Source organism: Paraburkholderia sp. BGA-UO-ETr-F21 (genome assembly GCF_059567925.1).
This window is the reverse complement of sequence record NZ_JCAQOY010000040.1, coordinates 571,093-683,847: the sequence shown is the minus strand read 5'-3', so window position 1 is coordinate 683,847 and position 112,755 is coordinate 571,093. Positions and strand designations below refer to the sequence as shown.

The window sequence follows — 112,755 nt, the reverse complement described above, 5'->3', positions numbered from 1 at the left end:
GTGTCGGACGTGTTCGGTTACCATGCGCTGCAACTCGGCCTGCCGCAGCTCGACGCATTGCGCGAAAACCGCATGCCGTGCCGCGGGCTCGTGCTCGACGCCGCGAGCGGTGCGAGCGCGCCTTACGCTTTTCCGCGCGGGCTGGGGCATGGGGTCAGCAACGGCGCGCGCAACGGCGGCGCACAAGGCGGACTTGCAGGCCTGCCGGCGCCGGTCGGGCGCAGTGCCGTGTGGTGCGACCTGCTGGACTTGCCGTTCGAAGCACAGAGCGTCGATCTGATCGTGATGCCGCACACGCTGGAATTCACGAGCGACCCTCACCGTCTTCTGCGCGAAGCCGAGCGCGTGCTGATGCCCGAAGGCCAGTTGATTATTTTGGGCTTCAACTCGCTGTCGCTATGGGGCGCGCGGCAGTCGGTCGGCAAGATGACCGGCCGGCCTTTCGTGCCGGCGGCTGTCGACCTGATTGCCTTCACGCGCCTGAAAGACTGGATCAAACTGCTGGGCTTCGACCTTGAACGCGGTCGCTTCGGCTGCTATCGTCCGCCGCTTGGCAGCGAACAATGGCTGTCGCGCTACGGTTTCATGGAAGCCGCCGGCGACCGCTGGTGGCCGATCTTCGGCGCCACCTACATGATCAAGGCGATCAAGCGCGTGCGCGGCATGCGCCTCATCGGCCCGCTGAAAGTGAAGAAACCCGTCCTCGCCGCAGGCCTCGCGCCCGCCGCCACACCGAATACACGCAACCACACTCAATGACTTCCGATCTCATCGATATTTATACCGACGGCGCCTGCAAGGGCAATCCCGGCCCCGGCGGCTGGGGCGCGCTGCTGCGCTTCGGCGACCAGGAAAAAGAACTGTTCGGCGGTGAACCCAACACCACCAACAACCGCATGGAACTGATGGGCGTGATCGCCGCGCTCGAAGCGCTGAAACGCCCCTGCAAGGCGGTCGTGCACACCGACTCGCAGTACGTGCAGAAAGGGATCAGCGAATGGATCCACGGCTGGAAGAAAAAAGGCTGGATCACCGCCGCCAAACAGCCGGTCAAGAACGCCGATCTGTGGAAGCGGCTCGACGCGCTCGTCGCGCAACACGAAATCGAATGGCGCTGGGTGCGCGGGCATAATGGCCACCCGGAAAACGAGCGTGCCGATCAACTGGCCAATCGCGGCGTCGCATCACTCGCGCAGATTTGATTCCTGCTGCGACGGCCGTGCCGGCTAGCCGCGCGCGCCATCTTTTTTTGCTGCAATTTTCTGAGGCAGGCTAATCCGACATGCGTCAACTCATCCTCGATACCGAAACCACCGGCCTGAATCCCCGCACCGGCGACCGGATTCTCGAACTCGGCTGTGTCGAACTGGTGAACCGCCGGCTCACCGGCAACAACCTGCATTTCTATATCAACCCTGAACGCGACAGCGATCCGGGCGCATTGGCCGTTCACGGCCTCACCACCGAATTCCTGAGCGACAAGCCGAAGTTCGGCGAGATCGCCGATCAGTTCCGCGATTTCATCCAGGGCGCGGACCTGATCATTCACAACGCACCGTTCGATATCGGCTTTCTGGATGTCGAGTTCGCGCTGCTCGGCTTGCCGCCGGTGAACACCTACTGCGGCGAAATCATCGACACACTGGCGCGCGCCAAGCAGATGTTCCCTGGCAAGCGCAATTCCCTCGACGCGCTGTGCGATCGCTTCGGCATCAGCAACGCGCACCGCACGCTGCACGGCGCGCTGCTCGACTCGGAACTGCTCGCCGAAGTCTATCTGGCGATGACGCGCGGCCAGGAAAGCCTCGTCATCGACATGCTCGGCGATTCACATGCCGGCGGCGATGCGCGCGCACCGCGTGTCGCGCTCGACTCGCTGGATCTGGTCGTGCTCGCCGCCAGCGACGACGAACTGGCCGCGCACCAGGCGGTACTCGACGGTCTCGACAAGGCGATCAAGGGCACGAGCGTGTGGCGACTCGAACCGGCGCCGACCGCGGATGAGCAAACCGCTTAAAAAGTACTGGACGAGTGCAAAAATCCCTGACATAATTCGGCTCTCTTCGGGTGGTTAGCTCAGCGGTAGAGCACTGCCTTCACACGGCAGGGGTCACTGGTTCGATCCCAGTACTACCCACCAGAATTTTGGTGTGTCGATCACCGAAGACTAAAGGGCTTACGCAGAAATGCGTAAGCCCTTTTTCATTTGCGGCCGTTGGTTGCTGTGCGCTGCTGCGAGCTTTTGCTGCACGCCGAAAACCATATGGAATGCCAGGTAGATCTCGGCGTGCTCTGCAGCGGTTGAGCCACTCGCCTCCCTCGAAACGATTTGCATCGATCAAATCGAAGCGCCGTCACATGACCTCGCGTCGCGCTTTGCCGTCAATACCGAATCTTCGTACGTTTGCGGGCGCCGAATACTGCTGATATAGTTGGCACTCGGGCATTCGCCCCGTCCTTTTTCTTCACCTCATTCGACCACAGGGAGGCGCCACATGTTTGCAATGCGTATCGCCGCCCCTGGCATGGTTTCGCGAGTGTTGTCGCGACCTTAAGTTTCTCAGGTTGCTCATCCGCTGCTCACGCGGTTCCGCCTGAAAAGGCGCTCCGCGCAATTCCCAGACAGTCCGCAGTTCCATCGCCCGTGCATAGCGGCGCGCTTTGACTGTCTCGTCCTTTCGTTTCTGACTGGAACCTCGGTGCGCTCATGCGCCACCGGGTCGTAGCAAATGACCAGAAAAAAACTCGACTTTCGCGGACAGGCCTTCAAGGAAGTCCTCGGCTTTACCTTCCATCATTGGGCGCAGCAGCCCTGGCGCATTCTCGTGATTACGGGGCTGGTGCTGCTCTCCGCGTTGGCCGACGTGCTCACGCCGATGTTCGCGGGACGTCTCGTCGACGCCATCGCGTCGGGTGCGGCCAGCAACGCAGTGGCCTGGCACGCGGCAGTGACGGCGTTCTGCGCGCTGAGTGCGCTCGGCCTCGGCGCCACGCTGCTGCGGCAAGGCGTGTACTTCAACATCATCAGGCTCACACTCAAGATGATGAGCGAGATCGCCGCGAACGCGTTTCATCGCGTGCAACGCTTCTCGACCGACTGGCACGCGAACAGCTTCGCCGGCTCCACGGTGCGCAAGATCACGCGCGGTATGTGGGCGCTCGACCTGCTCAACGACACGCTGCTGATCGCGTTGTTGCCGTCGCTCGTCATGCTGGTCGGCGCCACGACCCTGCTCGGCTGGCGCTGGCCGATGATGGGCGCGGTGGTCGGCATCGGCTCGGTGCTGTATATCGCGGTGACCGTGGCCATGTCGCTCGGCTTCGTGGCGCCGGCCGCGCGCCTCGCAAACGCATGGGACACGCGCATGGGCGGCGCGCTCGCCGACGCAGTCAGCTGCAACGGCGTAGTCAAGGCATTCGGCGCGGAAGATCGCGAAGAAGCGCTGCTCGCGCGCGTAATCGGCAAATGGCGGCATCGTACGCGCCGCACGTGGATGCGCGGCACGATCAACGGCGGCGTCCAGGGCGGCATGCTGGTGGCAATCCAGGCCGCCATTCTCGGCGCGGCGCTGCTGTTGTGGGCGCGCGGCGAGGCAAGCGTCGGCGACATCACGTTCGCGCTGACCATGTTCTTCATGCTGCAGGGCTATCTGCGCGACGTGGGCATGCACATCCGCAACCTGCAACGCTCGGTCAACGACATGGAAGAACTGGTGTCGCTGGAAAGCCAGCCGCTCGGTATCGAGGACCGGCCCGGCGCAGGTCCGATTGTGATTGGCAAAGGCGAGATCCGTTTCGAGCACGTGACCTTCCATTACGGCGCGAGCGGCCAGCCGCTGTACGACAACTTCTCCGTGCGTATCGCGCCGGGCGAGCGCGTCGGACTGGTCGGGCATTCGGGCTCGGGGAAGACCACGTTCATCAAGCTGATCCAGCGTCTCTATGACATTTCGGAAGGCCGCATCGCGATCGACGGTCAGGACATCGCCCGGGTGAGGCAGGCGTCGCTGCGCAGCCAGATCGCGATCGTTCAGCAGGAGCCGGTGCTGTTTCACCGCTCGCTCGCCGAGAACATTGCGTATGCGCGGCCCGGTGCGAGCCGCGCCGAGATCGAACGCGCCGCGAAGCTCGCGAGCGCGCACGACTTCATCGCGGCACTGCCGCATGGCTACGACACGCTGGTCGGTGAACGCGGCGTCAAGCTGTCGGGCGGCGAACGTCAGCGCGTGGCCATCGCACGGGCGTTTCTCGCCGACGCACCGATCCTGATTCTGGACGAGGCGACGTCGAGTCTCGATAGCGAAAGCGAAGTGCTGATCCAGCAAGCCATGGAGCGGCTGATGATGGGCCGCACCACGCTGGTGGTGGCGCACCGTCTTTCCACCGTGCGCGCGCTGGACCGCTTGCTGGTGCTGGATAAAGGCAAGGTGATCGAGGAAGGCAGTCACGACGCGCTGATCCGACTCGAGAATGGCCTCTACCGGCGGCTGTTCGAGCGTCAGGCACTGGAGCTGATCAAGGGGCTGGGCGAGCCGGAGCTCGCGAATCATGCCTCGCGGCCGAGTGCGATCCGCACGGACGATTCCAGCTTGCTGGTCGGGAAGTAAATGATGCTAGTCGTGTGGGATGTCCGCTGGAAACCGCCGGTGTGAGCTGGCGGTTTTTGGCGGCGGCGTTTAAGCGACGTTTAAGCGACGTTTAGCCGCCAATCGTTTTCTCAGGTACTCAACGATCTCCTGAGCGCCGCTCTCCGCAAGCGTCCAACCACCCTTCGGCAGCCCCGGCTACACCACGCCCGCCGGCAACCCCACGCCGCGCGCCATCCCGGTGGCCGCCAACACCACAACCACCATCAATATCGTCTGGATCACGCTGAAGCGTGCGTAGGAGCGCGCCTTGTGCAGATCGGGCGCGGCGCCTTTTCTGATCGCGGCCCGCCAGCGCATCAGCGCAAGCATCGACGGCACTTCGAGGATAAGAATGACCACGACCAACGTCATCTTGAGGTGAAAGAGCGGCTCGTGGAGATAGTAATCGGCGCCCTTTTCAAACCCGCCGAAAGCGCGCATCAACCCGGTGACGATCAGCACCAACGCCGAGATGCCCCAGCCGGTATCCGCCCGGAAAACGGATCGTAGCGCGGCTGGCACCGTGGCGCGGCGCAGCGCCCATGTGCGCCGCAGAATCGACGCGAGTGCGAAGCCATAAGCAAGCAGATGGATGGCGGCAAGCAACCAGCGAACCAGCATGGCGACTCCTGCAAAGGACGCAATACGATCGTTGTATGTCTCACTCGCCCGCGCTGATGCGCCGGGCGCCATGACTTCATTATCGACTACGGCTCAATTTACAACGCCTGCTTCGACCACGGGGTGTGGCCAACTGCACAAACCGGCAGATTCAGACCTGCTGCAAGGATGTGTCAAGCGCACGAGCGGCGACCCGATCGCGCTCCGTCGTCAGTGCGGTACGGAACACGGTTTGGCGATTGTGACCCGCCGCAGCCGGCGAATCCCACAACAATTCGATTTTCGGCCGGCGGCCGAACGCGCCACGCGCAAGCGACGGCGCGGCGGCCGCGCCGAGTGACGCGCCGGAGCCGCCCGGCTCGCCCGCGGCGCTGAACGCCACTGCGGGCGTGGGCGTCGGCATGGGTCGCGCGGCTTGACCGGCAGCCCAGCGCACGGACAATTCGCGAGCGTCGTACTGCCCCACTTTGCGGCGCTCCGCCCACACGATGACGGTGCGCGTGACGGGGTCGAGCGAAACGGCATAGCGACCGATCGCAAACCGGCGCGCGGCGATATTGGTACGCCATAGCGCGCGCGGGCGGCAGATCCACAGCACGGCCGCATACAGCGCCGGCGCGGCCAGCAACCAGCCGTTGGACGCCGCCACCGCGTTGGCGGCGCGGCGCCAGCCGGCGCTCGCCGCGAACGCACCGACCGACCAGACCGCAAACAGGAAGCCGAGAAAAGCAAACAGACGTAACGCTTGCCGCAGCCATTGCGGCAGCGGATGAAACGGACGCTCGGCGACAGCGCGCGCGCCAGGCAGGAAAATCAGAAGGAACAGGAAGACGAGGTTGATGCACGCCCAAGGAGAGGACACCATGGCCAGCAGCGATGCGCCCGCATCCATCTGCGCCATGGAAAAAAGCCAGCGAGCGAGGAGCACGAGACCGATGGCGCGCAACGCGAAAATCGTTCCGGCGCCAGGCGCCGCGTTCGCTCGCGTCTCTTTCGTTCTCGCCAAGGCATCCTCCTGTCGTCGGCGGCGCCGCAGCCAAATTTGCGGCACGGCCATTATAGGGATTTTACGGAGAGCGGCTCATTCTTAACGGCCGAAACCGCTCACTTTCGTCGGTTCATTGAAAAAAGCGCGGCGCGCTTGCAACAACGCCCCGTGGGCCGGTGGCACACGGGGCGTTGCTGGAGGCTGGCGGAGCACCGCAAAGCGCTCCTCAACCGAATCGACTTATCTGTTGCGCATGAACCGACGGCGATTAGCCGGCGTTGACTTCGCGCAGCACGGTGCGGTGCTTCTGACGCAGTAGCTCTTCGTAGGTGGCGACGTAGTTCTGCGCCATGACCTTCGACGAGAAGCGCGATTCGAACGCCTTGCGCACGTTGGCGCGCGACAGCGTGTGCAGACGCTTGACCGCGGCGACCGCGCTGATTTCGTCTTCGACGACGAAGCCCGACACGCCGTTTTCGATCACTTCCGGCACCGAACCGCGGTTAAACGCGATCGCCGGTGTACCGCACGCCATCGCTTCGATCATGACCAGACCGAAGGGCTCCGGCCAGTCGATCGGGAACACCAGCGCGTGCGCATTGCCGAGGAACTCACGCTTTTCGGCTTCGCCGATTTCGCCGATGTACTCGACGTGCGGGAGCGCCATCAGCGGCTTGATCACTTCTTCGTAATAGGCACGGTCGGCCTTGTCGATCTTGGCGGCGACCTTGAGCTTCATGCCTGCCTGGCCGGCGATGCGGATCGCGCGGTCGAGGCCCTTCTCCGGCGAGACGCGGCCGAGGAACGCGAGATAGCCCGGCTCGACGTTGTCGATCGGCGTGAGCACGTTTTCCGGCAGGCCGTGATAGACGGTTTGCAGCCAGTTTGCCTGTGGCAGCGGAATACGCTGGTTGTCCGAAATCGACACCACCGGCACGTCGCTGAACGTATTGAAGATCGGCTGCAGTTCCGGCAGGTCGAGACGGCCGTGCAGCGTGGTCAGGAACGGCACCGGCTGGCGGGCGAACAACGAGAACGGGTAGTAGTCGATGTGGAAATGCAGCACGTCGAATTCGTCCGCGCGGCGGCGCACTTCTTCCAGCAGCAGCATGTGCGGCGCCATCACGTCACGGATGGTCGGGTCGAGGCGCAGCGCCTGCGGCCAGAAAGCTTCGAGTTTCGCGGAGGTTTGCGAATCGCCGCTCGCAAAGAGCGTGACGTCGTGGCCCTGCTCGACCAAAGCCTCGGTCAGGTAGGACACCACACGTTCCGTACCACCATACAGCTTGGGAGGAACCGCCTCGTGCAACGGAGCGATTTGAGCGATTCGCATAATGAAGAACTCCTCGTAAAAAATCAGGCAAAGGTACTGCGTTTGGTAAAAGCGACTCGCTTGCTCGCCAGGGCAGTCTGGCCGGATATGCCGGCGCGGGCCTGATTCTTTCGAGAAATCCTGCGATGGATCGCTTGGGTAGTGAGCCCAGACTGGTCGTCAGCGTCTGTGCATGTGCCGGTAAACGCACGCAAGACACCTACGTTGACAAACTGTCAGAAATTTCGGTGGGCCTACAGAGCATGCATTATCAATGCCGGGATTCTCGCTGCACCACAACATTTCAAAGTCTTTACGTTGTTACAAAGGCGAAACACTTTGCAAACCCTTGTTTTCTAAGACAGTTCTACAGTGTCAACTGGTTTGCAGCGCAGCAACGCCAGAACGGCGCAGTAAGGTCCCGAGTCAACTTTGCCAGCAAGCATTGAAGAAATGCCGCGCCGCAGTTGAATGCAATTTGTAATTATATCCTGAATTGGTTCCGCGACCTGCGGCAACCTGACCCGCCCGCGGGTCCTGTCGCGGCAGGTTTCGAACGTCCATCGCGAGATCAATCGCGCCAAGGCCCGATAACACAGGGCGCAATCGCTTTTGCATGTTTACAATGCGAAGCATCGGCTTCGCGGCGAACCGTTTCTGACGTGGCCCGCGCTTTGCATGCACAACCCCGAACCCATCGACCTTCACGATCAATTGGAACATTTAACCGTCGCCCAGCGTAATGCCCAGGACGCAAAGCTTGCGAGCTATGCGCACCGGCCGCTCGCGTTTCTTTTCCGCTTCATTCGCCGCCATCCGCTCGCGCATGCGATCGTGCTGTGCAGCGTGTTCGCGGCCGTCGGCTGCGCGCTCGCTTCCCAGTATGCGATCAAGCATCTGATCGATGTGCTCGGCGAAGGCCGGCATCATCCCGGTCCGCTGTGGGGCGCATTCGCCATCCTCGTCGGCCTGATCGCCGCCGACAACCTGTTGTGGCGTGTCGGCGGTTGGGTCGCCGCGCATACGTTCGTCGCCGTGACGGGCGATCTGCGGCGCGACCTGTTCCAGTATTTGAGCGGCCATTCGCCGACCTATTACTCCGAGAAACAACCGGGCATGCTCGCGAGCCGGATCACGGCCACCTCGAACGCGGTCTACACGGCGGAGAACACCACCGCCTGGAACGTGCTGCCGCCGTGCATCGCGGTGCTCGGCGCCATCGTCATGATCACCGCCGTGAATCCGCTGATGGCCGGCGGCCTGATGCTGTGCTCGGCGATTCTGTCGGTCGTGCTGTACAAGCTCGCCGGCCGCGGGTCGGCGCGCCATCACCATTTCGCCACCAAGGCGGCTTCGGTGGACGGCGAGCTGGTCGACGTGATCAGCAACATGGGCCTCGTGCGCGCTTTCGGCATGACCTTTCGCGAACAGCAGCGTTTCGGCGCAACGGTCAAGGCCGAGATGGACGCGCGCCAGCAAAGCCTGCTGTATCTGGAAAAGCTGCGCCTGCTGCATGCCGTGATCACCGCGCTGCTGTCGGCGGGCTTGCTGGGCTGGGCGCTGTACCTGTGGGATCAAGGCCGTGCGACCTCGGGCGACATCGTGCTCGTCAGCTCGCTCGGCTTCACGATCCTGCACGGCACGCGCGACCTGGCCGTGGCGCTCGTCGATGTCACGCAACACGTGGCGCGTCTCGCGGAAGCCGTCCGGACGCTGCTCGAGCCGCACGGCATGCCGGATCGCGACGATGCGACCGAGCTGGTGCCGCAAGGCGGGCGCATCGATTTCGAAAGTGTCACGTTCGCCTATCCGCGCCGCCGCCCGATTCTCGACCATTTCGACCTGCATATCCAACCCGGCCAGCGCGTCGGCCTGATCGGCAAGTCGGGCGCGGGCAAATCCACGGTGCTGGCACTGCTGCAGCGTTTCTATGAAACCCAGGGCGGCGCGATCAAGGTGGACGGACAGGATATCGCCGCAGTCACGCAGGACAGCCTGCGCCACGCGATCGCGCTGGTGCCGCAGGACATCTCGCTGTTCCATCGCACGGTGTACGAAAACATCGCCTATGGGCGTCCGGAGGCAACCCGCGAAGAAGTGCTCACGGCCGCTCGCGAGGCGCGCTGCGCGGACTTCATCGAGGCCATGCCGGAAGGCTACGACACGATCGTCGGCGATCGCGGCGTGAAGTTGTCCGGCGGACAGCGTCAGCGGATCGCGATCGCGCGCGCGATCCTCAAGAACGCGCCGATCCTGCTGCTCGACGAAGCGACCTCGGCGCTCGACAGCGCCTCGGAAGAAGCCATTCAGAAGGCGCTCGACCGGTTGATGGTCGGCCGTACCGTGGTTGCGATTGCGCACCGTCTGTCCACGCTGAACAACTTCGACCGGATCATCGTAATGAGCGCCGGCAAAGTTATCGACGACGGCAGCCCGGACGAGTTGCGCCAGCGCCCGGGCCTGTACCGCGATCTGCTCACCAAGCAGTATGGCAAAGGCACGACGCTGCATATCGGCGGCAAGAAGGTCGACGAACAACACGTGGTCTGAACCCGCGCGCGGGTATGCTTCGAGCCGCTGTCGCAACGACAGCGCGCCCAGCGCCAACGCCCCAGCGCCAAAAGAAAAGCCGCTCGAAGAGCGGCTTTTCTGCTTTTCACACCGCCGGTTGCCGGCGGCTCCGAACGCGCCTACCCGGCCCGAGTATCGCGTGCCTTTTTCCCCGGCACTGCGCGCGACTTCCCGCTTCGGGTGCTCTTTGCACCAGCAACGCCCTGCAGATCGCGCATGAAATTATCGCGCCACACGGACACATTGTTCTCGCGCAACTGCACCATCATGTCGCGATGACGTGCCTGACGCTCCGCGAGCGGCATCTCCAGCGCCCTCGCGAGCGCCTCGGCCATGCCGTCGATGTCGACCGGATTGACGATCAGCGCGCCGTCCAGTTCCTGCGCGGCGCCGGCAAAACGCGACAGCACGAGCACGCCGGGATTCTCCGGGTCCTGCGCCGATACGTACTCCTTGGCGACCAGGTTCATGCCATCGCGCAATGGCGTGACATAGCCGACGTGCGCGGTGCGAAAAAGTGCGGCCAGCACCGAGCGTTCGTATTGCTTATGGATGTAGAGAATCGGCGTCCAGTCGAGTTCGGCGAAACGCCCATTGATACGCCCCGACTCCCCTTCAAGCTGCAAGCGGATGTCCTGATACGCATGCATGTCGGCGCGCGTCGGCGGAGCGATTTGCAGGAACGACACCTTGTTGCGTTGCGCGGTCGCATGTTCGAGCAGACGCTCGAAGGCGCGAAAACGCTCGACCAGTCCTTTCGAATAATCGAGCCGGTCCACGCTCATGATCAGCTTGCGCGAATGCAGCGTCGCCTTCATCGTGCGCACCGGTTTGCCGCGCTCGCCCGCTTTCGCGAGTTCGGCGATCTCGTCCGGATAGACACCGATCGGATAGGCGGCCGCGCGCAGCGTGCGACCGAATGCGTGGATCGTCAGCGGGCCTTTCGCCGATGCGTCGACGGTGCCGTTCGCCTCGTTGACGATGTAGTCGCAGAACGCACGCAAATCCGGCGCCGTCTGGAAGCCGAGCAAATCGAACGAACACAGTGCTTCGACGAGTTCGCGATGCGGCGGCACCGCCAGCAGTACCTGCGAAGCCGGAAACGGAATGTGCAGGAAAAAACCGATGCGATTTTTTACGCCCGCCGCACGCAAAGCCTGCGCAAACGGAATCAGGTGATAGTCGTGAACCCAGATCACGTCGTCTTCACGCAGCAGCGGCACGAGTTGTTGCGCGAGCCACGCATTGACGCGGCAGTAGCCCTCGAAGTCGTGCCGGTCGTATTGCAACAGGTCGGCGCGATAGTGGAACGCCGGCCACAGCGTGGCGTTCGAGAAACCCCGGTAGTACTGGTCGTAATCGCGGCGCATCAGCGCGATGGTCGCGAACGTCACCGGGCCGCGCTCCTCGACCTTGATCTGCGGCTGGCCCGAGCCGAGCACGTCGCCGCTCCAGCCAAACCACATGCCGCCGGTTTCCTTCAGCGCGTCGTACACGCCAACCGCCAGACCGCCCGCCGCCGGGCCGCCCTCCGAGATCGGCGCAACCCGGTTCGATACGATGATCAGTCGACTCATGAAACGCGTTTCCCGATGCAGTACGTTGTTTTCTTTGAGCGATGCGGCATGGCCATCACGCCGAGCGCGCCGCCGTGACGACCGACGCCAGCCAGTCGAGCAGCGCCGGGACGGAGTCGATACGCGTTTGCGCCAGCGTCTCGCCCGGACCGACCTTGATCGACACCCCGCCGCGCTCATTGACGACGGCAAAGCCTTTCTCGTCGGTCAGATCGTCGCCGGCAAAGACCGGCTGGCGGCCGACGAAAGGCGGCTCGTCGAGGAACGCGCGCAACGCGCGGCCCTTGTCGACATCTTTGGGTTTGATTTCATAGACCATCTTGCCCGGCTGCAGCACGTAGGAGCCGGCGTAATCGGCCACCAGCCGCCCGGTTGCCTCGCGCGCCACCGGCTCGCGATCCGGCGCATTGCGATAATGCAGCGCCACGGCCGCGCCCTTGATTTCGAGCAGCATGCCGGGATTTTCGTTGACCACCTGCGCGAGCACCTGCTCCATGCGCAGGAGCCGCTCGTCATGAAAACCGATACGCTGCGTGTCGCCGTTCGCGTCGCGCCGCTCGGCGCCGTGCAGACCGGCAATCGGCAAATCGGGCATGCCGAGAAAACCGTCGATACTGTCGATACCGCGGCCCGACACGACCGCGACCGCACCGTTGGTCAGGCTGCGCAGCTCGCTCAACAGATCGACCACGCGGGGTTCCACCAGCACGCCGTCCGGCGTGGAAGCGAGTTCGACGAGCGTACCGTCGAAATCGAAGAAAAATGCAGTCTCGCCTGGAGACAGAACAGCCGGAAGTGCTTGCATCGGTTAGTTTTGCCTTTCAGCCTTGTGCGGCCGGAAAAGTGTGCGCATCTTACCGCGCATCCATCAATTTTTCGAGAAAGTAAGGCTGGACACAAGCCTGACCGAACGCCGCGAGCCAGCACCGTCGGCGATTGCGTTCAAAAAGAAAACAATCCGGCTTCATGCAGCTTTCAGCCGCCTGCGTCAAATTGCCTCGCAAAACGTGCGCCCGTCGGCGCTGCGCGACGCCATCAACGATTTTGCGCTACAGTCGCTGCCACGCAGATCATTGCCGTTACGACCAGTTTTGCACACTATGACGGCCCGCGCGAAACGCCCGAATCGCGCAGCGCCGCTCGCGCGCGCACTGGCGCCGCCATTCAATCGAGTAACTGAACCCTGCTTTGTTCCCGATCTTCTCATTCCGGCATTCGCAATCGCACCTGGCGTCTTCACACGGGCTGCGCCGCGCGCGCCTGTTGGCGCTGACGCTCGCGTTGGGCGCGCTCGCGGCGCTTGCCGGCTGCACGCATCGCCAGGACACGTGGCAGTTGACCAATGTGACCGGCCACCTGCCGGATCTCGACTTCACGCTGACCGGCGACGATGGCCGCGCCGTCAACGGCGACTCGTTCAAGGGCCGCACCTCGCTGGTCTATTTCGGCTACACGCATTGCCCGGACGTCTGTCCTGAAACGATGGGCCGGTTGATGCAGGTGCTCGGCAAACTCGGCCCCGACGCGCAGAAGGTGCGCATTCTGTTCATCACCGTCGATCCCGCGCGCGACACGGCACAAGCCTTGCACGACTACGTCGGCGCTTTCGACTCGCAACACGCCGAAGGGCTGACCGGCACCGACTGGCAGATCGAGTCGCTCGCCAAGCGTTACCGCGTTGCCTATCAGATGGAAAAGCGCGATCCCAGCGGCAACTACGAGGTCACCCATAGTTCCGCCGTCTACGTGTTCGACAGCCAGGGGCACGCGCGCCTGCTGGCCACCGACCACGACACGCCCGATGCGATCGCAGAAGACCTGCGCCGTATCATTGAAGACCGTTCCTGACCTTTCCCGAGTCCATTCATGTCGATCAAGATCAAAACGTTCGCTGCACTGAGTTGCGCCCTCGCCCTCTCGTTCGGTGTTGCCTCGACCGCGCAAGCGGCGGGCGCCAACGCGGTCAGCGCGAAAAACGCGTGGGTCCGCTGGCTGCCCAACAACCTGCCCGCCGCCGGCTATGTGACGCTCGTCAACGCAAGCGACAAACCGGTCGATCTCGTCGACATCTCCAGCAACGACTACGGCGACGCAATGCTGCATCAAACGGTGTCGAACGGTTCGTCGCAGAAGATGGTGATGGTCGACAAGCTGACCGTGCCCGCGCACGGCCAGGTCGCCATCGCGCCCGGCGGCTACCACGTGATGCTCGAAGATGCGAAGCACAAGATCGCGCCGGGCGACACCGTGCATCTCACGCTCAAGTTCTCCGACGGCGAAACGCTCGACACGCCGTTCGCCGTCAAGTCGCCGGCGCAGACGAAGTAACCTGCCGCGATGAACCTGCTCTACTGGCTCGATCCCTGGGAATTTTCGCCGACCGTCGTGATCGCCTTGCTGGTGCCGGCGATCCTCTTCGTGCGCGGTGCGCGCAAGGCGAAGATGTCGGTCGCGCGGCGTATCTCCTTCTGGTTCGGGCTGGTGGCGCTGTATGTCGCGTTGCATACGCGGCTCGACTATTTCTTCGAGCATGAGTTTTTCATGCATCGCGCGCAGCATCTGGTGCTGCATCATCTCGGGCCGTTCTTCATTGCACTGTCGTATCCGGGTGCCGCGTTGCGCGCGGGTATTCCGTTCAGCTGGCGGCAACGCTTCGTACGGCCTGCGCTAGAGACGCCGGTCGTGCGCAAGCTGCTCGACGTGGTGATGCATCCGGTCGTTGCGGTGACGCTGTTCGTCGGGCTGATTTACTTCTGGCTGATGTCGCCGATTCATTTCGTCGCGATGCTCGACTGGCGGCTGTATCGCGTGATGAACTGGAGCATGGTGATCGACGGCCTGCTGTTCTGGTGGCTCGTACTCGATCCGCGTCCCGCGCCGCCGGCGCGTTTGTCGCCCGGCAAGCGCGTGCTGGTGGTGATCGCCGCGATTCCGCCGCAGATCATTCTCGGCGCGTTCATCTTCTTCACGCCACGCGAGTTGTATCCGATCTACTCGATTTGCGGCCGTGCGTTTACATGGTTGAGCCCGATGCGCGATCAGCAGATCGGCGGGTTGTTGCTGTGGATTCCGGGATCGATGATGAGCGTGATCGGCGCGCTGGTGGCCTTGCGTCACTGGATGCGGCTGTCGGCACGTGGACGCTTGCGCGGCGAACGGCGCGCGAAGGCGACGCACGCTTTGGCGAACGCGGCTGCAACGCCTGCGGGCAATCGCCACTGATCCCATAGTTTGCAACGGTCGCCGGAAACTCCGCGCGCGTACAACTTGCGCGGAGGATGTGCGCTGCTTCAGGCGGAACGCATCCAGACATGCGGGATGCCATCTTCTTCGTGGACTTCCGACACCGGCGCGAAGCCGAACGCACCGTAAAAGCCTTGCAGATGGGCCTGCGCATGCAAGCGGATCGGCGTGCCCGACCACTGCGCGCGAATATGCGTAAGCGCCCGTTCGAGCATCGCATTGCCCAAACCGATGCCGCGGAATTCCGCTGTCGTGAGCACACGGCCAATGCGGATATCCGTGTCGTCCGCATCAGGCAGCAGCACGCGCAGATAGCCCGCGAGCGGCGGCCGCTTTTCACCGGGACCATAGGCCAGTAGATGCCAGGCGTCCACATCGAGCCCGTCGATATCGCCATACACGCAGTTCTGCTCGACGACGAACACCGCGCTGCGCGCCCCCAGCATCGTATAGACCTCGATACTCGTGAGCTCGTCGAAGTATTTCCAGCGCCAGTCGAGTTGCGCGAGCCGCTTGGCGGCGCTTTGCTGCAGTTCAGTCATGACAACGTTCAATAGAAAAAAGGCGCACCGCACGAATAACGGTGAGGCGAGATTATGCCGCATGGCACGTCACGGCTTCGTCGCCGTGCCGGCTCAGTTGTGATGCGCGGCGCGCGCCTTCGACGCCTGTTTATGGCTGTACATCGCAGCGTCGGCCGCCGCCAGCAGATCGGCAACCGATCGATGCCGGGCGGGATCGTACTGAATCTGCCCGACGCTATAGCGAATGTCGTAGCCACGCTGGGCTTCGGCGTTGCGCTCGTCCAGCAGTTGCGCAAGTCGGTGCGTCACTTCCTGCGTGGCGCCGCGGTCCGAATCGGTGAGCAGCACGACGAACTCGTCGCCGCCGAGCCGCCCGATCACATCGCTTTCACGCAGCGCGGTGCGCAGGACGTCGGCGAAGTTCTTCAGCGCGTGATCGCCTTCGGCGTGGCCGAGCGTGTCGTTGATCTGCTTGAAATCGTTCAGGTCGAAGAACAGCAGCGACGCCGGCTTTTGCATTCGCTTGCAGACGTTGAGCGCATGTTGCGCGAGTGACTCGAACCCGCGCCGGTTCGACAGAAGCGTCAGATCGTCGAGCGTGGCCAATTGCACCGCCGCCAGTTCCTGCTCGGCCATGCGCGCCAGATCACGCAGCAATTCGCGCTCTTCTTCATCGAGGCCGCGCGGCTTGGTGTCGATCAGACAGAGCGTGCCGAGCTTGCTGCCGTTGGGCACTGTCAGCGGGCAGCCGGCGTAGAAACGGATATTCGGGCTGTCCGTGACGAGCGGATTGTCGTGAAACCGCTCGTCCGCGAACGTGTCGGGCACCATCAGGATCTCGTCGCCAACGATCGCGTGCGCGCAGAACGACACGTCGCGCGAGGTCTCGCTCACGTTCAGGCCGACGCACGACTTGAACCACTGACGATCCGCGTCGACAAGACTCACGAGGGCGATAGGCACACCGAAGAGTCGCTTGGCAAGCCGGGTCAGGCGATCGAAGCGCTCTTCCGGCAATGTATCGAGAATATGCAGCGCACGCAGGGTGTCGAGACGGGCGCTTTCGTCAATGGGCGTCGGTGGCACATGCATGTAGTAGTCCCCAAGGCGACCGGTGTGGCCGAAGTGGCAGGCGGATAGTGTATAGCGACATAGGTTACTTGGGGCAAGACCAGAGCGCGAGAGTTCCCCCGAATTGCGTGCCCGCTGCGTCCGCATTCGCGCCGATGCAAGCCGCGCCGAGCCGAGACGCTCGCGCGGCCAGGCGTGACGGCGGCCTGACTACGAGCTTTCAAAGACCGGCTCGACGGGCCGCGCAAGACAGTCGATCAGGTTGTCGGGTCCGCACAGATGCAGCGCGCCAACGACCACCAACGTGCGCTCAGGCCGCGACAGCGAGTCCCTCAGGCGCGCCGCCCATGCGCGATTACGCGCGTCGAGAATCGCATGCCGGATGCCTGGCAGATTGAACATCGGCGACTCGTTGGCGATGCGGTGCACGGCGGCCAGATCGCCCTCCAGCCACGCGGCATGCATGCGTTCGAGCGTGCGCTGCGGTTCATCGAGATCGGCCATCAGCAGACCGAGCGCCGCGCCGACAGCATCGAGCGGAATCGATTCGAGCGCCGCCACCACTTCCTGCGCGGTCTCGAGATAGCGATAGGGTTTGGCCTGCGCGATCGCCGAGCGCAGCATGCGCGGCTCGACGCCTTCGACGACCTGCTGGAACAGCGTCGGCGCGACGATCAGCGCGGCCCACGGGCACAGATCGACGAGCGGCGCCAGCGGGCCTTCAACGGGCCAGGCCGCCTGAAGACGCTGCCACGCATCGGCGGATAGCAAAGGCTGCAGGCAAGCGGCTCCACCGTGGCTGGCGGCCTTCAGAAACGGGAGGATCGTCGGCGGATCAGACTCGAAGACGAGCGCCTCCGCCCAGTCATACGCTTCGGCGATCCATGGCGGTGTTCGGCGGCTCGTCGCCGGAAAGAGATGCATCGAGCCGAGCAGGCGAACCTGAGTGCCGGTGAGTTGTAGGTACATGCAACCTCGGTGTGGACAAGCAATGATGCAAAGAAGCTGGGCCGCCGTTCAACCGATCACGTGCGGCGCGGCGCACCGGCTCGCCGCACCTCGCCAGGCCGTACGCACGGTGAAGGCGACGAACAGCAGAAAGACGATCTGCGACAGATACAGATCCATACGGATCGGGTGATGCGGCGCGAACGACGAATTGTGCGCCACATCCGTGACGATAACGGCAATGCAAAGAATCAACCCTATTGCCGGAGAGACTAGCGGCAGTAACGCGGTGACAGGATCGATGAAGAGCAGCGAAGTCCAGTAGATGCGCGTAAAGTGCGCGACGTTGCCGTAGTCCCACGAGAGGCCATGCGTCAGCACCGCCCGAAGATGCGTCCACGTGGCGCCACCCAGGCAAAGCGCGTAGATCACGCGTAAATAAAGCGAGCGGCGGACGATATCCTGCATACGTATTTCCGGCGATTTTCGAAGTGTTCAGCAAAAATAAAGCCCCGGATTGCCGGGGCCTCTCGCAGGAAATCCTTCCGCTTGATACTCACACGCGGCAGATTATTCGGCGCTTCTTTTGAACGACTCCAGTTCGCTCGTATAGCGCTCGTTTCGCACTCCATTGCTGGCGTAATACTCTTCCACTGATTTTACCCACCGGCCAATTTCGGGCACATACCAGATTGCTTTATAAGTACGCCCGGTTGCCTGAACCGGGCCGGTTTTCTGTGCATGCGTCACCATGGCCGTATCGCCCTGCTGGACCTGCACGGCCTGGGTAACGGTCTGCGTCGGCTCGATTTGCGCGGTCCAGTCTCCCTCCGCTTCCACCTTGATCGCCTGGAATTTGCCCGCCGGCACTTCGACCGTTTCCGTGTCCACGACCCGATATTGGGTGCGCCACTTCTCCAAGGCGTGCATCTTGTTGGGATGCTGTTCCGCGTAGTCGATGCTCCAGGTTTTACCCGGCGATAACGGGAACGCGAGTGGCCGGTTGACCACCATTTCGGTGCCGTTCACGCTGCGCTCGCGACTCCAGTCCGCGCCCGCGATCAGTTCGTTCGGCGCCTGAGTCGAACCCGACGGCTTCGACGCGTAGTAAATGTGCGATGACGTGGCGCGCAAAACGGTCACTTCGTCATGCGTCTGGCGCCAGAGCGAAGGCGCTTTTTCAAACGTATTGACGTAAGTCCAGGTGTCGCCGGTCTTGAGGACCGGAGGCGGCGCCGACTGGGCACTCGCCAATATCGGCAAACAGATGGTCAACAGCACGGCTGCAGTTATCGTTTTTTTCATTGGTCGAGATGTAGTAGTTGTAGCGGGTTTGCATTACCCCATTCATTCACGATGAAAAGACATCTCTATCCATTCAGGTAGATAGCCGCCATGCTTTAAATGCGCGAATGTGCATTGCCACTGTACATTATCGACAATTATCGATGGCAATCAATACTGCTAACCGAGCGCAGTTCCACTACTAAAATAAATATGAAAGCCGATTAAATAAAAACGAAAGTACGCGAGAAGCGATTGGCAAACGGCATAAGGTTCAGGCGAGCGGCGCCGCGTTAGCTATGACTCGGTAGGCATGAGATTCGCGGGACCGGTTCGAGGTTGGCTGCAAGCAAGGATGGACTCGCGCTGAACCCGCTGATGATCGCGCGGGCCGACGCTGCTATGTGCACCCCTGGAGGTGAGAATGCTACACATGCGTAGCGTGAGCATCGGCATTCGCGCTGAAGGAGCGCGCACAAAAAAGAAAAGCCCCGACGAGTCGGGGCTTTTCTTTGCATCAACTACTGGAGGCGCGAGCCGGAGTCGAACCGGCCTAAACGGCTTTGCAGGCCGCTGCATAACCGCTTTGCTATCGCGCCGCAAGCGGACTGGAACCTAGCAACAGATTCGCAGATTCTGTCTGGCGGATAACCGGAAGGACCGGACCACCAAACAAAAAGGGAAGCACTGCTTCCCCTTATGTATGGAGCGGGAGACGAGGCTCGAACTCGCGACCTCAACCTTGGCAAGGTTGCGCTCTACCAACTGAGCTACTCCCGCATTGCACTGCTTCACAACGCGCTGCCTTTTTACTTCGCCAAACAACGCACTGCTTTAAAAATTTGGAGCGGGAGACGAGGCTCGAACTCGCGACCTCAACCTTGGCAAGGTTGCGCTCTACCAACTGAGCTACTCCCGCATTGTGCTGCTTTTGCCTGCTTATTACTGACTAACTGCTGCCTTGTTACTGCAACTACTCTCTTACTGCCACCGACGTTTCGAACTGCGTGCATCGGAGAAACGAGATTATGGAGAAACGACTGAAACGTGTCAACCCCCTTTTGCGAATCTCTTTTGCTGAACAGATTTCACTCATGTTGCCGCGAAGTTCGGACACGCACCGGACGTCTTCCGCCACGGCGAGCGATCAGGCCACACCGCTCCTCTCGCGAATCTGCGGCCATGCGAGCTTCATGTAGTAGAGCATCGACCAGATCGTCAGGAACGCGGCCAGATAGATGAGCCACAGGCCCCACACGCGCGTGTCGATCACCACGCCCCCACCGAACGGCAGCGGCCCATAAAACAGCAGCATGGGAATCGCGACCATCTGACAAACGGTCTTGAACTTGCCGAGAGAATTGACCGCGACGCTCTTCGACGCGCCGATCTGCGCCATCCACTCACGCAGCGCCGAAATCGCAATCTCGCGCCCGACGATCACGAGCGCAATGGCCGAATCGATTCGCGCGAGCTGCACGAGCACCAGCAACGCGGCGGTCACCATCAGCTTGTCGGCGACCGGGTCGAGAAACGCGCCGAATGCCGAAGTCTGATTCCATTTGCGCGCCAGAAAGCCGTCGAACCAGTCGGTCAACGCCGCCAGAATGAAGATCGTCGCGGCCGCCAGATTGCGGTGCGCGGGGCTCATCATCATGTCGGGCAAATAGAACACGCCGACGACGAGCGGAATCAGGACGATCCGCAGCCAAGTCAGGAAAATCGGGAAATTAAACGGCATGGGCAGGCGCAGCGTCTGACGAGGGAGATGCAATTGTGCCGTGTCACAGGGCCTGCCACAAGCAAAGCGGCGCGCGGATCCTCGCGCACGCGCCGCTCGAAAGGCGCGAGCGGCCGGCCGGCCCCGCCGCGATCAGTGCAACTGGCGGTAAATCTGCTCCGCGAGCGCCTGCGAAATGCCTTCGACGCTCGCCAGATCGTCGACACTGGCGGCGACCACGCCGCGCAGCCCTCCAAAGCGCGCGAGCAGCCGTTGGCGTCGCTTCGCGCCCACCCCTTCGAGCTCTTCGAGCCGCGAGGTCTGGCGCGTTTTGCCGCGCTTCGCGCGCATGCCGGTGATTGCGAAGCGGTGCGCTTCGTCGCGGATCTGCGCGACCAGCATCAGCGCGGCGCTTTCCTTGCCGAGTTCGAGCGGCCCGCGGCCGTCGGCGAAAATGAGCGTTTCGAGGCCGACCTTGCGTCCCTCACCCTTCGCGACACCGACCAGCATGCCGGTATCGAGACCCAGTTCCGTGAACACCTGGCGCGCGATTTCGACCTGACCCTTGCCGCCGTCGATCAGCACGATGGTCGGCAAGACGCCGCCGGCCGCGACCGGCTCCGCGGCGTCCGACGCGAGCGACGGATCCGCGGCCGCGTCGTTTTGCAATTCGGCGGCTTCATCGGCGGCATTCGCGGCGGCTTGCGCCACCATCTTCTCGTAGCGGCGCGTGAGGACCTGGCGCATCGCGGCGTAATCGTCGCCGGGCGTAATGCCGGTGATGTTGTACCGACGATATTCCGAGGACTGCATCTTGTGATGGTGATACACCACGCACGATGCCTGCGTCGCCTCGCCCATGGTGTGGCTGATGTCGAAACATTCGATGCGCAGATGCGCAAGATCGTCGCACTCCATGCCGAGCGTGTCGGTGAGCGCGCGCGTGCGGGCCTGCTGCGAACCCTGTTCCGAGAGCAGGCGCGCGAGCGCGAGCCGCGCATTCTGCTCGGCCATGGCGAGCCAGGCGCGCCGCTGTCCTTGCGGCTGACGCAGCACCGTTACCTTGTGCCCGGCCTGCTCGATCAGCACGTCGACCAGTTCGCGTGTAGCGGGCGCGTGGCTGACCACCAGCACCGGTGGCACGCGATTGCCCAGGTAGTGCTGCGCGATGAACGCTTCGAGGACCTCGGATTCGATGCCGCCGGCCGCGCGGGCGCGGCCTTTGCGCGGCTTCGCGGGTTCGGAGGCCGAGTCGGCTTCTTCGGCTTCTTCGGGTTCGCCGTCCTGTTCGTCCTGCTCGTCAGTTTCGCGCTCTTCGTCTTCCGGCGGCATATCTTGCGCGATTGCCAGCGCGTCCGCGGTGGCGGCTGATTCCGCCGCATCGTCCACGCCCGCTTCACCGAGCGAGCCTGGTGCAGCAGCCAACACCTCGCCGTCTTCTTCCAGACCACCCTCATCCGCCGTCAGCGCGCTTTCCACATGCGCCGGGAAGTACGCCTTGTCACCCAGATGCCGTCCGCCGCGCACCATCGCCAGATTCACGCACACACGCCCGCCCAGCGCGACCACCGCGAGAATATCGACGTCGCTGTCGCTGCCGACTTCGATCGCCTGCTGATGCAGCACCGTCGACAGCGAGCTCATCTGGTTACGCACCGCCGCCGCCTGCTCGAACTTCAGTTCGCTCGCGAAGGCGTGCATCTTCTGCTCGAGTTCGCTCATCACTTCGCCTTGCCGGCCGAGCAGAAAGCGCGACGCGTTGGCGACGTCGCGCGCGTAATCCTCTTCGCTGATGGCCGCGACGCACGGCGCCGTGCAACGGCCGATCTGATGCAGCAAACAGGGCCGCGTGCGATTGTTGAACACGGAGTCTTCGCAGGTGCGCAACTGGAACACGCGCTGCAGGATCTGGATGCTCTCGCGCACCGCCCATGCACTCGGAAACGGACCGAAGTACTGATTCTTGCGATCCACCGCGCCACGGTAATACGCCATGCGCGGAAACTTGTGCCCGGTGAGCTTGAGGTACGGATACGACTTGTCGTCGCGAAACAGAATGTTGTAGCGCGGCGCCAGCGCCTTGATCAGATTGTTTTCGAGCAGCAGCGCTTCGGCCTCGGAGCGCGTGACGGTCGTCTCGATGCGCGCAATGCGCGTGACCATCATCGCGATGCGCGGCGACAGTTGCGTCTTCGTGAAATAGCTCGAGACGCGCTTTTTCAGGTCGCGTGCCTTACCCACGTAAAGCACCGCGCCGTGCATATCGTAATAGCGATAGACGCCGGGCAGATGCGGCAGTTGGGTGAGCACTTTTTTCGGCTCGAAAGCGTCGGTTGCTTCGGGTTCAGTCATGCAGAATCGGTTGGGTGGGACGGTCTTGCGAAGCGTTGCCCCGCGTGCCGCGCGCGTCGGCGAACCTCAATGTGCGTCGCGCGCGCAATCGTGAACGGGTGCTTTAGAATCGCCAGTTTAGAACATTCCGCGTGCGTTCGAACCCTGTTGCCCCGAATCGGGCCACGCACCCGCGGCAGCCGGTCACGCCGCGACGCAGCAGGTTCAGACGGCTCGAACCGTACCGCTCCCTCCATCCGTTCCAATCCGCGACTCAGGCCATCATGTCCTCCGCCCCGCCTCTTCCCGACCACGCTGCTGACGCCTCCACGGCAATCGCTTGCGACATCTTCTGCGCGGTGATCGACAATTTCGGCGACATCGGTGTGTGCTGGCGACTTGCGCGCCAACTCGCGAGCGAACACCGCTGGCAGGTGCGCGTGTTCGTCGACGACCTGCATGCGTTTCAGAAGCTGTGCCCAGCCCTGACGCTGGAGCGCGCCCGCCAGACGGTGAGCGGCATCGTCGTCGAACACTGGCGCGAGCCGGCCCATGCGGGCGATACGCTCGAAGTGGCCGACGTCGTGATCGAAGCATTCGGCTGCGAACTGCCACCTGTCTATGTCGCCGCAATGGCCGCGCGCACGCGCACGCCCGTCTGGATCAACCTCGAATATTTGAGCGCCGAGGACTGGGTGGCGGATTTTCATTTACGGCCCTCACCTCACCCGCGCTATGCGCTGACCAAGACTTTCTTTTTCCCCGGCCTGGGCCCGGGCACCGGCGGCGTACTGAAGGAACGGCATCTCGACGGCGCGCGCGCCGCGTTCAAGAGTTCGCCCACCGCGCGCGAAGCGTGGTGGCGTGAAGCCACCGGCCACGCGCCGCCGCCCGCCGCGGCCACCGTCGTGTCGCTGTTCGCCTACGAGAACCCGGCCGTCGACAGCCTGCTTGAACAATGGCGCGACGGCGCCAGCCCGGTCGTGCTGCTGGTGCCCGAAGGCCGCATCTCCGGGGCGCTCGCGCGCTTCTTCGACCTGCCCTCGTTCGCTGCCGGTTCGCACGCCGTGCGCGGAAACCTCAGCGCGCACGCGCTCGCCTTTACTGACCAGGCCGGCTACGACGCGTTGCTATGGGTCAGCGACATCAATTTCGTGCGCGGCGAAGATTCGTTCGTCCGGGCTCAATGGGCCGCCAAACCGTTCGTCTGGCACATCTACCCGCAAGCCGACGACGCCCATCTGCCCAAGCTCGACGCGGCGCTCGCGCACTACGCGCGCACCCTGCCCGCCGACGCGCGCGACGCCCTTGGCCGCTTTTGGCACGCGTGGAACGGCGCGGGCCGGCCGGACTGGGCGCAATTGCAGCGCCACGCCCCGGCGCTCGAGCGCCGTGCTGGCGAATGGGCCGGCGAGCTGGCTCAAGTGGGCGACCTCGCCGGAAATCTGGCCTTGTTCGCAAAAACTCAGTTAAAATAAGCGGTTATCCAACGGCCGACGACGCAAGCGCGGCCCGATCGCAGCGGCAGAATCCGGCCATTTGGCTTGACCGGCCCGTCGACCCCGTATCGAAAGATGCGAGACAGTCCCCACATCAAAGTCTGAATGGCGGAAATGTCAAAAAAGGGACGTATGTTGCGGATCGGCGCCACTCGTGTACCCGCCCGCACAGGGTAAAAAGCAGGTAACGGATTGCTGGGAATGGCACAGGCCGAAGGTTGCGGCCCGAGAGCCAGACTCCGCGGCAAGCCGGCCACGCCTTGATTCGCCCGCAACCCGCCGAGCCATTCCAGTCGGCGCGGCGCGCAGTGGGCGAAACGCCGAAGCCGCTTGCGCCGTATGCCGTTGAGCAAAAGTTGAAGCTACTTATTTCGTACAGGACAGTTTTATGAAGACCGCACAGGAACTCCGCACCGGTAACGTCGTGATGATCGGCGCAGACGCAATGGTTGTGCAAAAGGCCGAATACAACAAATCGGGCCGCAACTCCGCCGTCGTCAAGATGAAGTTCAAGAACCTGCTGACCGGCGCAGGCATGGAAAGCGTGTACAAGGCTGACGACAAGTTCGACGTCGTCGTGCTGGAACGCAAGGAAGTCACGTACTCGTACTTCGCTGACCCGATGTACGTGTTCATGGACGCAGACTACAACCAGTTCGAAGTCGAAAACGAAATGATGGGCGACGCCCTTCATTACCTCGAAGACGGCATGGCTTGCGAAGTCGTGTTTTACAACGAGAAAGCCATCTCGGTCGAACTGCCGACCACGCTGGTCCGCGAAATCATCTATACGGAACCGGCTGTCAAGGGCGATACGTCGTCGGGCAAGGTGTTGAAGAACGCGAAGCTGAACACCGGTTTCGAACTGCAAGTGCCGCTCTTCTGCAACATCGGCGACAAGATCGAAATCGACACGCGTACGCACGAGTACCGCAGCCGCGCTTAAGCGCCCTGCTCGCCTGAATCCAGCGCCGCAACCCCGGCGCTGAGAAAAAAATGGCAAAAAAAAGCGCCCACATTGGGCGCTTTTTCTTTTTCGTGCTGCCGTGTATGGTTGAGGAAAACTTTACCGGCGATATTCTCGGATTTGCACACTGGCATCCCAATTTTTCCCATGATCCGCTCGGCAAACCATTGATTAGTTTAAGTAAATCACGGTGGTACAGTTCATGCTTATCTTGGGTGTAGGCCAATAAGGCTTTAATTTCTTCAACTCGGGAGATGCCATATGAATAACGACATCGCTGAAGGCAAGTGGAAGCAGATGGTCGGCAAGGCCAAGACGGCGTGGGGCGAACTGACAGACGATGAATTGACCAAGGCCGAGGGTCGCGCCGACAAGCTTGCGGGTCTGATTCAGGAACGCTACGGCAAGACGCGCGAACAGGCGGAACTGGAAGTACGCCGGTTTTTCGATAGCAATCGGGATTTCTGACAGGCCGAGTGAAGGAAATACAGGTGCCCGCCCAAGCTTACAAGAGGTCAGGATGGGCTCCGCAGTGTGATAACGCAAAGGACCAGAAGTACTCGAATCGAATCGCCGTGCGCCTGCCTGACTGTCTGATGGTTGGACGCGCTGCGGAGCCAGACGGTGTCGTCCGGCTCCTCTTGCAGCGCGCAAGACGAGTTTGGGAGCGCGACACTCGATTCGATCGGAGATACCGGCCTGCATCGCGCCTCGTGCCGCGCGCCGAATTATTGGCGCAGCGGGCTGGGGATTCCATCCATTTAAAAAATTGCGCTCGCCATGCCACACGCCCTGATTGTTGAAGACGATCCTAATAGCCTGTCAGGCCTGTCCGCCATCCTCGCCGCCGACGGCTTCTCTGTCGACACAGCGACCACCATCGCGGAGGCCCGGGCCGCTTTGACACGCTTTATTCCCGACGTCGTGCTGGTCGACCTGAACCTGCCGGACGGCAGCGGGCTCGACCTGCTACAGCATCTGCCCGCGCATCCGCCCGGCGGAGCCTTGCCTGTAATCGTGATGACCGGTAATGCGACGGTGGAAAGCGCGATCGAAGGTTTGCGGCACGGCATCTGGGACTACCTCCTGAAGCCGGTCAACATTCCACGCTTGCGCAGTTTGCTCGCACGCATTCCGCGGCCGTACGAACTGACCGAGGAAGTGCAGACGCTGCGTGCGTCGCTACGCCAACTTGGCCGTTTCGGTTCCATGCTCGGCCGTAGCAGCGCGATTCAGCATGTCTATGACACGATCGAGCACATTGCGCCGACTGAAGCCGCTGTGCTGATTTCCGGCGAAACCGGCACCGGCAAGCAGATGGCGGCGCGCACCATCCACGATATGAGCCGGCGCCGTAAAGGCCCGTTCGTCACGCTCGATTGCCGGACCGCCAACAGCGCGAATCGCTCGCTCGACAGCCTTCTGTTCGGCCACGAACGCGGTGCGTTCAGCGGGGCTGAGCAGCGCGAGCCGGGCCTGTTCGAGCAGGCGAGCGGCGGCACGCTGTTCATCGACGAAATCGCGGAATTACCGCGCGATCAGCAGGAAGCGCTGTTGCGTGCGCTCGATTCGCAAACCTTCATGCGCGTCGGCGGCACGAATCAGGTCGTGACGGATTTCCGGCTGATCGCCTCGACGCGCAAGGTGCCGCGCGAAGCAGTGGCTGACGGCAGCCTGCACGCCGATCTGGCGCTGCGGCTCGAAGCGGCCGCCGTGACGCTGCCGCCGCTGCGGGAGCGCGGCGAAGATCCGGCGCTAATCGCTCAGGCGGTCGTCGACGAGCAGAATCACGAAGGAGCCACGCGCGGCACGCTGGAGGCCGCCAAGCAGATCGGGCCGAATTTTCTGCGCGAGTGTCTCGCGTATGAATGGCCCGGCAATGTGCGCGAGCTGCACGACCGCGTGCGGCGCGCGTATCACGCGTCCGGCGATGTGCTGGAGTCGTTGCGCGCCGACGAAGCGGGCTCGGCAAATGGCCGCGATCTGAACGGCAGCCGCGTGCAGGTCACGGTGGGCACACCGCTCGCGGACGTCGAGGAAATGCTGATTCGCGCCACGCTCGATGCGGTGGGCGGTACACGTCACCGGGCGGCGTCGCTTCTGGGTATCAGTCCGAAGACGCTGTACAACAAGCTGCAGCGCATGCGCTTGAACTGAGCACTGCCGCGGCGGTTCGAGGCTAGCGCCTCGTCGATAAAGTTAAAAAACGGCACCTTTGAGGTGCCGTTTTTCCAGCTCGGGTGTTTGTTGCTTGCGCGACTCAGGCAAACGCGCTGCGCAACAATGCCTGCGCCTGCAGATATTGAGGCTCCGCCACCAGCTTGCTCCACTTCAAGGCTTTGCCGCGCGGACGCATGCGCTTGAGCCGCTGTTGCGATTCGTTCGACGGCGTGAAGCGCAGCGCATTCAGCACCTTTTCCGCCTCATCCGGCTGATTACAGATCAGCACCATGTCGCAGCCGGCTTGCAGCGCGGCGGTAGCGCCTTCGGTCAGCGTGCCGCCCTGGCGCGCGGCTTCCATGGAAAGATCGTCGCTGAAAATCGCGCCTTCGAAGCGCAGCTTGTTGCGCAGAATCTCCTGCAGCCAGATTCGCGAGAAACCCGCGGGCTTCGAATCGATTTTCGGATAGACCACATGCGCGGGAATGACCGATCCCAGCGACAGACCGAGCCAGTCATAAGGCGCTGCGTCATCGCGCAGGATTTCTTCGAGCGAGCGATCGTCGACCGGCATCGCGACGTGTGAATCCGCCTGCGCGAAACCGTGCCCCGGAAAGTGCTTCCCGCAATTGCTCATGCCGGCCAGCGCGAGTCCATGATTGAGGCTCTTCGCCAGCAAGGTCACCACACGCGGATCGCGGTGGAACGAGCGGTCGCCAATCACCTGCGACTGGCCGTAGTTCAGGTCGAGCACCGGTGTGAAGCTCATATCGATACCGCACGCGCGCAATTCCGCCGCGAGGATATAGCCGACGGCCGTCGTCACTTTGGTGGCGTGCAGCACGTCGCTGTCCCACAACGCGCCGAGCTTGCCCATGGCCGGCAGCACCGTGAAACCGTCGGTGCGAAACCGCTGCACGCGGCCGCCCTCGTGATCGACGGCGATCAGCAGATCCTCGCGGATCGCGCGGATCGAATCGGTCAGCGCGATCAGTTGCGCGCGGCTCTCGTAATGACGCGCGAACAGGATTACGCCGCCGGTCATGGGATGCGCAAGGCGGCGCTTGTCGTCGTCGTTCAGCGTTTTGCCGACCACGTCGAGCATCACCGGTCCGGGAATGGTTTTCATCGATTTCCGCTAGAAAAAAGCCTGGAACAAAGGAAGACGCGGCCGGCGTGCGCCGCGTTCAAAATATTTTTTATTCGGCTGCGCCGGGTGCCGCTGTTTGCGTGGCTTCCCGTGTCTCCGCGATCACGAACGACACCGCGTAATCACGCTCGTCGCTGATCGTGACGCGCGCCGTGATACCGCGCGCGTCGAGCCATTCGGCTAGCTCGCCGGATGCGACCACCATCGGTTCGCCGCTCGGCTTGTTGAGCGTTTGCAGCGCGCGCCACGTCATCGGCCAGCGCATGCCGAGGCCGATCGCTTTCGAGAACGCTTCTTTCGCCGAGAACCGGGTGGCGAGAAACGCGAGACCGCGCGCCGCCGAGCGGGCGTGCCGCGCGTGATAGACGCGCAGTTCGTCCGGCCCGAGCACCTTTTCTGCGAAGCGGCCGTTGGTGCGCGTCATGACCGCGCCGACGCGGCTGACCTGAACGATGTCGGTACCGATGCCGTAGATCGTCATGCGCAGGGCCCCTCAGGTTGCATCAGGAGCGCGCGCCGAGACGCGCGGCGACCATGATCGCCTTCATCTCTCGCACCGCATTGTCCCAGCCGGCGAAGATCGCATGCGCAACGATCGCGTGGCCGATGTTCAACTCAACGATGCCCTCGATCGCGGCAATCTGCTGGACGTTCGTGTAGTGCAGACCGTGGCCCGCGTTGACCTTGATGCCGAGCGTCGCGCCGAATTCGACGGCGCGCACCACGCGCTCGAATTCGCGTTGCTGTTCGGCGGGATCGTGCGCTTCGGCGTAACGGCCGGTATGCAATTCGATCACCGGGGCGCCGGCTTCATGCGCGGCACGAATCTGCGTTTCGTCCGGATCGATGAAGAGCGACACCCGCGAGTTCGCTTCTGCGAGCTGCCTGCAAGCGGCGCGCACGGCGTCGAACTGGCCGGCGACGTCGAGCCCGCCTTCCGTCGTCAACTCCTGGCGCTTTTCCGGCACGAGGCAAACGTCGTGCGGCTGCACTTCACACGCGATATCGAGCATTTCCTGCGTGACCGCGCATTCGAGATTCATGCGCGTTTTCAGGAGCGGGCGCAGCTTGCGCACGTCGGCATCGACGATATGACGGCGGTCTTCGCGCAGATGCAGCGTGATGACGTCCGCGCCGGCTTCTTCGGCCATTAGCGCGGCGCGGATCGGATCGGGGTAGGAAGTGCCGCGTGCGTTGCGCAGCGTGGCGACGTGATCGATGTTCACGCCCAGGTCAATCACATTCGGCGACGTAAGAAAGAAGCTCATAAGTTCTGCAAGTCGATCAGGATCTGGCGCGTCGCGAGCGGCGTGCCGCCAAGGTAAGTGTTGAGCAGAAAGCGCATCAGCGTCTTGCTTTGCGCCACGGTCTGCGCTCGATGGTAATCGTCCTGCTCCATGTCGAGCAAGGTTTGTCCGCCGATCACGGGCCATTGCGCGGGCAGATCGTCGGAAGCTTCGCGCACGCCGCGCTCCGGGTCGAACACGTAGCGGCCGTCGGCCCGCACCGCCTTGCGCGCGACCGTGCGATCCAACGCCATCGCGTAGCCGGTTTCGCGCAGCAGCACGCGCTCGAACGAACGCAGCACCTGCACGGGCGGTTCGTCGTGCGCGAGACGCGTCATCGTGACGACGTAGTGATGGAACAGTTGCGGATGCGGGTCTTCGCGCGCACAGAACTTGACCAGCAGTTCGTTGACGTAGAAGCCGCACAGCAGCGCGTCACCGGCCAGCGGCAACATGCCGCCGACCCATTCGGCGCCGGTCAGCGTGCGAACTTCGGATTTGCCCGACCATGACAGCGCGAGCGGCTGGAAGGTCTGCAACACGCCGCGCAGCGCGGAGTGCGGACGCTTCGCGCCCTTCGCGACGAGCGCAAGACGACCATGATCGCGCGAGAGCACGTCGATGATCAGACTGGTCTCGCGATACGGATAGCTGTGGAGAACGAATGCGGGTTGCTCCGCGATCCGGTAGTCGGATGCGGAGGTGCGCGGTGCGCGGCGAGGCGGCGCTTTGCGTGGTTCGCCTTCGGCGCCCTGGGCGCTTTTGGTCGATGAAGTTTTTCTGGTGCTACGAGCGGGTTTGGACGCGGGTTGGGACAAATCGCGTGCCGGCGCGGCCGGCTCCGAGTCGTCCGGATCAGCGTCGGAATTCAGCGTCATCCACGCGTCATTCGTACCCATACGCACGAAGTCCGGCTTCGTTGTCGGCCCAACCGCTCTTCACCTTGATAAAGGTTTCCAGATACACCGGACCGTCGAACAGCTTTTCCATGTCGAGGCGTGCTTCGGTGCTGATCTGCTTCAGCTTGGCGCCCTTCTGGCCGATGATCATCGCCTTGTGCGTATCGCGTTCGACCATGATGGTCGCGAAAATGCGGCGCAGGCGCCCTTCCGTTTCGAACTTGTCGATCAGCACGGTGCTCGTGTATGGCAGTTCGTCGCCGGTCCAGCGGAACACTTTTTCTCGCAGAATTTCCGCGGCGAGGAAGCGCTCGCTGCGATCGGTCAGGTCGTCTTCGCCGTAGATCGGCGCGCCTTCCGGCAGGAACGGCTTGACGGTCGCCATCAAACGTTTGATGTCGTCGATATTTTTCGCCGACAGCGGCACGATCTCGGCAAACTTGTGCAGCGTGCTGACCTGCTGCATGAACGGGAACAGCGAGTCTTTATCCGACACGCGATCGAGCTTGTTCGCGATCAGCAGCGTGGGCACCGACGGCGGAATCAGGTCGAGCACTTTCTGGTCGTCCGGGCCGAAGCGGCCGGCTTCGATCACGAACAGGATCGCATCCACCGAAGTCAGCGTGGACGTGACCGCGCGATTGAGCGAACGGTTCAGCGCGCCGCTGTGCTTGGTCTGGAAACCCGGCGTGTCGACGAAAATGTATTGCGCGTCTTCGAGCGTATGGATGCCCGTGATGCGATGGCGCGTGGTCTGCGCCTTGCGCGACGTGATACTGACTTTCTGGCCAACCAGCGCGTTCATCAGCGTGGACTTGCCGACGTTGGGGCGGCCGACGATCGCGACCATGCCGCAGCGAAAACCAGTGGGAGTGGGAACGTTCATATTCGGGCTACGGCAAGTTCAGATCGACACGCGGGAATGGCGCGCCGATGGCAATCAATGGCCCGCGTCGGCGACGCGCGTTTGCACCGCGTCGGCTACGCCGGGTTCGTGTTCGGTCGGTGCCGCCGCTGCGCTCGGCGCGGGCACGGCGGGACCGGGTGTGGCCTCGCGGCCGCGGTGTTTGTCGACACTGCGGACCGCAGCGGCGTCCGGCTTGGCTTCTGGTTTCGCGTCCGGTTTGGCTTCGGCGGGCTTGGCTTCCGTTTTGGCTTCGGCGAGTTTTGCGTCAGCGGCCTTGGTGTCGAGCCTTTCTGAGGCTTTTTCCGCTGAGGCTTTCTCTGCGGACTTGTCGCCCGCGTGAGCGGCCGTCTTCTCCGCCTTCTCTGCGCGCTCGGCCTTGTCCTGTCCGCTGTACTCCACGTGCGCGGCGCGAATCACCGCCAACGGCGCGGCTGCGGCTGTCAGCGTGGGGCGTTCGGCTGCCGGCTCCGCAGCGGCGGCCGCTCCTCGGGCCTCGCCGCGCCCCGCTGCGCGCTCGCTCTTGCGATCCGGGCTGCGCAAATCCAGCGCGGCTTGCACACCGGTCACGCCGGGCACGATCTCCGGCTCGACATGCTTCGCCGCGCGGGCGTTTTTCGAGCGCTTGGGTTTGGCGACCATGGCGGGCGCCGCGGCCATCACTTCGTCGAGAGCTTTCTTGGCCGCCGCCTGCTCCGCCGCGCGCCGGCTCGCACCGGAACCGGACACTTTCACGTCCAGCTTCGGCACCGTGCATTCGACTTCGAACTGCTGATTGTGCGCCGCACCATGTGTAGCGACGACGGTGTACGTCGGCAGCGCGATCTTGTGACCTTGCAGATATTCCTGGAGCAACGTCTTGGCATCCTTGCCGAGCGTGCGCGGGTCGATGTGATCGAGAATCGGCACGTAAAGACGTTTGATGACCGTCTGGGCGGCTTCGAAGCCGCCGTCGAGGAACACTGCGCCCAGCACGGCCTCGAGGGTGTCAGCAAGGATAGAGGGCCGACGGAAGCCGCCGCTGCGTAACTCGCCTTCGCCCAGCCGCAAGCCTTCGGAAATATTGAGGGCCTGAGCGATTTCGTAAAGCGACTGCTGCTTGACCAGATTGGCCCGGACGCGCGACAGGTCGCCTTCGTCCAGCTTGCTGAAACGTTGGAACAAAAGCGCAGCCACCGCGCAATTTAGAACGGAATCGCCAAGAAACTCGAGCCGTTCGTTATGCGTGGAACTGTGACTGCGGTGCGTTAAAGCCTGGCGCAACAATTCCGCATTGCGAAATTCATAGCGCAGACGGCTTTCCAACGGAGATAGGGGCATGGGCAGAGTATAACGCGGGCGCCTGACCCGGCGAAAACGCGGGGCGGCCAGCGGAAAAAGCGTGGTGAAGCGACGTTACCGCGGAATCTTAAAGTAGCGTGATAACACGCCGCGGCTGCGTGACCTGTGTAAAGGCCAACCGCGCGGCGTGTCGTGCAATGAACGCACACGAACTCAGTTGAATGAGCCGATGCGTTTCAGATTGCTGAAGTTCATCCAGATAAAAAACGCGCGTCCGACGACATTGTTGTCCGGCGCAAAACCCCAGTACCGGCTATCCGCGCTGTTGTCGCGGTTGTCGCCCATCATGAAGTAGTTGCCCGGCGGTACCTTGCAGATCACACCGCGCGCGTTGTACGTGCAGTTGTCGCGATACGGATAATCTTCCGCGCCGACGATAAACGGCGGCACCGCAGGATTGTTCAGGATTGCGTTCTTGCGGCCATCGAGATCTTCTTCGAACTGCTTCGCGTAACCCATGCGTTCGTCGTCGAGGTAATCGGGCAGCGGCGTTTCCGGCACCGGCTTGCCGTTGATCGTGAGCTGCTTGTCCTGATACGCGACCGTGTCGCCAGGCAGACCGATCACGCGCTTGATGTAGTCGACGGATTCGTCTTTCGGGTAGCGGAACACCACCACGTCGCCGCGTTGGAGCGGACGGCCTGCGGTGATCTTCGTGTTGGTGATCGGCAGACGGATGCCGTAGTCGAATTTATTGACGAGAATGAAGTCGCCCACCAGCAGCGTCGGCACCATCGAACCCGACGGAATCTTGAACGGCTCGACCACGAACGAGCGCACCACGAAAACCACCAGAATCACCGGGAAAAAGCTCGCCGAATATTCGAGCCACCACGGTTGGCGCAACTTGTCGTCACGCAAACGGGCGCGCGTTTGCGCCGCGTTCTCGTCGGCGAAACGCTCGCCGACGCGTGCCTGCTGGCGGTCGAACTCGGCGACCGCGGCTTCCGCCGCGCGGCGCCGTTGCGGCATGAAAACCAGTTTGTCTGCGACCCATGCGACGCCCGTCAAAATGACGAGCACAAAAAGAATCAGCGCAAAATTCATAGGGTTCCGTTGTTCGTCTTATTTGTCTTCGACACGCAGGATAGCGAGGAAAGCCTCTTGCGGAATCTCGACCGATCCCACTTGCTTCATTCGCTTCTTGCCTGCCTTTTGCTTTTCCAGCAGCTTCTTTTTACGTGAAATGTCGCCGCCGTAGCATTTTGCCAGCACGTTCTTACGCAACGCTTTAATGTTTTCGCGCGCAATGATGTTCGCGCCGATCGTGGCCTGAATCGCCACGTCGTACATTTGACGCGGAATCAGTTCACGCATTTTCGCCGCGACTTCGCGGCCGCGATACTGGCTTTGCGAACGGTGCACGATGACCGACAGCGCGTCGACCTTGTCGCCGTTGATCAGCATGTCGACCTTCACCACGTCTGCCGCGCGATATTCCTTGAACTCGTAATCCATCGACGCATAGCCACGCGAAATCGACTTCAGACGATCGAAGAAATCGAGCACGACTTCGCCCATCGGGATTTCATAGGTCAACTGCACCTGACGGCCGTGATACTGCATGTTGATCTGCGTGCCGCGCTTTTGCGTACACAGCGTGATCACCGAGCCGACGTAGTCTTGCGGCATGTACAGATTCACGGTGACGATCGGTTCGCGCACCTCTTCGATCTTCGACGGCTCCGGCATCTTGGCCGGATTCTCGACCATGAGAATCGTGCCGTCGCGCTGCAGGACTTCGTACACCACGGTCGGCGCCGTGGTGATCAGGTCCATGTCGAATTCGCGCTCGAGACGTTCCTGCACGATCTCCATATGCAGCAGGCCGAGGAAGCCGCAACGGAAACCGAAGCCGAGCGCCTGCGACACTTCCGGCTCGTACATCAGCGAGGCGTCGTTGAGCTTCAGCTTTTCGAGCGAATCACGCAACGCGTCGTACTGGTTGGCTTCGACCGGATAGAGGCCGGCGAACACCTGCGGCTTGACCTCCTTGAATCCGGGCAGCGGCTCGGCGGCCGGACGGTTCACCAGCGTGACGGTGTCGCCCACCTTCGCAGCAGCCAATTCCTTGATGCCGGCGATGATGAAGCCCACCTGCCCGGCCGACAGCGATTCGAGATTCTTCGACTTCGGCGTGAACACGCCGATGTGCTCGACCGGATACTGCGCGCCGGTCGCCATCATGCGGATCTTGTCCTTGGGACGCAGCGTGCCGTTGACGATACGCACCAGCATCACAACGCCGACGTAGTTGTCGAACCACGAGTCGATGATCAGCGCTTGCAGCGGCGCTTCCGGATCGCCCTTGGGCGGCGGCACTTTGGCGATCAGTGCTTCGAGCACGTCTTCCACGCCGAGACCCGTCTTTGCGCTGCAATGCGTGGCGTCGGTTGCGTCGATGCCGATCACGTCTTCGATTTCTGCGATCGCATTTTCGGGGTTCGCCGCCGGCAGATCGATCTTGTTGAGCACCGGAATCACGTCCACGCCGAGCTCGATCGCCGTGTAGCAGTTGGCGACGGTTTGCGCCTCGACGCCCTGGCTCGCGTCGACGACCAGCAACGCGCCTTCGCATGCGGACAGCGAGCGGCTGACTTCGTACGAGAAGTCGACGTGGCCCGGCGTGTCGATCATGTTCAGGTTGTAGACCTGCCCGTCACGGGCCTTGTACGTCAGTGCGGCGGTTTGTGCCTTGATGGTGATGCCGCGCTCGCGTTCGAGATCCATCGAATCGAGCACTTGAGATTCCATCTCGCGGTCGGACAGGCCGCCGCAAATCTGGATGATGCGATCGGCGAGCGTCGACTTGCCATGGTCGATGTGCGCAATGATCGAGAAGTTACGAATATGATCCATTCAGTGCCGATCAAGCAAAAAAGGCGCGCTCGGACAATAGCGGAGCACGCCTTGTAAGTAGGTGAAAAACCTATCTATTTTAGCCGAAAAGGCCGTCGCCCGGCGCATCTTGCGAAGCTCGGGCGGAAAAGACAGCTCGGCAACCCTGTCGCATGGGACCAGAGCACGGCGCTGCGGCGCCCACTCGGGTTGACAGGAAAGACGTGAAACTCGGTGTGAGCGGCGCGGCGTCGATGCCGCACCCAGAACCCCTTGCGAAAACTCAGGAGGCCGCCGCGACCCGCATGGCGAGAGCGGCGCGAACTCGCGCTACGTCGAGGTGATAGTGACACAGCTCGACGCCGTCACAGACCAGAACTGGCACCAGTTCGTTGTAACGGGCTTCCAGCAAGGGATCCGCGTCGACGTCGACAATTTCGACCCGCGCACCGAATTCGGCCAGCAAGGGCGCGAGCGCGGCACGCATGTCATCGCAAAGATGGCACCACGCGCGCCCGTAGAGCGTGAGCGGCGCCGTCTTTGTCATTTCTGCGCGCTGCGCGGGCGGACCGGCACGAACTGCGTGTTCTCGCCGCGGCGAACCAGCAGCGCGACCATCTTCTGCGAATCGAGATGCGAACTCACGTCGTCGAACTGCTTTGCGCTCGTGATGTCGGTATCGCCCACCCGCAGAATGATGTCGCCCTTTTGCAGGCCCACGCGCGCTGCGGGACCGTCCACGGCGTCGATCTGCACGCCGCTGTGCAGCTTCAGCGCCTTCAACTGATCGGCAGGGATATCGCTGACCGCCACACCCAGCACGTTCGTGGCGCGCTGTTTGGGCGGCTGCGGCTTCTTCTGATCCGCCTTGGTTGCCTTATCCGGCTGCATCTCGGCGATCGTCACCGGCAGATCGCGCGTCTGGCCCTTGCGCCAGATCGTGATCGTCGACTTCGTACCCGGCTTCGTGTCGCCAACCATGCGCGGCAGGTCGGTTGCCGTGTCGACCGAATGGCCGTTGAATTTCAGGATGATGTCGCCCGGCTGCACGCCCGCCTTATCTGCCGGGCCACCCGGCTCGACGCTGCTGACCAGCGCGCCCTGCGCCTTCGGCAGACCGAGCGATTCGGCGACGTCTTTGGTCACTTCGCCGATCGCCACCGCGATCCGGCCGCGCACCACCTTGCCCGAGGCCTTCAACTGATCGGCCACGCGCATCGCCTCGTCGATCGGAATCGCGAACGAAATGCCCATGAAACCGCCGGTGCGGCTGTAAATCTGCGAATTGATGCCGATCACCTCGCCCTGCATGTTGATCAGCGGACCGCCCGAGTTGCCCGGGTTGACGGCCACGTCGGTCTGGATGAACGGCAGATAGTCGCCCGTATCGCGCCCCTTGGCGCTGACGATACCGGCCGTCACCGTGTTCTCGAGCCCGAACGGCGAGCCGATCGCAACCACCCACTCGCCGACGCGAACCTTGTTCGAGTCGCCGATCGTGATGGTCGGCAGATTGGCTGCGCTGATCTTGACGACCGCAACGTCGGTGCGATCGTCCACGCCGATCAGCTTTGCCTTGAATTCGCGCTTGTCGGTGAGCGTGACGTAAATAGTGTCCGCGTCGTCGATGACGTGCGCGTTTGTCATCACATACCCGTCCGCCGACAGGATAAAGCCCGAGCCCACGCCGCTGTTCTGTTCCGGATCGCTGCTATCAGGCGTGTCCTGGCTGCCGCCACTGCCGCCGTTATCGCCGCCGCGGGGCGCCCCCGGCGAACCCGGCGATTGCGGTGACTGCGGCAACGGAATGCCAAAGAAGCGTCGGAAAAACTCCGACATGTCGCCGTCGTCCATACCCGGCGGCAAACCGCTGCGGGCACCGCTGCTGGACACGCGAGTGGTGGTGCGGATGTTGACGACCGCCGGGCCGACTTTGTCGACCAGGTCAGTGAAGTCGGGCAGATTGGCGGCGGGAGCCGCCGACGCCGTATGCGGCACGAGCGGCAAACACGCCGCTACTACCGCGGCCGCGAGGAATTTGCGCACCGAGAAAGTCGTCATATCGTAGCAAGCCGAGGGATTCAGGATTCGGAGGATTACTTCGGAGCTTTGTATTCTATGGCAGCCGCAAATTGCTGCAATGTGGTCTGGGGCACTTCACCCAGCAGAGTAATCCAGAAGTCGCCGCGACGCTTGACGAGCACGTGCGTCGCGCCGCTGCTGCCCGCGCCTTCCTTGCGCGTGTTGTTCTCAACCGGCTCGACGAACACCGAAATGGCCGCGAGGCCGTCGGAGAACACCGCCTGGTCCACTGGAATGGTCGGCTGGCCCGCATCACGCGCGGCCATGGGACGGCGCAGTTCACGAATCTTGCGGAAACCCGGCACGGTCGGCGTGATCTGCCAGCCTTGCGCGGCCATGTCCACCGGCTCGACCGGCGGGCGCACCACGGTCCAGCCCGCCGTATTACGAATACCGTTGACGATGCCGGCCTTATCGACCGGCACGCCGATGCGAATCTGCGAAAACGACAGTTGCTCGAGCACCTGACCGCTCGGGTCGAGTGTCTGGGCACGCAGCAGCAGGCCGGTTTTCTTGTCGGCCCACAACTTGTAGGCAAAGCGATAGGCGTCTTTCGGGTCGAGTTCGATCACCTGGCTGTCGACACCCGCGACACGGTCGTCGCCCAGCAGTTTGGGCTCGTAGACCGATAGCACCTGTTCGCCACTCACGGCCAGTAGCGCCGGGAACGAATCCTTGTTCTGACGTTTCTCGACGACGCACAGGTGCCGCTCCGGCACGAACGTGTAGAGCTCCTCGTTATGACGCAGCATTTTGCGCGGCTTGCCGTCGAGGCTCTCGAGCTGCTCGAATTCGCCATCCGTGCGGGTCGCGTAGTGCGCGATCCGCGACGTTTGAACGAAATTGCCGCGTTGGTAGACGAACGCGCCCTCGTAATTTTGCTGCTGTGCGGCTTGATGGATGCGATCGAGCAGATCCGCGGCCGTGCGACGGGCGACGAGCGGATCGTCGGTTTGCGCAAAGACCCGCGGTGTAGCGGACAACAACACGGCTGCGCAGAACAGAAATGCCGGCAGCCGCCCCCAGATAGTCGTTTTATTCAACCGCGGAGTCTGCATCAAACTATTGGCCTTGCGTAGAAACGGCGGCAGCGCGAATCAGCGGCATCGAGCCCGGCATGACCGGCTGTTGCGCGAATTGCTGGTGAGCTTCCAGATACTGGTCGAGACTGGCGTCACGAATGATATTCGCGTCTTGTGCGATCGGCTGGCCGGTAGCCGCCGGCACCGAAGCCATGGCCACGCGTTGCAGCGTATCGCCATGCGACTGGACCGACGCGAGTTGCGCCGTGCCCGGACCGCCCGGCACGCCTTGCAGTTGCGGCACGACGATCCACGTGAGCGTAGCGGCAGCGGCTGCGACGGCAAAGGCCGGCACGACACGGCGGCGCAGCGCCAGCAAACGACGCGCAACCGGCATGGCGGCGGGCGCCAGCACGTGCGGCTCGTTGTCGAAGCGCGCGGCAAAACCGCTCAGGAACGCGCTGCTCGTGGCCGGACTCACCGCCAGATCGTCAGAACGCAAAGCGTCGCCGATCAGGTGATAGCTCGACCAGGCGGCACGATCCTGGCCGTCTAGCCCGGACAGAAACGCGTCCAGATTCAGATGCTCTTCGCCGACCAGCTCACCGTCGACAAAAGCGGACATGCGCTCGCCGCGCGAGCTGGCTTGCGATTGCATCGAGACCGACCCCATGATGCTCCCCATCTTACAAATACCTCGTAGTGACACCACTAATCCAGATATTGCACCCGCGCCCCGCCCGGCCGGCTGGTGGTTTACCAGCGCTTGCCTTCAGGTGTGTCAAGTAACGGACGCAATTTTGCCGCAATGGCTTCGCGAGCGCGGAATATTCGCGATCTGACCGTGCCGATTGGGCACCCCATCATCTCAGCGATTTCCTCATAGCTCAAACCTTCAATTTCACGAAGAGTAATGGCGGTGCGCAACTCTTCCGGTAAAACCGCCATCGCAGCATTGACCGTCTCAGCGATCTGCTTGCTCATCAACATCGACTCAGGCGTGTTGATATCCCTTAGTTGGTCCGCGTCCGAGAAAGTTTCAGCTTCTTCAGCATCTGCTTCGGTCGAGGTCGGCGCGCGCCGCCCTTGGGTCGCAAGGTAGTTCTTTGCCGTGTTGACGGCAATCCGGTACAACCACGTATAAAAAGCCGATTCCCCGCGAAATTGCGGCAGCGCCCGATACGCCTTGATAAAGGCGTCCTGGGCGACGTCTTCCACCTCGGCGGGGTCCCGCACGAGGCGCGAGATCAGCCGGAGAATCTTGCGGTGGTATTTGGAGACCAGAAGCTCGAACGCGGCCTTGTCGCCCTTCTGGACGCGCTCGACCAGCACCTGATCAATTTCTTTTTCGCTCACCTGATAAATCCGTTAACTATAGGGCGCATGGCGGGGCACCATTGTAGCGTCCCCATCAACTGGGTACGTTACGCCGGTAACAGCGGTTACAGTCGTTACAGTCAGGCGCCGGCGCCACGCCGGCCCAGCACGGTCAGTTCGCGGAAGACGGGTGCCGGGAGAGTGTCGGCGGCAAGCAGGAGCGTGCGCGGGCCGCCTTCATCCGGCATGACTGCCAGAATCAGCAGGCGACCACTCCACTGCGAACAGCCGGCAATACGTCCGTGCGCCAGCAGTGCGCCTGTTCGGCCCCAAACGGACAAGCCGTCCGCCCCGATTTTCAGCGCGACGGGCTGCGCGCGCCCATAACGGAGCGCGCAAAGCGTGAGCCACGCCCATACCGCGAGCGTCAACGGAACCGCCTGCCCGGCGCCCAGATGCGACGCGAGGCAAGCGAAGACGGCAGACGTCGCCGCCAGAATGAACACCGCCAGCGCAGCCCATATGGCAACGGAGCGCCGCAGCGCAATCCGCTGCGGCGCTCCGTCGGGCGTTGCCGGTTCAGGGGAAAGCGCCGGCACAACCGGCGCCGTCGACTGGCGTATCACCAACTATCAGGCGATCAGGCGCGCTTGAAGACCAGCGTGCCGTTCGTGCCGCCGAACCCAAACGAGTTCTTCAGCGCGACGTCGATCTTCATTTCCCGCGCGGTATTAGCGCAGTAATCCAGATCGCAGGCCGGATCCTGGTTGAAGATGTTGATGGTCGGCGGCGACACCTGATGATGCACGGCCAGCACGGTAAACACCGACTCCAGACCGCCGGCGCCACCCAGCAGGTGCCCCGTCATCGACTTGGTCGAGTTCACGACCATGTCTTTGGCGTGATCGCCGAAAGCGCGCTTGATACCGGTGGTTTCGGCCAGATCGCCGAGCGGGGTGGACGTGCCGTGCGCGTTCAGGTAATTCACCTGGTCGGCATTGACACCCGCGTTCTTCATCGCGGCCAGCATGCAGCGGCGAGCGCCGTCGCCGTCTTCCAGCGGCGCAGTCATGTGATAAGCGTCGCCGCTCATCCCATAGCCGCTGACTTCGGCGTAAATCTTCGCGCCGCGTGCCTTCGCGTGCTCGTATTCTTCGAGCACCATGACGCCGGCACCCTCGCCCAGCACGAACCCGTCACGGTCCTTGTCCCACGGACGGCTCGCCGTTGCCGGATCGTCATTGCGTTGCGACAGCGCACGCGCCGCCGCAAAGCCGCCGACACCGAGCGGCGATACAGTCGATTCCGCGCCGCCGGCGATCATCACGTCGGCGTCACCGTATTCGATCAGGCGCGAAGCCTCGCCGATACAGTGCAGGCCCGTGGTACAGGCCGTGACGATAGCCAGATTCGGTCCCTTGATGCCGAATTTGATCGACAGGTGGCCGGAAATCATGTTGATGATCGACGCCGGCACGAAGAACGGCGAAATACGGCGTGGGCCGCGATTGAGCAGTTCGGTTTGCGTCACTTCGATCATCGGCAAGCCGCCGATGCCCGAACCGACCACTACACCGATACGCTCCGAATTCTCGTCGGTGACTTCGAGGCCGCTGTCCTGCATCGCCTGGATGCCTGCAGCCACGCCGTAATGGATGAACGTATCCATGTGGCGCGCTTCCTTACCGGGGATGTAGTCCTCGATATTGAAGCCCTTCACCTCGCCGGCAAAACGAGTCGAAAAGTTCGACGCATCGAACTTCGTGATATTGGCAATACCCGACTTGCCGGCGACCAGATTGGCCCAGCCGTCGGCAACATTATTGCCAACAGGCGAAATCAGCCCCAGGCCTGTAACAACAACACGACGGCGGCTCACGGTAACCCCTTTTTCATAGATGACAAAAGCAAAAGCCACAGCGACCACAGGAACTTGCCCTGTATGCCCTGTGGCTGTTTAACTCGGCAATCGCGCGAAAAATTGCGCAGTCAACATCGCTCGCTCCTGCTTGGCAAAACGCGTGGCAAAAAGCGCCAACCCTGCTGGCGTCGGCAACCGACACGGCAGGGCGTCATACGCCGCCAACGCAGAAACGCGGGCGCGAATGACCTTAGGCCTTGACGTTCGCGCGAGCGTAGTCGATCGCTTGCTGAACGGTGGTGATCTTCTCGGCTTCTTCATCCGGAATTTCCATGCCGAACTCGTCTTCGAGGGCCATCACGAGTTCAACGGTGTCGAGCGAGTCGGCGCCGAGGTCGTTCACGAACGAAGCTTCGTTCTTGATCTCAGCTTCTGCAACGCCCAGTTGTTCTGCGACGATCTTCTTGACGCGCTGTTCGATATTGTCCATTACCCCTCCAAGGGAAAAGAAGTTCAAAAATACAGGTGCGCGCATTTTATCAGGTTTGACCCGGCAAAAAAGCGGCGCATCGGGTGGCTGTCAAGGCATGCGCCTTACGCATTTACAAACGCATCAAGGCGCGGATAGTAACCGAATTTGGTTACGACATGTACATCCCACCGTTTACATGCAATGTCGTGCCGGTGATATAGCCCGCGTGTGGCGACGCCAGAAACGCCACGGCGTGCGCAATATCTTCCGGGCTGCCGAGACGGCCCAGCGGAATCTGCGTCTTCAGCGCCGTTTGCTGCTCTTCCGGCAACGTCTTGGTCATGTCGGTATCGATGAAGCCTGGCGCGACACAATTCACCGTGATGCCGCGGCTGCCGATCTCGCGTGCGAGCGCACGCGTCATGCCCGCCACGCCCGCTTTCGCGGCGGCGTAGTTGACTTGCCCGGGGTTGCCGGCTGAGCCGACCACCGACGTGATGTTGATGATGCGGCCGCCCTTCGCCTTCATCATGGGACGCAGCACCGCGCGCGACAGCCGGAACACCGACTTGAGGTTGGTGTCGATCACCGCGTCCCAATCGTCGTCCTTCATGCGCATGGCGAGTTGGTCCTGCGTGATGCCGGCGTTATTCACCAGTACGTGCAGCGCGCCGAATTCCTTCACCGTGCCGTCGATCAGCGCTTCCGCCGCGGCCGCGTCGTTCACGTTGAGCACCGCGCCGCGGCCGTTCACGCCGGCGGCGTTAAACGCTTCGCTGATTGCGGCTGCGCCGCTTTCGCTGGTCGCCGTGCCGATTACCGTCGCGCCCTGGCGCGCCAGTTCCATGGCGATCGCCCGGCCAATACCGCGCGAAGCGCCGGTCACGATTGCGATCTGCTTGTCGAGAGTCTTTTCCATCTGTCAGTCCGGATGCCCTTCGGAGGGCTGATTGATTCTTGATGCGATGATCTGATGCTCTCGCGCAGCGCGTGCTGTCAGCGCCTGGCACGCGCGGCGCGGTCCTCAGCCAGCCGTCACGAGTTTGAGCGTCTCTTCGAGCGAAGCCGGATCGAAGATCGAAGCGCCGACCAGATTGCCGTCGATACGCTTGGTCAAACCCGCAAGGACCTTGCCCGGACCGCATTCGATCACGTGCGTGACGCCCTGAGCGGATATGGCCTGAACGCTTTCCACCCAGCGCACCGCTCCGGCAGCCTGGCGCACCAACGCGTCCTTGATCCCGGCCGGTTCGTTGACCACGGCAACGTCGACGTTGTTGATGACCGGAATGGCCGGCACCTGCACGTCGACACTCGCGAGATACTCGCGCAATTGATCCGACGCGGGCTTGAGCAGCGACGAGTGAAACGGCGCCGAGACCGGCAGCGGCAACGCGCGCTTGGCGCCCTTAGCCTTCGCGACTTCGCAGGCCTTTTCGACCGCGGCCTTGTGGCCCGCGATCACGACCTGCGCCGGCGCATTGAAATTGACTGCCTCGACGACGCCCGCAACCGACGCTTCAGCGCACACCGCGCGCACCGTGTCGTCGTCGAGGCCGAGGATCGCGGCCATACCGCCTTCACCGACCGGCACCGCCGTTTGCATGGCTTGCGCGCGAAAACGCACGAGCGGCACGGCATCGCGAAACGCGAGCGCGCCCGCCGCGACCAGCGCGGTGTATTCGCCCAGGCTGTGACCCGCGACGATCGCCGGCTTTGGGCCGCCAGCCTGCAACCACGCGCGATACATGGCGTAGGAGGCGGTCAGCATGACAGGCTGGGTGTTGGTGGTGAGGTTCAGATCTTCGGCCGGGCCTTCGGCGATCAGCTTGCCGAGGTCCTGATTGAGCGCGTCGGAGGCTTCCTGAACCGTCTCACGCACGACTGCGTGATCGGCGAACGCGTTGAGCATGCCGACCGACTGCGATCCTTGCCCAGGAAAAACGAACGCAAATTTCATATCGTCCCCAAAATCGATGTTGTCAGATGTGGGTGGCGCGCCCGATTGACGGCGAGCGCGCTCAAGCGTAGCCGAGCGCCGTGAAGCGCGCTCGCCATAGCGTCGCCGCTATCAGTAGCGGATAACCGAGGCGCCCCACGTGAAGCCGCCGCCGACGCCTTCGATCAGCACGTTCTGGCCGCGCTTGATGCGGCCGTCGCGCACGGCGACGTCGAATGCGAGCGGAATGGACGCAGCCGACGTATTGCCGTGCTCGCCCACTGTGACGACCATGCGTTCCTGCGGCAAGCCGAGCTTGCGGCAGGTGCTTTGCATGATGCGGATATTCGCCTGATGCGGGATCAGCCAGTCGACCTGCTCAGCCGACAGATTGGCCTTCTCGAGCGCTTCGACCGCGACCTTTTCGAGCACATTGACGGCAAGCTTGAACACGGCCTGTCCGTCCATATGCAGAAACGCGCTGCCGGCCACTACACCGCCGTTCACGTTGCCTGGCGTGCAGAGAATGTTCGAATGGCTGCCGTCCGCGTGGAGCGCGCTAGCGAGCACGCCCGGTTCTTCGGATGCCTGCAGGATCACCGCGCCCGCGCCGTCGCCGAACAGCACGCAGGTGGTGCGGTCTTTGAAGTCGAGAATGCGCGAGAAAGTTTCCGCGCCGATCACGAGCGCCGTACGATGCTGACCGCTGCGAATGAAGCTGTCCGCTGTCGCCACCGCATAGGCAAAACCGGAACAGACGGCCTGCACGTCGAAGGCCGCGCCGTGGTTCTTGATGCCGAGCTTGTTCTGCAACAGGCACGCCGTGCTCGGAAACACGAAGTCCGGCGTGGACGTGGCGACGATGATCAGATCGATGGACTGCGGGTCGATATCTGCCGCTTCGATCGCGCGTTGCGAAGCGATGAACGCCAGATCGCTGGTCGTGACATCAGGTTCCGCGAAGTGGCGAGCATGGATGCCCGTGCGGGCGACGATCCACTCGTCGCTCGTCTCGACGCCCTGCTTGGCGAGACGTTCGGCCAGATCCTGATTGGTGACGCGGTTGGGCGGCAGGTAGCTGCCGGTGCCCAGCACGCGGGAATAAATTGTCGATTGAGCCATTATGCCTTCGAGGATTGCGCAGCGTAGGGCTCGGCTGGCTGGCCTGCGATCGGGCTTGCGTGGCCCGCACCGCTCGCGTCGCGCGCCGCCTGTTCAAGAGAACCCGCGTTCTCTTCCATCGCTCGCGCGAGGCGCTCCAGCACGCCGTTTTTGACGGCATCATACCCGCGTTTGATAGCCCACTCAAACCCGTAGGCATCCGCCGAACCGTGGCTTTTGATCACCAGCCCGCGCAGGCCGAGCAGTGCGGCACCATTGTATTGCCGATGATCGACGCGTTTCTTGAAGCGCATCAATACCGGCAATGCGAGCACCGCCATCACCTTGGTGAGCCACGAACGGCCAAACTCTTCCTTGATGATGTTGGACAGCATCTGCGCGAGGCCCTCCGACGTCTTCAGCGCGACATTGCCGACAAAACCGTCGCAGACGATTACGTCGACCGTGCCTTTGAAGATATCGTTGCCTTCAACGTTACCGTGAAAGTTAAGTGTACTCGCGCGCAGCAATTCGCCGGCACGTTTGATGGTGTCGTTGCCCTTGATGACTTCTTCGCCGATATTGAGCAGACCGATGGTGGGCCGCTCCTTACCCTCGAGCGCCGACACGAGCGCGTGCCCCATCTCCGCGAACTGCAGCAGGTGCTGAGGTTCACAGTCGACGTTGGCGCCCAGGTCGAGCATCATCGTGTAACCATTGGGATTGGGCAGTGCCGACGCGATAGCCGGGCGTTCGATGCCCGATAGCGTTTTCAGCACATAGCGCGAGACCGCCATCAGCGCACCGGTGTTGCCGGCGGAAATGCAGGCTTGCGCCTCGCCTTCCTTGACGCGGTTCAGCGCCACGCGCATGGAGGAATCTTTTTTCTTGCGCAGCGCGACTTCGACCGGATCGTCCATGGCGACGATCTCGGAAGCGGGTACAACGGTCAGCGCCGGCAGGTCCTGAGCCTTCAACTTCTTCAGCTGCGCACGAATCGCACTTTCAATGCCGACGAGCAGCAACTGCGCATCGGGATGCGAACGAACGAAGTTGACGGCAGCGGGAACGGTCACGGACGGGCCGTGGTCGCCTCCCATGCAATCTATCGTGAGCTTTACTGTCATGGAGTGCGACGAATTTCAGGCGCCCTGCATGGGACCGCGGTAGGCGCTAAATTGCCAGCTGCGATCGACACAAAAAAGCGGCAATTGAATGCCGCTTTTTTGCCGAGCCGGGAAAATGTCAAGCGAGCCGATCGCCACGCGAAACGCCAAGGGGCGACACGCAGAGAAACAGGCAGCGAAACGATTAATCGTTCTTCGTCTTGACAACTTTCTTGCCACGATAGTAGCCGTTCGGGCTAACGTGGTGACGCAGATGCACTTCGCCCGTGCTCGGTTCCACGGCCAGCGGCGCTGCCGTCAGGAAATCGTGCGAACGGTGCATGCCGCGCTTCGACGGCGACTTCTTGTTTTGCTGAACTGCCATGACTAACTCCTAAAAATTTTCCGGATTCTAACACAGCCCGACTCGGTGTCCGCCACTGGCCGAGTGGCCAATGCGCCCGCGTCGCGCTCCAATGCAACTGTTCAGTGCTTCTTGTCGCCCGGCTCACCGCGCTTGAGACTCTGGAGCGCCGCAAACGGATTCGGCCGCTCGGGCTCACCGCCCTCATCAGCCTCGTCCAGTGCGCCCTCGTCGCCCTCGCCTTCAGTACCGGCCACACCAGAGACGAGACTCTCGTGCACTTCGGGACAGACCTCATGCTTGGGCACGAGCGGCAAGGAAAGCAGCAACTCTTCTTCGATCAAGTCGATGAGATCGAAATGGTTCGAGCCCACGATCACTTCGACTTCATCCTCGTCGAGCGGAAACTCTTCGGCTTCCGCCTCAGTGTTGACGATCCGGTAAGTTGCATCGACGTTGAATGCCTGCAAGTACGGTGTCATGCACCGCTGACATTCGAGCCATGCGGCGCCGTGAATCGCCAACCTCAAATAAGGCTGGGGACCCTCGGTGCCATCGTCCTGCAATTCCGGCTGCGTCGCCCCTTCGGCTTGCCAGGTGAACGCCGTATCGCGGTCTGGCGCTTCTGCCGGGACTTCGTTTAACATGCGCGGCAGTTGCGAGACGCGCACGACACCCGCGGCCTGACGCGCACTCCGCGCAAATTCGAACAGATCGAGATTATGCGGGTCGGACAGACCTGCAGGGTTGCCAGGATGTTGAGTCATGTGCGCTCCTGCTTCGGCAAGGGTTTCGCCGGGGTATAAACCGCGAGGTACAACCGCGGGGTTCAAACGGTTTGCGAGACAACCTGAAAGACCCACGAGTTGTACGCCACACCTGCAAGTCCGCTTGCACGCCTGACACACACCGAGGCCCGCCTAGCGCAAGCATACCGATGAAAAGCCCAAAATCATATCCGTTTTGTCTTTTCGAGTCAAACACTTAAGCCCGTACACGCGCAAGCTTTCCGCGACCCCGTACGTTCCGTCTCTCTAGCCGTTGATTGCCCATGCCAGATTCCCTCAATCGCCCGCCACGCCTGATCCTGGCGTCGAGTTCGCCTTATCGCCGCGAGCTGCTCGAACGCCTGCGTGTGCCGTTCGATGTCGTCGTACCCGCGATCGACGAGACGCCGCTCGCCGGCGAGACGCCCGAAGTGACCGCTCTGCGGCTCGCGCAAGCCAAAGCTCGCGCGGTTGCCGGTGGACTCAGCGCCGGTGAGGCCGCGCTCGTAATCGGCTCCGATCAGGTCGCGACTTATGATGGCCTGCAAATCGGCAAACCGGGCACCCACGCCAATGCGCTGGCGCAACTGCAGGCAATGCGCGGCCGCGAAGTGCAATTCCATAGTGCACTGTGCCTGTTCGACAGTCGCTCGGGGACAGTGCAAGCCGCCGACGTGATTACCCGCGTGCAATTCCGCGATCTGCCGGACGCCACGCTGGAGGCCTATCTGCTGGCCGAAACGCCGTACGACGTTGCAGGCAGCGCCAAATCCGAAGGACTCGGCATCGCGTTGCTCGAAGCCATCCATTCCGACGACCCCACCGCGCTCGTCGGCCTGCCGTTGATCGCACTGTCGCGCATGCTGCTCGCAGTGGGCTTTCCGCTTCTGGGGGCGCAATGACCGGCACACTCTATCTGATTCCGAACACGCTCGGCGAAGGCGACGCCGAGGCGCTCGACGCCGTTCTGCCGGCGCCGGTACGCGCCCGCGCGGCTTCGCTCCACTATTACATCGGCGAAAACGCGAAAACCACGCGCGCGTTCCTGAAAAAGGTCGGCACGGAACGGCCGATCCAGGAAATCGAGATCCGCGAACTGAACGTCAACACGCCGGCCGGGGAGATCGATAAGCTACTTGCGCCGCTTCTCGCCGGCACCGACGCCGGTCTCGTCTCCGAAGCGGGCTGTCCGGCGGTCGCCGACCCCGGCGCCCTGCTGGTGCGCCGCGCGCATGAACGAGGAGTGAAGGTGGTGCCGTTCGTTGGCCCCAGTTCGATTCTGTTAGCCTTGATGGCTTCCGGGCTCAACGGCCAGAGCTTTGCGTTTCACGGCTACCTGCCGGTCGACGCCACGGAGCGAGCCAAACGCCTGCGAGACCTCGAACAGCAATCACGCAAAGGCAAGCAGACGCAGATCTTCATCGAGACGCCCTACCGGAACCGCGCGCTGCTGGATACGTTACTGGCGACGTGTGCGCCTTCCACGCTCGTCTGCGTGGCGGCCGACCTGACGCTGGAAACCGAAACCATTGCCAGCCGCACCGTAGCCGACTGGAAGAAACAGCCTGCAATCGATCTGCACAAGCGGCCGGCCATTTTTCTGATCCTGGCCGTTTGATCCGGACCAACCCGGGGTAGATATAAAAAAGCCCCGCGCGATCGATGTTTTGACGATCGCGCGGGGCTTTTCACATCAACGCATCAACGCAGATTCAGCTTCCCGCCGAGCGCCATGGCGTGAACCGCACCGCTGCCCACAGCCGCGCCGAATTTACGCGCAACACGGTCCGTAATGCTCTCTTTCACCGTGTAGTCGACAATATCCGGCGCCTTGAAGAGGTCGCGCGCTACATAATCCGCGTCGCCGAAACCATCGGCGAGACCGAGCTCAACGCTCTTTTGACCGGTCCAGAAAAGCCCTGAGAACATATCCGGCGTTTCATGCAGGCGCTTGCCGCGGCCCTGGCGAACGGCGTCGATAAATTGCGCGTGAATCTGATCGAGCATGTCTTGCGCATGTTCGTCCATCTTCGGCGTTTCTGGCGAGAACGGGTCAAAAAACCCCTTGTTCTCACCCGATGTGTGCAAACGCCGCTGAATTCCCAGCTTATCCATCAGGCCGGTAAAGCCGAAGCTGTCCATCAGCACGCCGATCGAGCCGACGATGCTCGCCTTGTCCACATAGATCTTGTCGGCCGCCGCGGCCGCATAATAACCGCCCGACGCACACATATCGCCTACGACGACGTAGAGCGGAATTGACGGATATTTGGCCCGCAAACGACGAATTTCGTTGTAGATAATGCCCGCCTGCACCGGACTGCCGCCCGGACTATTGCAGCGCAGGATCACGCCGGCGGTGCCCGCATCGTCGAACGCACTTTGCAGCGCGGTGTTGACATCTTCCGCGTTCGCGTTCGTATCGGCGGAGATTTCACCGTCAAGCGATATCAAAGCCGTATGACGGCCGGTGGCAGCCACCTTATCACCGGACAAGTCGATGGCGGCCCATATTGCCAGCAGCAGGACGACTAGGAAAACGAAGCGGAAAAAGATTTTCCAGCGCCGCGCCGCGCGCTGCTCATTGATCGCGGCAAGAGCAATGCGCTCGAGCGCCGCGCGTTCCCAACCGGGCTCATCGGCAGGCGTGCGGGGGCGGCCTGTCAGGGACGGTTCCTTCGGCTCGGGAGTCAAATTGTCGGACATTCGGTGCAGTGGAAAGGTCGAAGAAGAGAAAAATCAGGGGGTGTCCGGACGCAGTTCGCCGTCAGGCAGCCAGAAAACCGCGCGGCCTTCCGGCGTATCGCGTTCGTCCACCTGAACGGGCCGCAATCTGCCGCCGCGGCACGGACCACCGACGCATTTGCCTGTATCCGGCGCGTAAATCGCACCGTGTGTAGCGCACATCAAGTATAAACCGGACGATTCGAAGAACTGGCCCTCGGCCCAGTCCAGCTCCATCGGCACATGGGCGCAGCGGTTCAGGTAGCCGTAAGCGCGGCCATCATAGCGAACAAAAAATACGACGACGTCGCCTCCGCCGAGCTTCGCTCCGCGGCGCACGCCCGCGCCGCCGTCGACCAATTCCGCCGACGCGCAAATGCGAACCGCGTGCGCCGCGTCCGGTGTCTGCTCGCTCATGCGTTTTCTCGCAGCCAGCCCGACAGCACACTGACGCTCGACGCCACGAACTTCGGCGATAACGCACTCAACGAGCCCGCAGGATGCGCCCCATATGTGACACCGATGCCCGCGACACCCGCGTTGATCGCCATTTGCAGATCGTGCGTCGTATCGCCGACCATTACCGTGCGGGCATTGTCCTGCCCTAGTTCACGCGTCAATTCGTGCAACATGGCCGGGTGCGGCTTCGAGAAAGTCTCGTCGGCGCAGCGGGTGCCGTCGAACAGGCTCGTGAGGCGCGACTGGTCAAGCGCGCGATTCAGCCCGACGCGGCTTTTGCCCGTGGCCACGGCCAATAGATAGCCCAGGTCGCGCAATTCCTGCAGCATTTCGCGCACACCGGCGAATAGCTCGGTGGTCTGATCCTTTACCAGATAGTGGAAGCGATAACGCTCGGCCAGCCGCGGATAGTCCGATGGGTCCAGCGTGGGCGCGGCAATTTGTAGCGCATCACGCAAACCGAGGCCGATGACGTAGCTCGCCGCCTCGTCGGCGGGAACCGGCAAGCCGAGATCGCGGCAAGCCGACTGGATGCTGCGCGTGATGTGGGCGGTCGAATCCATCAGCGTCCCGTCCCAGTCGAAGACGATCAGATCAAATTGCTCTCTAGCCATGCGGTGTCGTCTCCGGGTTTGACCCATTTCGTAATTCGTTGAGCTGCGCGATGAAGCTGCGGCACTCGGCCGGCAACGGCGCCTCGAACTGCAGCGGCGCGCCGGTTGCCGGATGCGTGAGTTTCAACCGGTAGGCGTGCAGGAACATGCGCTTCAGACCCGGCTTCGCATTGGCGCGCGCCAGTGCCTTATTCAGCGCGAAGTCGCCATATTTGGCGTCGCCGACGATCGGCAGTTCCAGATGCTGCAAGTGGACACGGATCTGATGCGTACGCCCGGTCTTCAGTTCCGCCTCGAGCAGCGCGTACTCCGGCCAGCGGTCGATCAGGTTGAAAACCGTGTGCGACGCGAGGCCGTCGGGCTGCACGCGCACGCGGCGCTCGCCGTCCGCGGTCAAATACTTGTGCAGCGGCTCCTTGACCGCGCGGCGGCGGCCCCAATCGCTTGCCCAGTCGCCGTGAACGCAAGCATAGTAGCGCTTATCCATCTTGTTCTCGCGAATCTGCTCGTGCAGATTGACGAGCGCCGAGCGCTTCTTGGCGAGCATCAGGATGCCGGAAGTCTCGCGATCCAGCCGATGTACCAATTCGAGGAATTTCGCCTGCGGACGCGCCTCGCGCATCTGCTCGATCACGCCGAACGCTACCCCGCTGCCACCGTGCACGGCCACGCCGGCCGGTTTGTCGATGACGAGCAGATGCTCGTCTTCGAAAATGATCTTGAAATGCGCGGCGGGTACCGGCGCCTGGGCGGCGGTTTCGCTCGGTTGGGCGACGCGAATGGGCGGCACACGCACCAGATCGCCTAATTCGAGCCGGTACTGCGCGTCTATCCGGCCCTTATTGACGCGGACCTCACCACTGCGCAGGATGCGGTAAATATGGCTTTTCGGCACGCCTTTACATACGCGTAACAGGAAGTTGTCGATGCGCTGTCCGGCCGCACTGTCGTCGATCTCGATCATCGAGACCTGGTCGCTTGCGACCGATTTCTGGGATATTTTGCCTAACTCTTTCATTCTGAATATAATTTGCCCAGCAGTCTGCGGCGGCCGGCGCAGTGTTCGGAATTCGGGCGGATTGCGCAGGCGCAAGCGATAAACCGTTATTTTACTTGCGCCGGGGTCTGGTTGCTCACCCTGAAAATGAGATGCAACAAGTTGCACGCACGAAGTCAGTACCCGGCAGGGACGGCGCCCATAGGCGCGTTCGGTCAAGGTCGGCTTCGACGGTAACGGAATTTTGGTAAAAAAGAATTTAACTTTCAGCTTCGGTATCGGGCGGTCTGACGCCCAGTTGTAGAGGCTGCAAGTTGCGAAAATACGGCGTGCGCCCGAGGCGTCTTGTAGAAAGTACAAGACATGGCGACGTCAAAATGAGGCGAGACACCCCCAGCAGGAAAAGACGCGCCGACTGCGCGAACTTCCCGCTGCGGCATGGCCGCAGCCTTCGACCCTCCGGTCACGCGCCCAGTTGGCGCACCGGCGCGAGTGGACGAAGGCTTTTGAAGGTCTGCCGGCAGAACCCGCGGCGTGTCGGGTCGTTATTTGAAGCCGTGTTCGCATGTGCCCTGCGGCACCGCGCCCATTTTTCAATGGGGCCGGGCCCTCTCAGGCAATTCTCCCGCCAGTTTTCCCGCTCCAGCGTGCTTGTGAAAACACAATAAGGCGCGGCATGCCGCTGCCCGCTTCGCTCTCGCGACTGACAACCGCGCAGCGATGGGCTGGCTAAGCCGCTCTGGAGCCGTTCAATGAAACGAATGTTGTTCAACGCGACGCAGCAGGAAGAACTGCGCGTCGCCATCGTCGATGGGCAAAAACTCATCGATATCGACATCGAAACCGCCGGGCGCGAACAGCGCAAAGGCAATATTTACAAGGGCATCATTACCCGCATCGAGCCGTCGCTCGAAGCCTGTTTCGTCAACTACGGCGAAGACCGCCACGGCTTTCTGCCGTTCAAGGAAGTCGCCCGCCAATATTTCCGCGACGGCGTCGACATGCGCTCGGCGCGCATCCAGGACGCGCTCCGTGAAGGCCAGGAACTGATCGTTCAGGTCGAAAAGGAAGAGCGCGGCAACAAGGGCGCGGCCCTCACCACCTTCATTTCGCTCGCCGGCCGGTATCTGGTTCTGATGCCGAACAACCCGCGCGGCGGCGGCGTGTCGCGCCGGATCGAAGGCGACGACCGTCAGGAACTGCGCGAAACCATGGCGCAGCTGCAATTGCCGGAAGGCATGAGCATCATCGCGCGCACGGCCGGCATTGGCCGCAGCGCCGAAGAACTGCAGTGGGACCTGAACTACCTGATGCAACTGTGGCGCGCGATCGAGGCCGCGTCGCAAAGCGGTTCGAGCGGTCAGCCGATGCTGATTTATCTCGAATCGAGCCTCGTGATCCGCGCAATTCGCGATTATTTCCAGCCGGATATCGGCGAAATCCTGATCGACACCACCGAAATTCATGACCAGGCACGCGCCTTCATGGATATCGTGATGCCGGACAATGTCAGCAAGGTGAAGCGGTACCACGACGACGTGCCGCTCTTCTCGCGCTTCCAGATCGAACACCAGATCGAAACGGCGTACTCGCGCACGGTGCCGCTGCCCTCGGGCGGCGCGATCGTGATCGACCACACCGAAGCACTGGTCGCGATCGACGTGAACTCGGCCCGCGCCACCAAGGGCGCAGACATCGAGGAAACCGCCGCGCGCACCAATCTCGAAGCCGCCGACGAAGTCGCCCGCCAATTGCGCCTGCGCGATCTGGGCGGCCTGATCGTGATCGACTTCATCGACATGGAATCGGCCAAGAGCCAGCGTGAAGTCGAGCAACGCCTGAAAGACGCCCTGAAGCACGACCGTGCGCGCGTCCAGATGGGCAAGATCTCGCGTTTCGGCCTGATGGAACTGTCGCGCCAGCGTCTGCGTCCGGCCCTGTCCGAAGGCAGCCACGTGACCTGCCCGCGCTGTAACGGCACGGGTCACATCCGCGATACCGAATCGTCCGCGCTGCAAGTGCTGCGGATCATTCAGGAAGAAGCGATGAAGGAAAACACCGCGGCAATTCATTGCCAGGTGCCGGTCGAAGTGACCGCCTTCCTGCTGAACGAAAAGCGCGCTGAAATCAACAAGATCGAGTCGCGCTTCAAGGTCAACGTCGTCCTGATTCCGAACAAGCATCTCGATACGCCGCATTACAAGCTCGAGCGTCTGCGTCACGACGACGCGCGCCTCGACGAACCGCGCGCTTCGTGGAAGATGGCCGAAGAAGCGGCCCGCGAGCTCGAATCGGAAACCGGTTACAGCAAGCGCACCGAAGAAGCAAAGCCGAAGCAGGAAGCGGCGGTCAAGGGCATCACGCCTGAAAAGCCGGCGCCGAGCGCACCGGTTCGCCCTGTTGCCGCCCCGGCTCCGGTCGCGGTCACGCCGGCAAGCGGTGGGTTCATCGGCTGGCTGAAGAATCTGTTCGGCATGCAGCCGGCGGCACCAGCGCCTGTCGCGCCGGCTACGACCGACAAGCAGACGCGTCCGCAACGCGGCGAACGCACGGAGCGCGGTGAGCGCACCGGTGAACGCGGTGGCGATCGCAACCGCAATCGCCGTGGCGGCGCAGGCGGCCGCGATGCAGCGGGCCGTGGCGAAGGCGCGACCGGCGGCCGTCAGGCTCAAGGCCAGCAGCCGTCGCAGCGTCGCGAGGAACGCGAACCGCGTGAAGCACGTGAAGGCCGTGAGCCGCGTGAAGCGCGCGAGCCGCGTGGCAACCGCGAGCCGCGTGAGGCCCGCGAAGGCCGTGAACCGCGCGAAACCCGCGAGCCGCGTGAAGGTCGCGAGGGTCGCGAAAACCGTGACCGCGAGAATCGCGGCAACGACCGTGCGGAAGCCGTCGAAGGCGCACCGCGCACTGAACGTGGCGAGCGCGGCGAACGTCCGGAGCGTGGCGAACGGCGTGAACGTGGTGATCGCGCTGAACGTGGCGAGCGCCGCAAGCCGCAAGCTGAAGCCACCGAGTCTCTGACGCAAAGCGACGCTCAACCGGCGGAAGAACTGGCGCAAAACCAGACCGCCTTGGGCGAAAACGGCGCGCCGATCGATCAGGAAGCCGTTGCACGTGAAGGTGAAGAGCGTCGTCGTCGCCGTCGCGGCCGTCGCGGTGGTCGTCGTGAGCGTGAAGAGGACGTGAACGGCAACCTCGCAGCGGACGTCGCGGAAGCTGAAGGCGACAATGCCAGCGTTGCCGACGAAGCGCCGGTGCGCACCGCGCATCAACCTGTCGAGCACAAGACGGAAGTCAACGAGGCGAAGGACGTGACGCCGGTAGAGGTGGTGGTCGCCGCTGTCGCGACTGAAACCGCGGTGGTCACCGAACTGCACGCGGCTACCGAAACGCCGGCTCTGGCTGTCGAAAAGGCTGCGAAGACGGAAACGGTCGTCCCGGTAGCGCAAGCGCCGGCGACTCCGGCTGCTGTCGAACCGGTCGCCGAAACGCCGGTAGCGCCCGCCGCTGCCGTGCCGGTCGAAGCAGCGCAAGCCGCGCCGGCCGTCAGCGAGACGGTTTCGCTGGTTGAACCGGTCGCACGCTTTGAAGCACCGGCTCAGCCTCAAGTCGAAACGCCGGTATTGGCGTCGCCTGTCGAAGCACAAGCTGCGCCGGCCCCGGTCGAAACCGCCGCTCCGGTTGCGGCCGTCGAAGCTCCGGCGGCTCAGCCTGTGTTGCATGCCGAGATCGCCGAAACGCAGCCGGTTGTGGCCGCGGTCGAGCCGACGGTGATCGAGCCCGCGCCTGTCGCAGTTGCACCGCAAGCACCGCGTCATGGCGCCGTGTCAGCGGAAGCCTTGAAGCCGGTGCTGGAACAAGCCGGTCTCGTCTGGGTGAACACCGACGCCGACAAGCTTCGCGCCGCTCAGGAAGCGGCCGCGCAGACGGTCAAGCCGGCTCGCGTGGTGCGCGAGCGTAAATCGTTGCCGCCGCTCGATAGCGCGCCGATGCAACAAGTGGAAACGGGTAAGCACCCGCAGTAAGCTGCCCCGCTCCACCAGTAAAGCCCGCCTTCATGGCGGGCTTTTTTTATGCGCAGCGCGGGCGCGCCGGTGGCATGCACCTCCCCGTATACCCGATACCGCCGGGGGGGTCCCACTGCCTTTTGAGGCATTTCCGATAGAATGAATATCTAGCTTTGATTTCAAGCACTAAGTTCAAGCACTAAGTTCAAGCACTGAGTTCAAGCACTGAGTTCAAGCACTGAGTTCAAGCACTGAGCAAAGCAAACACGCGAAGCAATTAAGCGAAGCAATCATGTCCCGACGCATCATCCCTGTTGCCGATTTCAGCGCTGTGCCGGTTATCAGCGGCCCCGTGCAGACGCCTAGCGGCGCGCTGCACGACAAGCTCGCGCGGCCGCTGCGCGACCTGCGCATTTCGGTCACGGATCGCTGCAATTTTCGGTGCGTCTACTGCATGCCGCGCGAGGTGTTCGACAAGGACTACACCTTTTTGCCGCACAGCGACCTGCTGAGCTTCGAGGAAATCGAACGGGTGGCGCGAATCTTCGTCGCGCATGGGGTCGAAAAAATCCGTCTGACGGGCGGCGAACCGTTGCTGCGCAAGAATCTCGAATTCCTGATCGAGCGGCTCGCGCAACTCTCCACGCCGGCGGGCCGTCCGCTCGATCTGACGCTGACCACCAACGGTTCGCTGCTGGCGCGCAAGGCGCGCAGCCTGAAAGACGCCGGTTTGACCCGCGTCACGGTGAGTCTGGACGCGCTCGACGATACGCTGTTTCGCCGCATGAACGACGCCGACTTCGCCGTCGCGGACGTGCTGGACGGCATTGCCGCCGCGCATGCGGTGGGGCTCGCGCCGGTCAAGGTGAACATGGTCGTCAAACGTGGCACGAACGATAGCGAAATCGTGCCGATGGCGCGTCATTTCAAAGGCTCGGGCGCAGTGTTGCGCTTTATCGAATACATGGACGTCGGCACGTCGAACGGTTGGAACATGACCGAAGTGCTGCCGTCCGCCGACGTGGTCACCCGCATCGCCGAACACTTCCCGCTCGCGCCGCTCGAAGCGCACAGCGCCGCCGAGACCGCGCAGCGCTGGGGTTATGCGGACGGCAGCGGCGAAATCGGCGTGATTTCGAGTGTGACCCGGGCGTTTTGCGGCAGTTGCACGCGAGCGCGTCTGTCGACCGAAGGCAAGCTCTATCTGTGCCTGTTCGCGTCCTCGGGGCACGACCTGCGCGCGCTGGTGCGCAACGGCGCGAGCGACGCCGGTATCGCCACCGCCATCGCCGAAATCTGGCAAGGCCGCGGCGACCGGTATTCGCAGCTGCGCGGAAACATTCCGGCCGATTCGGGCGCGCGCGACGGCCGTCGGGTCGAAATGTCGTACATCGGCGGCTGAGCGGCGGCGCATGAGACCGACGCGCGAACACATCACCGGCCTGTTGCTCGCGGGCGGACGCGCCACGCGCATGGGCGGCGCCGACAAGGGGCTGCAAACGCTGCACGGCGAGCCGCTCGCCAGCCATGTGCTCAAGCGCCTCGCACCGCAAACCGGCGCCCTGCTCATCAGCGCCAATCGTCATGCCGAAGCGTACGCCGCACTCGGTGCGCCGTACGGCGCCACGGTCGTGGCCGATACGCTGGCCGGATTTCCGGGCCCGCTGGCAGGCCTGCTCGCCGGCTTGCGCGCAGCCGGAACCGGCTATGTGCTCAGCGCACCCTGCGACTCGCCGTGGCTTCCCGCCGACCTCGCCGAGCGCCTCGCGCGCGCCCTCGACTCGAACGGCGCCGATATCGCCACGGTCGCCACCTCCGACGCACACGGTCAGTTGTCCCTGCACCCCGTTTTCGCACTGTTGCGCACGGCTCTCGCGGACGATCTGGCGGCCTTTCTGGAGGCCGGCGAGCGCAAAGTCCGCGCGTGGTACGCGCGCCACAAGACGGAGGAAGTCGTCTTTACCGACGAGCGCGCGTTTTACAATATCAATTCGCTACAAGAACTCGCCGACCTCGAACGTGATTGAGGCCCCGGTTGAAATCCCGCTCCGGCCGCACGGCAACTGCCGCTGCCGCCTCCGGTCGCGACGTCCCGCTCTTCATGACCACGCCTAACGAATTCTCCCGCTGCGTCGCGCAGTACGATCCTCACGCGCTACCTGTGTCAGCCGCTCAGGCGATTGTTCGCCAGTGGGCCGCACCGGTCACGGCCACGGAACGCGTGCCGCTGCGCGATGCGCTAGACCGCGTGCTCGCGGCGGATGTCGTGTCGCCAATCGACGTGCCTTCGCACGACAACTCCGCCATGGACGGCTACGCGTTCAGGAGCGCGGCACTCGCCACCGGCGGCGCCACCGTCGAGTTGACGGTGGCCGGCAAAGCGCTCGCCGGGCATCCGTTCACGGGCCGCGTCGAAACCACACAATGCGTGCGCATCATGACCGGCGCCTGCATGCCGGCCGACTGCGACACGGTCGTGCCGCAGGAGGTGGTCGAGCGCGACGCCGACTCGGGTTCGATCCGCTTCGCCGCCAACGCCGTGGCAGCCGGCGCGAACCGGCGTCTCGCCGGCGAAGATCTCGCGCGAGGCCACGCCGCACTGCGCTCGGGCCGTATCATGCGCGCGTCGGACCTTGGTTTGCTGGCCTCGCTCGGCATCGGCGAAATCAATGTCAAGCGGCGCTTGCGCGTGGCCTTCTTCTCCACCGGCGACGAATTGCGCTCGCTCGGCGAGCCGCTCGACGCGGGCTGCGTGTACGACAGCAATCGCTACACGCTGTTCGCCATGCTGCGGCGCCTGAACATCGACACGCTCGATCTCGGCGTGGTGCGCGACGAGCCCGCCGCGATGGAAGCCGCCTTGCGCAGCGCGGCGGCGAGCGCCGACGTGGTGCTCACCTCGGGCGGGGTTTCGGTCGGCGAGGCCGATTTCACCAAACAACTGCTGCAAACTTTCGGCGACGTCGCCTTCTGGAGTCTCGCCATGCGGCCGGGCCGGCCGCTCGCATTCGGCCGCGTCTGGTCCGGCGAGCGACCCGGGCTCGGGCTTCCCGCGTTATTCTTCGGTTTGCCGGGCAATCCGGTCGCCGTGATGGTGACCTTCTATCAGATCGTACGAGAGGCGCTGCTGCTGATGTCGGGCGCAACGCCGCAACCGTTGCCGTTCATTCACGCCCTGAGCCGCAAGGCCATCCGCAAGCGCGCCGGCCGCACCGAGTTCCAGCGCGGCGTAGCCGAACAGGACGCGCACGGACAATGGCATGTCACGCCAACCGGCTCACAAAGTTCCGGCGTGCTGAGTTCGATGAGCGAAGCCAATTGCTTCATCGTGCTCGGGCACGATGAGGGCGAGATTGCGCAAGGGGAGCGCGTCGCGATCACGCTGTTCGACGGCCTCATCTGACGCCCGGCTCACGCCTCGCTCTCGCCAGCGGCCATTCATAGCTTTACCCATTACCACTACGACACACGGGTTTGACTTACATGAAAAAACAGATTTCGTTCATTGCACCAGGACAGACAGCCAAAGCACTGATCCTCGTGTACCTGACGTTTTCGGTACCGATCGTGCTGCTGGGCGTACTGGTGGCGTTCGTGCGCTATGGTTCGGTGGAACTGAGCACGGTGTTCAGCGCGCTGCTGCTGAATGCGATTCTCGGCTTCGTCCTGCTATGGATCGCCTGCCATGCCTACAACTGGGTTGCGTCGCGCTTCGGCGGAATTGAAATCCAACTGACCGACGCCCCGGAAGAAGCGTAATGCCCGCGACGATCCGCGCCGCCACGCCTGCCGACACCAGCGCGATCTTCGCGCTGACGTACGAGCTCGCGGAATTCGAAAGCCTCACGCACGTCTTTGTCGCAACCGAAGAGGGCTTGCGCGACGCGCTGTTCGGCGCGCGGCCTTCCATTGAAGCGCTGGTAGCGGAGAACGAAGGACGCATCGTCGGCTATGCGCTGTTCTTCCACAATTATTCGAGTTTCGTCGGCAAGCGCGGACTATATCTCGAAGACGTCTACGTACAACCCTCGCAACGCGGCAGCGGTCTGGGCACCGCGTTGATTCAACGCCTCGCCGCCCTGGCGGTGGAACGGCAATGCGCGCGCTTCGAATGGACCGTGCTCGACTGGAACCGGCAGGCCATCAGCTTCTATGAAAAGATGGGCGCGACCGTCATGCCCGACTGGCGCGTGGTGCGCCTGACAGGTGACGCGCTTGAACAGTTGGCAACAAGCGCGCGTGCCTGAGTGATTGGCGAGCGGAGCTTCACGCCGGGTTCCGCCACACCTGACCGTTAGCCCCGTACCCTCATTGCTCTTCGGGCTCCGCACCCGAGAGCGCATCGCCGAGCAACCCGCTCGCCTCCTCGCCCGGTAATGCCTCGACATCGCGCAGTCTGCGGCTCATGACACGCGTGCGCGTTTCCGCCGCTTCGATAGAACGCGTGACGGTTTCCAGTTGCGCCTTTGTCTTCGCCAGCACGTCACCGAATTTGCCGAACTCCGTTTTCACCGCGCCGAGCACCTGCCACACCTCGCTCGACCGCTTTTCGATCGCGAGCGTGCGAAAACCCATCTGCAGACTGTTGAGCAATGCGGTCAGCGTAGTCGGACCGGCGATCGTCACGCGATAGTCGCGTTGCAGCAGGTCCGTCAGGCCCGGCCGGCGCAACACCTCCGCGTACAGGCCCTCGGTCGGCAGGAACAGCAACGCGAAATCCGTGGTGTGTGGCGGCGACACGTATTTCTCCGCAATCGTGCGGGCCTCGGCGCGAATCCGCGCTTCGAGCGCGCGGGAGGCTTCTTCCACCGCGACTGGATCGGCGCGCTCCTGCGCTTCGATCAGACGCTCGTAGTCTTCACGCGGAAACTTGGCGTCGATGGGCAGCCAGACCGGCGTGGCCACGCCGCCCTGCTCCGCGCGCCCGGGCAACTTGATCGCAAACTCGACGCGCTCCGTGCTTCTCGGCACCGTCGCGATGTTCTTCGCATACTGGTCGGCGGTGAGCAGTTGCTCCAGTAACGCTTCCAGCTGCACTTCGCCCCACGTACCGCGTGTCTTCACATTGGTGAGCACTTTCTTCAGGTCGCCGACACCGGCCGCCAGCGTCTGCATCTCGCCCAGCCCGCGGTGCACCTGCTCGAGCCGGTCGGACACCAGCTTGAACGATTCACCCAGACGCTGTTCGAGCGTGGCGTGCAGTTTTTCGTCGACGGTGCGGCGCATTTCCTCGAGCTTGACCGAGTTGTTCGCCTCGATATCCTTCAGCCGCTGTTCGATGGTTGCGCGCACCTCGGCGAAACGGCGATCGTTCGCCTCCGTGAGTTGCCCCAGTTGCAGGCTCAGCGTGTCGCCGAACTGCTTGAGCGAGCGGCCCTGCTCGTCGCGCGCCTGCTGGGCCTGCGCCTGCAGACTGTGGCGCACGGCGTCGAGCTGCTGGGCGAACCCGTCGATCTTGCCGGCCTGCACGGTCGTCATACTGCTGAACTGCGCCGCCAGCGTCTGCTGAAAGTGCGCGAAGCCGCTGCTCTGTTCAGTACGCGACACCCGCGCGGTCTCGGTGATGTCATTGCGCAGTTGCCGTTCGAGACGTTCGTAGGCGTGTGCTTGCGCGTCGGTCGAGGCGTCCAGCCGCTCGTTGAGCAGTTCGAACTGCTCGCTCTCTTGCGCGCGGCTGTAGCCGCGCATCAGCAAGGCCAGCGCAATGACCAATGCGACCGCCAGCACTGCGACGGCCGCCACCAGAATCATTGTCATGAACGCGCCTTGCCGATGACCTCGGGATTGATCGGATTCGGCGGCCGGCCCGCGCGCGGCCCTGCGCCCAGGCCCGCGATCAGATTGTCCGCGGCGAGATTCGCCATGGCGCGGCGCGTGGCTTCGGTCGCGCTGGCAATGTGCGGCGTCAGCACGACATTCGGCACGCTCAGCAAGTCCTGGTTCAGTTTCGGCTCGCCTTCGAACACGTCGAGACCGGCGGCGGCGATCTGCTTCGAGCGCAAGGCCTCGACGAGCGCCGCGTCGTCGACAATGCCGCCGCGCGCGATGTTGGTGAGCGTCGCGGTCGGCTTCATCAGCGCGAGTTCGGCGGCGCCGATCGTGTGATGGTTATCCTTCGTGTACGGAAGGACGAGCACGACGTGATCGGCACGCCGCAACAGGTCCTCTTTCGACGCGTATTCCGCGTTCAGCTCGGCTTCGATCTCCGGCGCGACGCGCGAACGATTGTGATAGATCACCTGCATGTTGAAGCCCTTTGCACGACGCGCCAACGCCTGGCCGATGCGGCCCATGCCGATCACGCCGAGCGTCGAGCCATACAGGTCGCTGCCGAGAAAACCGTCATACGCCCACTTCTGCCATTTGCCCGCACGCAGCCAGTGCTCCGATTCGGCGATACGGCGCGCCGCCGCCATCATCAGCGCCCAGCCGAAGTCCGCCGTCGACTCGTTCAACACGTCCGGCGTATTGGTGCCGAGCACGTTGGCCGCGGTGAAGGCGGCCATGTCGAAATTGTTGTAGCCCACCGCCATGTTCGACACCACGCGCAGACGCGGCGCCGCCGCGAGTACGCCCGCGCCGACCGGATCGCCCGCGGTGAGCGCGCCGTCCTTATCCGCGAGACGGCGCGTCAGTTCGTCGGCGGACAATACGTCGCCCTGATTCCAGTCGACGTCGAAATACTGTTTGAGCCGTTCGATCACGTCAGGAAAGATTGGACGGGCGACGAGGATCTTCTGCATTGCAATTCTCCGTATAGCGCGTCGAGTTCGATTGCCTCGGCGTCAGAAAAAAAGCCAGCCGGTCACGAGGAACAACGGCAGCAACACCGCCGCGGACCAGCCCATATACGCGAAAAAACCCGGCATGCGTACGCCGCGCGATTCCGCGATTGCCTTCACCATGAAGTTCGGCGCATTGCCGATATACGTGTTCGCACCCATGAACACCGCGCCAGCCGAGATCGCCGCGAGCGTGGTAGCGCCGGTGGTCATGAGCGTCTGCGCGTTGCCGCCGGCCAGGTTGAAGAACACGAGGTAGGTCGGCGCATTGTCGAGAAACGAAGACAGCAGCCCGGTCATCCAGAAGTACATCAAATCGTGCGGCTGGCCCGATGCGTCGTTGACCAGATGGACGATGCCGGCAAAGGCGCCCGCCTCGCCGGCACGCAGGATCGTGATGACCGGCGCGATCGTCACGAAGATGCCGGCGAACAGCTTGGCCACCTCTTCGATCGGCGCCCAGTTGAAGTCGTTGCCCGCGCGCGCCGTACGCGGCGTGAGCACCAATGAAAGCAACGTGACGCCGAGCAGCGCGGCATCGCGCACGGCATTCTGCAGCGCGAGGTGCGTGCCGAACACGTCGAACTGCACGCCCGGCTTCCACAACCCGCTCATCAGCACGAGCCCGACTACCGCGGCAAGAAGCACGAAATTGATCTTGCCGTCGATGCCGAGCAGCGGCGAGTCAGGCGTGGGATCGAGAAAGCGCGAGCGCTCTTCCTCACACCGATGAAAGTAGTACGAGTCGAGCGCATAGAACCCGATCAGCAGCACGCCGCAAATGAACAGCATGGGTAGCATCAGATGCGTGGTGGTCCAGAAAAAGCTCACGCCCTGCAAGAAGCCGAGAAAGAGCGGCGGGTCGCCCAGCGGCGAGAGCGAGCCGCCCGCGTTCGCCACGAGGAAGATGAAGAACACGACTACATGAACCACGTGCTTGCGATTGTCGTTGGCGCGCAGCAATGGACGGATCAGCAGCATGGCCGCGCCCGTCGTGCCCATGATGCTGGCCAGCAACGTGCCGAGCGCGAGAATTCCCGTGTTCAGACGCGGCGTGCCATGCAGATTGCCGCGCACGCAGATGCCGCCCGCCACGGTGTACAACGCCGTTAGCAGCACAATGAACGGAATGTATTCTTCGAGGAGCGCATGCACGAGCGTGCCGAACGCGACGCCTGTACCGAAGGTGAACGCGAACGGCACGAGGAACGCGAGTGCCCAGGCAGCCGCGATCTTGCCGAAATGGTGATGCCAGAACGCCGGCGCGATCAGCGGAAATACCGCGATCGACAGCAGCACGCCCGCGAATGGCAGCCCCCACAGCGCCGACAAAGTGGCGCCATCGAGCGTAGCGGCAGACGCCAGTTGCGGCCAGCCGGCCAGCGTCAGTGCAGCCGCGAACCCCATGCCCGTCCAGACGGCATGTCCTTTCATAGCGTTGAAATCCTTGTTATTGCCGGCAGCCGCGCGTGGGCACATGCGCCACGTGGCGCGGGCCGCGCTTGCCGTTCAGGCGCCCTGCACGACGATCACATGCACGCGGTAAGGCCCATGCGCGCCGAGCACGATGGTCTGCTCGATATCCCCGGTGCGTGAAGGCCCGGAAACGAAATTGACCGCGCGTGGAAGTTCGCCGCGTTCTTTGCGGATCAGACCGAACGCCTCTTCATGACCCGATACGATGCGTGAAGCCGGCACGATGGCAATGTGCGTTTCAGGCAGCAGACCAGCGGACGCATAAGTTTCCGGTCCCGACAGCAACACGAGCGTGCCGGTCTCGGCGGTCGCGCAGAAGCAGCCGGTCAGGCCGACCACGTCGCCGTCTTGCGGCTTGCGGAATTCGACAGTGAGGCCGGCTTCGGCCCACTGCAGATCCTGCAGCGTTTGCCAGGCGATAGCCTGCAACGGCAACGCATGTTGCATGAGGTAGCGATGCGCCGCGGCCGGCACGTCGCTCAGTGCCTGAACCGATTCGACGGTGGTCGCCATCTTCCGGGCCTGTTCGATGAAGCGCGCAACGAGGTCGGCCGGCATCTCGGGACGCGGCCCGGCAGGATGGCGCGCCAGGTAGTCCGCCGCCGCCTCGCGCTCGGCAGCGGATGGCTCCGGCTCGCGCCCTTGCGCCGCGCGGATGCGCGCCAGTATGTTGCGTCGGGCAATCGATGTATCCATGTGCGAAATCCTCGTGTCGACAGCCGTGCGGGATGGCGGGAATTATACCGGCCGCCCCGCGCGCGGCCACCTTGGCCAAACGGGATATTGCCGCGTCTCGCACACGCGGCTTACGCTGTATGCAACGGTGGTAGCCAGCTGCGAACCGGGTTACTTCGCCGCCTCTTCCTCGGGCTGCGCAATGCCGAACACCTGGCGCAGGTAAGCGAGGTAAGCCTTGTCTTCGCACATGTTCTTGCCCGGCGAGTCCGACAGTTTCGCCACCGGCTGGCCGTTGCAGCGAACCATTTTGATGACGATCTGCAGCGGGTTATAGCCGAGGTCGTTGGTCAGATTCGTGCCCACGCCGAACGCCAGCTTGCAGCGGCCGCGGAAGCGCTCATAGAGCTGCAGCACTTTCGGAATGTCGAGGGCGTCGGAAAATACGAGGATCTTGGTGCGCGGATCGCAGCGATTCGCTTCGTAGTGCTTGAGCAGACGTTCGCCCCACTCAAACGGATCGCCCGAATCATGGCGCGCGCCGTCGAACAGCTTGCAGAAATACATGTCGAAGTCGCGCAGGAACGCCTCCATGCCGTACACGTCGGAGAGCGCGATACCCAGGTCGCCGCGGTATTCCTTAGCCCACATTTCGAAGCCGAAGATCTGCGAGTCGCGCAGCCGCGGGCCGAGCGCCTGGCACGCCTGCAGATATTCATGCGCCATCGTGCCGAGCGGCGTGAGGCCGTGCTTCATTGCGTAGAAGACGTTGCTGGTGCCGGCGAACTGCTCGCCGAGGCCCTCTTTGAGCTTGAGGATCACTTCCTCGTGCCATTGCTTCGAGAAGCGGCGGCGCGTGCCGTAGTCGGCGATCTTGCAGTCGGCGAATTCCGGACGCGCGCCGAGCAGCTGGATCTTGTCGACGAGGCGGCCGCGCCCTTCGCTGTAGTCCGGCTTTTGCTGTGTATTGCGGAAGTAGACCTCGTTGACGATCGCGAGCATCGGGATCTCGAACAGGATCGTATGCAGCCACGGTCCCTTGATCTCGATGTCGATTTCGCCATTGCCCTTCGGCGACGGTTCGATCGAAATGTATTTTTCGTTCAAATGGAACAGCGCGAGAAACTCGATGAAGTCGCCCTTGATGAAGCGCATGCGGCGCAGGTAGTCGAGTTCGTCGTCGGTAAAGCGAAGCTGGCAGAGCTTGCGCACTTCCTCGCGAATCTCGCCGATATACGGAACGAGATCGACATTCGGCGTACGGCAACGGAAGCGATATTCCACGTTCGCCGCGGGAAAGTGATGCAACACCACTTGCATCATCGTGAACTTGTACAGATCGGTGTCGAGCAGCGAAGTAATAATCATGATGGTGCGAACTGGACTGCAGGAAAAACGGAAGGCCCGACACGAAAGGCCCGACTCAACCATGCGCATACGGCGCGCCCCGTGCGCACCGACCTGACGCATGTTACCCGAATGCCGCCGGATTCCGCGCGCCGCCGGGCGCTCGCACCGCGCGCCCAAAGAAGGTCTCCGTGGGTGAGCGCCGCGAAGCAGGTGGCCTTCAGCGCGCCATAAACTAATCACGAAAACGTATAAAAGGCATGGTGCGATGCTGCATGCGCCTCTTGACGTTACGATACAATAGCGCTTTTGGCGTTTGCGCCTCCCCAGATACCGCATGCAGGAGCTGCCTGAATGACTCACGTTGTGACCGAAAGCTGCATCAAGTGCCGCTATACCGACTGTGTCGATGTGTGCCCGGTGGACTGCTTTCGCGAAGGTCCCAACTTCCTCGCGATCGACCCCGATGAATGCATCGACTGCGCAGTGTGCGTAGCCGAATGCCCGGTGAACGCCATCTATGCCGAAGAAGACGTGCCGGGCGACCAGCAGAATTTCATCGAGCTGAATGCCGATCTCGCGAAAAGCTGGCCGAGCATCACCAAGACCAAAGCACCGCTGCCCGAAGCCGACGAGTTCAAGGACGTAAAGGAAAAGCTCGAGCTGCTCGTACGTTGAGTCTCGCAGCACGTCACATACGCAGCGGACTTCGAATGAAATCGAGATGAACGCAGGGTATTGACAGCCGCTTAAGCTCCTCCTACAATTTCGTTTCTCTGCTGTTGTTGTTCTGTTCCTCGATAGCTCAGTCGGTAGAGCGCCGGACTGTTAATCCGTAGGTCCCTGGTTCGAGCCCAGGTCGAGGAGCCAAGAATTGCAAAAGCCCGTTAACCAAGACGGGCTTTTTTATGTAGATCAAGCTGTACTGTTGTTCCTCGATAGCTCAGTCGGTAGAGCGCCGGACTGTTAATCCGTAGGTCCCTGGTTCGAGCCCAGGTCGAGGAGCCAAAAATTTTGAAAGGCCCGCATTCGTGCGGGCCTTTTCTTTTTCCGCGTCACATTTCTGCACGCCCGATCACAGCCCCGGGTCGATACTCTCGCAGCAATCCCGAACATAGCGGACGCTGTCCGCGCTCGCCTGCAAAAGCCCGATGATCGGCTCGCCGTTATACGATGGCGGCTTGCGGCATGCATCCCGCGCCAGCCCAGGCGCTCAATTTCTGGCGATCCCATGAAACCCACTTTGTTGCGCATCGCGCTCGCGGCGACCGCCGCGCTGCTGCTGCCTTCGGCACACAGCGAAGAAGTCGGCAGCGTCAATACCAATTTCCACGTCACGGGTTCCGACCGCGTGGTCGTAGAGGCCTATGACGATCCCGTGGTTCAGGGCGTGACCTGCTACGTATCGCGGGCGCGTACGGGTGGTGTCAAAGGGACGCTCGGCATCGCGGAAGATCCCACGGAGGCGTCGATCGCTTGCCGTCAGGTCGGCGAAATCCACTTCACGGGTCCTGTGAAGAAACAGGCCGACGTGTTTTCGGTGAGCATGTCGCTCATCTTCAAGTCGCTGCATGTGGTGCGGGTCGTCGACGCGAAACGCAACTCGCTGGTGTATCTCACCTACAGCGACCGGGTCGTCAGCGGTAGCGCGAAGAACAGCGTAAGTGCCGTGCCGATGCCGGCCGGCACGACGATCCCGCTCAAGTAAGCGCCCCGCCCTACGAAAAAACGCAGCCGGCCGATTCGATGGCGTGAATCGGTGGCCTCAGGCGGTGGGAGGAAAGCTACTGCTCGAACCGAGGCATCACGCTCCGGCAGGAGACACCCGCACGAGCCCTAGGTCGATGAAGCGCCGCCCGTCACGACGCGCTACACTGACCGGTCCTGCTGGACCTTCGCCATGACCACCGCCCATCGTTTCCAGGATTCCGCCCGCTACTGGCGCACGCCGCTTCTGCCTGGCGCGGACCTGCTCACGGCCGAATATCACGATCACGAGTTCACGCCGCATTGGCACGACGCGTACACGATTCCGGTGATCGTCGCGGGCGCCGAGGGTTATCGGTACCTCGGTTCCGACTACGTGGCCGAAGCCGGCAGCGTGCCGATCATCAATCCCGGCGAGTTGCACACCGGCTCGAAGGCGGTCGAGGCGGGCTGGCGGTATCGCGTGATGTATGCGCCGGTGGATTTCATCCATTCACTTGCCAATGAAGTCAGCGGCAAACCGCAGGCGTTGCCGTGGTTTGCGCCCGGCGTGATCCGCGATCCTGATCTCGCTACGCGGCTCGCGCACGCGCATCGCCTGCTGGAAGCCGGCGACGACGCGCTTGCCGCCGAGGCCGCCATGCTCGACGCGTTGTCCACGCTGCTGGTGCGCTATTCGCAAACGCGCCCGGCACGCGCCCGCCTCGCCACCGACGACACACGCGTGGCGCTCATGCAGGAATGCCTGACGGGCGACCTCGCCGAACCCGTCACACTCGCCGAAGTCGCTCAGGCGGCCGGGCTTTCGCCGTTCCACGCGGCACGTCTTTTCACTCAAACGACCGGCTTGCCGCCGCATGCATGGCGCAATCAGGTGCGCTTGCAGCGCGCGCTCGCGCCATTGCGCGCCGGCGTATCGGTCACGGATGTCGCCGCCGCCAGCGGCTTCACCGACCAGAGCCATTTCACGCGGCATTTCCGGCGGATGTTCGGCGTGCCGCCCGGACGCTGGCAAGGGGTCTAACTGGGTGTGGGTGTTGGCGTGGGCACCGGCGTTGGGCGAGCTGTGCGTCCGGCGGCCTCAAAAAGTCCAGCCGCTAAAGACAGCCTTAGCGCGAACGTTGCCGGCGACCTTTACCGCCGTTCCGGGCGCTCTAACCGCCAGAGACAACCCTAGCGCGAACGTTGCCGGCGACCTGTGCACGCCCGCTGCCTGGGACGCCGCGGCCGCCGCCGTCATCCCAGCACGAAATTTGCTGCCAACCTTTGCGCGCGCCGCCGCGTCGCTCATTCCGGCCGCACGACACGCCCTGGCGCGCAAGCCCCCAACCAACGACATCGCCACGCGTCAGCGCATCGAGTCACGCCCAGCCGCAAGAACGTACAAGCCCCGCTGGCCAGCCCCCGCTAAGCTTCCCGATTCAAGGAGGCAAGATTGACCCATTCCACCGCAGGCCAGCCCACGAGCCATGGCCATCTAAAAGAGTTCACCGCCGGCGCGCGCGACATCATTCCGATGATGGTCGGCGCGGCGCCTTTTGGCGTCATTTTCGGCACACTCGTCGCATCCGGTCCGCTGCACCTCTGGCACGGGCAGTTGATGTCGCTCGTCGTGTTCGCCGGCTCCGCGCAATTCATCGCACTCGGCCTGATCGCAGGTCACGCGAGTTTCGCCGTGATCTGGGCGACTACGCTGGTGGTCAATTTGCGTCACGTGCTGTACAGCGCCACGCTCGCACCGCACGTCGCGCATCTGTCGGCGCGCTGGCGCTGGGCGCTCGGCGCGCTGCTCACGGACGAAGTCTTCGCCGTCGCGTGGGAGCATTACCGGCATCGGGAGCCCGGCACGGTCGGCCCGCACTACTTCTTCGGCGCGGGTCTCGCCATGTACCTGAACTGGCAGATCTGGACCGTCGCCGGCCTGTTGTTCGGGGCGGCCTTTCCGGGATTGCAATCGCTCGGCCTCGATTTCGCGATGGTCGCCACCTTTATCGCGATCGTCGTGCCGCAACTCGTGGCGCTGCGCTATATCGCGGCCGCAGTGACCGCGGGCACGCTGGCCTTCTTCTGGCAGGCGTGGCCGTACAAGCTCGGGCTGCTCGGCGCGGTATTCGCGGGCGTGGCGATCGGCGTCCTGCTGTCGACCTCGCGCCCCAACCTGCGCGGCACGGGCAAAACCGCGGAGGCGTCCCGATGAACTACGTCGTTCTGATTCTCGGCATGGCGGCCATCACATGGGTGATCCGCGCCGCGGTCTTCGTGCTCGGCGACCGGCTCGTGTTTCCGCCGCTTGTGCGCACCGCCCTCGGCTTCGTACCGGTCACCGTGCTGACCGCGATCATCGTGCCGATGGCGGTTTCACCGCACGGCAGCAATGCCGAGCTGACCTGGCGCAATCCGCAACTGGTCGGCGCGCTGGCCGCGGTGCTCGTCAGCGCGGTCACACGGCGGCCGCTTCTGACCATTGCGGTCGGCCTGGCGGTGTTTTTTGTCTGGCAATGTATTGTGCTGAAATAGGTGCATGCCGCCTTCATGGCGGCATCCCGGTCGTCCGGCTTGCGACACGCAAGCGCATGCCGGGCGACGCTTCCCTCTAAAGCGAGCGCACCCGTCCCGCACGCCCTTAAGTTTCCCCCCGATCCGCCGTTATGCAGTCGAGGTCCGCTCATCGGGATACGTCCCGCTGGTTACGCGGCAACAGGCAGGAATCAAGCGCGCGGGCATCGAACGTCGCGTCTCCCAAGGCCCGCGCGGCCGGGTGGCGCGGCGAAGCCGCGCGGCAGGACCAAACGGGATAACTCATGGGTCAAATCACCCTCACGCTCAAAGACGAGACCATTGCGACACTGCGCAAGGATTTCGACGCTTTTCTGCGGGTATCGCTGAAGCTCGATCCGCAGTTCGCGACGCCGTCGTTTGAGGATTTTTTGCGCGCCAAGCTGCTCGACAATATGGTGCCGCTGACCGAACACGCCGTTCAGCGGATGTTGCAGGGCGGCCAGTACGCGTGGGCCAAACGAACCCTCGACAAGGAGTTTCCGGACGTCGTCGCGATCCTGATGCGGCAAGCGGGCGAATTCGGCTTCGGTTTCGCGGCCCGCTCGGAATGGACGCCGGAAGAACTCGCCAAGCAGTGCCGCGACTGGGCGGCGGCGATCGTCAAGGAAGCGGAAGGCGACGCCACGCTGGTCGACCCGCTCGCGGCGCAGATCAAGAGCGCGGCGCAGGACATTCAGGCGCTCGAGGAAGTCATGCAGACACCGGCCTGGAGGCTGGTGGAATCGCTGCGCCAGCGCGTCTACGAGGCCAAGGTGGCGTGCGAAACGAGCGTGGGGAGCACCGCGCGCGAAAAGCTCGGCGAACTGCGCGGGCTTCTGCGGCTGGGCATCTCGCACGGCTCGTTCCAGAAACAGGAAGCGCAACAGATCATGGAATTCCTGCGTTTGCTCAAGCCGGAGATTTTCGTCGAAGAGCCGTACGACGTGTTCTCGCGCATGGCGGCGTGGCTGCGCAACTTCTTCGTGCCGCCGCGTCCGGCCCCTCAGCAGCAACAACGGCAGTCGCGCTGAAGATCGAGGCCTTCAGACGGCAGGCGCCGCGCACGTAACGGCGGCGCCTGCCGCATTCTCAATCCCACATCTTCCTGAGTTTCGCCGCGATCTCGATCTTCGCCTGCGCGGCGGCGGCCAGCCCGGTCGCCGTGGGCGCGCTCGGGACCGCCACCCGCGGCCACGCGTAGGCGTCGAACAGCGGCATGAGATGCGCGGGAATAAAGCGCGTACGCGACGCCCACACGTGACGATCACCCATATGCGTCTGGTTGTGCACGTAAAAGCGCTGCGGCACGATGATATGCAGATCCTCTTTCGCGCGCGTCATCGCCACGTAGAGCAGGCGGCGCTCCTCGTCGATTTCCTCCTCGCTGCCAGTGCCGAGGTCGGACGGAATGCAGCCGTCCACACCGTTCAGCACGAACACGTTGCGCCACTCCTGCCCCTTCGCGGAATGAATCGTGGAGAGGATCAGGTAGTCTTCGTCGAGCAACGGCACGCCGGATTCGTCGCTGGTGGCATCGGGCGGATCGAGCGTCAGCTCGGTCAGAAAGCGTTCACGCGACGCATACGTGCCCGCGATGCTCTCCATCTGCAACACGTCCGCATGACGGATCGCGGCGTCCTCGTGGTTGCGCTCGAGATGCGGCTCGTACCACCGGCGCACCATCTCGAACTCGGCGGGCCACGGCGTCTGGCGGCCGTACACGCTCGACATCAGCTTGACGAACGGATGCCAGTCTTCCTGCGCGCGAGCCGGCGCGGCGAAGGCCGCCAATGCGCCACCGGCGGTGTCGGCGGGATTGCCGCTGCCCGCGCGCGCGACGATCTCGTCGAGCACCTTCGCAGCCGTGGCCGGGCCAACGCCCGGCAGCAGCTGCACGACGCGAAAGCCGGCTACGCGGTCGCGCGGATTTTCCGCCCAGCGCAGCACGGCGAGCACGTCTTTCACGTGCACTGAATCGAGAAACTTCAAGCCGCCGAATTTCACGAATGGGATGTTGCGCCGGGTCAGTTCGATCTCCATCGCGGCGCTGTGATGCGCTGCGCGAAACAGCACCGCCTGTGATTTGAGCTTCATGCCTTGCTCGCGCGCTTCGAGCACCTGTTCGACGATGTAGCGCGCCTGATCGGCCTCGTCGGCGACGCTCACGAGGCGCGGGCGCTGCGCCGACGCCTTGTCGGTCCAGAGATTTTTCGTATAGCGCTCGCTGGCCAGTTCGATCACCGCGTTCGACGCCGCCAGAATCGGCGCGGTCGACCGGTAATTGCGCTCGAGCGTGACCTGTTTGGCCGGCGGGTCGAAATGCGCGGGGAAATCGAGAATGTTGCGCACGGTCGCACCGCGAAACGAATAGATAGACTGGGCGTCGTCGCCGACCACGGTCAGGCCGCGGCCGTCCGGCTTCAATGCGAGCAGGATCGACGCCTGCAGACGGTTGGTGTCCTGATATTCGTCCACCAGCACGTGATCGAAGCGCGCCGACAGGTCGGCGGCGATCGCCGGCTCGGCCGCCATGTGCGACCAGTAAAGCAGCAGGTCGTCGTAGTCCAGCACGCTCTGCTTCTGTTTGGCCTCGACATAAGCCGCGAACAGCCTGCGCAGATCGGCTTCCCATTCACGGCACCAGGGGAACGCACTGTCGAGCACCTGGCCGAGCGACGCGCCGGTGTTCACAACGCGCGAGTAAATGGCAAAGCACGTGCCCTTGGCCGGGAAACGCCGCTCTTTCGCCGACAAACCGAGCTCGTGGCGCACGAGATTCATCAGGTCGGCGGAATCTTCGCGGTCGTTGATCGTAAAGGCCGGCGCGAGGCCGATCAGGTCCGCGTACTCGCGCAACAGCCGCGCGCCCACGCTATGGAACGTGCCGGACCATGTCAGCCCTTGCGCGAGCGCGGCTCGCGTGCCGAGCGCCGCGCCGGCGATGCGCGTGACGCGCCGGGTCATTTCGAGCGCGGCGCGACGGGAAAACGTTAGCAGCAGGATGCGGCGCGGATCGGCGCCGTTCACCACCAGATTGGCGACCCGGTGCGCGAGGGTGTTGGTCTTGCCGGAACCGGCACCCGCGATCACCAGCAATGCGCCGGGCGGCGCGGCAGGCGTGTCGGCGCCGTATTCGACGGCTTCGCGCTGCGCGTCGTTGAGCTTTGCCAGCCAGGCGGCGGTATCGAACGACGGGGATTCGGCGACGGAGAGCACGATCGGTTTGGACGTTAGGTGGATTCAGTACGGCGACGCATACTGTATATCCATACAACCCTCGTCGACAAGCGACCCTTTTTTCGACCGCGCCCCGGGCGGCCGGCATCCCGCCGCATGACAATTGCGCGCAGGAAAAAAATGGCCCGTGGCGTGGAAGCGCACGGGCCATTTCTTTGAAAGCGCAACGCGGAGACGTTCACACGTCGTCGCGAGGCCAGCTATCAAGCCGGGCTACTGCGTCTTCGCGTCCTTCACATTGGCGTCGGCCTTGGCCTTATCGGCGTCGGCCTGAGCGTCGGTTTTCTTCTTGTCCGCCTTGGCTTGCGCGACGGACGCTTTCTTATCCGCCTTCGACTGCTCCTTGGCCGCCTTCTTGTCGGCATGGGTAACCGGCGCCGCAGCCGGATCGCTTGCCTGCGCGAAGGCAACCGACGACAGGCAACCCGCGATCAACGCGGCCGAAATTCTGGACTTCATGGACAGAGTGATATTCATGCGATACCTCCGTGAAACGAGATGCCTGGACCTTGCGATCCTTCAAACGCGATCGGTCGAGGCGGCGGCGCTGGCAACCTGTGCCGCCCCGCCACCGCCTTGACGCTCAGCCTCGGTCTTAGTGCTTGACGTCGGCGCCGTCCGCCTGAACGCCCGCCTGGCCCTGCATGTCCATCTTCATTTCATTGTTGGCGGCCTGTTTATCCGCCTTCTGATTGATCTTGGCGCCGCGCACCTCTTCCTTGTACTGCGCCTTGGCGGCCTTCTGCTGGTCCTTCAGCTCGGCCTTTGATGCCTTCTTCGACGCGCGATATTCAGCATTGGCCTTCGCATTGGCATCGCGCTTCTGCACCAGCGGGTCGGTCGAACCCGACGCCGTCAGGCGTGCCGGGGGCGGTGTGACCGGCTGCACGCCCTGCGCGGAGGGCGCAGCGGGCGCAACGCCGGCGCCTTGCATCTGGACTTGCGGCTGGCCGTTGACACCCTCGGCCGGTTGCGCAGTCTGCGCAACGGCTGCGGTAGCCGCAAACGCGGTCACGGCGGCGGTCAGGGCGGTATTGATCAGAAGCGTTCGAATTTGGGTCATGACTAATCCTCTCTAAAGTTGTTGTGACGCGGGCGACCTGTCCGGCATTGCGCATTCTCGAGCCGCTTTGCAAGCTTGCTCTGCGTGCCTCGCCCGGTCTGCTCGCTGCCAGATAAATCCAGCAGGCTTTACCACTGACCTGCACTTTACGAGTGAAGTTCGTGTCTTACGACCGGTGTTACGCAACGTTTCACTTTCTGACAATCGCATAACATCTGCTTGCAGATACTCACGCGAAGTCGGCGCACACCGCGAACTTCATCCAGGGCAAGCTTCTGGCTTATGATGCGAACCCCTTGCCTGAAGGCGCAAACGCCATGCCCAACCTAGATTTCACCCTCACCGGCGACTACGTCGAACTGCATAATCTGCTGAAGATAACGGGGCTCGCGGACAGCGGCGGCTCGGCAAAAATGATGGTGGCGGACGGTGCGGTCACCGTAGACGGCCGGGTCGAAACGCGTAAAACCTGCAAAATCCGCGCGGGCCAGGTCGTCTTGCTCGGCGACACGCGGATTGCGGTTCACGAAGCCTGACGCAACGCCCCGCCACTCTGCGGTTTCCGAAAACTCGGAGGAGGCGCGCGCACCAAAATCGTGCCTTCTCCATCGACAGCGCCGCGCCTAAGCAATAAGCTGTCAGTTTCGACAGACAAACAATCGGCTGACACTTCCGGCTGGCGGTTGCTTCGTGCGCTTATTTCGTGCGCTTGCTTTGTACGCTTGTTTCGTACGATTGCCTCGTGCGTTCACCAAGGCCCACCGAACCGCTGCCCTCGCCACCGCCCGCGCGACTACCGCGCCCGCCGTCGCGCTGTCGCCACTTCCGCTGCCAAGCGCTCCATGACTCAATCCGGCTTCACCCGGGTGGCCGCCCGGCCGCCGACCCTGACCCGCCACGCGGCGGACACTGCCCGCCTCGCCGCGCCGCTCGCCATTGCGCAGCTCTCGCAAATGGCCATGGGCGTGACCGACACGATCCTGCTCGGCTCGCTCGGCCCCGACGCGCTCGCGGCCGGCGGCCTCGGCGCAAACCTGTTTTTCGTGGTGGTCACGCTGCTGCAAGGCGTGCTGACCTCCGTCAGCGTGAGCGTGTCGCACGCGCGCGGCGCAGAGGACGAGGGCCGCGTGCCGCACATCTACTGGACCGGTTTCGCGCTGTCCGTGCTGCTGTCAGTGCCGGCGTTCTTCCTGCTCTCGTTCGCCACGCCGATCCTGCTCGCTTTCGGCGAACCCGCGCTGCTCGCGCACAACGTCGGTGAGTACGCAGCGGTGCTGCGCTGGGGGTCGCTCGGCAGCCTGATCGGCGTCGGCCTGATGCGCTCGTTCCTGCCGGCCATCGGCGCGGCCAAACGGCTGTTGTGGGTGTCGCTCGCGAGCGTCGGCGTGAACGGTTTTCTCAACTATGGGCTGATTCACGGCGCCTATGGTTTGCCGCAGCTCGGCTTTCTCGGATCGGCGGCCGCGACTTCCATCACCGTCTGGCTGAGCGCGCTCGTGCTGATGGCGCTGTTGCATTTGCGGCCGCGCTACCGGCACTTCGTCGTCGCCACCCGGCCGAACGTGCCGTTGATGGGCGAACTGTTCGGCATCGGCTGGCCGGTCGCGATCACCTACGGTGTCGAATCGACGCTCTTTCTCGCCACCGGCCTGATGGTCGGGCTGCTCGGCGAGTCGCAACTGGCTGCGCATCAGATCGCGCTGAACGTCGCCTCGGTGGCCTTCATGGTGCCGCTCGCGATCGGCCAGGCGGCCAACGTGCGAGTTGGCTTCTGGTCCGGCGCCGGCCAGCCGCTCGCCGCGCGCCATGCGGGGTTTGTCGCGCTGGCGCTCGGCGTCGCCTTCATGACGCTGTCGGGGCTCGTGCTGATCGCCGCGCCGCACTGGATCGTCGGCCTCTATCTGCATCTGGACGATCCGGCCAACGCGGCCACGGTCGCGCTCGCGAGTTCGCTGCTCGGCGTGGCGGCGATCTTCCAGATCGTCGACGGCATGCAGACGGTCGGTTCCGGCTGTCTGCGCGGCCTGAAAGACACTCGTGTACCCATGATCGCCGCCGCGTTCGGTTACTGGGTGATCGGTTTCCCAACCGGCTACACGCTGGCGTTTCACTTCGGTCTCGGCGCGCGCGGCTTGTGGTGGGGACTCGCCGCCGGTCTCGCGAGCGTCGCGCTGCTAATGACGCTGCGCTTTCACAAACTGAGCCTGCGGCGCGTGCCGGCCAATCCCGTTTGAACGATGCCCGACTGGTTGCACGCGCAACCACCGGCGCACGGGAAATTCGCCGCGAACGGTAAAATACCGTGTTCCGGCGCATGGACGCGCACCCGCGTCCATGCGCCGAAAACCCACTCGCGCGCCTCAAAAAGGCCCGCGCAGCCCGAAGGCTCATCACCCGCCATCACGGCTTGCCGCGCTCACGCGGCAGACTCCCGCCAGCGCGCCGCCAACGGCGGCGTGCCGCCCGACCGACCCTGCTTCTCGCGATAAAACATAATCAAGGAACACCTCTCATGCTTGCCCGCGTCACCCGTCTCTTCCCGCTCTGGGCCGTGCTCGTTTCGATTGCCGCGTACTGCTCGCCCGCCTCGTTCTCAGGCATCGCGCCGCACGTCACCACGCTGCTGACGATCATCATGCTGGCCATGGGCGTCACGCTCTCCGTGGCCGATTTCCAGCGTGTCTTCACGCGGCCCGCGCCGGTGATCGCCGGCATCGTGCTGCACTATCTCGTCATGCCGCTCGCCGCGTGGGTGATCGCCAAGGCGTTGCGCATGCCGCCGGACCTCACGGCCGGCATGGTGCTGGTGGGCAGCGTGGCGAGCGGCACCGCGTCGAACGTGATGATCTACCTCGCGCGCGGCGACGTTGCGTTGTCGGTGACGATCAGCGCGCTGTCGACCCTTGTCGGCGTATTCGCGACGCCGCTGCTCACGCGTCTCTACGTGGACGCCTCGATCGCCGTCGACGTACACGGCATGCTGATGAGCATCCTGCAAATCGTCGCGTTGCCGATCGTGGTCGGCCTGATCGTCAATCATCTGTTCGGCAAAATCGTGCGCAAGATCGAACCGGTTCTGCCGCTGATCTCGATGGTCGCGATCGTGCTGATCATCGGCGCGGTGGTGGGCGGCACGCAGAAGAGCATCGCGTCGGTCGGCCTCGTGGTGATGCTGGGCGTGGTGCTGCATAACGGCATCGGCCTGCTCGGCGGCTATTGGGGCGGGCGTCTGCTCGGCTTCGACGAAGCCGTGTGCCGCACGCTCGCCATCGAAGTGGGCATGCAGAACTCGGGCCTCGCCGCGACGCTCGGCAAGCTCTATTTCACGCCGATCGCGGCGTTGCCCGGCGCGCTGTTTTCGGTGTGGCACAACCTGTCGGGCTCGCTGCTCGCCGGATACTGGGCAGGACGTCCCGCGAAAGGCTCGACGCATATGGACGGTGAGCAGGTGTTGAACGCCGAACGCGGGTAACAGCGCGAGCGGCGCGCTTGCTTCGCGATCCCGGCGCGCGCCGGCATTGAATTTCGGGTTCTGCCGATACGTTCACGACGCATCCGTAGAACCCGCAACGCGAGCGGCGCATCGCGAGATGCATCGGCCGGACGGCGTATAAGATCAAAAAGCAGAACAACAACCAGAACGAAAACCCGCCCGCCTGATTCCCCTTAGAATGCATTTCTCGACAGCGTGAATAGCTCGCGCGCTGTCGCCATGAGAAGCCTGCAAACCAGGGGAGAAAGCGTGCCGTCGCATCCAGATAAAAGCAAAGCCGCACCGCAACGCCATTGCGCGTTCAGCACCCCCCAGCGCAAGAACGCCTGGGGCACCACGAGACATTTCTTCCTGCTGTGCTGCGCAACGGCACTATTGACCGCCTGCGCCACCAAGCCGCCGGCCACCGAGTTCGACCGTCACGTCACGCACGCCCTGCCTGTCACGGAAACCACGCCGCTTCGCACGGCACTCGCGCCGCTCGAAGCCGCGCATCCGGATCAATCCGGTTTCCGGGTCCTTCCGAACGGCACCGACGCCTTGCAGATGCGCATTGCGCTCGCGCGCGCCGCGACCCGGACCCTCGACATGCAGTACTACATCGCGAACGAGGACACCACCGGCAAGCTGCTGCTCGGCGCCGCGCTCCTTGCGGCCGATCACGGCGTGCGGGTGCGCATGCTGGTCGACGATCTCAACTTCAAGGACATCGACCGCGTGATGGCGGGCTTGAACTCGCACGAGAACATCGAAATACGCGTCTTCAATCCGTTCGGCAGCGCGCAGCAAGGGATGTTCGAACGCACCACGAACGTGTTCACGCAAATCGGCCATTTCACGCGCCGCATGCATAACAAGGCGATGATCGCGGACAACCAGCTGGCGATCGTGGGCGGCCGCAATCTTGGCGACGAGTATTTCAGCGCGAGCGAAACATTGCAATTCCGCGACCTCGACGTGCTCGCCGCCGGCCCGATTACCGCCGACGTCTCCGCGAGTTTCGACGACTACTGGAACAGCAGCATCTCCTATCCGTTGCGCGTGCTGAACAAGCAGAAGTTCGACGCGAAGGAATTGGACCAGACACGCGACGAGTTGCGCCAGCACTGGCGCACCAACGCCGATCCGTACAACGCGAAGCCGCTGAACGCCACCCCGCTCGCCTCGCAGATCGCCAAGGATCAACTCGGCCTGACCTGGGCGCGGGCGGAGTTCAAGGCGGACCTGCCGGAGAAGATCGTCCATCCGTCGCCGGACTATGTGAGCCCGCCGATGCAACGGCTCGGCGAATTGATGCGCGACGCGCAGAAAGACTTTCTCGTCATTTCGCCTTACTTCGTGCCGCACGAAGCCGGCGTGAAGACGGCCGGCGAACTGACGCATCGCGGCGTACGCATTGCCGTGCTGACCAATTCGCTCGCCGCCACCGACGCTGTCGCCGTGCAGGCCGGCTACAGTCCGTTTCGCGTACCGCTGCTGCAACAGGGCGTCGAGTTATACGAATTCAAGCCGCAGCAGAACACGCCGCGCGTGGGCTTCGCAGGCTCGCGTTCGCGCGCCAGCCTGCATGCCAAAACGTATGTGATCGATCGCAAGATTCTGGTGATCGGCTCGATGAACCTCGACCCGCGTTCGGCCAATCTGAACACCGAACTGGCGCTGGTGATCCACAGCCCGCCGCTCGCCGACCAGGTCGCGCAAATCTTCGAACGCGCCACGAGCCCGGAGGAAAGCTATCGCGTCACGCTCGCCGACGACGCGCAACTCGCGTATCTGCGTTCGATCGGCGCGCCGCTCTCCCCGCTTGTGTGGACCGACGTCGAAGACGGCACGCGCCGCACCTACATTTTCGATCCCCAGGCCGGTTTATACCGGAATGCGCTAACAGGTCTATTCTCCCTATTGCCCGTCAACGCAGAACTTTGAAGCGGAGTTGAACATGACTGAAGACGTACGATTGGAGCGCGACACGTTCGGCGAAATCGCCGTGCCGAACGCTCGTCTATGGGGCGCGCAAACTCAGCGCTCGCTGCAGAATTTCCGCATCTCGACCGAGAAGCAATCGCCCGAACTCATCACCGCGCTGGCCGTCATCAAGCGCGCCGCCGCCGAAGTCAACCTCGGCCTCGGCGTGCTCGACGAGAGCAAGGCAAAGGCGATCATGCAGGCCGCGGACGAGATCATCGACGGCAAGCACCCGGAGGAATTTCCGCTCGCCGTGTGGCAGACCGGTTCCGGCACGCAGACCAACATGAACCTCAATGAGGTGATAGCGAACCGTGCAAGCGAGCTGCTCGGCGGTGAGCGCGGCGAAGCGCGCAAGGTGCATCCGAACGACGACGTGAATCGCGGCCAGTCGTCCAACGACGTGTTTCCAACCGCCATGCACGTGGCCGCGGCCTATGCGATCGTCAAGCATCTGCTGCCGGCGCTGAAGACGCTGCGTGACACGCTCGACGGCAAGGCGAAAGCGTTCGTGGGCATTGTAAAGATCGGCCGCACGCATTTGCAGGACGCCACGCCGCTTACACTCGGTCAGGAGTTTTCGGGTTACGTCGCGCAACTCGAACACGGCATTCGTCACGTCGAATCGGCGCTGCCGCATCTGTACGAGCTCGCGCAAGGCGGCACGGCGGTCGGCACGGGTTTGAACGCGCATCCGCAGTTCGCCGACAAGGTGGCCGCGGCAATCGGCAAGCTAACCGGCTTGCCGTTCGTCTCGGCGCCGAACAAATTCGAAGTGATGGCCGCGGCCGACGCGCTGGTGTTCGCGCATGGCGCGTTGAAAACGGTGGCGGCGAGCCTGAACAAGATCGCCAACGACGTGCGCTGGCTGGCAAGCGGCCCGCGTTGCGGCCTCGGCGAACTGTCGATTCCGGAGAACGAGCCGGGCAGCTCGATCATGCCGGGCAAGGTCAATCCGACCCAATCCGAAGCATTGACGATGCTGTGCTCGCAGGTGTTCGGCAACGACGTCGCGGTGAATATCGGCGGCGCGAGCGGCAACTTCGAATTGAACGTGTTCCGGCCGATGATCGCGCACAACGTGCTGCAATCGGTGCGCCTCCTTGCCGACGGCGCGCACAGCTTCAACGACAACTGCGCGGTCGGCATCGAGCCGAATCACGAGCGCATCGATACCCTGCTCAATGAATCGCTGATGCTGGTGACGGCGCTCAATCCGCACATCGGCTACGACAAGGCCGCGAAGATCGCCAAGAAGGCGCACAAGGAAGGCACCACGCTGAAGGCGTCGGCGCTCGCGCTCGGCTTCGTCACCGAACAGCAGTTCGACGAATGGGTGCGGCCGGAAGACATGGTCGGGCATTCGTCGGCGTGATCGGCCGCGCCGCTGCGCCTGGGGCCGCCGGATCGAGTGACCCGGCCGGCGTGCTTTGAGCCGCTACGGTGATTTGGACACCGTGTCTGGAAGTACAGCAACAGCAGGCCGGCGAACACAACATTCGTGCGGGCCTGCGAGCGGCGCTTCAGGGCGCCGCTTAAACCTTCCCCTGCGCCACTTCTTCCGGCTTCAGTTCGACGATCGCGTCGAGCGCTTCCTTCACGTCCATCGCGTACCGGGCAAGACGCTTCTGTTCGTCCGTCTCCGGCACGAAGGCCGGCACGGGCACGGGCTGGCCGTTCTCGTTGACGGCGACCATCACGATCAGGCAATCCGTGGTTTGCAGCAACTCGCCGCCCTTCGGGTCGCCGGCCTGCACCGAAACGTGAATGTGCATGCTGGTGCGGCCCGTCGCCACGACCCGAGCGCGCAACTCGACCAGATTGCCGACCAGAATCGGCCGACGAAAGCGGATATTGCCCACGCTGACCGTCACGCAATAGCGCCCGGACCACACCGCCGAGCACGCGTAAGCGGTCTCGTCGATCCACTTCATCAGCGCGCCGCCATGCACCTTGCCGCCGAAGTTGACCGAGGTCGGTTCGGCAAGAAAGCGAAAAGTGGTTTCGGAACGGTCCAGCGGCGCTGCGGCAGGGGTGCTCATCTTGACTCCGGTCAATCGATGCATTGAAAGGAGGCGATTATACGAGCGCAATATTGACCTCGTCTCCCGCGCCGGTTGAGGCGTCAGATCCGGCGAGAGTGCATCTTGAGCTTTTCGGGGCGCTTTGGTTTCGTGTCCGAGATCAACTTGCCTCGACAAGCTCGGAAGCGCTCTCGCTTCGCGGCGCGCCGGCCGACATGAAACGCTCGCGATAATCCAGCGGCAGCACGCCGAAACGCCGTAAAAACGCCCGCCGCAGATTCTGTTCACTGCCAAAACCACAGTCCAACGCAATCCGCTTGAGCGGCCGGCGCGACTCGGCGAGGGCCCGCGAAGCCGCTTCGAGCCGCAGCGCCGAGACGGTTTTAGCCGGCGTGCGGCCGACTTCATCGACATAGCGGCGCGCAAACGTGCGCGGGCTCATGCGGATTCGCTCGGCGAGCCGCTCGACCGACAGGTCTTCGCGCAGATGCGCCGCCATCCAGCTGTGCAATGCCTCGAACGGACCGTTCGCCGAGGCCTGTGCCGCCAGCGCCGCGCTGAACTGCGACTGACCGCCGGGCCGCTTCATGAAGACCACCAGCCGCCGCGCGGCCTGCATCGCAACGGCGTGGCCGAGGTCCTCCTCGATCAGCGCCAGCGCCAGATCGATGCCCGCCGTCACGCCCGCCGAAGTCCACACGACGCCCTCGCCTTCACGGCGGCCCACATCGCGGATGAAGATCGGATCGGCGTCCACCTGGACGCTGGGAAAGCGCTGCGCGAGGTGCGGGGCGTCGCGCCAATGCGTGGTAGCGCGGCGGCCGTCGAGCAGGCCGGCCGCCGCCAGATAGAACGCGCCGGTACACACCGAGCACACGCGCCGCGCCCGCGGGGCATGCCGTCTGATCCATGCGACGAGTTCGGGCTGGAGTGTGCAGTGCTCGTCGACCGGGACGCCGGGAATGATCAGCGTGTCGATCGGCCGGTCGTCGAGCGAATCGAGCCGTTCGGTGACGATCGGCAGACCGGGGAAAGTCTGCAATATGCCGCCGTCGATCGAGGCGACCGTCGTGCGATAGGCCACGGCTTGCGCGGGGCTGCCGGTCGAACCGGCCGCTCTACCCGAGCTCCCCGCGCTGGCGCTTTCAGCAGGATTCACGACGCCAGAAGTGCCGCCACCGGCGGTCGCGGCAACCGTCAACTCCGCGCGCCAGAACGCCTCCAACGGCCCGCAGGCGTCGAGCAGCACCAGATCCGGCGCGACCGCGAACACAATATGACGCGCCACCATCAGGACACCTCCCTCGCCACCTGCCGCCTGCGCGACCACGCGTAGCCTAACGTGGCAAGCGCCGCCGCGCCGAGCAGCGGAAATATCGCGGCATTGATCGTCGCCCAGCCGAAGCGGGCCAACAATTGACCCGCGAACAGCGAGCCCAGCGCGGAGAACGCGAAAGTTGTGAATTCGCTGGCCGCCTGCGTCTTGGCGCGCTCCGACGGCCGGTACGATTGCGCGAGCAGCGTCGAGCCGCCGACGAACATGAAATTCCAGCCCACGCCGAGGCAAGCAAGCGCCGCGTAGAAATGCGGCAGATCGGTCGAACGCAGGGCGAGTACCCCGCACAGCGCCGACAGCGCGATGCCCACGCCGATCACCGGCAGCACGCCAAAGCGTTTGATCAGCCGCGCGGAAAATAGCGACGGCGCGAACATGCCGACCAGATGCCACTGGATGATCGCCGCGCCGTCGCCGATCGTGTGGCCGCAGGCGAGCGCGGCGATCGGCGTGGCGGTCATCACGAACATCATCACCGCGTAGCCGAGCGCATTGTTGGCGAGCGCCGCCGCAAAGATCGGCTGCCGCACGATTTCGCCGAGCGGCCGCGCCGCTTCATGACTCGCCGCCGTGCTCACGGCCGGCGCCGCGTCGCGATACAGCAGCGCCAGCAAGGCGACCGACACCAGCCCCAAACCCGTCACGAGCGCGTACGAACCCGCGAACGCGACCGGTGCCAGCCAGTCTTTGCTCCATGCGGCAAGAAGCGGTCCGCAGACGGCGGCCACTACGCCGCCCGCCAGCACGGTTGAAATCGCGCGGCTTTTGTCTTCTATGCCGACGGCGTCGGCTGCGGCCAGCCGGTAATACTGCGCGAACGCCTGGAATACGCCGACCGTCGCCGTGCCGGCGCAAAAAAACCAGAAACTGTGGTGAAAGATCGCCCATACGGAAACCGCACCGCCGAGCGCACCGACGCCCGCGCCCAGCACGAAACCCGCGCGGCGGCCAATGCGCGCCATCAGGAAAGACGCGAAGATCGTCGTTAGCGCGGCGGCGACCGTGATCAGCGAGAAGGGCAGCGTAGCGAGGGCTTTGTCCTCGGCGAGCGTGTAGCCCACGAGGCCGGTCAACGTCAGATCGATCGATACGGATGAGGTGTACAGCGCCTGGCATACGGCCAGCACGCGTGCGGCGCGGCGGTCGTGCGGATCGGCGTCGCGCAGGCCGGTGGAGTGGGCGGGAAAGGTGGAAGCGGCGGACGGTGGCATCGATAGGTTCCGGGCGGCGGACGTGAGATGGCCTGATCGTCACACGGGCGCCGTTGGCAGAGATGACAATCATGCATCAATTTCTGCCAGTCGCTGCGGTTGTCCGCGGTTGTCCGCGGTTATTTGCGTAAGCGCCGGCGAGCCGCCTATTTGCGCACCGTGACGCCTTCGTCGATCGTGCCGTACATGGTGATGCTGCCGGTGCCCGCGCCCGAAGACGAACCAGCGCCGCCCTGCGCGCAGGCGCTGATCAGCAGGGCCGCGGCAATCACGGCGAGAAGAGTTTTCATGACAACGTATTCCTGCAAGGACAGACAACAATTCTAGCCTGGCGGGTCTGCGCGACATCGAAGCGCTGGCTGGGACGCACGCGTTCGCTGAAGGCCCGCGTCTTCGCCGGGTTTTCGTAACTGCCGCATTCGACAGTTCACGCTAAGCTGAAACATCGAATCGGCTGGCCCGATACAGTGGGCTGCATGGCGCCCTGCCCGCGCCGCCCCAGGAGACGCCAAATGACCGCCACCCTCGCAGACGAACAGAACCATTTTCCCGGCTTGAGCCGTATCGGCGCACTGCTCGCCGATCCCGGCCGAGCCGCGATGCTGTGGGCGCTCATGGACGGCAGCGCCCGCCCGGCGGGCGAACTGACCATGATCGCCGGACTGTCGCCGTCCGCGGCCAGCGCCCATCTCGCGCGTCTGACCGACGGCGGCCTGCTCGCCCTCGAGGTGCGCGGCCGGCATCGCTATTTCCGGATTGCGTCGCCCGACATCGCCGCGTCGATCGAAGCGCTTGCCAACGTCGCGCAGGTCAGCGCGTCGCAACGTCCGGTGCCGCGCCCCGTGCGCACCGTGCCGCTCGACATGCGCTACGCGCGCACCTGCTACGACCATATGGCGGGCGAGCTGTCGGTGCGCGTGTTCGAGCGGCTGGTCGCGCGCGGCCTGCTGACGCTGCACGGCACGTCGCTGGAGGCCACCGCCGACGGCGCCGCCCGCTTCGCCGACTGGGGCATCGACATGTCGGCGCAGAAAAGCCGGCGCCGCCGCTTCGCCTGCACCTGCCCCGACTGGAGCGAGCGGCGTCCGCATCTGGGCGGCGCACTCGGCGCGGCGCTGCTCGACTCGTGGTCGTCGCATGGGTGGGTCGAACGCACGGAGCGGCCGCGAATCCTGCGCATCACGCCGGCCGGGCATCGGCATTTCGATGCGTTCCTCGCCACCTGATACAGGCCTGAAGGTCCGTCGCGCTTACAGGACATCGGCAATCCGCTTACGAATAACCTATCGAGACCTTTTTCGAGATCTTTTGTTACACGGTGGCAAGGCGGCCTTACAAAAGTGGGGGCCTTGAAACAATCGCCACGGGTAGAGTGACTGCACGGATGCCGCAAGATGCCGCGTTCGTCGGAGATAAATCATGAGAACAGTCACCCCTCGCCACCATTCGAACCGCCGGGTCATCGGCTATACGCTGATCGCAGCCGCCACGTTCCTGTTCGCGGCTCAAGCCACCTTGGCGCAGGAAATCCAGGAAGCGCCTCAAGGCGTCGCCGCCACGCAGAACACCGATCCACCCGGCCGCGTCGCGCGCCTGAACTACACGGCGGGCACCGTGACCACGGAACCGGCCGGCGCCACCGACTGGTCCTACGCGCAAATCAACCGCCCGCTCACCACCGGCGATCAGCTGTGGAACGATCAGAACGCCCGCTCGGAGCTGCACATCGGCTCGACCGCGGTGCGCCTCGGCCAGTCCACCAGCCTCGACCTGCTGAATCTCGACGACAACAGTGCCCAGCTCAAAGTCGCTCAGGGCACGCTGTCGGCCCGCGTGCGGGAACTCGCGCCGGGCTCGTCCTATGAAATCGACACGCCCAATCTCGCGCTCGGCCTGAACGGACCTGGGGACTATCGCGTCGACGTCGCGCCGGACGGCAGCAGCACCACCGTCACCGTGCGCAGCGGCAGCGCGACGGTGTACGGCGACAACGGCCAGGTGCCGGTTGCGGCCGGCCAGCAGATCCGCTTTGGCGGCACCAACCTCCAGCAGATCGCCGACAATGGTGCGCCCGGCCTCGACGGTTTCGATCAATGGGCCGCGAGCCGCGACGCTGCCGAAGACCGCTCGGTCTCGGCGCGCTACGTATCGCGCGACATTCCCGGCTATCAGGATCTCGACGCCAACGGCACGTGGCAGAGCTCGCCGCAATACGGTGAAGTGTGGGTGCCGCGCGGTACGCCCGCCGGCTGGGCGCCGTATCACGACGGCCATTGGGTATGGCAGGCGCCGTGGGGCTGGACCTGGGTCGACGACGCGCCGTGGGGCTTCGCGCCCTACCACTACGGCCGCTGGGCTCAGGTCGACGACACATGGGCGTGGGTGCCGGGACCGGTCGCGGTCAGCGAGCCGCCCGTCTACGCACCCGCTCTCGTCGCCTTCGTGGGCGGCGGAGGCGGCGGCGTGAACTGGGGTGTCGATCTGGCGATCGGTGGAGCGGTAGCGGCGGGCGTCGCATGGTTCCCGCTCGGCCCGGGCGAGCCGTGGCACCCGCACTGGGGCGATCACGATCACTGGAGCCCCGGTTACTACAACCGCGTCAACCAGACGACGATCGTCAACAACTACAACCGCAACGTGAATGTGACCAACATTCACAACACGTATATCAACTACCGCGCGCCGGGCGGCGTGACCGCGATGCCGGCGACGGCCTTCGTACATGGTCAGCCGGTCGGACGCTTCGCCCAGAAGGTCGATCCGCGGCAATGGCGCAACGCGCAGATCAACCCCGGCGGCCCGGGAATCGCGCCGGTGCGGGAGAGTTTCGGCCCGGGTTTGCGCAATGCGAACTACCGGCCGCCTGCGGCGGTGATGGCGCGCCCGGTGGTAGCGACACGTAGTCCGGCGATGCCGGCGGCTTACCACGACAGCCTCGCTCAGCGGTTCGCGCAAAACGGCGGACGGGTGTCGGGCGCCGGCCAGCCTATCGTGCGGACTTCGGTGCCGGCGCATATGGCGGGCGGTCCGAGCGCGCTGCCAGTGCAGAACGTGCGGGTCGTGCAGTCGCATATCGCGGGACGTGCGCCTGGGATGGCGGCGGGCGCGCCGGGTGGGCCTGGCGCCGGACAGCAGATGGGACAGCGGCCGGGTGAAGGTCCGCGTGGCGGCATGCAGCAGGCTGGGCAGCAACCGGGTGAGGCGCCGCATGGCGGCATGCAGCAGGCTGGGCAGCGGCCGGGTGAGGCGCCGCGTGGCGGCACGCAGCAAGCTGGACAGCGGCCAGGCATGGCGCCGCAAATGGCAAACCAGCGCCCGGAGCCTCAAGAGGCGCAACGTCCGTCGAACGGTGTGCCGCGTCCGCCGCAAGCGAACGGCGGCAACCCGGGCGGCAACCCAGCGGCGTGGGCGCAGCAACAGCAGCGCGGCATGCCGCAACAGGCAGGTCAGCAGCCGGCCATCAACGAACGCCACGAGCCGGCCTGGACACAGCCGCACACGCCGATGGCCCAGCAGCACGGCGGTGCGCAACAACAGGCTGGGCGGCCGGATCCCGCTCCACAGCACGGCGCTCAGCCACAGGGAAGGCTGCCGGAGACGGCGCAACAACAGCACGGCGCGGCGCATCCCACGGAAAACCCGGCCGTGCAGCAGCAACAGCAGCAGGCGCGCCAGCAGGGGCTTCATGCGCAGCCACAGCCGCAGGCGCAGATGCAACGTCAGCCTGAGCAGCAGATGCCGCGTCCAGCGGAAGTCCAGGCGCAACAACAACCGCGTCAGGAATATCATCCGCAGCCCATGCAGCAGGCGCCGCGTCAGGAGCCACGTCCTGAGCCGCGCCAGCAACAGGTGCAGCAACAGCCGCGGCCGGAGTTTCATCCGCAGCCTCAGCAGCAGCCCCGACAGCAACAGGCGCAGCAACAACCTCGGCCGGAGTTTCATCCGCAACCGCAGCAGCCGCGGCAGGAATCACGGCCGCCGCAGGCTCAGCAGCCGCATCCTCAAGCACAGCCGCAGCACGCCGAACAGCATTCAGGTGGCGGAAGCCGCGACGAGCATCACAAAGGCTGAGCACCTCCGGCTTGCGTTTGCAGCCTGCATGAGAAAACCCCCGCGATTCGCATCGCGGGGGTTTTTTCTTCATGCGGACCGGGCAGCTTGCCCGCCGACGCTCAAACGGCCATTGGCGCAGTGAGCGGCTCGTGATGCCGGTAGCCGACCAGCGAGAAATCCGACGGCTCGATCTTTTCGAGCCATTCCGGCTCGTACACGCCGGTTTTTGCGTACTCCGGCACGCGATCCGAAATCGCGAAAGCCGGGCTTTCGTACGGCTCGCGCGTGAGTTGCTGCTGCAACATGTCGAGCTGATTCTCGTAAACGTGCGCGTCACCGATGAAATAGGTGAACCACCGCGGCGTATAACCCGTCAGACGACCGACCAGGTGCAGCAACGCCGCGCCTTCGGTCAGATTGAACGGCGTCCCCAAGCCCACGTCATTGCTGCGGATATAAAGGCACAACGAAATTTCCTTGCGCACCACGTTCGGCACGAACTGGTAAAGCAGGTGGCAAGCCGGCAGCGCGATCTGATCCAGCACCGCGGGGTTCCACGCATGAAACAGAATGCGCCGGTCCGCCGGGTTCTGCATGATCGTGTCGAGGCATTGGCGCAACTGGTCGATCGCTTTGTACAGCAACACTTTGCGGCTGCCATCTTCTTCGAACTCGGTCACCACCTGGAAGCCGCGCGCGGTCGCGTCGGCAAGCTGCGCGCTCGCGTCTGCGTTCAACACCTTGTAGGCCGGCCACTGGCGCCACTGCACGCCGTACACGTCGCCGAGATCGTCCGGGCCTTCGCGATAGGGATTGGCGAGCCACTGCGGATTCTGGTTGGCGTTCGCGTCCCACACCTTGCAGCCGAGGTCGCGGAAATCCGCGGCGCTGCGCGAGGCGCGCAGAAACCCGACCAGTTCGCCCACGGCCGATTTGAACGCCAGCTTTTTCGTGGTGACCGCGGGAAAGCCTTGCTGAAGGTCGAAGCGCAACATGGCGCCCGGCATGCTGATCGTGCGGATGCCAGTGCGGTTCTCCTGCCACGTGCCGGTGTCGAGAATCGTGCGGACGAGGTCGAGGTATTGTTTCATTCGGGTTCCTTCGACGCGGCGCCTGCCGGATAGATCCGGGCGCCACGGGGATTGAGCGGAAAACCCGATTTTAACAAGCGCAGCCAGACGGCGCCCGGTTGGGGCGCGCGGCATTGAAATTATCTCGGGAAAAGGCGGACGCAGATGGCGCACCCGGACGGCGCGCCGCCGATCACAGCGCGGCTAATGCGCCCTGCATCAATCGCTGAAGTCGCTCTAATGGCCGGCGCAAACCACGCGGCCCGTCAAACGATTTACAGGTGCGGCACCGAAGCCGGCAAATCGCCGTGCGGCGAAGCCAGCGGCTCGCCCTCCATATGCCGCATGCCATGCGAGCACAAGAGCCGGTACAACGTGACGCGTGAGATGCCGAGTTCTTGAGCCGCGTCGCCCAAACGCCCGCGGTGACGCAACAGAGCCAGCTCGATCGCCTGACGTTCGGCCGCTTCGCGCGCCTGCGCGAGCGAGACCGGCACGATCTCCACATATTCGGCGAGCTCCAGATCGCGCGCCGTGATCGCGCGGCCTTCGGACATCACGATGGCGCGCCGCACCCGGTTGATCAGCTCGCGCACGTTGCCCGGCCAACCGTAGTTATGCAGTGCCGCGATCGCGTCCGGCGCGAAGCCGCGCAAGCGGCGGCTCGCATCTTTCTTGAAACGTTCCAGCATGTGCCGGGCAAGCAGTTCGATATCCTTACCACGCGCGCGAAGTGGAGGTTCGTCGATCTGCAGCACGCAGAGGCGGTGATACAGGTCGGAACGGAAACGGCCTTCGATCATCGCCGCCGTCATATCCACGTGCGTGGCCGAGATAATGCGCACGTCGACATCGACCGCGCCGTGCCCGCCCAGCCGCTCCACTTTGCGCTCCTGCAGAAAGCGCAGCAGGCTCGCCTGGCTTTCGAGCGGCAGATCGCCGATTTCGTCGAGAAAGAGCGTGCCGCCGTTGGCCGCTTCCACCCGGCCGATCTTGCGCTGATTGGCGCCGGTGAACGCGCCGCGCTCATAGCCGAACAGTTCGGATTGCAGCAGATGCGGCGGAATTGCGCCGCAGTTGATCGGCACGAACGGCGCGTTGCGCCGGGCCGAGCGTTCGTGAATCGCGACAGCGGTCAGTTCCTTGCCGGTGCCCGATTCGCCCGAGATGAACACGGGCGCATCCGTCATCGCCACTTTGCGGATCGAACGGAACAGCGCGAGCATGGCGTCGCACGAGCCGACCATTTCGCCTTCGGCGCCTTGCGATGCGTCGTTGGAAGCCGGCTCGCCCAAGGAAATCATGCCGTATGCGTGACCCACCGAGTCGACGATCCTGTCGCCCGAATACGGCACGGTCACATAGTCGAAACAATAGTCGCGTACGAGCCGGCGCAACGCGGCGTCCTGCAGCTGACCCGGCATGGTGGCCGCGACCCAGCCGACGTTCGGCATGGTCAGGCACGATTCGAACGCAGCGATTTCGTGTGGCTGAAAATCGCTAGAGAGATCGAGCAGGCCGCCCGCCGCCATTCCGGCGCGAACCGCCCGGCGCACGTCGCGCGCCGACCCCACCACTTCGACCTGCCAGCCGCGCTGATGAAACCGAGTATTCAGCTCCGCGCTCGGATCGCGCGAAACGTAAATCAGTTGTCGCGTTGCGGGTTCCATTATTCAGATCCTCTCGTCAACGAACGTTAAGGATGACGCACGCACCTGAACCGAATTCAGACACGCTGACTCATTCGGGATTCGCGAAATAGCAAAAACCGAACGGGCATTCCATTCCGTGCGGACAGCTGATCCCCAAGAAAGCGGCGTGTGTGTGATTGAGACGGCCCTTTGGTGGGCTTTTTTAAATCTGCAGCTCTTTTCTGAGAGCTTACTATACGCGCGGCGCTTGGAAAACAGTTATGCGAATTTAATCGTGCACTCCTTACCCAGCAAGGCTCTACGGGCAATAAACGGTTATTCAGCCGACGAATAAAAGATTAGTGGAAGCGCTTTCCCAAGCGGAGAGCCAAGGTACTTCATACCGACTGAATTAACAAATTATAGGTATTTCCTGCATGTCGTTTCAGCCCTGAAACGTTTTTGTTCAAATTCTCAAACATTGCTTCGCGCTTTTGCTTCACCTCCTGATGCACCAATGGATTGCGAGTGATGGCACACGTTTCGCTAAAATGCCGTGCACCAAGGAGACACATCATGCGACTTGTTTTCCGCATCGATCTCACCCCCGTTACACCCCGCGCGGCCGATGGCGCTTCAATCGCGCTGACCACGGTCCTGTTTGGCGCCCATGCGCAGGACGCGGAACCGGCCCAATCCGCCCATGCCGGTGCGGCCGCTTCCTCCGAGGCCACGATCACGCGAGCCGGCTCCTCCGATGCGAGGGCGCGCACCGCCGCCGCCTTTCGTCAGGTCGCGAACTCGCTCAGTATTTCGGCCGATGCTGCATCCATGAACGATTTTTCGCTCGACGACCGGATGCTCCCGCAGCCACGCGGCAGCGCCGTCGGCATGGTGATGGTGGCCGCCACGCCGCAGTTCATGCGCGACAACAGTGGCGGCTGCAGCAACGTGACACTGTGGGACGAGATCGCCCCGCCCTCGCCGTTACCCATCCCTATCGACGCGGCACGCGCGGCCCACGGCAACGTCGGCACTTACCAAAGAAAGTAGCCCGAACAAATTAGCGATGCAAACAGGGCTGGCGGTGCAGCGAACACACCGCAACTGGCCCGGCAACGCCCGCGAATCTTTGCCGCTGGCTCGCCACCCGCCTCGGCGGCATGGCCTTGCGCGTCAGGTAGAATTGGTCCGGTTACGTTCCCCTTTCCATTCGATGACGACGCTCACCCTGATCGTCGCTCGCGCCAATAACGGCGTGATCGGCCGCGACAACCAGTTGCCCTGGCGACTTCCCGAAGACCTCGCGTTCTTCAAGCGCACCACCATGGGCGCGCCCATCATCATGGGCCGCAAAACGCACGAGTCGATCGGCCGGCCTTTGCCCGGACGCCGCAACATTGTCGTGACGCGGGATGCCGCGCGGCGCTTCCAGGGTTGCGACGCGGCCACGACGCTCGAAGAGGCGCTCAAGCTCGCCGCTCAGGATCAGGCGCCCGAAGCATTTCTGATCGGCGGCGCGCAGTTGTATGAGGAAGGGTTGCGGCAGGCGGACAAGCTCATCGTCACCGAGATTTCCGCCGACTTCGAAGGCGACGCCACCTTCCCCGAACTCGACGAAACCGAGTGGGAAGAAGTCGCGCACGAAACACACCGCGCGCATGCGCCGAACGACTTCGACTACGCGTTCGTGACGTACCGGCGCAAAGGCGTCTGAGACCGGCCCCCTTCAGGGGTAATCGTGCCCGCTCGAAGCAGACAGTCGCCGCCGAGCTGATACAAAAAAAACGCCACGCAATGACCTCGCGTGGCGTTTTCTCATCGAACGACGAACCGCCGGCTCGCCGGCTCGCGGCAAAATTTTACTGCCCGGCGATCGTCATGCGCTCGATCAGCACCGAGCCGGTTTTCTTGGTGCCGCGCGTGATCGTATCCGCGCCGATCGCCACGATGTGGTGGAACATCTCCTGCAGCGTGCTCGCCACCGTGATTTCCTCGACCGGATACTGGATCTTGCCGTTCTCGACCCAGAAGCCCGACGCGCCACGCGAGTAGTCACCCGTCACGTAGTTCACGCCCTGCCCCATCAGTTCGGTCAGCAGCAGGCCCGTGCCGAGCTTGCGCAACATTTCTTCGAAGTCGTCCTCGGGGCGTGTGTTGGAGCTCAGCAACGAGAGGTTGTGCGAGCCGCCCGCGTTACCGGTGGTCTGCATGCCGAGCTTACGCGCCGAGTACGTGGACAGGAAATAACCTTCCACCACGCCGTCTTTCACCACCGACCGCTTTTTGGTGCGCACGCCTTCTTCGTCGAACGGCGCGCTGCCCATGGCACGCGCGATATGTGGGTCTTCGAGCACCTGCACGTGCGGCGCGAACACCGGCTTGCCGAGGCTGTCGACGAGGAACGAGGTCTTGCGATACAGCGCGCCGCCGCTCGTGGCTTGCACGAACGCGCCGAGCAGGCCCGCGGCGAGCGGCGCTTCGAACAGCACCGGCACCTTGCGCGTATCCAGGCCGCGCGCGCCGATGCGCGCGAGCGCGCGTTGCGCCGCGTAACGGCCCACGGCTTCGGGATCGGCCAGTTCTTCGGCGCTGCGGGTCGACGTGTACCAGTCGTCGCGCTGCATGTTGCGGCCGCTGCCTGCAATCGGCGCGCACGCGATGTAGTGGCGCGAGTACGGATAACCCGCGAGGAAGCCGCGCGAGGTGGCCAGCACGAACTGCGAGTGCTGTGCCGAGACGCTCGCACCTTCCGAATTCTTGATCTGCGGATCGGTGGCGAACGCGGCGTCTTCCGAGCGGCGGGCAATTTCCACCGCTTCATCCGCAGACAGATTCCACGGGTGATAGAGATCGAGATCGCGCGGCGCCGTTTCCAGCAATTCGGCTTCGGCGAGACCCGCGCAGTCGTCTTCGGCCGTGAAGCGCGCGATGTTGTAGGCGGCCGCGACCGTGTCCTTCAAAGCCTGCGACGAAAAGTCCGAAGTGCTCGCGTTGCCGCGCTTGTTGCCGATGAACACCGTCACGCCGACCATCTTGTCGCGGTTGTGCTCGATCGTCTCGACTTCGCCGCGCCGCACGGAGACGGACAGGCCGTCGCCTTCGGAAATCTCGGTCGCCGCATCGGTACCGCCGAGCGACTTCGCGTGACGAAGGATGTCCGAGGCGATTTCCTTCAGCTCATCCTGGGTATGCGGAAAAAAGCGCTGCTTGACGTCCATGTCTGCTGCCATTGTCGTTGCCGTCCTGTTCGGGGCCGAGCGGCCCTGGGTGTGTTCGCTATGTTCGCACCGGTTACGCACATGCCTCACGCATGCGCGCGCCCGTGTCGGGTTATGCATCCCGCGATCATAGCAAGGTACGCGACGCCGTACCTGGCATTCGCAGCGCCTCGCCGTGCGCAGCACTGCGATCGCTTCGCAAGGCGTAATGCCTCGCGCGCGGCAGCACGGCGGGTAAGCGGGCGCGGCACGCTACAATATCGGTATGACACGCAAAACCCGCATCCAACCGATCGAATCCGCCGAGCCGGAAGTCGACGAAAACGGCTACGACCGTCCCAGCAAGTCTCAGCTCAAGCGCGAAATGCACGAGCTGCAGGAACTGGGCGCGGCGCTGATCGCGCTGCCCAAAGACGCGCTCAAACGCATGCCGATGCCCGAGAAGCTCGACGACGCCGTGCGCGAAGCGCGCCGCATCACCGATCACGAAGGCAAGCGCCGCCAGGTGCAGTACGTCGGCCGCGTGATGCGCTCGCTGCTGGACGAGGAAACCGCCGCGCTGCGCACCGCGCTCGACACCTATAACGGCGTCAACAAGGCGGAGACGGCCAAACTCCACTGGATCGAGCGCACCCGCGAAAAACTGCTCGCCGACGACGCCGCGCTGACCGATTTCATCCGCCAGCACCCGAACGCCGACCCGCAGCAGGGCCGCACACTGATCCGCAACGCGCGCAAGGAAGCGCAGCAGAGCAAGCCGCCGCGCTACTTCCGCGAACTGTTCCAGTGGATCAAGAACGCGGACGGCCCGTCCGCGCAGACCGATTCCGACGCCGACGACGCCCTGGACGACGATGACGATGACGACCGCGACGCATGATCACGCAGGCAAGCCGGCACGCAATCACCCCGACGAAATCCTGATCGGTCTCGTGTCGATCAGCGACCGCGCCTCCACCGGCGTGTACGAGGATAAGGGCCTTCCGGCCTTGCAGGAATGGCTCGGCGCGGCCCTGACCTCACCGTGGCAAGTGGTCACCCGTCTGATTCAGGACGATGCGCCGACCATTTCCGCCACGCTGACCGAACTGGTCGACGAGGTCGGCTGCGATCTGGTGCTGACGACCGGCGGGACCGGCCCGTCACGCCGCGACGTGACGCCCGAGGCGACGCTTGCGGTCGCAACAAAGGAAATGCCGGGTTTCGGCGAGCAGATGCGGCAGATCAGCCTGAATTTCGTGCCGACCGCGATTCTGTCGCGCCAGGTCGCCGTGATCCGCGAAACCGCAGAGCACGCAGCGCTGATCATCAATCTGCCGGGGCAGCCGAAGTCGATCAAGGAAACGCTGGAAGGTTTGCGCGACGCCGAAGCGGGCGGTGCAGTGAAGGTGCCGGGCATTTTCGCCGCGGTGCCGTACTGTATCGATCTGATCGGCGGCCCCTATGTGGAAACCAACGCCGACGTGGTGAAGGCGTTCCGGCCGAAGAACGCGCAGCGCGCGCCCAAGTCTGCATAGGCTGGAATCACGGCGCGGATTGGCCGCTGTGATTTGGCCGTCTGGCTTCGATCCGGAGCTTCGGTTTTGAGTCGCGCTCTGGCGCAGGGAACTGGCAGGCGCCAGTCAGCCGCGACCAGCGAGGTGCGCCCAGCCGGAAGGCGGCGCCGCGCCGGCCAGCCACCGGCGCGTTACGCGTCGAAGCAGATCAGCCCCGTTATTCCGCGCCGCCGGCGGCGTCCGGCGCCGACGGGATCAGGAAGTGCTCGCGGTAGTACTTCAGTTCGTCGATCGACTCGTGAATATCGGCCAGCGCCGTGTGCATCGCGCGCTTCTGGAAACCCTTGTAGATGGCTGGCTGCCAGCGGCGGCACAGCTCCTTCAACGTGCTGACGTCGAGATTGCGGTAATGGAAGAAGCGCTCCAGGTCCGGCATCCAGCGCGCCATGAAGCGGCGGTCCTGGCAGATCGAGTTGCCGCACATCGGCGATTTGCCGGGCGGCACGAAGACGCTCAGGAAATCGCGGATTTGCTCGGTGGCGTCGGTCTCGCTCACCGTGGACGCCTTCACCCGGTCGATCAGCCCCGAACGGCCATGGGTGTTCTGATTCCACTGATCCATTTTGGCGAGCGTCTCGTCGCTCTGGTGAATCGCCAGAACCGGACCTTCGACGAGGCGGTCGAGCGTCGAATTCGTCACCACCACCGCGATTTCGATGATGCGGTCGGAATCGGGTTCGAGCCCGGTCATTTCCATGTCCAGCCAGACGAGATTCATGTCGCTGCGCACGAGCGGCGGCTGTTCGGTGGATGCGAGGATGTCAGTCATGAAGGCAACCTTGATGGCCGGGCAAACGGCTTGTCAGCAAGCCCGCCTGCCGCGGCGATTGTTCGTTTGAGATTGGATTAGGCTGGTGCGAGCCGGTTTGGACTCACCTTCCCGCCGCGAGGCAGGAAGAAACATATAATTCTCGCATAGATACCACGGAATCCCCGGATGCCTACCCTGTACTTCACCGTTCTGTTCGTCGTCGCCGTCGTGGCGATGGTCGGCACCAAACTGTGGCTCGCGTCGCGGCAGATCCGCTTCGTGGCCCAACATCGCGAGCAGGTGCCGAGCCAGTTCGCCGGCACCATCGCGCTCACCGCGCACCAGCGCGCCGCCGACTACACCGTCGAGCGCACGCGTCTGACCATGATCGAGATCGTCGTCAGCGCGGCCGTGCTGATCGGCCTTACGCCGCTCGGTGGCGTGCAGGCGCTCGATCTGGGCATTTCCGACTGGCTCGGCCGCGGATACATCGGGCAGATCGCGCTGGTCGCCGCGGTGATCGCGATCACCAGCGTGGTCGACCTGCCGTTCGACTACTACCGGCAGTTCGTGGTGGAACAGCGCTTCGGCTTCAACCGCATGAGCCGCGGCATTTTCTTCGTCGACCGCCTGAAGGGCGTGTTGCTCGGCGCCGCGTTCGGCCTGCCGCTACTGTTCGTCGTGCTGTGGCTGATGAACCAGGCCGGCAGCCTCTGGTGGCTGTGGACATGGGTCGTGTGGGTCGTCTTCCAGATGCTCGTATTGGTGCTGTATCCGTCATTTATCGCGCCGCTCTTCAACAAGTTCGAGCCGCTCAAGGACGAAGCGCTGAAAAGCCGCATCGAAGCGCTGATGCAACGCTGCGGCTTCGCCGCCAAGGGTCTTTTCGTGATGGACGGCAGCCGCCGTTCCGCGCACGGCAACGCCTATTTCACCGGCTTCGGCGCCGCCAAGCGAATCGTGTTCTTCGACACGTTGCTCGCGCGCCTGTCGGGCAGCGAGATCGAAGCCGTGCTCGCGCATGAACTCGGCCACTTCAAACGCCGTCATGTGATCAAGCGCATGCTCGTTACCTTCGCGATCAGTCTCGTCATGCTCGCCCTGCTCGGCTGGCTCATGCAGTGCGTGTGGTTCTATGAAGGGCTAGGCGTGCGGCCGTCGCTGGTCGGCGGCAATAGCGGCCTCGCGCTGGTGTTGTTCTTCCTTGCGCTGCCGGTGTTCCTGTTCTTCGTCACGCCGCTCGGCAGCCTCAGCTCGCGCAAGCATGAGTTCGAAGCCGATGCGTTCGCCGCGACGCAGACCGACGCGCAAGATCTCGTCAACGCGCTCGTCAAGCTGTACGAGGACAATGCGTCGACCCTGACGCCCGATCCGCTCTACACCGCGTTCTACTACTCGCATCCGCCGGCGTCGCAGCGGATCGACCGCCTGCTGCGGCACGCATGAGCGGCCGCTCCCCGAAAGCGCCGCGCGCGCCGTCCAGCGCGCGTGTAGGCGGCCTCGTGGTGGCCGCGCATGGCCGCCACTATCTCGTCGCACCGGATGACGGCGGCGCCATGCTTCAATGCTTCCCGCGCGGCAAGCGCAGCGAGGTGGCGGTCGGCGATCACGTGATTTACGAACTGGCTTCGGTGGACCAAGGCGTGATCGTCGAGATCGGCGAACGGCGCAATCTGCTGTATCGCTCGGATCAGTACAAATCGAAGCTGTTCGCGGCCAACCTCGACCAGTTGCTGATCGTGCTCGCGACTGAACCGCACTTCAGCGAAGACCTGCTCGGCCGCGCGCTCGTCGCGGCCGAGGCAAACGAACTGAAGCCGTTGATCGTATTGAACAAGACCGACGTGACCGATGCGCTCGAAGGTGCGCGCAAACGGCTCGAGCCGTATCGCGCGTTGGGTTATACGGTCGTGGAGGTGTCGATCAAGACTCAGCCCGAGGCCGCACGTGCCGCGTTGATCGAACATCTGCATGGTCATTCCACGCTGCTACTCGGCCAGTCGGGTATGGGTAAATCCACACTCGTCAATCTGCTGATTCCCGATGCCGAAGTCGCCACGCGCGAAATTTCTACGGCGCTCAATAGCGGGCGCCATACGACGACTTTCACGCGTCTCTATCCGCTGCCGGACAGTGCGGACGGCATAGGCGGTTCGTTGATCGACTCGCCGGGCTTCCAGGAATTCGGCCTGCATCATCTGACCGAGGGCCGGCTCGAGCGCGCGTTTCCCGAGTTCAGGCCGTTGCTGCCGAACTGCCGCTTCTACAACTGCCATCACTTGCATGAGCCCGGTTGCGCGATCCTCGAAGCGGTCGCGGACGGCCGCATCCGCCCCGAACGGCATGCGCTGTATGCGCAACTCGTGCACGAAGCCAGCCAGATCGTGCGCTGATATGAAACTGATGCGCGCGCCGAATCTGATCATCGGGCAGCACTGGGTCAATGTGCTGGCGACCGCGGGCATTGCTTGCGAGTTGCACAACCGTTATCTGAACGGCGCGCTCGGCGATATTCCAGCGGATCAGTGCTCGCCGGAGCTTTGGCTCGTCGATGACCGTGATGAGGCGATGGCGCGAAGGTTGATCGATGCAGCCTCGCACGGGCCGGCGGCGGGGACGCCCGGCTGGCGGTGTCGGCACTGTGGTGAGACGCTCGAGGCACAGTTTACGGTGTGCTGGCAGTGCGGGACGGCGCGCGATCCGCGGGATGGGTGATTCCGTACGAGATCGGTGTCAGCTTATTTCAGGATGAGTTGCAGGCATAAAAAAACCGGACGTTGTCCGGTTTTTTTATGCCAATCAGGATCAGCTAAGCGACTTTAAGCCAGCCACACTGCAATCGTCAGCATCAACAGCAGAATCATCCACAGCACCACCGCGCGCCACACCAACCCGACAGCCGATTGCAGCGTGCGCGGCGTGCAGTCGTCGCCGACCTGCATCGGGCCGCCGTCGCCGGTGGCTAACGCGTCGAGACTCGACGGCTCGGCAAGCGGCCCGCTCAAACGTGCGCCCAATGCACCACTGCCTGCGGCCAGCAACACGCCGTCGTTCGCATCCGGCCACTGGCGCGCATGATTGCGCCATGCATAAATCGCGTCTTCGAAATTGCCGACAATCGCAAAGCCCAGCGACGTCAGCCGCGCCGGCACCCAGTCGATCACGAAGAAGGCGCGCTGTGCGAAGCTCGAAAACGCAACCGTGCGATCGTCGACCGGACGTGCCCACGTGCGCGCCAGATACTCGGCAATCCGATATAGCACCGCGCCCGCCGGACCAACCGGAATCAGAAACCAGAAGAACACGCCGAACACATGCCGATGCGAAGCGACCACCGCATGAATCAGCGTATGACGCACGATTTCGCTGACGGGCATGTCGACGGTATCGAGTCCGGTCCATTCGTTCAGGATTTCACGCGCGTGCGGCACGTCGTCGTTATTCAACGCGAGGTGGATGTCCGTGAAGTAATGGCTGAACTGGCGAAAGCCGAGCGTGAAGTACAGCACCGCGACGTTCCACAGGAACGCCAGCGCGAAGTGAATGTGATACAGCACGTAGTAGACGAGCGCCACGGCCAACGTCCAGGGCACCACCACCACAAGCCAGGCGAGCAAGCCATGCTTCGGCTTGCCGGCATCGAATCCGTGCGCCGCCGATTCCGCATGGTATTGAAGCAACGCGGACACCGGATTATTCGGTGAAAGCGCACGCACCTGTTCAATGATCAGAGCCAGCAATACAGAGAAAAAAGTCATGCGATGCGCCGTGCTTTTCGAGTTTTACGATTGTTTTATAACGATAGCACAGGGTCGGATGCGACTGAGCGCAGTCGTTGACAAACACCCAACAACTGCACAGTCCCGTGCGGTTTACGCTGCGAGGAAGCGATAGAAGTTGCGCAGCATCGCCGCGGTTGCGCCCCAGATGAAGTAGTGACCACCGAGCGCGCTTCCGCTCTCCGCAGCCTGCGCCTCGGCCGACGCGGCGCGCGGATAGGGCATGGCGAAGAAGCGCCGCTCACCGCCCTCGTAGCGAAACACGCGCTCTTCGTGATGGGCGGGGTTCATGAGAAAGGCGAGTGGCACTTCGAAGACTTCGGCCACTTCGAGCGCGTCCGCTTTCACTGTGAACGGCGGATGCACGAGGCCGATTACCGGCGTCACGCGAAAACCAGTGCCCGTCAGGTAGTCCGGCAAGGCGCCGAGAATCTCCACGCGCGAGGGCGCAAGACCCACCTCTTCCTGTGCTTCACGCAGCGCGGTGGCGGTGGCGTCGGCATCGAAGGGTTCGTGACGGCCACCGGGAAAGCTCACCTGCCCCGCATGATCGTTCAGATGGTCGGCGCGCTGGGTCAGCAGCACGGTCAGGCCGCGCTCGCGCACCACCAGCGGCACCAGCACCGCGGCAACTCGCGGATCGGCATGCGTATCGCGCCACGGCGCTTCGACGATAGGTTCGGGAGTCCAGGCAAGGCGCTGCTCGAAGCGTGCGCGCAGGCCGTCAGGCGTGAGACGGTCGCCCGCCACCGGCGGCAGATCGGCGCCGGTCGCTTCGACAGGCAGAGTTTCAGGCTCAAAGACGGGGCGGATCAACGGGTCTCTCGAAATAAGCGGATAGGGGACATGCCGCTATTTTGACCTGGCAAACAAAAAAGCACCCGCGAGGGGTGCTTTTTCTTACAGCATTTACGCTTGGGAAGCAGCGCGGTCTTTCGAGACCAGCTTTTCCTTAATCCGGGCCGACTTGCCCGAACGGTCGCGCAGGTAGTACAGCTTCGCACGGCGCACGTCACCACGACGCTTGACGACGATGCTTGCCAGCAGCGGCGAGTACGTCTGGAACGTACGCTCGACGCCTTCGCCCGACGAAATCTTGCGGACGATGAACGACGAATTCAGACCACGGTTACGCTTGGCGATCACGACGCCTTCGTAAGCCTGAACACGCTTACGCGTACCTTCAACCACGTTCACGCTGACGATCACCGTATCGCCGGGAGCGAATTCGGGAATGGTCTTCTCGCCGAGGGCGCGCGCGATTTCTTCCTGCTCGAGTTTTGCAATCAGATTCATCACTGACTCCTAAGTCCATCTTGTCGGCGTTCGTACCTGCCTTGCACTAAGTTTCCTTATTGCGCTCGGCTACGGCCCCGATAGAGGATGGGTTCACATCAGGCGCCGTGCACGCATGCGCGGCGCCGCCTGGTGTCCGCTTGAAAGACCCAAGGCTTTACGCCTTCGACTCTTCCTTCGCGAGACTCGCAAGCCATGCCTCATCGGCACGGCTCAACATCTTGTTCTTTCTGGCCTTGACGATCAGATCCGGCCGTTTGTTCAACGTGTTGCGCAAGGCTTCACGCCGACGCCATGCTTCGATCTCCGCATGATGGCCGCCGAGCAGCACATCGGGCACACGCACACCGTCGTATTCCTCAGGGCGCGTGTAATGCGGGCAATCCAGCAGCACGTCGACAAAACTATCCTGCACCGCAGACTGCGAGTCGTTGAGCACGCCGGGCAACTGACGCACCACAGCATCCATCAACGCCATGGCCGGCAATTCTCCGCCAGACAGCACGAAGTCGCCAAGGCTGACTTCTTCGTCGACGACACGGTCGAGCAAACGCTGGTCGATCGCTTCATAGCGCCCGCACAACAGGATCAAGCCGGGTTCCGCCGCGAACTGCATGACACGGTCATGATTCAGCGTGGCGCCTTGCGGCGACATCATCACGACGCGCGACGCGCCGATACCCTGCTCCGCCTGCGCCGCTTTCGCCGCGCCGATCGCGTCTTCCAGCGGCTTGGCCAGCATGACCATGCCGGGTCCGCCGCCGTACGGGCGATCGTCGATTGTGCGGTAGTTGTCGGTCGTGAAATCGCGTGGATTCCACGTACGCAAACCGTAGCGCTCCTGTTTCGCCGCGCGACTGGTGATACCCCAGTCGGTCAGCGCACGAAACATGTCAGGAAAGAGCGTGACGACATCGAACTGCATCGCTCTCTCCGTTCAGCGAATGTTTTAATAATCGGCTTCCCAGTCGACAGTGATCTGCTTCGCCGCCTGGTCCACCGTTTTGACAAAGACGCCGACGAACGGGATCAAACGCTCGCCGGTGACCGGCTTGCCGCTTTTGTCGGTAGCCGGGTATTCGATACGCATCACCGAGTGCGCACCGTTGTCGATCATGTCTGCAACCTTGCCGAGATTGACCCCGGCAACGTTCACCACATCCAGGCCGAGCAGGTCGACCCAGTAGAATTCGTCGGCTTCGAGAGCCGGAAACTCGCTGCGGCTGATATAGACGCGGGAGCCGCGCAGTGCCAGCGCCACGTCGCGATCAGTGACGCCGCCCAGATGGGCCACCACACTATCGCTATGCGTTTTCGCTTGCAACGACGGCGCCGATTTGCGCTCCTGGCCTTTGAGCAGCCACCAGCGCTTCGCGCTCAGCAAAGCGTCGCCGCCATGTCCGGCATCCGCATGCGCGGCTACCTTGACCCAGCCTTTGAGGCCGTAAGCGTCGACGATTGCACCGACCTCGACCGCATCGGCCGGCCAGCTTTCCACCGTTTCCATGCGCATTTCTGCCGCACCAGAACCGGTGTTTGCAACATTGGCTTTCGCCTTGCCCTCGGCTTTTTCGACCGGCTTGCGGACGAATGCACCGAACGGCGCCTGATCAGACGTCTTCGCGCGCGGGGCTACTGCCTTGGCGCTACCTGAACTGCCGGAATCACGCTCAGACATAAGAGAACCTCGCTACCAGCTTCGACGCCTGCTTCAGCAAAACAACTCGCGCATCGGACTGCTCATTGGGCCGCTCACGCAAACCGCGAGAGCCGCCGGACGAACCGACGACGATACGCAGGCTAGCTACCATTAAGCAGCCGGCTGCGCCTTTGCAGCTTCCTTCACGAGACGCTCGACGGTCGGCGACAGTTGTGCGCCAACGCCTTGCCAGTACGTCAGGCGGTCTTGAGCGATACGCAGCGACTCACCCTTCGTAGCGACCGGGTTGTAGAAGCCAACGCGCTCGATGAAGCGGCCGTCACGACGGTTACGCGAATCGGTTGCGACGATGTTGTAGAACGGGCGCTTCTTGGAGCCGCCACGAGCCAAGCGGATGATGACCATACTAGAATCCTTGAAAACCGGGGTTCGGAACGACTGAAACACGCGATTATAGCGGGAAACCGACGCCATAACAAACACTTACCGGGATAAACTGAGTAACGGGGCCGCGCCGGCCTGACAGGCGGGGACCTCGCACCACGCCGAAACGCCCGAATTACCTGACGGAGCGCCCTTGAAACTCCTGCCACCCATTGTGTTTTTGCGCGATTTTCTTGGCACCGTTGCGCGACTTGCCGGCTCGGCGTGCATTCTGCGAAGCAGGACTCTGAACACGGGCACGGCCGTCTTGCTCGCCGCGACTGCCCTGCCGGCGCTCGCCGCACTGCCGGTAGACCGGATCAAACTACCGCCGGGCTTTCGCATTGAAGTCTTGTCGGACGCCGTGCCCAGCGCGCGAGCCATGGCGCTCTCGCCGAAGGGCATTCTTTATATAGGCAGCCTGGACGGCCACGTCTACGCGCTCGAATTGCAAAATGGGCAGGTGACAGCCCGCCACGTGATTGCTTCCGGGCTGGAAACGCCGGCGGGCGTGGCATGGCGCGATGGCGCGCTCTATGTTTCGGCGGTATCGAAAATTGTTCGCTTCGATGCGATCGACACGCACCTGAACGATCCGCCCAAGCCTGCCGTCGTGATCGACACCCTGCCCACGGAGACGCACCATGGCTGGAAATTCATCGCTTTCGGGCCGGACGGCAAGCTTTACGTGCCGCAAGGTGCGCCCTGCAACGTCTGCCTGAAAGACCGCGACCGTTTCGGCCTGATCGGCCGCATGGACCCGGACGGCAGCCACTATGAAGTCGTGGCGCGCGGCATCCGCAATTCGGTCGGTTTCGCGTGGCATCCGGTGACGCATGAACTGTGGTTCACCGACAACGGCCGCGACCTGCTTGGCGACGACGTCCCGGACGACAAGCTCAACCGCGCGCCGCGCGCCGGGATGGATTTCGGTTTTCCCTACTGCCACGGCGGCAACACGCCCGATCCCGAGTTCGGCAAGGACCATCCGTGCAGCGAGTTCACGCCGCCGACGGTCAAACTCGGTGCGCACGTCGCCGCGCTCGGCATGCGCTTTTACAGCGGCTCGATGTTTCCGCCCGCTTACCGGAATACGATTTTCGTCGCCGAGCACGGCTCGTGGAATCGCAGCAAGAAGGTTGGCTATCGCGTCGTGCATGTCGTCACGGACCCGGATGGCGGCAACGCCCGCCAGGAAGTCTTTGCGGAAGGCTGGCTGCAACGAGGCGAGGCCGTATGGGGCCGTCCCGCCGACGTGTTGCCCCTACCCGACGGTTCACTCCTGATCAGCGACGACTACGCCGGAGCGGTTTACCGCGTCACTTACTCCGCGCCGTAGATAGCCGTCAGCGACATTCAGCCGCAGCGCGCCCGAAGCGCCGCCGTTCTTCCGAACCAGCGAGCCGCCCCGCGGATGCAACCGTACCAACTCCGGCGTTTATCGCAAAGGCACCTCACTGCAGCGCGACCCTCCACGTGACCGGCGCCGTGTGGCGGGCGTAGAATGCGCGTCGGTCCGCGCGAGCCGCGCGCCGCTCCTTTCGACCGCCTGTCACTCTGACCTCGCCTACATGTCCACCCTTGCTTCGACTTCCCCGCGTTTCAGATCCAAGACGATTACCGCCGCACTGGCGTTCTTCTTCGGTTGCCTCGGCGCTCATCGCTTCTATCTGTATGGCACGCGCGACATCTACGGCTGGGCGCACGTGATCGGTACGCTGATCGGCATTCCAGGCGCCATGCTGGTGGTGGCCAGCGAACGGGCTTCCATGCTCGGCTGGGTGTTGGCGTTTCCCGGTGCGGTTTCGCTGCTCGCCGCGTTTCTCGCTGCGATCGTCTACGGGCTGCGTCCGGACGAAAAGTGGGACGCGCAATTCAACGCCCAGACTCAACGCAAGAGCCGCTCTGGCTGGACGGTCATCTTCGTCGTCATTTTTTCACTGTTGATCGGCGCCTTCCTGTTGATGACAGGGCTCGCCATCTCGTTCCAGACCTACTTTGAAGGTCAGGTGCAGGCGGCCAAAGCACTCTCGCAGTGACGCGTCTCATGCAGCGTTAAAAAAGATCCAGTTGAGGATCGTCGCGCGCCGATTCATGGGCGCGCGGCGCTTCCGCCCGGCGAAAGTGCGACATATCCAGAATGCCGCGATCACGCTGGTTCAAGCCGAGCCGGCGCACCGCTTTCTGGAATCGCTGCTTGAGCAGGTCCGCCCACAAGCCTTCTCCCTTCATTCGCGACGAGAAGCAAGAGTCGTAGTCTTTCCCGCCCCGCATGTCCCGCACGCGGCCCATGACCCGCTCGGCGCGATCGGGAAAATGCGCCGCGAGCCAGTCCTTGAATAGCGGCGCGACTTCCCACGGCAGACGCAGCACGATGTAGCTTGCGTTGCTTGCGCCGGCCTCCGCACAGGCCTCCAGCACACGCTCCATGTCCGGTTCGGTGACGAACGGAATCACCGGTGCGATGCTGACGCCGACCGGAATGCCCGCCTCACTCAGCGTGCGAATGGTGCGCAGCCGCCGAGACGGCGTGGCCGCTCGCGGTTCGAGCGTGCGAGCGATCTCGGCGTCCAGCGTGGTGATGGTGATGGCCGCCATGAATTGCCCGCGCGCCGCCATAGGCGCTAGCAGATCGAGATCGCGTTCGATCAGCGACGACTTGGTGATCGCCGCGAACGGATGATGCCGCTCGCTGAGCACTTCAATCACACGGCGCGTGAGCCGCAAATCACGCTCGACGGGCTGCCAGGCATCTGTATTGACGCCCAGCGCAATCGGCTCCGGCGCATAGGTCTTCTTCGACAACTCCCGCTCGAGCAACTCCGGTGCGTTGACCTTGGCGTAGATCCGGCTTTCGAAGTCGAGCCCGGGGGACAGTCCCAAATAACTGTGCGTGGGCCGCGCAAAACAATAAATGCAGCCGTGCTCACAGCCCCGATACGGGTTGAGCGACACGCCGAACGGAATGTCCGGCGATGCGTTGCGCGTAAGAATGGTCTTGGCCCGCTCTTCGAAGACTTGCGTGCGTAAGACCTTCGGCTCGTCGTCGCCTTCCGCCGCTGACAGCCAGCCGTCGTCCACTGCTTCGCGCTGGTCGACTTCGTAGCGGCCTTGCAGGTTCGTCACCGCGCCGCGGCCCTTGCGAGGCGCGGGCGGCGCGATCGGAAATTCGTTGACGGGTTCGGAGTCGGAGTCGGTCACGGCTAGAAAACGCAAAGCACAAACGGCGTAAAATACCTGTACAAATATACAGTGTTTACGCCGTTTGTCGAGCCCCGTCTTGCGCTTGCCGTGCTGTCTAATCCCCGACTGCGATCGTCAGCGTTTCCTTGATCTCTTCCATCACCACGTAGCTTTTCGACTGCACCGCGCCGGGCAATTGCAGCAGGATGTCGCCGAGCAGCTTCCGGTAATCGGCCATTTCGCCGATGCGCGCCTTGATCAGATAGTCGAAGTCGCCCGATACGAGGTGGCACTCCAGCACTTCGGGAATCTTCTGCACCTCGCGGCGGAACTGGTCGAACATGTTGCCGCTCTTGTGGTCCAGCGTGATCTCGACGAACACCAGCAGCGCCGCGCCCAACTCCGCCGGATTCACGCGCGCGTGGTAGCCGGTTATCACGCCGTCGCGCTCCATCCGCTTGACGCGCTCGATGCACGGCGTCACCGACAGTCCGACCTGCTCAGCCAGGTCTTTCATGGCCATGCGGCCATCCTGCTGCAAGAGCCGCAGGATCTTGTGATCGAGTTTGTCGAGAGCCCGGACCGGTTGGCGCTGTGTACGCATGATGTTTTTGCTGAAAATCTTGAAAATACAATAACAAAACCTGCCTGACTGTTAATAGTATAGCGGTTAACACTGGGCGATCCGCGTTACACCTCGTTAATCGAACGAATTCCAACGACTCGACGAGCGCACCGCCCTCAGACCTCATCTGAATATCCTGGAGCATCTATGCGAGTCGTCGTTTTGGGCAGTGGCGTCGTCGGGGTGACGAGTGCGTATTACCTGGCGCGCGCCGGTCATGAAGTGACCGTTATCGATCGCGAGGCCGGCCCGGCGCTCGAAACCAGTTTCGCCAATGCCGGTCAGATCTCGCCGGGCTACGCGTCGCCTTGGGCCGCGCCGGGCGTGCCGCTGAAGGCCGTCAAATGGATGTTCCAGAAACACGCGCCGCTCGCGATCCGCCTCGACGGCACGCAATTCCAGTTGCAATGGATGTGGCAGATGCTGCAAAACTGCACGTCGTCGCGCTATGCGGTGAACAAGGGCCGCATGGTCCGTCTCGCCGAATACAGCCGCGATTGCCTGCAAGCGCTGCGCGCCGAAACCGGCATCCAGTACGAAGGCCGCACCGGCGGCACGCTGCAGGTGTTCCGCACGCAGCAGCAGTTCGACGGCGCCGCGAAAGACATCGCCGTACTGCGGGAAGCTAACGTGCCGTATGAACTGCTCTCGCCGGCTGAACTCGCGCAAGCGGAACCGGCGCTCGCCGCGGTGTCCCACAAGCTGACCGGCGGTCTGCGTCTGCCGGGCGATGAAACCGGCGACTGCCAGATGTTCACCACGCGCCTCGCCGCGCTGGCCGAGCAACTGGGCGTCAAATTCCGCTACAACACGCCGATCGACGCGCTCGCCATGGCCGGCGACCGCATCGCCGGCGTGAAGTGCGGCGAAGAACTCGTGCGTGCCGATTCGTTCGTCGTCGCACTGGGTTCGTATTCGACCCAGTTCCTGTCGGGGCTCGTCAAGATCCCGGTCTATCCGCTCAAGGGGTATTCGATTACCGCGCCGATCGTCAATGAAGCGTCGGCACCGGTGTCGACCGTGCTCGACGAAACCTACAAGATTGCGATCACGCGTTTCGACGACCGGATTCGCGTGGGCGGCATGGCTGAGATTGTCGGCTTCGACAAATCGCTGCGCCAGGCGCGTCGCGAAACACTGGAACTGTGCGTGAACGACCTGTTCCCGGGCGGCGGCGATACGTCGAAGGCTACCTTCTGGACCGGTCTGCGCCCGATGACGCCGGATGGCACGCCGATCGTCGGCCGCACGCCGGTGGCGAATCTGTTCCTGAACACGGGCCACGGCACGCTGGGCTGGACGATGTCGTGCGGCTCAGGCCAACTGCTCGCCGACGTGATGTCGGGCAAGCAACCGGCCATCAAGGCAGACGACCTGTCGGTGCATCGCTATCTCGGCGAAATTGGCGGCGCGCATCGCCCGGCTTATGCCTGAGGTTTAACGACGCTTCGCGAGCGGTTGAGCTGGTATGTAATCTCGCAGACCAGATCGACAAAAACAAACGGCGCCTTTCGAGGCGCCGTTTGTTTTTTCAAGCGAGGTTTTAAAGCAGAAGCAGCGTCAGAACTGATCTTCCGACAGCGCCAGCACACTCTCGCCACCCTTCGCACTGACAATCGACGCCTCCAGCGCCGATGCGAGCGTCAGCACATGCTCAGCGTAGAACTGCGCGGTCGCGATCTTCGCACCGTAAAACGAAGGATCTGCGTCGCGCTTCCCGGCTGCCACGAGCAACGCACGCGCCATCTGCCAGCCGCCAAGCACGATGCCCGCGAGCTTCAGATACGGCACGCTGCCCGCGAACACCGCGTTCGGATCGCTCTTCGTATTGGTGACAACAAAGTCCACCACCGTGCTCAACGAGCGATGCCCCTGCGCAAGATATTTCTTCATCGACCCGAACGCCGGACCCTGCTGCCCACCGAGCGCTTCGATCGTTTCGGCCACGCCGGCGAGCAGCGACTTCGCCACCTTGCCGCCGTCGCGCACGGTCTTGCGGCCGATCAGATCGTTCGCCTGGATCGCGGTCGTGCCTTCATAGATCGGCAGAATCCGCGCGTCGCGGTAATACTGCGCGGCGCCGGTTTCCTCGATGAAACCCATGCCGCCGTGCACCTGTACGCCGAGGCTCGTCACATCGATCGACAGCTCCGTACTCCAGCCCTTCACGATCGGCACGAGGTATTCGTAGATCGCCTGATGTTCCGCGCGCGTGGCTTCGTCAGCGTGACGATGCGCGATGTCGCAGTGAGCCGCGGCCACATACGCCAGCGCGCGTGAGGCTTCAGTCAGGCCGCGCATCGTGGCGAGCATACGGCGCACGTCGGGGTGCTGAATGATCGCGACCGGTTGCTTCGCCGAGCCATCCACGGGACGGCTTTGCACACGGTCTTTCGCGTACGCCACCGCCTTCTGGTAAGCGCGATCCGACACACCCACGCCCTGCATGCCGACCGCAAAGCGCGCCGCGTTCATCATGATGAACATGTATTCGAGGCCGCGATTCTCTTCGCCGATCAGATGACCGATCGCGCCGCCGTGGTCGCCGAACTGCAGCACCGCGGTCGGACTCGCCTTGATGCCGAGCTTGTGTTCGATCGACACGCAATGCACGTCGTTGCGCTCGCCGAGCGAGCCGTCTTCATTGACGAGAAACTTCGGCACGATGAAAAGCGAAATGCCCTTCACGCCTTCCGGTGCGTCAGGTGTGCGCGCCAGCACGAGATGTGCGATGTTCTTCGCCATGTCGTGCTCGCCCCACGTGATGAAAATCTTCGTGCCGAACAGTTTGAACGACCCGTCGCCCTGCGGCTCGGCGCGCGTGCGCACGAGCGCGAGGTCGGAGCCGGCCTGCGGCTCGGTCAGGTTCATCGTGCCGGTCCATTCGCCGGAAATGAGTTTGGGCACGTAGGTCTGTTTCTGCGCTTCGCTGCCCGCCGTGAGCAGCGCCTCGATCGCGCCATCCGTGAGCAGCGGGCACAGCGCGAACGACAGGTTCGACGCATTGAGCATCTCGATACAGGCGGTGGCAATCAGCTTGGGCAGACCCTGGCCTTCGTAGTCGACGGGATGTTGCACGCCCTGCCAGCCGCCAACGCCAAACTGGCGAAACGCTTCCTTGAAGCCGGGCGTCGCGGTGACCACGCCATCTTTCCAGCTGCTCGGATTGCGATCGCCTTCCACATTCAGCGGCGCCAGCACTTCGCCGCACAGTTTCGCCGACTCTTCGAGCACGGCCTGCGCGGTGTCGAGATTCGCGTCTTCGAAGCCCGGCAGCGTCGCGATGTGTTCGAGACCGGCCAGTTCTTTCATCACGAACAGCATGTCCTTGATGGGTGCCGTATAGCTCATTTTCGTCTCCTCCCGCCGTCGATATAAAAAAGGGCGCCGGACTTGATCGGTCCCGCGCCCTTCGCGTGTTGACAGACGCCTTTTACAAGGCGCTTCGGCGCTTAGCCGAGCTCGCTAACAAGCTCCGGCACGACCGTGAACAGATCGCCCACCAGACCGTAATCGGCGACGCTGAAAATCGGCGCTTCCGGGTCTTTGTTGATCGCGACGATCACTTTGCTGTCTTTCATGCCGGCCAGATGCTGGATCGCGCCGGAGATACCGACCGCCACATACAGTTGCGGCGCGACGATCTTGCCGGTCTGGCCGACCTGATAGTCGTTCGGCACGAAGCCTGCGTCCACTGCTGCGCGCGATGCGCCGAGCGCTGCGTTCAGCTTGTCTGCCAGCGGCTCGAGAACCTTGGTGTAGTTCTCGCCGTTGCCTAGACCACGACCGCCCGAAACGATGATCTTCGCCGACGTCAGTTCCGGACGGTCCAGCTTCGTCACTTCACGGCTCACGAAGGACGAGATGCCGCTGTCTGCCGCCGCTTCGATCTTCTCGACCGTTGCGCTGCCGCCAACAGCCGCCACAGCGTCGAAACCGGTCGAACGAACCGTGATGACCTT

109 protein-coding genes and 6 tRNA genes (2 of these 115 cut by a window edge) are annotated in these 112,755 nt (G+C 63.3%); 46 read left to right on the top strand and 69 right to left on the bottom strand.

Annotated elements, in window-relative coordinates; all coding sequences use genetic code 11:
- The 5 genes from AC57B1_RS35555 to AC57B1_RS35535 form a co-directional block, all read left to right on the top strand.
- Positions 1-759, top strand: partial view of a class I SAM-dependent methyltransferase gene (locus AC57B1_RS35555; protein ID WP_496420028.1) — the 3' portion only. The gene continues 96 nt to the left of window position 1, outside the view; the window shows 759 of its 855 coding nt (coding positions 97-855); its start codon lies beyond the left edge, outside the window; the stop codon is at positions 757-759.
- The gene (gene rnhA, locus AC57B1_RS35550) at positions 756-1,202 is read left to right on the top strand and encodes a ribonuclease HI (protein ID WP_091792593.1); all 447 of its coding nucleotides are present in this window, start codon (positions 756-758) and stop codon (positions 1,200-1,202) included. The genes AC57B1_RS35555 and rnhA overlap by 4 nt, the downstream gene beginning before the upstream one ends.
- An 80-nt stretch (positions 1,203-1,282) precedes the next feature.
- Positions 1,283-2,017 (top strand): DNA polymerase III subunit epsilon, encoded by a 735-nt coding sequence (dnaQ, locus tag AC57B1_RS35545; RefSeq protein WP_408353677.1) that lies wholly within the window; start codon positions 1,283-1,285, stop codon positions 2,015-2,017.
- 48 nt (positions 2,018-2,065) lie between these two features.
- Positions 2,066-2,140, top strand: a tRNA-Val gene (locus tag AC57B1_RS35540).
- A gap of 589 nt (positions 2,141-2,729) precedes the next feature.
- Positions 2,730-4,607: an ABC transporter ATP-binding protein gene (locus AC57B1_RS35535; RefSeq protein WP_496420027.1), complete on the top strand. Its 1,878-nt coding sequence runs from the start codon at positions 2,730-2,732 to the stop codon at positions 4,605-4,607.
- A gap of 177 nt (positions 4,608-4,784) precedes the next feature.
- On the opposite strand, the gene AC57B1_RS35530 is transcribed toward AC57B1_RS35535, so the two are convergent.
- From AC57B1_RS35530 to AC57B1_RS35515, 4 genes are all read right to left on the bottom strand, one after another.
- Positions 4,785-5,249, bottom strand: coding sequence for a DUF2214 family protein (locus AC57B1_RS35530; protein WP_408185390.1), 465 nt, complete (start codon positions 5,247-5,249; stop codon positions 4,785-4,787).
- Positions 5,250-5,400: 151 nt separating this feature from the next.
- Positions 5,401-6,255, bottom strand: a complete 855-nt coding sequence (locus AC57B1_RS35525; RefSeq protein ID WP_496420026.1) for a hypothetical protein — start codon at positions 6,253-6,255, stop codon at positions 5,401-5,403.
- A gap of 250 nt (positions 6,256-6,505) precedes the next feature.
- A complete protein-coding gene (locus AC57B1_RS35520) occupies positions 6,506-7,570 on the bottom strand; it encodes a glycosyltransferase family 4 protein (protein ID WP_408353685.1) in 1,065 nt (354 codons plus the stop codon).
- A 405-nt stretch (positions 7,571-7,975) separates the two neighbouring features.
- Entirely contained in the window at positions 7,976-8,272 is a 297-nt protein-coding gene (locus tag AC57B1_RS35515) for a hypothetical protein (RefSeq protein WP_496420349.1), read from the bottom strand.
- Here AC57B1_RS35515 and AC57B1_RS35510 point away from each other — a divergent pair.
- Positions 8,228-10,099, top strand: a complete 1,872-nt coding sequence (locus AC57B1_RS35510) for an ABC transporter ATP-binding protein (protein WP_408353687.1) — start codon at positions 8,228-8,230, stop codon at positions 10,097-10,099. The two genes, AC57B1_RS35515 and AC57B1_RS35510, sit on opposite strands and share 45 nt — an antisense overlap.
- Positions 10,100-10,239: 140 nt before the next feature.
- On the opposite strand, the gene otsA is transcribed toward AC57B1_RS35510, so the two are convergent.
- Both otsA and otsB read right to left on the bottom strand, forming a co-directional pair.
- Entirely contained in the window at positions 10,240-11,697 is a 1,458-nt protein-coding gene (gene otsA / locus AC57B1_RS35505; protein WP_408185393.1) for an alpha,alpha-trehalose-phosphate synthase (UDP-forming), read from the bottom strand.
- A 55-nt stretch (positions 11,698-11,752) separates the two neighbouring features.
- Positions 11,753-12,502, bottom strand: a complete 750-nt coding sequence (gene otsB, locus AC57B1_RS35500; protein WP_408185394.1) for a trehalose-phosphatase — start codon at positions 12,500-12,502, stop codon at positions 11,753-11,755.
- Between the two features lie 383 nt (positions 12,503-12,885).
- Here otsB and AC57B1_RS35495 point away from each other — a divergent pair, with 383 nt between their 5' ends.
- Genes AC57B1_RS35495 through AC57B1_RS35485 form a run of 3 tightly spaced genes read left to right on the top strand, consistent with a single transcriptional unit; the run spans position 12,886 to position 14,919 of the window.
- Positions 12,886-13,545: an SCO family protein gene (locus AC57B1_RS35495; RefSeq protein WP_496420025.1), complete on the top strand. Its 660-nt coding sequence runs from the start codon at positions 12,886-12,888 to the stop codon at positions 13,543-13,545.
- A gap of 18 nt (positions 13,546-13,563) precedes the next feature.
- A complete protein-coding gene (locus AC57B1_RS35490; RefSeq protein WP_095418637.1) occupies positions 13,564-14,025 on the top strand; it encodes a copper chaperone PCu(A)C in 462 nt (153 codons plus the stop codon).
- A 9-nt stretch (positions 14,026-14,034) separates the two neighbouring features.
- Positions 14,035-14,919 carry a cytochrome c oxidase assembly protein gene (locus AC57B1_RS35485; RefSeq protein ID WP_408185396.1) on the top strand — a complete coding sequence of 295 codons (885 nt, stop codon included), beginning with the start codon at positions 14,035-14,037 and terminating at the stop codon, positions 14,917-14,919.
- 68 nt (positions 14,920-14,987) lie between these two features.
- Here AC57B1_RS35485 and AC57B1_RS35480 read toward each other — a convergent pair whose 3' ends face one another.
- From AC57B1_RS35480 to uvrC, 10 genes are all read right to left on the bottom strand, one after another.
- Positions 14,988-15,482 carry a GNAT family N-acetyltransferase gene (locus AC57B1_RS35480; protein ID WP_408353693.1) on the bottom strand — a complete coding sequence of 165 codons (495 nt, stop codon included), beginning with the start codon at positions 15,480-15,482 and terminating at the stop codon, positions 14,988-14,990.
- Positions 15,483-15,575: 93 nt separating this feature from the next.
- Positions 15,576-16,556 carry a sensor domain-containing diguanylate cyclase gene (locus AC57B1_RS35475; protein WP_091792582.1) on the bottom strand — a complete coding sequence of 327 codons (981 nt, stop codon included), beginning with the start codon at positions 16,554-16,556 and terminating at the stop codon, positions 15,576-15,578.
- 189 nt (positions 16,557-16,745) lie between these two features.
- Entirely contained in the window at positions 16,746-17,504 is a 759-nt protein-coding gene (locus AC57B1_RS35470) for a TraB/GumN family protein (RefSeq protein ID WP_496420024.1), read from the bottom strand.
- 48 nt (positions 17,505-17,552) lie between these two features.
- Positions 17,553-17,951 (bottom strand): hypothetical protein, encoded by a 399-nt coding sequence (locus AC57B1_RS35465; protein WP_496420023.1) that lies wholly within the window; start codon positions 17,949-17,951, stop codon positions 17,553-17,555.
- A 102-nt stretch (positions 17,952-18,053) separates the two neighbouring features.
- Positions 18,054-18,788, bottom strand: coding sequence for a hypothetical protein (locus AC57B1_RS35460; RefSeq protein ID WP_408353699.1), 735 nt, complete (start codon positions 18,786-18,788; stop codon positions 18,054-18,056).
- 504 nt (positions 18,789-19,292) lie between these two features.
- A tRNA-Cys gene (locus AC57B1_RS35455) sits at positions 19,293-19,366 on the bottom strand.
- 105 nt (positions 19,367-19,471) lie between these two features.
- A tRNA-Gly gene (locus tag AC57B1_RS35450) sits at positions 19,472-19,547 on the bottom strand.
- A gap of 63 nt (positions 19,548-19,610) precedes the next feature.
- A tRNA-Gly gene (locus AC57B1_RS35445) sits at positions 19,611-19,686 on the bottom strand.
- A 228-nt stretch (positions 19,687-19,914) separates the two neighbouring features.
- Positions 19,915-20,508 carry a CDP-diacylglycerol--glycerol-3-phosphate 3-phosphatidyltransferase gene (gene pgsA, locus AC57B1_RS35440; RefSeq protein WP_091792578.1) on the bottom strand — a complete coding sequence of 198 codons (594 nt, stop codon included), beginning with the start codon at positions 20,506-20,508 and terminating at the stop codon, positions 19,915-19,917.
- Between the two features lie 132 nt (positions 20,509-20,640).
- On the bottom strand, positions 20,641-22,839 hold the full coding sequence (gene uvrC, locus AC57B1_RS35435) for an excinuclease ABC subunit UvrC (protein ID WP_496420022.1): 2,199 nt from the start codon (positions 22,837-22,839) through the stop codon (positions 20,641-20,643).
- 263 nt (positions 22,840-23,102) lie between these two features.
- Here uvrC and earP point away from each other — a divergent pair, with 263 nt between their 5' ends.
- A complete protein-coding gene (gene earP / locus AC57B1_RS35430) occupies positions 23,103-24,296 on the top strand; it encodes an elongation factor P maturation arginine rhamnosyltransferase EarP (protein ID WP_496420021.1) in 1,194 nt (397 codons plus the stop codon).
- 409 nt (positions 24,297-24,705) lie between these two features.
- Complete coding sequence (gene efp, locus AC57B1_RS35425; RefSeq protein ID WP_115102259.1) at positions 24,706-25,263, top strand: elongation factor P; 558 nt, start codon at positions 24,706-24,708, stop codon at positions 25,261-25,263.
- Here the strand turns inward: efp and AC57B1_RS35420 are convergent.
- Entirely contained in the window at positions 25,260-25,433 is a 174-nt protein-coding gene (locus AC57B1_RS35420) for a hypothetical protein (RefSeq protein WP_408300298.1), read from the bottom strand. The two genes, efp and AC57B1_RS35420, sit on opposite strands and share 4 nt — an antisense overlap.
- 112 nt (positions 25,434-25,545) lie before the next feature.
- On the opposite strand from AC57B1_RS35420, the gene AC57B1_RS35415 reads away from it, so the two are divergent.
- Both AC57B1_RS35415 and AC57B1_RS35410 read left to right on the top strand, forming a co-directional pair.
- Complete coding sequence (locus tag AC57B1_RS35415) at positions 25,546-25,752, top strand: CsbD family protein (protein ID WP_062127806.1); 207 nt, start codon at positions 25,546-25,548, stop codon at positions 25,750-25,752.
- Between the two features lie 312 nt (positions 25,753-26,064).
- Positions 26,065-27,441: a sigma-54-dependent transcriptional regulator gene (locus AC57B1_RS35410; protein WP_496420020.1), complete on the top strand. Its 1,377-nt coding sequence runs from the start codon at positions 26,065-26,067 to the stop codon at positions 27,439-27,441.
- Between the two features lie 103 nt (positions 27,442-27,544).
- Here the strand turns inward: AC57B1_RS35410 and nagZ are convergent, their stop codons facing one another.
- From nagZ to AC57B1_RS35300, 22 genes are all read right to left on the bottom strand, one after another.
- Positions 27,545-28,573: a beta-N-acetylhexosaminidase gene (nagZ, locus tag AC57B1_RS35405; RefSeq protein WP_496420019.1), complete on the bottom strand. Its 1,029-nt coding sequence runs from the start codon at positions 28,571-28,573 to the stop codon at positions 27,545-27,547.
- Positions 28,574-28,643: 70 nt separating this feature from the next.
- Positions 28,644-29,075 carry a holo-ACP synthase gene (gene acpS, locus AC57B1_RS35400; protein ID WP_408353709.1) on the bottom strand — a complete coding sequence of 144 codons (432 nt, stop codon included), beginning with the start codon at positions 29,073-29,075 and terminating at the stop codon, positions 28,644-28,646.
- 22 nt (positions 29,076-29,097) lie between these two features.
- Complete coding sequence (gene pdxJ / locus AC57B1_RS35395; protein WP_408353711.1) at positions 29,098-29,862, bottom strand: pyridoxine 5'-phosphate synthase; 765 nt, start codon at positions 29,860-29,862, stop codon at positions 29,098-29,100.
- A complete protein-coding gene (recO, locus tag AC57B1_RS35390) occupies positions 29,859-30,779 on the bottom strand; it encodes a DNA repair protein RecO (RefSeq protein WP_091792569.1) in 921 nt (306 codons plus the stop codon). The genes pdxJ and recO overlap by 4 nt, the downstream gene beginning before the upstream one ends.
- A complete protein-coding gene (era, locus tag AC57B1_RS35385) occupies positions 30,766-31,665 on the bottom strand; it encodes a GTPase Era (protein ID WP_091792568.1) in 900 nt (299 codons plus the stop codon). The genes recO and era overlap by 14 nt, the downstream gene beginning before the upstream one ends.
- Before the next feature lie 54 nt (positions 31,666-31,719).
- Positions 31,720-33,003 (bottom strand): ribonuclease III, encoded by a 1,284-nt coding sequence (gene rnc, locus AC57B1_RS35380; RefSeq protein WP_408353715.1) that lies wholly within the window; start codon positions 33,001-33,003, stop codon positions 31,720-31,722.
- Positions 33,004-33,177: 174 nt separating this feature from the next.
- The gene (gene lepB / locus AC57B1_RS35375) at positions 33,178-34,071 is read right to left on the bottom strand and encodes a signal peptidase I (RefSeq protein ID WP_408185411.1); all 894 of its coding nucleotides are present in this window, start codon (positions 34,069-34,071) and stop codon (positions 33,178-33,180) included.
- An 18-nt stretch (positions 34,072-34,089) separates the two neighbouring features.
- Positions 34,090-35,883: a translation elongation factor 4 gene (gene lepA, locus AC57B1_RS35370; protein WP_091792565.1), complete on the bottom strand. Its 1,794-nt coding sequence runs from the start codon at positions 35,881-35,883 to the stop codon at positions 34,090-34,092.
- Positions 35,884-36,145: 262 nt separating this feature from the next.
- Entirely contained in the window at positions 36,146-36,409 is a 264-nt protein-coding gene (locus AC57B1_RS35365; protein ID WP_496420018.1) for a glutaredoxin family protein, read from the bottom strand.
- Positions 36,406-37,923: a DegQ family serine endoprotease gene (locus AC57B1_RS35360; protein ID WP_091792563.1), complete on the bottom strand. Its 1,518-nt coding sequence runs from the start codon at positions 37,921-37,923 to the stop codon at positions 36,406-36,408. The genes AC57B1_RS35365 and AC57B1_RS35360 overlap by 4 nt, the downstream gene beginning before the upstream one ends.
- Positions 37,924-37,958: 35 nt before the next feature.
- A complete protein-coding gene (locus AC57B1_RS35355; protein ID WP_408300285.1) occupies positions 37,959-39,002 on the bottom strand; it encodes a MucB/RseB C-terminal domain-containing protein in 1,044 nt (347 codons plus the stop codon).
- Positions 39,003-39,006: 4 nt separating this feature from the next.
- Positions 39,007-39,639 (bottom strand): sigma-E factor negative regulatory protein, encoded by a 633-nt coding sequence (locus AC57B1_RS35350; protein ID WP_496420017.1) that lies wholly within the window; start codon positions 39,637-39,639, stop codon positions 39,007-39,009.
- Between the two features lie 83 nt (positions 39,640-39,722).
- Positions 39,723-40,322: an RNA polymerase sigma factor RpoE gene (gene rpoE / locus AC57B1_RS35345; protein ID WP_006051939.1), complete on the bottom strand. Its 600-nt coding sequence runs from the start codon at positions 40,320-40,322 to the stop codon at positions 39,723-39,725.
- Between the two features lie 101 nt (positions 40,323-40,423).
- Complete coding sequence (locus AC57B1_RS35340) at positions 40,424-40,882, bottom strand: hypothetical protein (RefSeq protein WP_496420016.1); 459 nt, start codon at positions 40,880-40,882, stop codon at positions 40,424-40,426.
- Positions 40,883-40,923: 41 nt separating this feature from the next.
- Positions 40,924-42,162 carry a beta-ketoacyl-ACP synthase II gene (gene fabF, locus AC57B1_RS35335; RefSeq protein ID WP_074285870.1) on the bottom strand — a complete coding sequence of 413 codons (1,239 nt, stop codon included), beginning with the start codon at positions 42,160-42,162 and terminating at the stop codon, positions 40,924-40,926.
- Positions 42,163-42,394: 232 nt separating this feature from the next.
- Entirely contained in the window at positions 42,395-42,634 is a 240-nt protein-coding gene (acpP, locus tag AC57B1_RS35330; RefSeq protein WP_004197638.1) for an acyl carrier protein, read from the bottom strand.
- Between the two features lie 151 nt (positions 42,635-42,785).
- Complete coding sequence (gene fabG / locus AC57B1_RS35325; protein ID WP_091792561.1) at positions 42,786-43,535, bottom strand: 3-oxoacyl-ACP reductase FabG; 750 nt, start codon at positions 43,533-43,535, stop codon at positions 42,786-42,788.
- Between the two features lie 105 nt (positions 43,536-43,640).
- Positions 43,641-44,576, bottom strand: a complete 936-nt coding sequence (fabD, locus tag AC57B1_RS35320; protein WP_496420015.1) for an ACP S-malonyltransferase — start codon at positions 44,574-44,576, stop codon at positions 43,641-43,643.
- A gap of 111 nt (positions 44,577-44,687) precedes the next feature.
- Complete coding sequence (locus tag AC57B1_RS35315; RefSeq protein ID WP_408185415.1) at positions 44,688-45,677, bottom strand: beta-ketoacyl-ACP synthase III; 990 nt, start codon at positions 45,675-45,677, stop codon at positions 44,688-44,690.
- Positions 45,677-46,783, bottom strand: coding sequence for a phosphate acyltransferase PlsX (plsX, locus tag AC57B1_RS35310; RefSeq protein ID WP_408353725.1), 1,107 nt, complete (start codon positions 46,781-46,783; stop codon positions 45,677-45,679). Before plsX ends, AC57B1_RS35315 begins: the two co-directional genes overlap by 1 nt.
- Positions 46,784-46,967: 184 nt before the next feature.
- Positions 46,968-47,147 (bottom strand): 50S ribosomal protein L32, encoded by a 180-nt coding sequence (gene rpmF / locus AC57B1_RS35305; RefSeq protein ID WP_006051932.1) that lies wholly within the window; start codon positions 47,145-47,147, stop codon positions 46,968-46,970.
- Positions 47,148-47,248: 101 nt separating this feature from the next.
- Entirely contained in the window at positions 47,249-47,893 is a 645-nt protein-coding gene (locus AC57B1_RS35300; protein ID WP_408353727.1) for a DUF177 domain-containing protein, read from the bottom strand.
- Positions 47,894-48,177: 284 nt separating this feature from the next.
- On the opposite strand from AC57B1_RS35300, the gene AC57B1_RS35295 reads away from it, so the two are divergent.
- Both AC57B1_RS35295 and AC57B1_RS35290 read left to right on the top strand, forming a co-directional pair.
- Positions 48,178-48,795: a Maf-like protein gene (locus tag AC57B1_RS35295; protein WP_496420014.1), complete on the top strand. Its 618-nt coding sequence runs from the start codon at positions 48,178-48,180 to the stop codon at positions 48,793-48,795.
- Positions 48,792-49,511, top strand: a complete 720-nt coding sequence (locus AC57B1_RS35290) for an SAM-dependent methyltransferase (protein WP_496420013.1) — start codon at positions 48,792-48,794, stop codon at positions 49,509-49,511. The genes AC57B1_RS35295 and AC57B1_RS35290 overlap by 4 nt, the downstream gene beginning before the upstream one ends.
- Before the next feature lie 83 nt (positions 49,512-49,594).
- On the opposite strand, the gene AC57B1_RS35285 is transcribed toward AC57B1_RS35290, so the two are convergent.
- Genes AC57B1_RS35285 through AC57B1_RS35270 form a run of 4 tightly spaced genes read right to left on the bottom strand, consistent with a single transcriptional unit; the run spans position 49,595 to position 52,708 of the window.
- On the bottom strand, positions 49,595-50,599 hold the full coding sequence (locus AC57B1_RS35285; RefSeq protein ID WP_408353731.1) for a S49 family peptidase: 1,005 nt from the start codon (positions 50,597-50,599) through the stop codon (positions 49,595-49,597).
- A gap of 33 nt (positions 50,600-50,632) precedes the next feature.
- On the bottom strand, positions 50,633-51,034 hold the full coding sequence (locus AC57B1_RS35280; protein WP_496420012.1) for a Rieske (2Fe-2S) protein: 402 nt from the start codon (positions 51,032-51,034) through the stop codon (positions 50,633-50,635).
- A complete protein-coding gene (locus AC57B1_RS35275) occupies positions 51,031-51,690 on the bottom strand; it encodes an HAD-IA family hydrolase (RefSeq protein ID WP_091792551.1) in 660 nt (219 codons plus the stop codon). The genes AC57B1_RS35280 and AC57B1_RS35275 overlap by 4 nt, the downstream gene beginning before the upstream one ends.
- Positions 51,683-52,708: an RluA family pseudouridine synthase gene (locus AC57B1_RS35270; RefSeq protein WP_408185420.1), complete on the bottom strand. Its 1,026-nt coding sequence runs from the start codon at positions 52,706-52,708 to the stop codon at positions 51,683-51,685. Before AC57B1_RS35270 ends, AC57B1_RS35275 begins: the two co-directional genes overlap by 8 nt.
- A 731-nt stretch (positions 52,709-53,439) precedes the next feature.
- On the opposite strand from AC57B1_RS35270, the gene AC57B1_RS35265 reads away from it, so the two are divergent.
- The 6 genes from AC57B1_RS35265 (at position 53,440) to AC57B1_RS35240 (ending at position 60,938) form a co-directional block, all read left to right on the top strand.
- Complete coding sequence (locus tag AC57B1_RS35265; protein ID WP_496420011.1) at positions 53,440-56,709, top strand: Rne/Rng family ribonuclease; 3,270 nt, start codon at positions 53,440-53,442, stop codon at positions 56,707-56,709.
- 274 nt (positions 56,710-56,983) lie between these two features.
- Positions 56,984-58,093, top strand: a complete 1,110-nt coding sequence (moaA, locus tag AC57B1_RS35260; protein WP_496420010.1) for a GTP 3',8-cyclase MoaA — start codon at positions 56,984-56,986, stop codon at positions 58,091-58,093.
- Positions 58,094-58,103: 10 nt separating this feature from the next.
- Positions 58,104-58,718: a molybdenum cofactor guanylyltransferase MobA gene (gene mobA, locus AC57B1_RS35255; protein ID WP_496420009.1), complete on the top strand. Its 615-nt coding sequence runs from the start codon at positions 58,104-58,106 to the stop codon at positions 58,716-58,718.
- A gap of 74 nt (positions 58,719-58,792) precedes the next feature.
- The gene (gene moeA, locus AC57B1_RS35250) at positions 58,793-60,094 is read left to right on the top strand and encodes a molybdopterin molybdotransferase MoeA (RefSeq protein WP_496420336.1); all 1,302 of its coding nucleotides are present in this window, start codon (positions 58,793-58,795) and stop codon (positions 60,092-60,094) included.
- An 80-nt stretch (positions 60,095-60,174) separates the two neighbouring features.
- Positions 60,175-60,450 carry a hypothetical protein gene (locus AC57B1_RS35245; protein ID WP_091792546.1) on the top strand — a complete coding sequence of 92 codons (276 nt, stop codon included), beginning with the start codon at positions 60,175-60,177 and terminating at the stop codon, positions 60,448-60,450.
- Entirely contained in the window at positions 60,450-60,938 is a 489-nt protein-coding gene (locus tag AC57B1_RS35240; protein ID WP_408185424.1) for a GNAT family N-acetyltransferase, read from the top strand. Before AC57B1_RS35245 ends, AC57B1_RS35240 begins: the two co-directional genes overlap by 1 nt.
- Before the next feature lie 61 nt (positions 60,939-60,999).
- Here the strand turns inward: AC57B1_RS35240 and AC57B1_RS35235 are convergent, their stop codons facing one another.
- From AC57B1_RS35235 to pncB, 5 genes are all read right to left on the bottom strand, one after another.
- Positions 61,000-62,448, bottom strand: a complete 1,449-nt coding sequence (locus AC57B1_RS35235; protein ID WP_408353743.1) for a DNA recombination protein RmuC — start codon at positions 62,446-62,448, stop codon at positions 61,000-61,002.
- Positions 62,445-63,434 carry a 2-hydroxyacid dehydrogenase gene (locus AC57B1_RS35230; RefSeq protein ID WP_408353745.1) on the bottom strand — a complete coding sequence of 330 codons (990 nt, stop codon included), beginning with the start codon at positions 63,432-63,434 and terminating at the stop codon, positions 62,445-62,447. Before AC57B1_RS35230 ends, AC57B1_RS35235 begins: the two co-directional genes overlap by 4 nt.
- A gap of 42 nt (positions 63,435-63,476) precedes the next feature.
- Entirely contained in the window at positions 63,477-64,907 is a 1,431-nt protein-coding gene (locus AC57B1_RS35225) for a sodium:proton antiporter (protein WP_496420008.1), read from the bottom strand.
- Positions 64,908-64,982: 75 nt separating this feature from the next.
- The gene (locus AC57B1_RS35220; protein ID WP_408353749.1) at positions 64,983-65,645 is read right to left on the bottom strand and encodes a LutC/YkgG family protein; all 663 of its coding nucleotides are present in this window, start codon (positions 65,643-65,645) and stop codon (positions 64,983-64,985) included.
- 150 nt (positions 65,646-65,795) lie between these two features.
- Positions 65,796-66,992 (bottom strand): nicotinate phosphoribosyltransferase, encoded by a 1,197-nt coding sequence (gene pncB / locus AC57B1_RS35215; RefSeq protein ID WP_408185429.1) that lies wholly within the window; start codon positions 66,990-66,992, stop codon positions 65,796-65,798.
- 333 nt (positions 66,993-67,325) lie between these two features.
- On the opposite strand from pncB, the gene fdxA reads away from it, so the two are divergent.
- The 8 genes from fdxA to AC57B1_RS35175 all read left to right on the top strand — a co-directional run bounded on the left by fdxA (position 67,326) and on the right by AC57B1_RS35175 (position 72,247).
- Entirely contained in the window at positions 67,326-67,649 is a 324-nt protein-coding gene (gene fdxA / locus AC57B1_RS35210) for a ferredoxin FdxA (protein WP_091792539.1), read from the top strand.
- 116 nt (positions 67,650-67,765) lie between these two features.
- A tRNA-Asn gene (locus tag AC57B1_RS35205) sits at positions 67,766-67,841 on the top strand.
- 62 nt (positions 67,842-67,903) lie between these two features.
- A tRNA-Asn gene (locus AC57B1_RS35200) sits at positions 67,904-67,979 on the top strand.
- Between the two features lie 223 nt (positions 67,980-68,202).
- Complete coding sequence (locus AC57B1_RS35195) at positions 68,203-68,679, top strand: CreA family protein (protein WP_091792538.1); 477 nt, start codon at positions 68,203-68,205, stop codon at positions 68,677-68,679.
- 192 nt (positions 68,680-68,871) lie between these two features.
- On the top strand, positions 68,872-69,702 hold the full coding sequence (locus AC57B1_RS35190) for an AraC family transcriptional regulator (protein ID WP_408353751.1): 831 nt from the start codon (positions 68,872-68,874) through the stop codon (positions 69,700-69,702).
- Positions 69,703-70,113: 411 nt separating this feature from the next.
- Positions 70,114-70,875, top strand: a complete 762-nt coding sequence (locus AC57B1_RS35185; RefSeq protein ID WP_408186936.1) for an AzlC family ABC transporter permease — start codon at positions 70,114-70,116, stop codon at positions 70,873-70,875.
- Positions 70,872-71,195: an AzlD domain-containing protein gene (locus AC57B1_RS35180; protein WP_091792535.1), complete on the top strand. Its 324-nt coding sequence runs from the start codon at positions 70,872-70,874 to the stop codon at positions 71,193-71,195. Before AC57B1_RS35185 ends, AC57B1_RS35180 begins: the two co-directional genes overlap by 4 nt.
- A 284-nt stretch (positions 71,196-71,479) precedes the next feature.
- Positions 71,480-72,247: a DUF4088 family protein gene (locus tag AC57B1_RS35175; protein ID WP_091792534.1), complete on the top strand. Its 768-nt coding sequence runs from the start codon at positions 71,480-71,482 to the stop codon at positions 72,245-72,247.
- A gap of 58 nt (positions 72,248-72,305) precedes the next feature.
- Here the strand turns inward: AC57B1_RS35175 and AC57B1_RS35170 are convergent, their stop codons facing one another.
- From AC57B1_RS35170 to AC57B1_RS35160, 3 genes are all read right to left on the bottom strand, one after another.
- Positions 72,306-74,432: an ATP-dependent helicase gene (locus AC57B1_RS35170; RefSeq protein WP_496420007.1), complete on the bottom strand. Its 2,127-nt coding sequence runs from the start codon at positions 74,430-74,432 to the stop codon at positions 72,306-72,308.
- 234 nt (positions 74,433-74,666) lie between these two features.
- Positions 74,667-74,930 carry a hypothetical protein gene (locus AC57B1_RS35165; protein WP_091792532.1) on the bottom strand — a complete coding sequence of 88 codons (264 nt, stop codon included), beginning with the start codon at positions 74,928-74,930 and terminating at the stop codon, positions 74,667-74,669.
- Positions 74,931-75,048: 118 nt separating this feature from the next.
- On the bottom strand, positions 75,049-75,516 hold the full coding sequence (locus AC57B1_RS35160) for a hypothetical protein (RefSeq protein WP_496420006.1): 468 nt from the start codon (positions 75,514-75,516) through the stop codon (positions 75,049-75,051).
- A 317-nt stretch (positions 75,517-75,833) separates the two neighbouring features.
- On the opposite strand from AC57B1_RS35160, the gene AC57B1_RS35155 reads away from it, so the two are divergent.
- The 5 genes from AC57B1_RS35155 to fumC all read left to right on the top strand — a co-directional run bounded on the left by AC57B1_RS35155 (position 75,834) and on the right by fumC (position 82,349).
- Positions 75,834-76,052: an RNA-binding S4 domain-containing protein gene (locus AC57B1_RS35155; protein WP_011489423.1), complete on the top strand. Its 219-nt coding sequence runs from the start codon at positions 75,834-75,836 to the stop codon at positions 76,050-76,052.
- Between the two features lie 306 nt (positions 76,053-76,358).
- Positions 76,359-77,750: an MATE family efflux transporter gene (locus tag AC57B1_RS35150; RefSeq protein ID WP_496420005.1), complete on the top strand. Its 1,392-nt coding sequence runs from the start codon at positions 76,359-76,361 to the stop codon at positions 77,748-77,750.
- Positions 77,751-78,028: 278 nt separating this feature from the next.
- Complete coding sequence (gene panS, locus AC57B1_RS35145; protein ID WP_091792529.1) at positions 78,029-78,988, top strand: ketopantoate/pantoate/pantothenate transporter PanS; 960 nt, start codon at positions 78,029-78,031, stop codon at positions 78,986-78,988.
- 240 nt (positions 78,989-79,228) lie between these two features.
- Positions 79,229-80,935: a phospholipase D family protein gene (locus tag AC57B1_RS35140; protein WP_496420004.1), complete on the top strand. Its 1,707-nt coding sequence runs from the start codon at positions 79,229-79,231 to the stop codon at positions 80,933-80,935.
- Positions 80,936-80,948: 13 nt separating this feature from the next.
- Entirely contained in the window at positions 80,949-82,349 is a 1,401-nt protein-coding gene (fumC, locus tag AC57B1_RS35135; RefSeq protein ID WP_091792528.1) for a class II fumarate hydratase, read from the top strand.
- Positions 82,350-82,509: 160 nt separating this feature from the next.
- Here fumC and AC57B1_RS35130 read toward each other — a convergent pair whose 3' ends face one another.
- The 4 genes from AC57B1_RS35130 to AC57B1_RS35115 all read right to left on the bottom strand — a co-directional run bounded on the left by AC57B1_RS35130 (position 82,510) and on the right by AC57B1_RS35115 (position 85,835).
- Positions 82,510-83,016 carry an acyl-CoA thioesterase gene (locus AC57B1_RS35130; protein WP_091792527.1) on the bottom strand — a complete coding sequence of 169 codons (507 nt, stop codon included), beginning with the start codon at positions 83,014-83,016 and terminating at the stop codon, positions 82,510-82,512.
- A 142-nt stretch (positions 83,017-83,158) separates the two neighbouring features.
- Positions 83,159-84,289 (bottom strand): GlxA family transcriptional regulator, encoded by a 1,131-nt coding sequence (locus AC57B1_RS35125; RefSeq protein WP_496420003.1) that lies wholly within the window; start codon positions 84,287-84,289, stop codon positions 83,159-83,161.
- Positions 84,289-85,545 carry an MFS transporter gene (locus tag AC57B1_RS35120; protein ID WP_496420002.1) on the bottom strand — a complete coding sequence of 419 codons (1,257 nt, stop codon included), beginning with the start codon at positions 85,543-85,545 and terminating at the stop codon, positions 84,289-84,291. Before AC57B1_RS35120 ends, AC57B1_RS35125 begins: the two co-directional genes overlap by 1 nt.
- A 146-nt stretch (positions 85,546-85,691) precedes the next feature.
- The gene (locus tag AC57B1_RS35115) at positions 85,692-85,835 is read right to left on the bottom strand and encodes a hypothetical protein (protein ID WP_177204935.1); all 144 of its coding nucleotides are present in this window, start codon (positions 85,833-85,835) and stop codon (positions 85,692-85,694) included.
- A gap of 222 nt (positions 85,836-86,057) precedes the next feature.
- On the opposite strand from AC57B1_RS35115, the gene AC57B1_RS35110 reads away from it, so the two are divergent.
- Both AC57B1_RS35110 and AC57B1_RS35105 read left to right on the top strand, forming a co-directional pair.
- The gene (locus AC57B1_RS35110) at positions 86,058-86,771 is read left to right on the top strand and encodes an ArsR/SmtB family transcription factor (protein WP_496420001.1); all 714 of its coding nucleotides are present in this window, start codon (positions 86,058-86,060) and stop codon (positions 86,769-86,771) included.
- A 193-nt stretch (positions 86,772-86,964) separates the two neighbouring features.
- A complete protein-coding gene (locus AC57B1_RS35105) occupies positions 86,965-89,616 on the top strand; it encodes a DUF6600 domain-containing protein (protein ID WP_496420000.1) in 2,652 nt (883 codons plus the stop codon).
- Positions 89,617-89,717: 101 nt separating this feature from the next.
- On the opposite strand, the gene AC57B1_RS35100 is transcribed toward AC57B1_RS35105, so the two are convergent.
- Together AC57B1_RS35100 and AC57B1_RS35095 are read right to left on the bottom strand one after the other, a co-directional pair.
- On the bottom strand, positions 89,718-90,689 hold the full coding sequence (locus tag AC57B1_RS35100) for a thymidylate synthase (protein WP_496419999.1): 972 nt from the start codon (positions 90,687-90,689) through the stop codon (positions 89,718-89,720).
- A gap of 254 nt (positions 90,690-90,943) precedes the next feature.
- Entirely contained in the window at positions 90,944-92,338 is a 1,395-nt protein-coding gene (locus AC57B1_RS35095) for a sigma-54 dependent transcriptional regulator (protein WP_408186927.1), read from the bottom strand.
- Positions 92,339-92,875: 537 nt separating this feature from the next.
- On the opposite strand from AC57B1_RS35095, the gene AC57B1_RS35090 reads away from it, so the two are divergent.
- The gene (locus tag AC57B1_RS35090) at positions 92,876-93,352 is read left to right on the top strand and encodes a hypothetical protein (protein WP_496419998.1); all 477 of its coding nucleotides are present in this window, start codon (positions 92,876-92,878) and stop codon (positions 93,350-93,352) included.
- A gap of 163 nt (positions 93,353-93,515) precedes the next feature.
- A complete protein-coding gene (locus AC57B1_RS35085; RefSeq protein ID WP_091792491.1) occupies positions 93,516-94,016 on the top strand; it encodes a dihydrofolate reductase in 501 nt (166 codons plus the stop codon).
- 145 nt (positions 94,017-94,161) lie between these two features.
- On the opposite strand, the gene pmbA is transcribed toward AC57B1_RS35085, so the two are convergent.
- Positions 94,162-95,532: a metalloprotease PmbA gene (gene pmbA, locus AC57B1_RS35080; RefSeq protein ID WP_091792490.1), complete on the bottom strand. Its 1,371-nt coding sequence runs from the start codon at positions 95,530-95,532 to the stop codon at positions 94,162-94,164.
- Positions 95,533-95,785: 253 nt separating this feature from the next.
- Between pmbA and yjgA the strand changes: the two genes are divergently transcribed.
- The gene (gene yjgA, locus AC57B1_RS35075; RefSeq protein ID WP_091800163.1) at positions 95,786-96,400 is read left to right on the top strand and encodes a ribosome biogenesis factor YjgA; all 615 of its coding nucleotides are present in this window, start codon (positions 95,786-95,788) and stop codon (positions 96,398-96,400) included.
- Complete coding sequence (gene mog, locus AC57B1_RS35070) at positions 96,381-97,037, top strand: molybdopterin adenylyltransferase (protein WP_091800160.1); 657 nt, start codon at positions 96,381-96,383, stop codon at positions 97,035-97,037. Before yjgA ends, mog begins: the two co-directional genes overlap by 20 nt.
- Before the next feature lie 196 nt (positions 97,038-97,233).
- Here the strand turns inward: mog and orn are convergent, their stop codons facing one another.
- The gene (gene orn, locus AC57B1_RS35065; RefSeq protein ID WP_496419997.1) at positions 97,234-97,845 is read right to left on the bottom strand and encodes an oligoribonuclease; all 612 of its coding nucleotides are present in this window, start codon (positions 97,843-97,845) and stop codon (positions 97,234-97,236) included.
- Positions 97,846-98,013: 168 nt separating this feature from the next.
- Here orn and AC57B1_RS35060 point away from each other — a divergent pair, with 168 nt between their 5' ends.
- Genes AC57B1_RS35060 through AC57B1_RS35050 form a run of 3 tightly spaced genes read left to right on the top strand, consistent with a single transcriptional unit; the run spans position 98,014 to position 100,542 of the window.
- Entirely contained in the window at positions 98,014-99,273 is a 1,260-nt protein-coding gene (locus AC57B1_RS35060; RefSeq protein ID WP_496419996.1) for a M48 family metallopeptidase, read from the top strand.
- Positions 99,270-100,220 (top strand): ribosome small subunit-dependent GTPase A, encoded by a 951-nt coding sequence (gene rsgA / locus AC57B1_RS35055; protein ID WP_496419995.1) that lies wholly within the window; start codon positions 99,270-99,272, stop codon positions 100,218-100,220. The genes AC57B1_RS35060 and rsgA overlap by 4 nt, the downstream gene beginning before the upstream one ends.
- Position 100,221: 1 nt before the next feature.
- Positions 100,222-100,542: a putative signal transducing protein gene (locus AC57B1_RS35050; protein WP_408353779.1), complete on the top strand. Its 321-nt coding sequence runs from the start codon at positions 100,222-100,224 to the stop codon at positions 100,540-100,542.
- 104 nt (positions 100,543-100,646) lie between these two features.
- Here the strand turns inward: AC57B1_RS35050 and AC57B1_RS35045 are convergent, their stop codons facing one another.
- From AC57B1_RS35045 to rpsP, 6 genes are all read right to left on the bottom strand, one after another.
- Positions 100,647-101,585: a CobD/CbiB family protein gene (locus AC57B1_RS35045; RefSeq protein ID WP_408186922.1), complete on the bottom strand. Its 939-nt coding sequence runs from the start codon at positions 101,583-101,585 to the stop codon at positions 100,647-100,649.
- 114 nt (positions 101,586-101,699) lie between these two features.
- Positions 101,700-102,422 carry a CoA pyrophosphatase gene (locus AC57B1_RS35040; protein WP_496419994.1) on the bottom strand — a complete coding sequence of 241 codons (723 nt, stop codon included), beginning with the start codon at positions 102,420-102,422 and terminating at the stop codon, positions 101,700-101,702.
- A gap of 93 nt (positions 102,423-102,515) precedes the next feature.
- The gene (gene rplS / locus AC57B1_RS35035) at positions 102,516-102,902 is read right to left on the bottom strand and encodes a 50S ribosomal protein L19 (RefSeq protein ID WP_020069334.1); all 387 of its coding nucleotides are present in this window, start codon (positions 102,900-102,902) and stop codon (positions 102,516-102,518) included.
- A 157-nt stretch (positions 102,903-103,059) separates the two neighbouring features.
- Positions 103,060-103,827 carry a tRNA (guanosine(37)-N1)-methyltransferase TrmD gene (gene trmD, locus AC57B1_RS35030; RefSeq protein WP_408181087.1) on the bottom strand — a complete coding sequence of 256 codons (768 nt, stop codon included), beginning with the start codon at positions 103,825-103,827 and terminating at the stop codon, positions 103,060-103,062.
- A 24-nt stretch (positions 103,828-103,851) separates the two neighbouring features.
- Positions 103,852-104,580: a ribosome maturation factor RimM gene (rimM, locus tag AC57B1_RS35025; protein WP_496419993.1), complete on the bottom strand. Its 729-nt coding sequence runs from the start codon at positions 104,578-104,580 to the stop codon at positions 103,852-103,854.
- A 132-nt stretch (positions 104,581-104,712) separates the two neighbouring features.
- Entirely contained in the window at positions 104,713-104,967 is a 255-nt protein-coding gene (gene rpsP, locus AC57B1_RS35020; RefSeq protein WP_007180912.1) for a 30S ribosomal protein S16, read from the bottom strand.
- 172 nt (positions 104,968-105,139) lie between these two features.
- On the opposite strand from rpsP, the gene AC57B1_RS35015 reads away from it, so the two are divergent.
- Both AC57B1_RS35015 and AC57B1_RS35010 read left to right on the top strand, forming a co-directional pair.
- Positions 105,140-106,324, top strand: coding sequence for a PQQ-dependent sugar dehydrogenase (locus tag AC57B1_RS35015; protein WP_496419992.1), 1,185 nt, complete (start codon positions 105,140-105,142; stop codon positions 106,322-106,324).
- A gap of 232 nt (positions 106,325-106,556) precedes the next feature.
- Positions 106,557-107,024: an NINE protein gene (locus tag AC57B1_RS35010; RefSeq protein WP_408300229.1), complete on the top strand. Its 468-nt coding sequence runs from the start codon at positions 106,557-106,559 to the stop codon at positions 107,022-107,024.
- Positions 107,025-107,040: 16 nt separating this feature from the next.
- Here AC57B1_RS35010 and AC57B1_RS35005 read toward each other — a convergent pair whose 3' ends face one another.
- Both AC57B1_RS35005 and AC57B1_RS35000 read right to left on the bottom strand, forming a co-directional pair.
- Positions 107,041-108,186 (bottom strand): PA0069 family radical SAM protein, encoded by a 1,146-nt coding sequence (locus AC57B1_RS35005; protein ID WP_496419991.1) that lies wholly within the window; start codon positions 108,184-108,186, stop codon positions 107,041-107,043.
- Between the two features lie 97 nt (positions 108,187-108,283).
- Positions 108,284-108,772 carry an Lrp/AsnC ligand binding domain-containing protein gene (locus AC57B1_RS35000; protein WP_007180908.1) on the bottom strand — a complete coding sequence of 163 codons (489 nt, stop codon included), beginning with the start codon at positions 108,770-108,772 and terminating at the stop codon, positions 108,284-108,286.
- 168 nt (positions 108,773-108,940) lie between these two features.
- Between AC57B1_RS35000 and AC57B1_RS34995 the strand changes: the two genes are divergently transcribed.
- Complete coding sequence (locus AC57B1_RS34995; protein ID WP_408353785.1) at positions 108,941-110,227, top strand: D-amino acid dehydrogenase; 1,287 nt, start codon at positions 108,941-108,943, stop codon at positions 110,225-110,227.
- A 126-nt stretch (positions 110,228-110,353) separates the two neighbouring features.
- Here AC57B1_RS34995 and AC57B1_RS34990 read toward each other — a convergent pair whose 3' ends face one another.
- On the bottom strand, positions 110,354-112,144 hold the full coding sequence (locus tag AC57B1_RS34990; protein ID WP_496419990.1) for an acyl-CoA dehydrogenase: 1,791 nt from the start codon (positions 112,142-112,144) through the stop codon (positions 110,354-110,356).
- A 101-nt stretch (positions 112,145-112,245) separates the two neighbouring features.
- Positions 112,246-112,755, bottom strand: partial view of an electron transfer flavoprotein subunit alpha/FixB family protein gene (locus tag AC57B1_RS34985; protein WP_496419989.1) — the 3' portion only. 426 nt of this gene lie beyond the right edge of the window; 510 of the gene's 936 nt are visible here — the last part of the coding sequence; its start codon lies off the right edge, out of view; its stop codon occupies positions 112,246-112,248.

Coding starts and splice junctions, on each gene's coding strand:
- rnhA (WP_091792593.1), top strand. CDS start 756: ATGACTTCCGATCTCATCGATATTTATACCGACGGCGCCTGCAAGGGC.
- dnaQ (WP_408353677.1), top strand. CDS start 1,283: ATGCGTCAACTCATCCTCGATACCGAAACCACCGGCCTGAATCCCCGC.
- AC57B1_RS35535 (WP_496420027.1), top strand. CDS start 2,730: ATGACCAGAAAAAAACTCGACTTTCGCGGACAGGCCTTCAAGGAAGTC.
- AC57B1_RS35530 (WP_408185390.1), bottom strand. CDS start 5,249: ATGCTGGTTCGCTGGTTGCTTGCCGCCATCCATCTGCTTGCTTATGGC.
- AC57B1_RS35520 (WP_408353685.1), bottom strand. CDS start 7,570: ATGCGAATCGCTCAAATCGCTCCGTTGCACGAGGCGGTTCCTCCCAAG.
- AC57B1_RS35510 (WP_408353687.1), top strand. CDS start 8,228: ATGCACAACCCCGAACCCATCGACCTTCACGATCAATTGGAACATTTA.
- AC57B1_RS35515 (WP_496420349.1), bottom strand. CDS start 8,272: ATGTTCCAATTGATCGTGAAGGTCGATGGGTTCGGGGTTGTGCATGCA.
- otsA (WP_408185393.1), bottom strand. CDS start 11,697: ATGAGTCGACTGATCATCGTATCGAACCGGGTTGCGCCGATCTCGGAG.
- otsB (WP_408185394.1), bottom strand. CDS start 12,502: ATGCAAGCACTTCCGGCTGTTCTGTCTCCAGGCGAGACTGCATTTTTC.
- AC57B1_RS35490 (WP_095418637.1), top strand. CDS start 13,564: ATGTCGATCAAGATCAAAACGTTCGCTGCACTGAGTTGCGCCCTCGCC.
- AC57B1_RS35485 (WP_408185396.1), top strand. CDS start 14,035: ATGAACCTGCTCTACTGGCTCGATCCCTGGGAATTTTCGCCGACCGTC.
- AC57B1_RS35480 (WP_408353693.1), bottom strand. CDS start 15,482: ATGACTGAACTGCAGCAAAGCGCCGCCAAGCGGCTCGCGCAACTCGAC.
- AC57B1_RS35475 (WP_091792582.1), bottom strand. CDS start 16,556: ATGCATGTGCCACCGACGCCCATTGACGAAAGCGCCCGTCTCGACACC.
- AC57B1_RS35470 (WP_496420024.1), bottom strand. CDS start 17,504: ATGTACCTACAACTCACCGGCACTCAGGTTCGCCTGCTCGGCTCGATG.
- AC57B1_RS35465 (WP_496420023.1), bottom strand. CDS start 17,951: ATGCAGGATATCGTCCGCCGCTCGCTTTATTTACGCGTGATCTACGCG.
- AC57B1_RS35460 (WP_408353699.1), bottom strand. CDS start 18,788: ATGAAAAAAACGATAACTGCAGCCGTGCTGTTGACCATCTGTTTGCCG.
- pgsA (WP_091792578.1), bottom strand. CDS start 20,508: ATGCCGTTTAATTTCCCGATTTTCCTGACTTGGCTGCGGATCGTCCTG.
- uvrC (WP_496420022.1), bottom strand. CDS start 22,839: ATGACTGAACCCGAAGCAACCGACGCTTTCGAGCCGAAAAAAGTGCTC.
- earP (WP_496420021.1), top strand. CDS start 23,103: ATGTCCTCCGCCCCGCCTCTTCCCGACCACGCTGCTGACGCCTCCACG.
- efp (WP_115102259.1), top strand. CDS start 24,706: ATGAAGACCGCACAGGAACTCCGCACCGGTAACGTCGTGATGATCGGC.
- AC57B1_RS35420 (WP_408300298.1), bottom strand. CDS start 25,433: ATGGGAAAAATTGGGATGCCAGTGTGCAAATCCGAGAATATCGCCGGT.
- AC57B1_RS35415 (WP_062127806.1), top strand. CDS start 25,546: ATGAATAACGACATCGCTGAAGGCAAGTGGAAGCAGATGGTCGGCAAG.
- AC57B1_RS35410 (WP_496420020.1), top strand. CDS start 26,065: ATGCCACACGCCCTGATTGTTGAAGACGATCCTAATAGCCTGTCAGGC.
- nagZ (WP_496420019.1), bottom strand. CDS start 28,573: ATGAAAACCATTCCCGGACCGGTGATGCTCGACGTGGTCGGCAAAACG.
- acpS (WP_408353709.1), bottom strand. CDS start 29,075: ATGACGATCTACGGCATCGGTACCGACATCGTTCAGGTCAGCCGCGTC.
- pdxJ (WP_408353711.1), bottom strand. CDS start 29,862: ATGAGCTTCTTTCTTACGTCGCCGAATGTGATTGACCTGGGCGTGAAC.
- recO (WP_091792569.1), bottom strand. CDS start 30,779: ATGGGTACGAATGACGCGTGGATGACGCTGAATTCCGACGCTGATCCG.
- era (WP_091792568.1), bottom strand. CDS start 31,665: ATGAACGTTCCCACTCCCACTGGTTTTCGCTGCGGCATGGTCGCGATC.
- rnc (WP_408353715.1), bottom strand. CDS start 33,003: ATGCCCCTATCTCCGTTGGAAAGCCGTCTGCGCTATGAATTTCGCAAT.
- lepB (WP_408185411.1), bottom strand. CDS start 34,071: ATGAATTTTGCGCTGATTCTTTTTGTGCTCGTCATTTTGACGGGCGTC.
- lepA (WP_091792565.1), bottom strand. CDS start 35,883: ATGGATCATATTCGTAACTTCTCGATCATTGCGCACATCGACCATGGC.
- AC57B1_RS35365 (WP_496420018.1), bottom strand. CDS start 36,409: ATGACAAAGACGGCGCCGCTCACGCTCTACGGGCGCGCGTGGTGCCAT.
- AC57B1_RS35360 (WP_091792563.1), bottom strand. CDS start 37,923: ATGACGACTTTCTCGGTGCGCAAATTCCTCGCGGCCGCGGTAGTAGCG.
- AC57B1_RS35355 (WP_408300285.1), bottom strand. CDS start 39,002: ATGCAGACTCCGCGGTTGAATAAAACGACTATCTGGGGGCGGCTGCCG.
- AC57B1_RS35350 (WP_496420017.1), bottom strand. CDS start 39,639: ATGGGGTCGGTCTCGATGCAATCGCAAGCCAGCTCGCGCGGCGAGCGC.
- acpP (WP_004197638.1), bottom strand. CDS start 42,634: ATGGACAATATCGAACAGCGCGTCAAGAAGATCGTCGCAGAACAACTG.
- fabG (WP_091792561.1), bottom strand. CDS start 43,535: ATGGAAAAGACTCTCGACAAGCAGATCGCAATCGTGACCGGCGCTTCG.
- fabD (WP_496420015.1), bottom strand. CDS start 44,576: ATGAAATTTGCGTTCGTTTTTCCTGGGCAAGGATCGCAGTCGGTCGGC.
- AC57B1_RS35315 (WP_408185415.1), bottom strand. CDS start 45,677: ATGGCTCAATCGACAATTTATTCCCGCGTGCTGGGCACCGGCAGCTAC.
- plsX (WP_408353725.1), bottom strand. CDS start 46,783: ATGACAGTAAAGCTCACGATAGATTGCATGGGAGGCGACCACGGCCCG.
- rpmF (WP_006051932.1), bottom strand. CDS start 47,147: ATGGCAGTTCAGCAAAACAAGAAGTCGCCGTCGAAGCGCGGCATGCAC.
- AC57B1_RS35300 (WP_408353727.1), bottom strand. CDS start 47,893: ATGACTCAACATCCTGGCAACCCTGCAGGTCTGTCCGACCCGCATAAT.
- AC57B1_RS35295 (WP_496420014.1), top strand. CDS start 48,178: ATGCCAGATTCCCTCAATCGCCCGCCACGCCTGATCCTGGCGTCGAGT.
- AC57B1_RS35290 (WP_496420013.1), top strand. CDS start 48,792: ATGACCGGCACACTCTATCTGATTCCGAACACGCTCGGCGAAGGCGAC.
- AC57B1_RS35285 (WP_408353731.1), bottom strand. CDS start 50,599: ATGTCCGACAATTTGACTCCCGAGCCGAAGGAACCGTCCCTGACAGGC.
- AC57B1_RS35280 (WP_496420012.1), bottom strand. CDS start 51,034: ATGAGCGAGCAGACACCGGACGCGGCGCACGCGGTTCGCATTTGCGCG.
- AC57B1_RS35275 (WP_091792551.1), bottom strand. CDS start 51,690: ATGGCTAGAGAGCAATTTGATCTGATCGTCTTCGACTGGGACGGGACG.
- AC57B1_RS35270 (WP_408185420.1), bottom strand. CDS start 52,708: ATGAAAGAGTTAGGCAAAATATCCCAGAAATCGGTCGCAAGCGACCAG.
- AC57B1_RS35265 (WP_496420011.1), top strand. CDS start 53,440: ATGAAACGAATGTTGTTCAACGCGACGCAGCAGGAAGAACTGCGCGTC.
- moaA (WP_496420010.1), top strand. CDS start 56,984: ATGTCCCGACGCATCATCCCTGTTGCCGATTTCAGCGCTGTGCCGGTT.
- mobA (WP_496420009.1), top strand. CDS start 58,104: ATGAGACCGACGCGCGAACACATCACCGGCCTGTTGCTCGCGGGCGGA.
- moeA (WP_496420336.1), top strand. CDS start 58,793: ATGACCACGCCTAACGAATTCTCCCGCTGCGTCGCGCAGTACGATCCT.
- AC57B1_RS35245 (WP_091792546.1), top strand. CDS start 60,175: ATGAAAAAACAGATTTCGTTCATTGCACCAGGACAGACAGCCAAAGCA.
- AC57B1_RS35240 (WP_408185424.1), top strand. CDS start 60,450: ATGCCCGCGACGATCCGCGCCGCCACGCCTGCCGACACCAGCGCGATC.
- AC57B1_RS35235 (WP_408353743.1), bottom strand. CDS start 62,448: ATGACAATGATTCTGGTGGCGGCCGTCGCAGTGCTGGCGGTCGCATTG.
- AC57B1_RS35230 (WP_408353745.1), bottom strand. CDS start 63,434: ATGCAGAAGATCCTCGTCGCCCGTCCAATCTTTCCTGACGTGATCGAA.
- AC57B1_RS35225 (WP_496420008.1), bottom strand. CDS start 64,907: ATGAAAGGACATGCCGTCTGGACGGGCATGGGGTTCGCGGCTGCACTG.
- AC57B1_RS35220 (WP_408353749.1), bottom strand. CDS start 65,645: ATGGATACATCGATTGCCCGACGCAACATACTGGCGCGCATCCGCGCG.
- pncB (WP_408185429.1), bottom strand. CDS start 66,992: ATGATTATTACTTCGCTGCTCGACACCGATCTGTACAAGTTCACGATG.
- fdxA (WP_091792539.1), top strand. CDS start 67,326: ATGACTCACGTTGTGACCGAAAGCTGCATCAAGTGCCGCTATACCGAC.
- AC57B1_RS35195 (WP_091792538.1), top strand. CDS start 68,203: ATGAAACCCACTTTGTTGCGCATCGCGCTCGCGGCGACCGCCGCGCTG.
- AC57B1_RS35190 (WP_408353751.1), top strand. CDS start 68,872: ATGACCACCGCCCATCGTTTCCAGGATTCCGCCCGCTACTGGCGCACG.
- AC57B1_RS35180 (WP_091792535.1), top strand. CDS start 70,872: ATGAACTACGTCGTTCTGATTCTCGGCATGGCGGCCATCACATGGGTG.
- AC57B1_RS35175 (WP_091792534.1), top strand. CDS start 71,480: ATGGGTCAAATCACCCTCACGCTCAAAGACGAGACCATTGCGACACTG.
- AC57B1_RS35165 (WP_091792532.1), bottom strand. CDS start 74,930: ATGAATATCACTCTGTCCATGAAGTCCAGAATTTCGGCCGCGTTGATC.
- AC57B1_RS35160 (WP_496420006.1), bottom strand. CDS start 75,516: ATGACCCAAATTCGAACGCTTCTGATCAATACCGCCCTGACCGCCGCC.
- AC57B1_RS35155 (WP_011489423.1), top strand. CDS start 75,834: ATGCCCAACCTAGATTTCACCCTCACCGGCGACTACGTCGAACTGCAT.
- AC57B1_RS35150 (WP_496420005.1), top strand. CDS start 76,359: ATGACTCAATCCGGCTTCACCCGGGTGGCCGCCCGGCCGCCGACCCTG.
- panS (WP_091792529.1), top strand. CDS start 78,029: ATGCTTGCCCGCGTCACCCGTCTCTTCCCGCTCTGGGCCGTGCTCGTT.
- AC57B1_RS35140 (WP_496420004.1), top strand. CDS start 79,229: ATGAGAAGCCTGCAAACCAGGGGAGAAAGCGTGCCGTCGCATCCAGAT.
- fumC (WP_091792528.1), top strand. CDS start 80,949: ATGACTGAAGACGTACGATTGGAGCGCGACACGTTCGGCGAAATCGCC.
- AC57B1_RS35130 (WP_091792527.1), bottom strand. CDS start 83,016: ATGAGCACCCCTGCCGCAGCGCCGCTGGACCGTTCCGAAACCACTTTT.
- AC57B1_RS35125 (WP_496420003.1), bottom strand. CDS start 84,289: ATGGTGGCGCGTCATATTGTGTTCGCGGTCGCGCCGGATCTGGTGCTG.
- AC57B1_RS35120 (WP_496420002.1), bottom strand. CDS start 85,545: ATGCCACCGTCCGCCGCTTCCACCTTTCCCGCCCACTCCACCGGCCTG.
- AC57B1_RS35115 (WP_177204935.1), bottom strand. CDS start 85,835: ATGAAAACTCTTCTCGCCGTGATTGCCGCGGCCCTGCTGATCAGCGCC.
- AC57B1_RS35110 (WP_496420001.1), top strand. CDS start 86,058: ATGACCGCCACCCTCGCAGACGAACAGAACCATTTTCCCGGCTTGAGC.
- AC57B1_RS35105 (WP_496420000.1), top strand. CDS start 86,965: ATGAGAACAGTCACCCCTCGCCACCATTCGAACCGCCGGGTCATCGGC.
- AC57B1_RS35100 (WP_496419999.1), bottom strand. CDS start 90,689: ATGAAACAATACCTCGACCTCGTCCGCACGATTCTCGACACCGGCACG.
- AC57B1_RS35095 (WP_408186927.1), bottom strand. CDS start 92,338: ATGGAACCCGCAACGCGACAACTGATTTACGTTTCGCGCGATCCGAGC.
- AC57B1_RS35090 (WP_496419998.1), top strand. CDS start 92,876: ATGCGACTTGTTTTCCGCATCGATCTCACCCCCGTTACACCCCGCGCG.
- AC57B1_RS35085 (WP_091792491.1), top strand. CDS start 93,516: ATGACGACGCTCACCCTGATCGTCGCTCGCGCCAATAACGGCGTGATC.
- pmbA (WP_091792490.1), bottom strand. CDS start 95,532: ATGGCAGCAGACATGGACGTCAAGCAGCGCTTTTTTCCGCATACCCAG.
- yjgA (WP_091800163.1), top strand. CDS start 95,786: ATGACACGCAAAACCCGCATCCAACCGATCGAATCCGCCGAGCCGGAA.
- mog (WP_091800160.1), top strand. CDS start 96,381: ATGACGACCGCGACGCATGATCACGCAGGCAAGCCGGCACGCAATCAC.
- orn (WP_496419997.1), bottom strand. CDS start 97,845: ATGACTGACATCCTCGCATCCACCGAACAGCCGCCGCTCGTGCGCAGC.
- AC57B1_RS35060 (WP_496419996.1), top strand. CDS start 98,014: ATGCCTACCCTGTACTTCACCGTTCTGTTCGTCGTCGCCGTCGTGGCG.
- rsgA (WP_496419995.1), top strand. CDS start 99,270: ATGAGCGGCCGCTCCCCGAAAGCGCCGCGCGCGCCGTCCAGCGCGCGT.
- AC57B1_RS35050 (WP_408353779.1), top strand. CDS start 100,222: ATGAAACTGATGCGCGCGCCGAATCTGATCATCGGGCAGCACTGGGTC.
- AC57B1_RS35045 (WP_408186922.1), bottom strand. CDS start 101,585: ATGACTTTTTTCTCTGTATTGCTGGCTCTGATCATTGAACAGGTGCGT.
- rplS (WP_020069334.1), bottom strand. CDS start 102,902: ATGAATCTGATTGCAAAACTCGAGCAGGAAGAAATCGCGCGCGCCCTC.
- trmD (WP_408181087.1), bottom strand. CDS start 103,827: ATGCAGTTCGATGTCGTCACGCTCTTTCCTGACATGTTTCGTGCGCTG.
- rimM (WP_496419993.1), bottom strand. CDS start 104,580: ATGTCTGAGCGTGATTCCGGCAGTTCAGGTAGCGCCAAGGCAGTAGCC.
- rpsP (WP_007180912.1), bottom strand. CDS start 104,967: ATGGTCATCATCCGCTTGGCTCGTGGCGGCTCCAAGAAGCGCCCGTTC.
- AC57B1_RS35010 (WP_408300229.1), top strand. CDS start 106,557: ATGTCCACCCTTGCTTCGACTTCCCCGCGTTTCAGATCCAAGACGATT.
- AC57B1_RS35000 (WP_007180908.1), bottom strand. CDS start 108,772: ATGCGTACACAGCGCCAACCGGTCCGGGCTCTCGACAAACTCGATCAC.
- AC57B1_RS34995 (WP_408353785.1), top strand. CDS start 108,941: ATGCGAGTCGTCGTTTTGGGCAGTGGCGTCGTCGGGGTGACGAGTGCG.
- AC57B1_RS34990 (WP_496419990.1), bottom strand. CDS start 112,144: ATGAGCTATACGGCACCCATCAAGGACATGCTGTTCGTGATGAAAGAA.